Source organism: Mesorhizobium sp. B4-1-1 (assembly GCF_006439375.1).
Lineage (GTDB): Bacteria > Pseudomonadota > Alphaproteobacteria > Rhizobiales > Rhizobiaceae > Mesorhizobium.
The window spans coordinates 111,123-210,253 of the sequence record NZ_VFTH01000010.1 but is presented as its reverse complement, the minus strand read 5'-3'; the positions used below and the strand labels follow the sequence as shown (position 1 = coordinate 210,253).

Sequence of the window (99,131 nt, the reverse complement as noted above, 5' to 3'; positions counted from 1 at the left end):
GATCTACACCCGCCAGGAGCGCAACGGCATCTTGCTCGGCACCTACGAGAAGGCCTGCAAGCCGTGGTCGCCGGTCAACACCCCGTGGGATTTCGGCCATGAGCTCTTGCAACCCGACATCGATCGCATCGCGCCGTCGCTGGAAATCGGCTTCAAGCATTTCCCCGGCATCGAGAAGGCCGGTATCAAGCAGATCATCAACGGCCCCTTCACCTTCGCGCTGGACGGCAACCCGTTGGTCGGCCCAGTGCAGGGCCTGACCAATTTCTGGTGCGCCTGCGCCGTCATGGCCGGCTTCAGCCAGGGTGGCGGCGTCGGCCTCGCGCTGTCCAACTGGATGGTGCATGGCGATCCGGGCTTCGACGTCTGGGGCATGGACGTCGCCCGCTTCGGCGAATGGGCGAGCCTGCGCTACACCAACGCAAAGGTGCGCGAGAATTATTCGCGCCGCTTCTCGATCCGCTTCCCCAACGAGGAGCTTCCCGCCGCCCGCCCGGCGCAGACGACCCCGCTCTACGACATCATGCTTGCCAACAATGCCGTGATGGGCGACTCCTGGGGCCTGGAGACGCCTCTCTGGTTCGCGCCGAAGGGCACGGAGCCCAAGGACATCGTCTCCTTCCACCGCTCCAACGATTTCGGCCCGATCGGCGAGGAAGTGCGCGCCACGCGCGACAAGGTCGGCGTCACCGAGATCGCCAACTTCGCCAAATACGAGGTCTCGGGACCGGGCGCGGAGGATTTCCTCAACCGGTTGATGACCAATCGCATGCCGAAGGTCGGCCGTATCGTGCTGACCCCGATGGTCAACGAATTCGGAAAGCTGATCGGCGACTTCACCATCGCCAAGACCGGCGAGGACCGCTTCATGATCTGGGGCTCTTCCGCCGCGCAGAAATACCATATGCGCTGGTTCGAGAAACACCTGCCGAAGGACGGCCCAAGGGCGTCGGAGGTGCGCATCCACCGCTTCGACCAGACGCTGGTCGGCCTGTCGATCGCCGGGCCGAAGTCGCGCGACCTGTTGCAGAAGCTGGTCGATGTCGACGTGTCGACAAAGGCCTTCCGCTTCATGGACTTCCGCGAGATGGCGGTCGGCGGCGCGCCCTGCATGGTCAACCGCATCACCTATACCGGCGACCTCGGCTATGAGATCTGGATGGCGCCCGCCTATCAACGCTTGGTCTACAAGGCGATCAAGGAAGCGGGCGCGGAATTCGGCCTGGTCGATTTCGGCATGCGCGCTCTGCTGTCGATGCGCCTGGAAAAGAACTTCCCGACCTGGTTCCGCGAGTTGCGCCCGATCTACGGACCGTTCGAGGGCTCGATGGACCGCTTCATCAAGCTCGAGAAGAACGACTTCATCGGCCGCGAAGCGTCAGCGAAGGAGCATGCCGACGGGCCGAAGCTGCGCCGGGTCTCCTTCATCGTAGACGCGGCGGATGCCGACGTGATGGGCGACGAGCCGATCTGGGCCAAGGTCGGCAAGGACTACGGCACGGTCGAGAAGCCGCATGGCTATGGCGCGCCGCGCTTCGACACATCCGGCAAGGAAGTGCGTGGCTCGAAAGCCGCGGAAGGCGCTTCCGCCGTGCGCGGCATCGTCGACGGAGACTGGCGCGTCGTCGGCTGGGTCACGTCGGGCGGCTATGCGCATTACGTCCAGAAGTCGATGGCGCAGGGCTATGTCCCCGCGGCCCTTGCCGAAGACGAGAGCGCCGGCCTGTTCGAGATCGAAATCCTCGGCCACCGCCGCCCGGCCCGCATCAATGTCGAGCCGCCTTTCGACCCGAGCGGCGAGAAGATGCGGACCTGAAGCCCTACGAATTGTTGGATTGCGTCGGTTGCTATGGCATGGTCCGAGCCCGCTACCGGCGCATCAGCATGAGAAGACCACCCCCTTGCGGCAGCTAGAGAAATGGACCGATTGGCTGTGCGATGAACGGGTCGGTCCATTCAGCGCCGCGGTCGCCTCGGTCCTCCTCTACTGCCTGACCCAGATCGTCGTGATGGCCCTGTTGTCCCATGCTGCGGGCACGGGTGTCGGCGTCGACGATTCCGAGCAATTGATGGAAATGCGGTTCCTGGCCGCCGGCTACGGCAGTTCGCAGCCGCCTTTATACACCTGGCTGGCGATGCTCGCGGCCTCGCTGGTCGGAACCAGCGTCCTTGCCCTCAAGATCGTCAAATACGGCCTGCTGGCCGCAGGGCTGGCCGCCTATTTCACCGCCATACGCCGCCTCGGCTACTCCAACCGCGCCGCCGCGGCCGGCATGTTCGGGCTGCTTCTGTTTCCACAGATCTTCTGGGAGATGCAGCACGCCCTCACCCACTCGGTCGCCATATTCTGTTTCACCTCGGTGCTGCTTCTGGCGCTGGTCGAGGTCGAGAAGCGGCGATCGGCCATCGCCTACGCGCTGTTCGGCCTGGCGACGGCTGCCGCGATGCTGTCGAAATACAACATCGTCATCTTCCTCGCCGCCTTGTTCCTGGCGGCTCTTTCGGTTCGCGAAACGCGCCAGGCGATCCTCGACCGCCGTTTCCTGATCAGCGTGGCGGTGGCGGTCCTGGCCTGCCTGCCGACGCTTTATTGGAGCCTCACGCATCTGGAGGATCTGCTCTCGCATCAAGGGGGCCTGGGCGTGGCCGAAGGCGGCGGCGTCGCGCATACGGCATTTCTCGGCATCCGCAGACTGGTCAATGCGATCGCCAATTTCGCTGTATTACCGGTAGCGATTTTTGCCGTCGCTTATGTCCTGGCGATAAGAAAACGGACGGAGCCGCCTCAGCCGGTAAGATGGCCGGAAAAGCTGTTGTGGCGGGCGATCGTCCTTGGCTTGTTGGTCATGGTGACGGTCGTGTTGGCAGCCGGCATCACGCAGTTTCGCGACCGCTGGATGCTTCCCGTCTTTATCCTCTTGCCCGCGGCCCTTGCCATGCGTTTCGACGCCATGGGCCAGAAGGGCCGGAAAACGCAAGCCACCATCGTCTTCGTCGGCGCAGTGGTTACCATCCTCGTGCTGCCGCTGAGCTGGTACATGCACCTGCATGGCGGCGACAGCCGCGGCGGCATCGTGCGCATGGATTACCGGTCGCTCTACGACCAGATCAATGCCGACGGGCCGGTCAAGACCGTGGTCTCGAGCTGGTTCTGGGTCGGCAATCTGCGCTTGGTCGATGCCGATCTCATCGCGCTCGACGACGAGGCGCCGGACTTCGCCAGATCGATCCGCGAACCGGCGGTGCTTGTGCTTACCGACGACAGGGAATCGTCCTCGGACGTCTTCGAAGAGTTGGCGAGGGCCGGCTACGCGATGGACACCGTCCACCGCACTATTGAAGTGCCGCAGGCACTCGGCTTCCCGCCGCGCAAGGTCACAATCACCAAACTGCACAAGAAGGCCGCGCAGTAGGTTTCAGGGGAACGAATGGACACGCAACGCTTCGGCCGCCACCGCAAGATCATGCCCTTCGAACCAGGCTCGGTCGAAGCGCTGCGCGAGGCCTCGCGCGGGAAGGCGGCCTCGCTCAACCAGCATGTGCTGGGCTATGGCGAGACAGCTGAGGCGGAATGGGCCGCCGCCGGCATCGCCGCGCCCGATCTGCCCGCCATGCGCAGATACCGGCTGGACCGCATTCGTGCCGAGCTGAAGCGCCGCGACTATGCCGGCGCCCTGCTCTACGACCCGGTCAACATCCGCTACGCGACGGACTCGACCAACATGCAGCTCTGGGTCGCGCACAACCCGACACGCCATTGTTTCGTCGCCACCGAAGGGCCGGTGGTGCTGTTCGATTATTTCTCCTGCGAGCATCTGTCCGACCATTCGGGTGTCGTCGACGAGGTGCGCCCGGCCGTGTCGTGGATGTATCTCTACAGCGGCGAGCTTACCGAGCAGAAGGTCCGGCGCTGGGGCGCGGACATCGCCGAACTCGTTGCCGAGCATGGCGGCGGCAACCGCCGCATCGCTGTCGACCACATCAATCCCGAAGGCGTGGAAGAACTCGCCCGCCGCGGCATCGCGACAGGCAACGGCGAGGCGGTGATGGAGAATGCGCGCCTCATCAAATCGCCGGACGAGATCCTCGCCATGCGCCGCTCGATCGTTGCCTGCGAGGCGGCGATGGGCGAGATGCAAGTGGCGCTGAAGCCGGGCATCTCCGAAAACGAGTTATGGGCGGAGCTTCATCGAGGCAACATCGCGCGCGGCGGCGAATGGATCGAAACGCGTCTTTTGTCCTCGGGACCGCGCACCAATCCCTGGTTTCAGGAATGCTCCTCGCGCATCGTCGAGGATGGCGACCTCGTTGCCTTCGACACGGACCTGATCGGTCCTTACGGCTTCTGCGCCGATCTTTCGCGCACATGGCTCTGCGGCGACAGGCAGCCGTCGAATGAGCAGCGCAATCTGTTCCGCATCGCCGCCGGCCAGATCGCCCACAACACGGATTTGATGCGACCGGGCATCTCCTTCCGCGACCTCGTCGAGCGCGCGGCGGTGCCGCCGCCCGACTGCTATCCGACACGCTACGGCGTGCTCTATCACGGGGTCGGCCTGGCGGACGAATATCCGACACTGCCGCATGCCGGCGACTGGACCGCCGACACGCCGGACGGGATGCTCGAATCCGGCATGGTGCTGTGCGTCGAAAGCTATATCGGCAGGCTTGGCGGACGCGAAGGCGTCAAGATCGAGGAGCAGATCCTGATCACCGAAAGCGGCAATGAGAAGCTGTCAGCCTACCCGCTGGACGAGCGGCTGCTCTGATCCGCTTTCGACGACCTCGCGCATCGCGGCAATGATTCTTTCCGGCGTGGTTCTGGCGGTGATGTAGGGCAGGCCCTTGCGCCGCGCCGTCCAGCCGACCACCTTCACGCCTTTCGCCGCCGGCTCGAAACGCTGCGCCAGCGCCCAGCTTTCGCAGTCGATGGCCGCGATATCGGCCCTGCCTTCCGCGACCGCCACGATCGACGACCGGTGGCCGCCGCTTTCGCTGCGTGAGGCGAAGATGTCCAGGCTTTTGTCCATGGCCTCCAGGTCGCGCGTCAGCCCGATCAGCCCGGACATCGAGTCCGGATCGTTGAAGGTGAAGCGCTTGCCGCGAATGAGATCGAGCGGGATGACAGCCTTGCCATCCGCCGGCGAGGCGACTGACGGTCCGCCGTCCGCGGCCATCACCAACGCGCTGGAATAAAGCTCGCCCTGCCCGCCCTCGAATGCATCGTAGCTTGGCTGGGCAATCACCTGCACATGCAGGGCGAGGCCGAGTTCCATCGGCCCCCAGCATGTTTGCCCGAAGAGCAGCGCCGGGCTCAGCCAGAGTTGGTGAAAATCGAACTCGTCCGGGGGTAGCGTCGCCGGGTCGGGCGCGATCGGCTTGCCGGCGTCATCGCGAATGCCGCCAGGCACCGGCGGCAGTTCGCGATTGCTGCGCACGATCGCCTCCGGCGCATTGATGCCTCTTTGCCGGAAGGCGTCGCGAAGCCGCGCCCATTGCGCGTCGACTTCGCCACGCGCCTCTGGCCAGTCATACATCGGCAGGGCCGCAACGTACTTGCTCATGTCGAATGGCTTTCAAAGACAGGCGATCTTCAGCGCCTGCGTTCCGCCGCGAAAAAGCGGTCGCGGAAGTCGAAACTACTCTTTCGGCGGCTTCGCCGGAACCGGGGCCGTGCCGAGCCCATTGACGTTGCGCGCCCTGACCCGCGGCTTGAAGGCGCGACCGGGCTCCGGCGCGCGCCGCAGCACCGGGTGGACGATCGGCTCCTTGGCCTTGAAAGCGTGAGCTTTCAGCATCGCGAAATAGTTCGGATAGGCATAACCGTTGTTCATCCGCAGCCACTCTTCGCGCCGCTCGCGAAACAGCTTCGGCAACCTGTACCAGGCAATGGTCGGGCTCTTGTGATGAACGAAATGCAGGTTGTTGTTCAGGAACAGGAAGGAGAGCGGCGAACGCTCCACGATCACCGTGCGCCCTTCCGGATGCTCCGACCACTGGTGCTCGGCATAGGTGCGGATCGAGATCAGCGACTGGCCGAGCCACACCGGCACCAGGATATAGAGCCACAGCGGAATGCCGAAGCCAAACGTGACGATCGGCACCACAACCGCGAGACCGATGGCATGCAGCAGCCAAGCCTTGCGGATCGCCTTGTCGCCGGCGAGGATCTGCTTGGCGTCGTCGATGAAGAAACCGACCGAGGACAACCACGGACCGAGAACGAAGCGGCCGATCATGGTGTTGTTGATCTTGAGCAGAAGCTTCATTGTCGGCGGCAGCTCGTCATGCATCCAAAGCGCCTGGTAATAGCTCTCAGGATCGTCGAGCGGATCGGTCAGGCGCTCGTCCGCATGATGGCGAAGGTGGATGGTCTTGAAGCGGCGGAACGGCCACACCATGCCGATCGGCAGGAAGACGCAGGCTTCATTGATCCTGGCGTTGCGGGTCGGATGACCATGCAGCACTTCGTGCATGATCGAGGATTGCAAAGCCAGGATAAACGGCAGGACGGCAAGCGCCAAAAGCGGATGGGATGGCCACAGAAGGAAGCCGACGGCGAGCCATGCGCCGTAGCAGAAGAGTGTGAGGAAGACCGTCGGCCATTCGACCGCCGGTGCGCTGCTACGTCTCTTCATGCCGGTATTCATGCTTCTTGCCATGCTATCGACCACTGCCCTCCAGTCGCCGGAACCAACTCGATTCCTGACAACATTGTGTCAGGAGCCTGCCGTTACATCAACGCGACAATGCGCACAAACTGTTGCGAATGCGCATTTCTGGCTGCATATGTTATACATTGTAAACAAACATGGGGATTCATTTCCGCCTGAGCCACGCTCCGGCGCAAATTTTTCCTCTCCGAAGCAGGAGCAGCGTGGTGGACAAGCGCGATCTGTCGACGACCTTTCGGGAGCGCCTGAAATTGCTCTTGACACGGTCCGACTTGAACCAGTCGGCCTTCGCGATAGCGGTCGGGATCGACCGTTCGGCGCTGTCGCAACTGCTGTCCGGCGCCTCGACCCGCCTGCCCCGCGCCGAGACCCTCCTCAACATCGCCGCCGAGTTCAAGGTGTCGCTCGACTGGCTGCTTGGCCTGAGCCAGGACGAAGGCGTCACCGGCGAAATAAGGGAAAGCCTGGAGATCGAGGAGGCGCCCGACGGCTTCGACCGCACGCTTTTGGCCAAATGGCATGCCGAGGCCGCCGGCACGAAGATCCGCTACGTGCCCGCCGGCATTCCAGACCTTCTGCGCACCGAGGCACTGGTGGAATACGAGGCCGGCATCACCAACAAGAGCCGTGAGGCACAAGCCGGCGAGACGCAATACCGCATCGACTACACAAGGCGGCCGGAGACCGATATGGAGGTTTGCATGCCGCGCCATACGCTGGAGATTTTCGCGCGCGGTCTCGGTGTCTGGGACCGTTTCCCGGAGGCCGAACGGCGCAAGCAATTGCTGCACATGGCAACGCTGCTCGACGACCTTTACCCGACTTTCCGGCTGTTTCTCTATGACGGCCGCATGCGCTATTCGATCCCGTATACGATCTTCGGCCCCTATCGCGCCGCTATCTATGTCGGCGACATGTACCTGGTGTTGAACGCCACCCAGCCGGTCCGAACGCTCACCAGCCATTTCGACAATCTGATCCGGGCTGCCGACATCAACGCGCATGAGGCGGCGAGTTTTGCGCAGAAGCTGGCCGCAATGTCCTTCCCGTCAGGCTCTGTCTAATCGGCTCCACCGGCGCCATCTTGGCGATCGGCTTTAGGCTGGCCGCCGCTCATCGTTTCGGGAAACCCATGCAAGCACCGCGTCACATCGTTGTTCCTCCTCAGTCGGGCCGTTCCATGCGCGTCAGGCGCGGCGATCTGATCCGCATCGTCGATCCCAAGGGCCAGCAGGTCTCGGACCTCTGGGCCTTCTCGACCGAAGGCAGGCTCGACTGGCTGAGCACCTCGCAGACCCGCGACATCACCGAGCGGCTGTTTCCGAAACCCGGCGACCATTTCTACAGCGCCGCCGGCAAAATCGTGCTGACGCTGATCGAGGACGCCTCGCCCGGACCGCACGACATGCTCTACCCGGCCTGCGACAGCGCGCTCTACGAACGGGCCGGCCTGCCCAATCACCCGAACTGTCGCGACAATCTGATGAGGGCGCTCGGCGCGGAAGGCATCGAACTGCCCTTCGCGCCCGACCCGGTCGATCTCTTCCAGAACTCCATGCCGCAGCCCGACGGGACCTTGGTGGTCGAGGCATCGATCAATCCGCCGGGCGGCTACGTGACGCTGCGCGCCGAACAAGACCTCCTGCTTGTCGTCACCGCCTGCTCAGTCGATCATCACCCGACCAACGGCGATGCCTGCACCGAGATCGAGGTCGAGATCACTCCGGCTTCGTAAGGCCTTCGCGGTCGCAAGCTCGTTGACTGGACATAAAGACTTCTTTATATCGTTATTTGAATTCGAACACGAAAGTCAAAGTCATGACCGCGACCAACCCGATTGACGCCCTGCTTGCCGAAAAGGGCGTGCTCCTGGCCGATGGCGCCACCGGCACCAATCTGTTCGCGATGGGTCTGGAGGCCGGCGAAGCGCCTGAGCTGCTCAATGAGACTTCGCCCGAGACTATTGCCAGCCTGCATCGGAATTTCGTCGACGCCGGCGCCGATATCATTCTCACCAACTCCTTCGGCGGCACTCGCCACAGGCTGAAGCTGCATCATGCGCAGGATCGCGTTCACGAGCTGAACAAGCGCGCCGCCGAGATTGCCCGCTCCGTCGCCGACAAGGCCGGCCGCAAGGTCATCGTCGCCGGCTCCGTCGGCCCGACCGGCGAATTGCTGGTGCCGCTCGGCGCCATGACTTACGACGATGCGGTCGAGGCCTTCGCCGAACAGATCGAGGGCTTGAAGGCCGGCGGCGCCGAAGTCGCCTGGATCGAGACCATGTCGGCGCCGGACGAGATCCGCGCCGCGGCGCAAGCCGCCATCCGTGTCGGCCTGCCCTATACCTATACCGGTTCCTTCGACACGGCCGGCCGCACCATGATGGGCCTGCTGCCGAAGGATATCCACGCCGTCACCGATGGCCTGTCGCAGGCCCCTCTCGGCGTCGGCGCCAATTGCGGCGTCGGCGCTTCCGATATCCTGGCTTCGCTGCTCGACATGACCGAGGCGAAGCCGGACGCGACCGTGATCGTCAAGGGCAATTGCGGCATTCCGGAATTCCGCGGCGCGGAGATCCATTATTCCGGCACGCCGGAGCTGATGTCCGATTATGTGCGGCTGGCGGTCGATGCCGGCGCCAGGATTGTCGGCGGCTGCTGCGGCACCTCGTTCGCGCACCTTGCCGCCATGCGCAAGGCGCTCGACGCGCACACCAAGTCGACCCGCCCGACCGTCGAGACGATCGTCGAGCGCATCGGCCCGATGCGCAACAAGGTGGCGACGGCAAACACCGCCGAGACCAGCGAAGCCCGCCGCGAGCGCCGGCGCAGCCGCGCCTGATACGGTTTCTACTTGCTGTTTTCGGCGTAGCGCGACAGCGCGGTATTGAGATCGGTGCCGGCACTGCCCTGATTGTCGGCGCCCATCGTCATCAGGGCGCCCGATGCGCCGGGGTCGCTGATCTGTTCCAGCATCACGCGAAAACGGTCGTTGTTGAGGGCCGAAAGCGCTGTGTTGCGCGCCGCGTCGACATCGTTCCTGATGCGCGCGGATTCCGCTGAAGGAGCAGACGGTCCGCGCACCGGGGCATTGAGCGCCGTCGAGTTCGCGTTCCCGATTGTCGTGATATGCACTGCTGATCCCTCAAATCTCTATCAGCATTGACTAACAGAAGCTCGTTGCGGCGAGGTTCCGGAAAAGCAGCGCAGTTTAACGATCGCAAAAAGGCCGGCGGGATTTTCTCCCGCCGGTCCTTCCTTCAATCAATAATACTCTACTTGTTGCCGTCCAGCGATGAGGCCAGGCGCACCAGCGACAGGAACTCCGCCCTGTAGCCGAACGGATCGGCGCCGCGCGCGGCGTTGGCGATCTCCGCGATGCGGTCGTAGCCGAAATTCGCCGTCTGGTCCTCGTCGCGCAGCTTCTGCCCGAAGGCCGCGACCGCGACTGAGAACCGCTGGTCGGCGCCGGCAGCGTCGAAGGACGAGACGTCGTTGGCGGCGGTCACCGGCGTGGTGATGAGCTTCGAGACATTCTCGTTAGGCAGCTTATAGCGGATCTTGACGAAGGCATATTCGTCGGCATTGGCGACGCCACCGTTGTCGACCTTGGCCTGGCCGTAGCGCAGCGGGTCGACCTGCTCGCCGCCGCTGCCCTTCGGCGTGATCTCGTAGACAGCCGTCACCGAATGGCCCGAGCCGATATCGCCGGCATCGACGCGGTCGTTGTTGAAATCCTCGCGTTTCAAAGCCCGGGTCTCATAACCGACGAGACGGTATTCCGAGACCTTGGCCGGGTTGAACTCGACCTGGATCTTGACGTCCTTGGCGATGGTGAACAGCGTCGACGAGGCATCCTCGACCAGCACCTTCTCGGCTTCGGCCAGCGTGTCGATATAGGCTGCCGTGCCGTTGCCGTTCTGGGCGATGGTCTGCATCATCTGGTCGTTCAAATTGCCGCGGCCGAAGCCGAACACCGACAGGAACACGCCGGTCTTGCGCTCCTTCTCGATCAGTTGCTTGAGGTCGTCGTCATCGGTCTGGCCGACATTGAAATCGCCGTCCGTGGCCAGCATCACCCGGTTGACGCCGTCCTTGACGAAGGATTGCTGGGCAAGCTTGTAGGCCTCGCGGATGCCTTCCTCGCCGGCCGTCGAGCCGCCGGGCGCCAGATTGTCGATGGCCGCGAGGATCTTCTGCTTTTCCGCCGCCTTCGTCGGCATCAGCACAGTGCCGGCATTGCCGGCATAGGTGACGATCGAAACGGTGTCGTCGGCCTTCAGCCTGCTCACCAGCAAGCGGAAGGCGGACTTGAGCAGCGGCAGCTTGTCCGGCTCGTCCATCGACCCCGACACGTCGATCAGGAAGACCAGATTGGCCTTCGGCTGCTCGGCCGGCTTCACGTCGAAACCCTTGATCGCGACATGCATGAGCTTGGTGTGCTCGTTCCACGGCGTCGGCATGACGGTGACGGTCGAGTTGAACGGCGTTGAAGCCGATTCGGGGCCCTTCCAGTCATAGGGGAAGTAGTTGATCATCTCCTCGACGCGGACCGTGTCAGGGTCGGGCAGAGCGCCTTCCTTCAGCGAGCGCCGCACGAAGGAATAGGAGGCCGTGTCGACATCGATCGAGAAGGTCGAGACCGGATCCTGGGCTGTTTCATGCACCGGATTGGTTTTGAAATTCTCGACGCGGTCGCGGTTTTCCTCCTGCGGCTGCAGTTGGTCGACCGGCATGGGCGCGGGCTGCACCATCAGCTTGGAATCGGCGACCGCCGGCGGAGACGCCGGAATCCCGGCAGCTGCTCCTGCCGGTGCCTTGTCGGCCCGCTCCAGCTCGTCGGCGCTCCGTTTGGGGGAATAGCCCGCAATTACCCCGACCCCGTCTTTGCCGCTTGCCGCGAGTTGGCCGCTCTCCGCCGGCGCGGGTTGCAGGGCAGGCTCGACCTCGGCCGCCGGCTTGGGCGGCGTTGCCGGCACCGTTTGTGAATTGGCCCGGACCTCGGCGTCCGCGTCGGTCTTCTTCTGCTTGGCCGGCGCCGCTGCCAGCGGCTCGTTGATCGCGGGCTGTTCCGGCGCAGGCTTCTGCGCCCCCGGCTTGTCTGCCACCGTCTCGGTGACGGTGCCGTTGCCGCCGATGATCCGCGGCTGTTCCTTCAGCATCTCGAAAGCGGCATAGCCGGCAATAGGCAGCGCGACCAGCGCGGTGATGGCCGGCGTGGCAATGAGTTTCCGTTGCATGATGTCTCTCCAGAGCATTCTTGCTCGCTCCGTGAGACGAAGGCCTGCGGACGTTCCTTGGGAGACCGCGGAAATTTTTTCGTCGAGGTCGAAAGCCTGCATCGCGGCGGTGAACGCGCGCGCCTTCGCCACCCCGTCCGGCGCCGGTACGGCGATATCGCGCAGCCTTTCGAGTTCGTTGTCGTCGACCATGGTCACACTTCCCCGGCTGAACGCATCAGCACCTTCAGCCGTTTCTTCGCTTCATGGATGTGCCAGGAAACCGTCGCCTCCGAGATCGCCATCACCTCCGCCGCCGCGGCGTGGTTGAGACCTTCGCCATAGACCAGCAGAACCGCGTCGCGCTGCTTGTCTGGCAGCATCCGCACCGCCGCCCACAGCGCTTCGGTTGGATCGTCGGCCTCAGCCGGTGCTTCGCCGGCAATCGACGTATAGGCGCCGTAGGCATCGGTCCTGGCGGTGTCGCGGGCGCGCTTGCGCATCATGTCGCGCGCCGCGTTCAGCGTCATGGCATAGAGCCATGTCGTGAAGGCGCCGCTGCCCTGATAATCGCGGATCGCGCGGCCGAGCCGCACGCAGACGTCCTGGGCGATGTCCTCGGCATCGGCTTTCCTGCCGCACCAGCGATAGGCGGCGCGATAGACGAAGCCATAGTGCCTTTCGAGCAGTTTGCCGAAAGCACCCCTGTCTCCGCCCCTCGCCCGCCCGATCAGTTCGGCATCGGAGGCTTCGCTGTCGTCCAGCATCATCGCCATCATTTGCCTGTTGGACGAAGGCTAATGGCCAATCCTTGGGGCGATGCAAAGATTTTTTTGCACAAACATTCCTTCACACCGTTTACGGGGGAGAAGGTGTCACGAAGTGACGGATGAGGGGCAGCGCGGCCATAGGCCAGAAGATCGCTTACCCCAACGTCTCTTTGAAGAACGTCCCCAGCCGCTTCCAATGGCGCTCGGCACCTGCCTCGTCATAGACGCTGTGGTCCTTGACGCACCAGCCATGGCCGACGCCGACATAATTCTCGATGACATGATCGACTTCGGCGACCCTGAGCGCTTCCGCCAGCCGCGCCGACTGCTCCGGCGGGAAGCTGCGGTCGACGCCGGCAACCCCCACATAGACGCGCGCCTCGATCGAGGCCGCCTTGCGGTGGGGGCTGTCGGGCGCGTCGCTGGCGAGATTGCCGCCGTGGAAGCTTGCCGCGGCGACGATGCGGTCGGGGTGGGTCGCGGCCGCATTGAGCGCCCGCGCGCCGCCCATGCAATAGCCAACGACGCCGATCGGCCCATCAACCCCTTCGGCGGCGAGCGCATCGAGGAAGGCGGCGTTGTCGCGGATGGTCATTTCCTGCGTGGTGCCGGTAACCAGCGCCATCAGCTTGGTCTTGGTTTCCTCCGCCGTGAAGGCGGTCTTGGCGTCGAACGGACCGTAGGGCGCGTTGCGGTAAAAAAGATCGGGCACCAGCACGGCATAGCCGTGGCCGGCGAGCCGCTCGGCCATCTCGTCAAGCGCCGGGCGCGGCCCGAAGGCGTCCATATAAAGGATGACGCCGGCGCTGGCCTTGGTTGACGGTCGAAAAAGGCCAGCCTTTGCCTTGCCGTCCCTGGTTTCGAACTCGATCTGCTTTCCAGTCATGATGCTCTCCGTTGCCTGTCGCGCGTTAGATATCGGCACGCGCCGTTCCGGCAAGCCATTCCCGGACCAGGCCGTTCAAGATTTCGTGCGGCCAGCCTGCCTCCTAGAGCCGCGCGAAGGCCGCCATATGAAAGGCCTGCACCTCCGGCGGATAGCGATAGCTTGTGCCATAGGGGCAGGCGTTGCGGTCGAGGCAGCCGCCCACCCGGCAGGGCTCGCCACGGGAGCCGCGAACATGGTCCAGACAGGCTTCATGGGCAAAGCCCTGCCCGGAATAGGCGTCCACCGGACAGGATTTCAGGCAGGGTTTTGCGACACATGTGTCGCAGAGATGAATCGCTGCATGAGGTTCGGGAAGAGAAATCTCGTCCTCGAACAGCAATGCGCCGCGATAGGCATGCCATAGCCCATATTGGGGGTGCATCAGAACGCCGAGCGGCGACGGTTTCAGCCCTTCGGCCCGCATCGCCCATTGCTGGAACGGCAGATAGGGCCGGTCTGAAGGCGAAACGGCACGGGCGTCGCAGCCTTGCGCGACCGAGCCGATCACCTCGCGCGACCAAGTGTCGAGCGGATTGGCGATGTCCCTCGCCTGCTGTTCCAGCCAGCGCTGAAAATACGGCCATGGCGCCGCGCCTGCTTGCCCGACCAAAAGCATCGATTTGGCCGGAGCGCCAGAAGGTCCGGCCGGTGCAACCGCATCATCGCCAAAGCTGAAACCGCCGCGAAGGATCAGGCCACTGGCCGCGAGCACGGCCGCAATCTCCTCGACCGTGCCGCGGGAAAAAGTCATCCCTTCCGGTCCGGGTCGGAGAACGCGCTCCGCCAGACTTCCTTATGGATGATGTCGGCCACTTTAGCCCGGCCTGACTCGGGCTCCTTTCACGTGAAGGCGTCGGCCATCGAGCCCTTCTTCTTGGCGATGAAATCCTTCAGCGCCTCGTCGATGGCCGGATCGAGATGTGGCGCCTCGTAGCTCTCCAGCCAGCGGCGGGCGAGCTCGTTGGCGCGCTGCGGGGCGGTCTTCTCGCCTTCGGCCAGCCACTGCTCGTAGGAATTGTTGTCGGCGATGTTGGAGCGGTAGAAGGCCGTCTGGAAATTCGCCTGCGTGTGGTCGCAGCCGAGATAATGGCTGCCCGGACCGACCTGGCGGATCGCGTCCATCGCCTGGCCGTTTTCCGACAGGTCGACGCCCTCGGCAAACTTCTGCTGCATGCCGAGCTGGTCGATATCCATCATGAATTTTTCATAGCAGGAGGCGAGACCGCCCTCGAGCCAGCCGGCCGAATGCAGCACGAAATTGGTGCCGGCAAGGATCGTCGAGTTGAGCGTGTTGGCGCTCTCATAAGCTGCCTGCGCATCCGGGACCTTTGAGGCGCAGAGCGAGCCGCCGGTGCGGAACGGCAAGCCGAGCCGGCGTGCAAGCTGCGCCGCGCCATAGGACACCAGCGACGGCTCCGGCGTGCCGAAGGTCGGCGCGCCCGACTGCATCGAGATCGACGAGGCGAAGGTGCCGAACAGCACCGGCGCGCCGGGCCTGATCAGCTGGGTGAACGAAGCGCCGGCGAGCACCTCGGCGAGCACCTGCGTCAGCGTGCCGGCAACCGTCACCGGGCTCATCGCGCCGGCCAGGATGAAGGGCGTGACGATGCAGGCCTGGTTGTGGCGCGAATAGACTTTCAGGGCGCCGAGCATGGTCTCGTCGAACACCATCGGCGAGTTGGCGTTGATCAGGCTGGTCAGCACCGTATTGTTCTCGACGAAGTCGTCGCCGAACACGAGCTTGGCCATCGCCACCGTGTCCTCGGCCCGCTCCGGCGCCGTCACCGAGCCCATGAACGGTTTGTCCGAGTAACGGATGTGCGCGTAGATCATGTCGAGATGGCGCTTGTTGACCGGCACGTCGACCGGCTCGCACACCGTGCCCCCCGAATGGTGGATCGACGGCGCCATATAGGCGAGCTTCACGAAATTCTGGAAATCCTCGATGGTCGCGTAGCGGCGGTTGCCGTCGAGGTCGCGCACGAAAGGCGGGCCGTAGACCGGCGCGAACACCGTCGCATTGCCGCCGATCTGCACCGAGCGCTCCGGGTTGCGCGCATGCTGGGTGTAGATGGAGGGGGCGGTCTTCAACAGCGAGCGGCAGAGGCCCTTGGGGAAGTGCACGCGCTCGCCCTTGACGTCGGCACCCGCTTCTTTCCACAGCGCCAGCGCTTCGGCGTCGTCGCGAAAGATGATGCCGATTTCTTCCAGCACCGTGTCGGTGTTCTTCTCGATCAGCGCCAGGCCTTCCTCGTTGAGGACCTCGTAGACGTTGATCTTGCGCTTGATGTAGGTGAGCTGCGTGCCCGGACCGCCGCCCGAACGGGCAGCCCGGCGTGCCGCCGCGCCGCCGCTGGCGCCGCGTCCGCGCCGTCCGCCCGACGCTTCCTGCTCGACTGCCGCGTTATCGCTCATGATCGTTCTTCCTATAAATCTGGCCTGAACTGGCCTGCGGCCCATCGCTGCCGCTTCTTGCCCGGATCGTAGTCATGCACCCTATTGGAAACGGCCAGCCAGCGCCAACGCCTGTCGCAAAATCGACAAGAAAAGCGCCAATTTTTCAGTCGCTTTCCTTTTGCGGAAAGTCGCAAATCAGCTATGGATGCCCTGCCCTCGCGGGTTAGGTATTGGCGCATCGATTTTAAGGCTGCCGCAGTCATTCCGAGCAGCAAGGAGCCCGAGAGAAATGTCCGACGACGAGATCATCCTTTCCGAGCTTTCCGACGACGAGCTCGTGCAGCAGATGCACGACGATCTTTATGATGGGCTGAAGGAAGAGATCGAGGAAGGCACGCGAATCCTGCTCGAGCGCGGCTGGGCGCCCTACAAGGTGCTGACCGAGGCGCTGGTCGAAGGCATGCGCATCGTCGGCGAGGATTTCCGCGACGGCATCCTGTTCGTGCCGGAAGTGCTGCTCTCGGCCAACGCCATGAAGGCCGGCATGTTCATCCTGCGTCCGCTGCTCGCCGCCACCGGCGCGCCGAAGCAGGGCAAGATGGTGATCGGCACCGTTAAGGGCGACATCCACGACATCGGCAAGAACCTCGTCGGCATGATGATGGAAGGTGCCGGCTTCGATGTCATCGATCTCGGCATCAACAACGCCGTCGAGAAGTACCTGGACGCGATCGAGCAGCACCAGCCCGACATCATCGGCATGTCGGCGCTGCTCACCACCACCATGCCCTATATGAAGGTCGTCATCGATACGATGAAGGAAAAGGGCATCCGCGACGATTATGTCGTGCTGGTCGGCGGCGCGCCGCTCAACGAGGAATTCGGCAAGGCCGTCGGCGCCGATGCCTATTGCCGCGATGCCGCGGTGGCCGTCGAGACCGCCAAGGACTACATGAAGCGCAAGCACAACGTTCGCGCTTCCGCCTGATCCAAGGCATCAGGATGGATCGACAAGAAAAGCCGCGCCTTGCAGCGCGGCTTTTTTGTTCCCAGATGATGGGAGAGGCTGCCGATCAGTTGACAGTGTCTTTGACCGCCCTTGCCGTCGATTTGACGTCCTTGCCGACGCCTCGGATGGTGTTCGCGCAGGCCGTGAGGGCAAGCGCGCAGGCCAGGATGGCGATCGGCGCGATGCGTAGCAGTTTCATGGACGGTGTCTCCCTCGACAGGTATTAAGCCCCGCAGCGAAAGCCGGCCCGACTTGGTCAAGACGCAAAAAACGAAATCGAATCAAACGGACAGGCTGCTCGTCATCGCCTGCGGGATGATTGCGCGCGAAGTTTTGGCCGTCAAGCAACAGCTAAAGCTCGACCATCTCGAGCTGACCTGCCTGCCGGCCGAGTTCCATTTCTATCCGGACCGCATCGCGCCGGCGATGGATAAGGCGATCGAGAAGGCCAAGGCGGAAGGCTACCAGCACATCTTCGTCGGCTACGCCGATTGCGGCACCGGCGGCCTGCTCGATCGCGTCATCGAGAAGCACGGCGTCGAGCGCATGGCCGGGCCGCATTGCTTTGCCTTCTACCAAGGCATGGATGCCTACGCGAAGGTCGCCGACGACGACATGATGTCGTTTTATATGACCGACTTCCTCTGCCGCCAGTTCGAGGCTTTCTTCATCAAGCCGCTCGGCCTCGACAGGCATCCCGAACTGATCAAGGACTATTTCGGTAATTACGAGAAGCTGATCTATCTCGCCCAGACCGACGATCCGGAGCTCGACAAGGTCGCCGAGAAAGCCGCCGTCATGCTCGGCCTCGCCTATGAGCGCCGGCCGACGGGATATGGCGATTTGACAAGCGAACTGGCGCGGGCGGCACAGGGCGCCTGAAGGTCGGTCTTCACGCCTCGGCTTCCAGCGCCCTCAACACATCGGCAAAACTCGTTCTGCACACAAAGCCCAGTCGCTCTCGCGCCCGCGACGGATCGTAAACGCGGTCGATCGAGGAGAACATCGTCCAGCCCTTCCTCGCATAGAGCCTCGAATAGTCCGGGAAATAGCGCGCGACGACCGTCGGCGCGTCGGCGATCAACTCGACGCAATCCTGCGGCCGGAACGGCGTCGGCGCCGAGATGATTAAGACGTCGAAGCCAAGGCTCGGCGCTTTCTCCAGGGCCGCCACATGGGCCTCGGCCGCGTCCTCCACCGTCAGCCGCCGGAACAGCAATTCGTTGGCCTTGGTGTTGGCATCGGACTGTTCGATGGCATGTGCCATGTCGTCCGCCTCGGGAAAGAAGCGCGCGGTGCGCAGCACCACCACCGGCAGCCCATGCTCGATGTGGTGGAGGCGACAGAGATGCTCGGCGGAAAGTTTCGTCACGCCATAGATGTTGCGCGGCTCCGGCGACATCTCTTCGGTCAGCCAGGCCGCCTTGCGCGCGCCACCCCGGAAACCGGCGCGGATCGCCTGCGATATCATCAGCGAAGTCGTCGAGGTGAAGACGAAGCGCTGCACGCCGCAGGCCACGGCCGCGTCGAGCAGGTTGAGCGTGCCTTGCACATTCGTGGCGACGAAGGCGCTAGTCTCATGATGCTCGATGTTCGGCTTGTGCAGCGCCCCACTGTGAATAATGGCCTCGATGCTGTTCTCGCGGATAGTCTTCAGGACAAGATCGCGATCCGCGATCGAGCCGACAACTTGGGTGCGCGCCGAGAGAACCGGATCAAGTCCGACGACGTGATGGCCCAGCGCTTCGAGCCTCGGCGTAAGCGCGCTGCCCAGCCAGCCGGACGATCCCGTGAGCAAGATCCGCATCGATCGAAACGCCATTTTTTCCGAACTGCTGTTGTTAAGCACGGATGACAGACGATCGCGAACCGGTAAGTTGTGCGCCAGTGATAGAAAGAACTTTGTTCCAGCCATTGATTTGAGGAAACACGTTCATGATGCCTCGCCTGCTCCTTGCCGCCCTCGGTCTCGTCGCCCTCACTTTGCCGTCCCTTGCCGATGGCGAAGTGCAGAAGCTGATCACGGCTGCCGACAAGGCGCGATTAGACAAATATGGCGAGACGCGCAAGGCGGCCCTCGAAGAGGCAAAGGCCGGCGATCCGGCCGAGGTCAAGCAGTTGGATGAACTGCTCGCCAAACCACTTGTCGCCTTCCCCGACAAGGATCTCACCGGCAACTGGAAGTGCCGCACCATCAAGGCGGGCGGCATCGGCCCGCTCGTCATCTATGGCTGGTTCAAGTGCAAGGTGACCGACGACGGCTCAGGCTGGCGGCTTGCGAAGATCAGCGGCTCGCAGCGCACCGCCGGCCGTTTTTTCGACGATGGCGACAAACGCGCCATCTATCTCGGCTCGTTCTCGGTCAATGACGACAAGGCCAAGCCCTATGGCAGCGGCCCCGAAAGCGACCAGGTCGGCTATGCCTTCCGCAACAGCGCCACCGAATGGCGGATCGAATTCCCCGCGCCCTATTACGAATCGAAGCTCGACATCATGGAATTGAAGCGCTGAGCCAACCCCTTCGACGCCGGCTGAAACGCCTCCGCCACACCAGGGATTAACCCGGTCCGCATAACATGCGCCCGATCTTCAGAGCGGGTGCTTGCCATGGCAGCGTCGGAATCGATTACGCGACCGATCGTGGTCGTCACCGAAGGTGGCCCGCATATCTGGGCCATCGTCAATGCGCTTGCCGATCGCGTCGGCCCCGTCAGCGTCATCCTCGAATCCCCTGAATCCAAAAAGCGCCTGCTCATGGGCCGCGCCCGTCGGCAAGGCTGGATCTCGGCCATCGGCCAGCTCGGCACCATGGTACTGACCAGGCTCGGCAAGCGCTTCCTGGCCCGTCATGCCGCGCGACTGATCGCCGAGGAGAAGCTCGCAACCGAGCCGAGGCAAGGCCAGGCGATCATCCATGTCCCTTCAGCCAACGGGCCGGAATGCCTGAAGGGGATCGTGAGCATCAATCCTGGCGTTGTGCTGCTTGCCGGCTGCAGGCTGCTGTCGAAGGCTACGCTGGCCAAGATGCCTTGCCCGGTGCTCAACTATCACGCCGGCATCGCGCCAAAATATCGCGGCATGAATGGCGGCTACTGGGCGCTGGCCTCCGGCGATCACGGGAATTTCGGCACCACAGTGCATCTGGTCGATGCCGGCGTCGACACCGGCGGCGTGCTGAAGCAGGCGCGCGGCAAGCCCAAGACCGGCGATACGATCGCCAGCTACGCGCTGCGGCAGGCAGCATTTTCGCGCGATATCTGCGTCGAGGCGGTCGGCAATGCGCTGGCCGGCAGACTGGAAACGATCGACCCTGGCCTGCCGTCGAAGCAGTGGTACCACCCGACGATCTGGTTCTACCTCTGGACCGGCCTGACCAAGCGCGTCTGGTAGTCAGCCGGCCACGGATTTCGGCATTCGCTTTGCGTCATCGCCAGCGTCGCTTTTGAAGGCGCGCGCGTCGTCCCATAACAAGCAGCCCAACAGCGCATGCGGCAATGCTCCAAGACTTCGAGGAGTGAGAATTCATGGCCGATCTGATCGTCGTCTACTGGCGCGACATCCCCGCCCAGGTCATCGTCAAGAAGGGCCGGCAGAACGCCAAGCGCGAGCTGCCGCTGCGTTTCACCGAGGCGATCGACATGTGCGCCATGCGCACCGGCGCCGGCGGCACCGACGACTATCTGGCGGAGTGGCGCAAGGCCGACCCGATCCCGGTCGGCGACGACATCGAGGCCGAGGTCGAGAAGGCCTATCAGGAACTCGACGCGAAATATGACCGCGAGCGGCTAGTCGCTCTGGTCAAGGCTGGCGGGAAAGAAAATGTCTGACACGACTCCTGTCAAGGAAGGGTCGGCGGTTACCCAGGCCACCTTGGTCAAGAAGGCAGCGCCGAAATCCGACTACAAGCCTGCCGACGTGTCGCCACAGCGCCGTGTCCAGCGCACGTTTGCCGTGCGGCTATGGTCCATCCGGCATTCGCGATTGCTCGAATGGTTCTACAGCCGGTTCGCCGACATTTTCCTGCTCTTGCATCCTTTGTGGAAGGGCATCGGCTACGGCCGCGTCGAAGCCCCGGTGAAATTCGTCGAGAAGCGGGTCAAGGGCTTCATGTTCGACTGCCGCATGTGCGGCCAGTGCGTGCTCTCCTCCACTGGCATGTCGTGCCCGATGAACTGCCCGAAGCAGCTGCGCAACGGCCCGTGCGGCGGCGTGCGCGCCAACGGCAACTGCGAGGTCGAGCCGGACATGCCTTGCGTCTGGGTCAAGGCCTGGGAAGGCTCGCGCAACATGGTGCATGGCGACAATATCCTCACCGTGCAGAAGCCGGTCGATCAGTCGCTGCGCGAAACCTCGGCGTGGCTGAGGGTGACCGCGCAGGCCGCCGCCGCGCGCGAAACGACCGAGAACCCCGGAGCTTCGGCATGACCGCCCGCCAGGTCGATGAGAACCCGGCCGGCATCCACCTGCCGCTTGAGCCCCTGCCCGGCCACACATCGCGCGGCCGGCTGGAGCGCGTGCTGCGCCGCGGTGAGTTTGCTGTAACGACCGAGCTCAATCCACCCGACAGCGCCGATCCCGAAGACGTCTACAACCGCGCCAAGATTTTTGACGGCTGGGTCGATGCCATCAATGCCGTCGATGCCTCGGGCGCCAACTGCCATATGTCGTCCGTCGGCATCTGCGCGCTGCTCACCCGTATGGGCTATGCGCCGATCATGCAGATCGCCTGCCGCGACAAGAACCGCATCGCCATCCAGGGCGACGTGCTGGGCGGCGCCGCCATGGGCGTCGCCAACATGCTGTGCCTCACCGGCGACGGCGTGCAGGCCGGCGACCAGCCCGGCGCCAAGCCGGTGTTCGACCTCGATTCCATGTCGCTACTCGAAACCATCCGCATCATGCGCGACAATGGCAAGTTCCTGTCCGGCCGCAAGCTGACGACGCCGCCGCAGGTCTTCCTGGGTGCCGCCGTCAATCCCTTCGCGCCGCCCTACGACTTCCGTCCGATCCATCTCGGCAAGAAGATCGCCGCCGGCGCGCAGTTCGCGCAGACGCAGTACTGCTTCGACGTGCCGATGTTCAGAACCTTCATGCAGAAGGCCCGCGACCTCGGCCACACTGAAAAGCTCTTCCTGCTTTGCGGCGTCGGACCGCTCGCTTCCGCCAAGACGGCGAAGTGGATCCGTTCCAACGTGCCGGGCATCCATATCCCCGATGCGGTGATCAAGCGGCTGGAAGGCGCGCAGGACCAGAAGAAGGAAGGCAAGCAGCTCTGCATCGACATCATCAACGAGGTGAAGGAAATCCCCGGCGTCGCCGGCATCCATGTGATGGCCTACCGCCAGGAGGAATATGTCGCCGAGATCGTCGATGAATCCGGCGTGCTGAAAGGCCGCCAGCCCTGGAAGCGGGAGCGCCGGCGCGACGACCAACTGGTCGCCGACCGACTCGACCACCTGCTGCACGACGAGATTACCGAAACCCAGGTGGATATGGTGAAGACCGCGCATTGACAGCGTGGCAGTCACCATCCGCTTGAACGAGATCAGATAACGATATAAAGAACTCTTTATATCCCGACGGAGAGATTTCATGACCCGCACCATCGTCGCCTCGGCGACCCGAGAAATCATCATCGGCTTCGATCAGCCCTTCTGCGTGATCGGCGAACGCATCAACCCGACCGGCCGCAAGAAGCTCGCCGCCGAGATGGTGGCTGGCAATTTCGAGACCGTCATCAAGGACGCGCTGGAACAGGCCGCCTGCGGCGCCACCATGCTCGACGTCAATGCCGGCGTCACCGCCGTCGACCCCAATGCGACCGAGCCGGCGCTTCTGGTGCAGACGCTGGAGATCGTGCAAGGCCTGGTCGACCTGCCGCTGTCGATCGATAGCTCGGTGACCGCCGCGATCGAGGCCGCGCTGAAGGTCGCCAAGGGCCGCCCGCTGGTCAACTCCGTCACCGGCGAGGAAGAAAAGCTCGAGGCAATCCTGCCGCTGATCAAGAAATACAACGTCCCGGTCGTCGCCATCTCCAACGACGAGACCGGCATCTCGATGGACCCGGACGTCCGCTTCGCCGTCGCCAAGAAGATCGTCCAGCGCTGCGCCGATTTCGGCATCCCGGCGCATGACGTCGTCGTCGACCCGCTGGTGATGCCGATCGGCGCGCTGGGCGATGCCGGACGCCAGGTGTTCGCGCTGCTGCGCCGGCTGCGCGAAGAGCTCAAGGTCAACACCACTTGCGGCCTCTCCAACATCTCCTTCGGCTTGCCGCACCGCCACGGCATCAACGCCGCCTTCATCCCGATGGTGATCGGCGCCGGCATGACCAGCGCCATCATGAACCCGGTCCGTCCGCAGGAAATGGAAGCCGTGCGCGGCGCCAATGTGCTGAACGGCACCGACGAGAACTGCACCAACTGGATCCGCACCTACAAGGATTATAAGCCGGTCGAAGGCGGTCAAGCCGTTGCGGCTCCAACGGCCGTCAACGCGCCGGGCGAAGGCAGCGGCAATGGTGGCCGTCGCCGCGGCGGCCGTGAAGCCCGCATGGCCAGGGGATAAGCGCGCAATCGTGAGCCGCACCGCAAACAACGCTGGTCCGATCGCATCGTGGATGCGGCCGGACAGCTCTGCTTTGCGTTCAGGCCATGCCCAATATGGCGTCGAACAGCGCCATTCCCGCCCACGATCCGAAGATGCCTGTTACGCCGCCGACGATGAAATCATCGTCATAGGCGGGCCAGAACGCGTGCAGCAGCAGCGCGCCGACGATCGCGCCGAGGATCCCAGTGGCGAGGTATTGCGGATTGCGCAGCCACGAGCCCTTGATCACGCGCACCATGGTGAACGCGGTGAAGACGGCGGAAAGCAGAAGATCCGACATGGTTGGTCCCTGGACCAGCAGACTCTCCACCCAACAGTAAAACGATCCGTTAAACGGCATCGACAATTGCCATCGAGACGCGTGCCAGCATGAACCCTCCGCCCAACATCACCGATCCGCTCGTGCTGTTCATGCCGTCGGGCAAGCGCGGCCGGTTCCCCGTTGGAACGCCCGTGCTCGATGCGGCGCGCCAGCTCGGCGTCTATGTCGAAAGCGTGTGCGGCGGCCGCGCCACTTGCGGGCGCTGCCAGATCGAGGTGCAGGAAGGCAATTTCGCCAAGCACAAGATCGTCTCGTCCAACGATCACATCTCGCCCAAGGGCGCCAAGGAAGAGCGCTACGAGCGCGTGCGCGGCCTGCCCGAGCGGCGCCGCCTCTCCTGCTCGGCGCAGATCCTCGGCGACCTCGTCATCGACGTGCCGCAGGACACGGTCATCAACGCCCAGACCATCCGCAAGGATGCCGACACCAGGGTGATCGCCCGCGATACGGCGATCCGCATGTGCTATGTCGAGATCGAGGAACCCGACATGCACAAGCCGCTCGGCGACCTCGACCGGCTCAAGATCGCCCTGATGAAGGACTGGGGCCTCAAGAACCTCGAATTCGATTTCTATCTCCTGCCGCAGGTGCAAGGCATCCTGCGCAAGGGCAACTGGACCGCGACGGCCGCCATCCACAAGGACGCCGAGAGCGATATCGCGCGTGTCATCGCATTGTGGCCCGGCCTCAAGAACGAGGCCTATGGCCTTGCCTGCGACATCGGCTCGACCACCATCGCCATGCATCTGGTGTCGCTGCTGTCGGGCCGGGTCGCCGCATCTTCCGGCACGTCCAATCCGCAGATCCGCTTCGGCGAGGATCTGATGAGCCGCGTCTCCTATGTGATGATGAATCCGGACGGACGCGAAGGCATGACGGTCGCCGTTCGCGAGGCGGTTTCCGGCCTCGTCGACAAGGTCTGCGCCGAAGGCAATGTCCAGCGCGTCGACATCCTGGATTCCGTCTTCGTCGGCAATCCGATCATGCACCACTTGTTCCTCGGCATCGATCCGACCGAGTTGGGCGGTGCGCCTTTCGCGCTTGCCGTCTCCGGCGCGGTGCGCATCAAGGCATCCGACATCGGCCTGAAGCTGAACCAGGGCGCCCGCCTTTATATGCTGCCTTGCATTGCCGGCCATGTCGGCGCCGACGCCGCCGCCGTCACCCTGTCGGAAGGCCCGCACCGCCAGGACGAGATGATGCTGATCGTCGACGTCGGCACCAATGCCGAGATCGTGCTCGGCAACTCCACGCGTGTGGTCGCGGCCTCCTCCCCGACCGGCCCGGCCTTCGAAGGGGCTGAAATCTCCGGCGGCCAGCGTGCGGCGCCTGGCGCCATCGAGCGCGTTCGCATCGACCCCGAAACGCTGGAACCGAAATATCGAGTCATCGGCTCGGAGTTGTGGTCCGATCAGCCGGGCTTCACCGACAGCGTGCAGGCGACCGGCGTCACCGGCATCTGCGGCTCCGGCATCATCGAGGTGGTGGCGGAGATGTATCTCGCCGGCATCATCTCGGAGGATGGCGTCGTCGATGGATCGCTCGGCATGCGCTCGCCACGCATCGTGCCGAACGGCCGCACCTTCTCCTACGTGCTGAAGGAGGGCGAGCCGAAGATCACGATCACGCAGAACGACGTGCGCGCCATCCAGCTTGCCAAGGCAGCACTCTACGCCGGCACCAAGCTTCTGATGGAAAAGCAGCACACCGACCATGTCGACCGCATCCATTTCGCCGGTGCCTTCGGCTCCTTCATCGATCCGAAATACGCCATGGTGCTCGGCCTGATCCCGGATTGCGACTTGGACAAGGTCTCGGCAGTCGGCAACGCCGCCGGCGCCGGCGCGCGCATGGCGCTGCTCAATCGCGGCTACCGGCGCGAGATCGAGGAGACGGTAAGCCGGATCGAGAAGATCGAGACGGCGCTGGAACCGAAATTCCAGGAGCACTTCGTCTACGCCATGGCGCTGCCGAACAAGGTCGACCCCTTCCCGAAGCTGGCGGCCGCGGTGAAGCTGCCGCCGCGCAAGGCGATGAGCGAGGACGGCACCGCCGGCGATGCTACGCCGCGCCGACGCTCGCGCGAGGAGCGCGCGGCACGCCGGGGCCGCGACTAATTTACGATGTCATTCCGCGGCCCCTGCGGCCGCGGCATTGCTTGCCTTGACGGCGCCCTTGGGACGTTGCGGGTGCAGCAGCCCGATCAATGGCTTTTCGACGATCAGGTAAAGCACCGCCGAGAGCGCCAGCGTGATGGCCAGGATCGTTGCCGGCTGCACGACCGCCGGGAGGCCGGCCCTCAAGACGACACCCGTCGCCAGGACGCCGGCCACGACATGCCATAGGTAGATCGAATAGGACGCATCGCCGAGAAAACTGGGCAAGGCTGCGGGCTTGAACGGCCGCGCCCGCTCGGCAAACACCGCGCCCGCCACGATCAGCGTGGCCGGAAGCCCCCAGCGCAAGGCGCGAGCCATGTCGGCATCGAGCAGCGGACTGGCCGCAAGCAGAACAAATCCCATGCCGGCCGTCGCCAGCCCCGCCCAGAGCGGCAGCCTGGCGCCCCGGAGCCACAAGCGCCCCACGACGACCCCTGCCGCGAACTCGAGCACGACGGGATCGGTGAAGGCATGCGCATATCCCGCCGGCAAGACGAAATGCAGCGCGACGATGGCCACAAGGGCGCCGACGAGAACGCCGAACCGCCAGCGCTCCCCGAGGAACAGGACCAGGGTGAAAACGAGATAGAACATCATCTCATAGCAAAGCGTCCAACCCTGTATGACGATGGGATGCAGCGCCCCTTCCTGCAGGACAGGCAGGAAGAACAGCGAGCCGACGAAATTCGCCGCACTGAAGAAATGGCCAAAGAAGAATTGTGGCTTGATCAGGATGCCTGCCGCGGTCAGCAGCGTGACGATCCAGTAGAGAGGCACGATGCGGGTGATCCGGCGACTCATGAAACGCCGGGGATCGGCCGGCCTGCCGGCCGTCGTCACCCACATGATGAAGCCGCTGATGACGAAGAAGACGTCGACGCCGGCTGCTCCGACGTGGAACGGACCGCCGAACTGTTCGCCGACATGGAAGCAGACCACCGCGCAGGCGGCGAGGCCCCGCAGATATTGAATACTGTGGATGCTCGTCACGATGCTCTGGTCCAGATCGCGCTATGCTGCAGTGCATACAGTCGATATCGCATCGCACAATAACAAAGCAGGCGAGCGCTGCTGTCAACCCGCGCATGGCTTCTATCCGGAGAGAAGCCGGAATGCCCGCCGGTCCAATTCGTTTGTATGCAAATGTTTCCGGATTCGCGCCATCCGGAAACCGAAACGCTGTTTTCGCGAAATCGATCCGATACATGCGTGAGCGATTTACCCGACATCGAACGGCGGCTGCGGACAATCCTCGGCCGCCGCTACTCTTCAAGGGAGATGAAAAAATGTCGATGTACGACAACCTCAGCCGTTTTGGTGTGACCATCAGGCAGGCTCACGCCAGGAACAAGGCGATCCGCGCCCTGAACAGCCTGCCGGCGCATGTCCAGAAGGATATCGGCTGGCCGGCTTCGCCGCCGAGCGACCCGCAGGCAGCCCTTCATGCGCTGCTTCTCGGCACGCCCCGCTGATGACCTTCGCCGACAAATGCAAGCTGCTCGGCAAGCGCCGGGGCCGCAACGCGGCCTCGGCGACCGATGACTACAAACTGCGCGCGGCACTGCTGCCGAAGTCGCGCTAGGGCAATCCGGGAAAGTGTGACGCGTTCAGGCTCCCCACTTGCCGTGGCCTTCCGTGCGGAATTGCGCAAACAAAGAACTGGCACCATCGGATCACGCCGATGTGCCACCGTGATTCCTTGACATTTCAAACTGAGGTACAATCTTCGCAGAGCAGGGAAATTCTCTTAGTCGGCTCTGCCGAAGTCCGTGTATCCGCATGCCCAGTTTGAAAAGCCATCTCGTTTCGTTCGTTCTCAGGCACAGCCGCAAGAAGGCTTTTTCCAGCCCGGAAAACCTGCAGCGCTGGATCGCTTACGCCCGCAAGACCGAGGACTATCATCCGCCGGCCTTGCTCAAGGCGCGGCTGGACATCACCGAGACCGAAATCGACGGCTTTCCCGTGTATGAGGTCGCTCCGAAGGCGGGCGAACGCCGGCGCATCCTTTACATGCATGGCGGCGCCTACGTTTTTCAGATCACGTCCTACCATTGGGGGCTGATCGCCGAGATGGCCGAGCGTCTCGGCTTCGGCATAACCGTGCCGATCTATCCCATCGCGCCCGAGCACGATTTCCATGCCATGTTCGGCATGGTCGGCGACGTCTACCGTCGCATGCTCGAGGAGACCGACGCCGAGGACATCGTCTTCATGGGCGATTCCGCCGGCGGCAACATGGCGGTCGTGCTCACCATGATGGCAGCCGAGGACGGCCTGCCGGCACCGTCGCGACATGTGCTGATCTCGCCCGGTCTCGACGTTTCGCTTGCAAATCCCGAAGTCTTCGAGGCCGAGCGGCAGGATCCGTGGCTGGGTATTCCGGGTGGGCTGGAAGCGGTGCGGCTCTACAGCGCCGGTTTCGACCGCACCGACTGGCACATCAGCCCGCTTTACGGCGACCTGTCCGTGCTGCCGAAGACACTGCTGCTGACCGGTTCACACGACATGCTGACACCAGATAATCTCATCTTCGCCGAACGCGCGCGCGCCGCCGGCGTCGAGGTCGACGTGGTCTACGAGGAGGGCATGTTCCACGTCTGGCCGCTGATCGAGATGCCCGAAGCACGCCGCGCGCGCGACAGCATCGTGGCATTCCTCGATAATGTTCCAGCAGCGCGCCAGACTCGTGCGCGACGCAGGACGAAAGCCGCTTTCGCGGAGCGCCCGGCGCCGGCGGCCGAATAGCTCAGAACTTGCCGGTCTCGCGGAACAGTTCGAACGTCGCGCGGATATGGTCGGCGACGGCCTTCACCGGCGCGCTTGCATCGGGCGCCACCACCATGGCGAGATTGTAGGTGCCGATCTCGGGCATGCCGTCCTTGGCGCCCAGCGAGACCATCTCGTCGCCGAGGAACGACTTCGGCAGCGGCGCCACCGCGAGGTCGGCCATGATGGCGGCGCGCTGGCCGGCCGTGTGGGCGCTCATATAGGCGATGCGGTAGTTCCGGCCCTCGCGGCCAAGCGCTTCCAACGCCCCTGCCCGCCATGCGCAGCCCTCTTCCCATAGCGACACCGGCAGCGGTTCGCGCAGGTGGGCGCAGCCGCCCTTGGCGCCCGCCCACACGATCGGTTCGGTCAAAAGCACCTCGGCGCCGATCGCGCTGGTCTTGTAGGAATTGGTGAGTAGCGTGATGTCGAGCGCGCGGTCGTCCATGCGGCGGCGCAGATTGATGCTCTGGTCGATGGTGACGTCGACGGCAATCGACGGGTGCGACTGGGCAAAACGCTTCAGCACATGCGGCAGCACGCGCTCGCCATAGTCGTCCGGAGAACCGAGCCGCACCACGCCGACGATGTCGGGGATGATGAATTTCGACACCACCTCGCGGTTGATCGACAAAAGCCGGCGCGCATAGCCGAGCAGCATCTCGCCATCCGTGGTCAGCGTCACCGAACGCGCGTCGCGCGCGAAGACGGAACGGCCGAGAATGTCCTCCAGCTTCTTGATCTGCATGGAAACGGCCGATGGCGTGCGGAACACCGCGTTGGCGGCGGTGGTGAAGCTGCCGGTCTCGGCAATCGCCACGAAAGTGCGCAGCACATCGAGGTCAAGCAGCGGCAAAGGATGATTGAGCGGGGCGTTCATGGCAGGCTGCCTTCAATTTTTCTGATGCAATCCATCATTCCATTTCGTTTGATTGAACATCACTCCAGGCGCATAGTCAACTCGATCGATACAGGATGCTGCCAAAAGCAGCCATGAAACGACTCTGACACAGTCCTGCAATCGACATGAAATGAAGCTGAAACAGACCTGACTTAACGCAAGTGACGGGCACCTGCCTGCCCGCATAGAGGAGAAGAAATGTCTATCCTGTCGTCCATCGGTCGGCTTGCGACCGAATTCAACGCGGCCCGCGCCCGCTACCAGACCGAACGCGCCATCCATGCGCTGCCGATCGAACTGCAGAAGGATATCGGCTGGCCGGAAGCCGCCGATGCCAAGACCGGCTTGCGCTTCGGCGTCGGAAGTTGGGCCGGAGCGAAGTAATCAAGTGTGTATGGAGTTCTGAAGGCCTGCCGCGTCAGCTCGGCAGGCCTTTGTTTGTTAAGCCCTTTGTTTGCATTCAAACGACTTTTCCAGCCATGCGGCGGCTGCATGACGCATATGAACCACCCGCATAGCGGGTTAACAAGCCGATTAAAGCCCTGTAAATAATAGGAAATCTTGGGCGGACTGCCCAAAGACGTCGCAAATCATGTCGCATTTCATATCAAGCGCTTCGTTTTTGCGATTTAGTTTTTGCTGAAGTGAGCATATATCCACGTCAGCAAACGAGCTGCCCCACTCCATCAAGCGAAGGCGACCCGTCTGAGCAACCCAATGGAGATGACAATGAAGCTTTTTGCCCGCCTGTTCGCCCGCCGCGAAATGAACCTGACCACCGCTTTGGAGCGTCAGCGCCTCGCCAAGACCATGCCCGGCCAGACCGGCGCCGTGGCTGCTGCCCGTCTCGGCTTCATTGCCTGAGACAATCCGGCATACCGAATTCAACGCCGCCCGGCTCCGCCGAGGCGGCGTTTTCGTTTGGGCGTTGCCACCTGACCTGGGCACACGCCCTGCAGTTGCACCAATTGCCCATTTGCGACCCGTGTCGCAAATTTAATCTTCACTTAGCCGCCTACCCGATTGACAGGAATGGTTTTTCCTGTTGTCGCTATGCTGTTCGCGACATCCTGTTCGCGTCATGGCTGCGTGAGGTTTCCCCGTGAATGCCGTAAAGCATCCGATCAAGAGATCGTTTGTATTCTTCCTCATTCCCGATTTCACCATGATCGCCTTCGCGACGGCGCTCGATCCGCTGCGCTCGGCAAACCGGATGCTCGGCTATGAAGCCTATCGTTGGCGGCTGGCCAGCATAGACGGCAAGCCGGTGCGCGCCTCGAACGGCGTCGAATGCGCCGTCAACACCTCGCTCGAGGAAGAGCGCAAGAAGATGGCCGGGCCGGATCGGCCGAACATGGCGATCGTCTGCAGCGGCATCAATGTCGAGCGCTACCAGAACAAGTCGGCCTTCGCCTGGCTGCGCGAGGAATATAATCGCGGCGTCGCCGTCGGCGGCCTGTGCACCGGCGCGCATATCCTGGCCGCCGCCGGCCTGCTGTCCAACAAGCGCTGCGCCATCCATTGGGAGAACCTGCCGGGCTTTTCCGAGGCATTCCCGAAGGCCAACGTCTTTGCCGACCTCTTCGAGGTGGACCAGAACGTCTACACCTGCGCCGGCGGCACCGCCGCGCTCGACATGATGCTGAAGCTGATCGGCGACGATTTCGACGAAAGCCTCGTCAACCGCGTCTGCGAGCAGGTGCTGACCGACCGGGTGCGCAGCCCGACCGACCGCCAGCGCCTGCCGCTGCGCGCCCGCCTCGGCGTGCAGAACTCCAAGGTGCTGACCATCATCGAGCTGATGGAGGCCAACCTTTCCGAGCCGCTGTCGCTGATCGAGATCGCCGACCATGTCGACCTGTCCCGGCGGCAGATCGAGCGCCTGTTCCGCACCGAGATGGGCCGTTCCCCTGCCCGCTACTATCTGGAAATCCGGCTCGACCGCGCCCGGCACCTGCTGATCCAGTCGTCGATGCCGGTGGTCGAAGTGGCGGTCGCCTGCGGCTTTGTCTCCGCCTCGCATTTCTCCAAATGCTACCGCGAGCTCTACGCCCGTTCGCCCCAGCAGGAGCGCGTCGACCGCAAGCAACTCTTGGCTGCTTGATCCGAAGGTTCCGGATCAAGCCCCGACTGACTGCCCTTGCGCCGTCCGCATCGCCTCGACGCGGATGTCTTCGGTAAGTTGCGCCTTGAGCGCCGAGAATTCGGGGCTGGTCTTCAGCGTGTAATGGCGCGGGTGCGGCAGGTCGACCGGCACGTCCGACTTGATGCGGCCGGGCCGGGCGCTCATCACGATCACCCGCGATGCCATGAAGATCGCCTCCTCGATGTCGTGGGTAACGAACAGCACCGTCTTCTTGCGCCGCTCCCAGATGCCGAGCAGCAGTTCCTGCATCAGACCGCGCGTCTGGTTGTCCAGCGCGCCGAACGGCTCGTCGAGCAGCAGAATCGCGGGGTCGTTGGCCAAAGCGCGCGCGATCGCCGTGCGCTGCTGCATGCCGCCCGACAGTTGCTTGGGCCAATGATTCTCGAAACCCTTCAGGCCGACGAGATCGACATAGGAAGCGACGACCTCGTTGCGCTCTCGCTCTGGCCTGCCTTGCTCGCGCAGTCCGAAGCCGATGTTTTCTGCGACCGTCAGCCAGGGAAACAGCGTGTAGGACTGGAACACCATGCCGCGGTCCGGTCCCGGCCTTGTGACTGCCTTGCCGTCGAGCAGCACGCGGCCGGTGCTCGGGGCCTCCAGCCCGGCGACGATCCTCAACAGGGTGGACTTCCCACAACCGGACGGCCCCAGGATCGTGATGAAATCATTGGCCGCGACCGCAAGGTCGACCGGCTGCAGCGCCCGCACCGGCTCCCCGCCCCTGACCCCGGCAAAGGTCCGCGAAACGCCTTCGATGAGAAGCTTGCTCACGCCAGGCTCCATGGATAGAGCCAGCGGTTGAGCGCCTTGAAGGCGAAGTCGGACAAAAGCCCGATCAGCCCGATGACGATGATGCCGAAGATGATCTGTCCCGTCGCCAGCCGCGACTGGCTGTTGATGATCATGTAGCCGATGCCCGACGACGAGCCGATCAGCTCGGCGACGATGACGTAGGTCCAGGCCCAACCGAGCACCAGCCGCAGCGTCTCGGCGATTTCCGGCGCATTGGCCGGCATGATGACACGCCTGACGATGCCATTGTCGGTCGCCCCCAGCGTATAGGCGGCCTCGACCAGATCCCGCCTCGTGCCGCCGACCTTGACCGCGATGATCAGAATGATCTGGAACACCGAGCCGACGAAGATAACCAGGAGCTTTTCCAGTTCGCCGATGCCGGCCCACAGGATGAGCAGCGGGATGAAGGCCGACGCCGGTAGGTAGCGCGCAAACGACACGAACGGCTCGAGGAAGGCTTCGACCGGCTTCCAGGCGCCCATGGCGATGCCGATCGGCACCGCGACGATCGACGCCAGCACGAAGCCGCCGAAGACGCGCCAGATGGTGATCAGGATGTCGAGCCAGAACCGGTCTTCGACGAGCAGCCGCCAGCCGTCCTTCAGCATCGACAGCGGATCGGCGAGAAAGATCCGGTTGACATGGCCGCCGAACGTGATCCACGCCCAGAAGGCCACGAACAGCACGAAGAAGGCGATGCCGAGCACGGTTCGCGTGCCCGGCGCAACGGGGTGCAAGGGACGCAGCATCAGGCCCTGTCCTTGAAGAGGAAGAACGGCGGCTTGTCGCCGCCGTCGATCGAAAAATGCGCGGTCAGTTGGCCACCGCGCTGGTGTCGGCAAGCGTCGTCACATCGGGCGCTTCCTTGATCAACCCCATCTGCAGCAGGAGCTCTGCCGCGGTCTTGGAAAAATCCTGGAAATCCTTGGTGAAGAACTGCTTGTTCTCTTCCTTATCGGCCCATTTCAGGTACTTGGCCGAATCCTCGAACTCCTTGGCCGACTGCTTCACGTCGGCGCCCATGATCTCATAGGATTTCTGCGGGTCCTTCTTGATCATGTCGAGCGCGTCGAAATAGCTGTCGGCGAGCGCCTTGGCTGCGTCGGGATTGGCCTTGAGGAAGTCCGGCGTGCAACCGACTGTATCCAGCACCATCGGATAGTCGAGCGTGGTCGCCAGGATGTGGCCCTGGTCGGCCTTGTCGCGCACGGCCGAGATGAAGGGCTCGTAAGTGACCGCGGCATCGTTCTGGCCGGCGAGGAAGGCCTGCGCCGCCGCATCCGGCTCCAGGTTGACGACGGTGACGTCCTTGGTCGACATGCCGTTCTTGTTGAGCACCCAGGCGAGCAGGAAGTAGGGCGAGGTTCCGGGCGCGGACGAAGCGACAGTCTTGCCCTTGAGATCGGCGACGGTCTTGATGTCGTTGCGCACGACGATGCCGTCGGCGCCATAGGATTTGTCGAGCTGGAAGATCTGCTTGGTGGTGACGCCGCTGGCGTTCCACACCATCCAGGTCTCGACCGTGGTCGCCGCGCATTGCAGGTCGCCGCTGGCGATGGCCAGCGGGCGACTCGCCTGCGGCACTTTCTTGAGCGTGACGTCGAGCCCGTGCTTTTCGAAGAGCCCGGCCTGCTTGGCCAAAGTCAGCGGCGCGAAACCGGTCCAGCCACTGATGCCGATGGTAAGCGACGTCGCGGCCATCGCCGGCGCGCTAAGCACCGCGGCCGCTGTCAGCGCCGCCGCGAAAATGGTGATTCTGTTCATTGTGGTTCCCCTTTTTTGTGGTGAGCGCGAATTGTCTCACAGACCCCAAAAGGCTTGTCAATGAAGCAGAAGCCGCACCCGACGATGGTCCAATCCGACGCCAGCCGGCCGACATGGAAGGGCTTCTCGATCCGTTACGGCTGCCCCCAGCCGCGGTTACGCCACATCTCCTCGCCTACTAGGCAGTCCGTTGCGGGCCTGTCGTCGGCGAGCACGACCGGCGGATGCGCGGCCTCTTCCACAGCCCATTGCGGTGAAGCGGGACCGGCAAGCTCGAGCACCAGCTTGCGGCGGATCGCTTCGGGAAACTGCGTCCAGTCATTGACCGGGATCATGAATGCGCCCGGTCCGCCGATGACGCAGTCGCTGTAATAGCGGTCGAGATTTTCCACATCGAAAGCGCCGCTGAACCCGCCGCGCGTCATCAGCGGCAGGCCGTTGATCGTAATGCCTTGCTTGACCACCGCGTCGCGCGTGAGGTCGACCGGCGCGCCCTGGTTGTTGGGTCCGTCACCCGAGACGTCGATGACGCGCTTCGTGCCTTCAAAACCGCTCTCGGCGAACAGGTCGCTGCCGAAGCTCAGCGCGCCGGAGATCGAGGTCCGCCGGGCGCTGTCAGGCGGGCGGGCATTCAGTTGCGCCACAACCCTCTCGGCGTCGGCGCGATTGGCGATCACCGTCCACGGCACGACGACCCGCTGCCCGGTCGTGCCCGCCCATTCGACATAGGTGACGGCGATCTTGCCATAGGTGCCGTCGGCGATGGCCTTCAGCACATTGTCATGCGTCAGCGCCGCCGCGTAGCCATGGCGCTGGATCTCCAGCTCGGCCGGCGACATCGAAAGCGAAACATCGACCGCGAGCACCAATTCGACATCGACCGGTTCCGCGGGAGAAGCTGGCGGCGTCAGCCAGACCGCCAGCGCCAGCGCGGCACTGCCTGAAAAGATATGCCTTGCGCGGGCATAAGCAGACATGGAGCGAGGTTAGGCGAAAATCGCCGCGCGCAAAGGAGGGAATCCGGGGCATCGGGTTCTGCCGGCGGCGGAACCTTCCTAAAAATATCGCGCGAGGTTCGAACGAATACGCTCCAGCACCGTATCGCCGGAAAGGTCGGGCGCGAATTTCGCGCCGGTGATCGCCTCGTAGGCCTGGATATAGACCGCCGAGGCCTGGTTGACGATCTCGTCCGGAATGTTGGGGATCGGATCCTTGTAGGGATCGCAACGCGCCGACACCCATGACCGGATGAAATCCTTGTCGAAACTCCGCGGCCGCCCGCCGCCTTCGAACGCCTCATCGTAGCTCGCCGCGATCCAGTAGCGGCTGCTGTCGGGCGTGTGGATTTCGTCCGCAAGCACGATGGCGCCATCCGCCGCCGTGCCGAACTCATATTTGGTGTCGGCCAGGATCAGGCCGCGTTCGGCCGCGCGCTGCTGGCCGCGAGCGAACAGCTGCAGCGCATAGCGCGATACGGTGTCCCACTGCGCCTGCGTGAGCAGCCGCTCTGCGATGATCTCGGCTTCCGATAACGGCTCGTCATGGCCGCCATGGACAGCCTTGCTGGTCGGCGTGATGATCGCTTCCGGCAGCTTTTCGTTGTCGCGCAGCCCATCTGGAAAACTGTGGCCGTAGAAGCTCCGCTCGCCCTTTCTGTACTTGGTCAGGATCGAGGTGCTGGTGGTTCCCGCCAGATAGCCGCGCACCACGATCTCGACCGGCAGCATGTCGAGCCGCGTGCCGACGACGACATTGGGGTCGGGGTATTCCAGCACATGGTTGGGACAGATGTCGGCGGTTTCCTCGAACCAGTAGCGCGCCGTCTGGGTGAGCACTTCTCCCTTGAACGGGATCGAGGCCAGGATCGTGTCGAATGCGCTCAGACGATCGGTGGCGATGATGATGCGGCGCCCGTCCGGCAGATCGTAGTTTTCGCGCACCTTGCCATTGTAGCGGTTGGGCAGCTCGGGAATGAAGGCGTCGGACAGGATGCGCATGGGCGTGTTGCTTTCGCGGGCTTCTGATGCGGCCACATAAGCCGCTGGCCCCTTGCACATCAAGCCGGATGCTGCGGAGCGGGCTTCTTATTGCCGGCAGCGCGAAACGCTCTCCAGTTCGGCCTGAAAGACGGCGGAATCCAGATCAGGATACCGGCTGTGGCCGCGGGCACAATGACCGCAAAACGCAGGATCGAAAGCACGACGCCGCAGAAGCCGACGATCCGTGTGGCGGTCTCCGCGCCGAAGCGTGGCGCAAGCAGATGCCTGGCGACCGCTCCGCCATCGAGTGGATAGGCCGGGAGCAGGTTGAGAACGGCCAAAGCCGCATTCACCAGAGCGCCAAGCCAAAGCGTCCACTCAAGAAACGTGTCCGGCCTCGGCGGCGGCGAACTGAAAAGACCGTCCGGACCGACAGGCAACAAGGGCCGGGCAAAAAGGTAATAGGCAGCGGCAAAGCCCGCCGCCAGGACGATGTTCACCAACGGCCCGGCGAAGGCGATCCACGCCCAGCCATAGGGCGAAGCCGCGCCGGGTTTGAACCAGGCAATTCCGCCGAAGAGGTACATATCTATCCGTTGGGTGCCGATGCCTTGCCGCCGCGCCGCCCAGACATGGGCAAGCTCATGCAGAAACACCGACAGGAACAGAAGCCCGGCGAATATGACGGTATGGGTCAGGGCGGCCTGGGGACGCCTCGACCACTCATGCAGGAACGGCAGGGCGGCGGGAATGGCAAAGGTCCAGCTGACATGAACAGGAATGTTCCCCTTCATCGTGAAGACGAACGCGTCGTTCTTCCTGTCCCAGCCGAACCGTTGCAAGCTTGCCCACTCCACCCGGCGCAACGCTATGCGAGAATCCTGGCATACAAAAGAGAAAAGCCCGACCGAAGCCGGGCTTTGCATCTTTCTGCGTCCGCGATCCTCAGCTCCTTGGCTTGAGGTTCTCCGGGTCGTAGAGCGGCTTGTAACCGACACCGGCGACCTCGACCGGATAGGTCTCGCCAAAATACTCGACCTGCAGCTTGCGGCCCTCCTGGGCATAGGCCCAGGGCAGATAGGCAAGCGCGATATTCTTGCCGATGGTCGGGCCGTAGGCGACCGAAGTGGTGAAGGAGCGGCGGCCGAGCTCGTCGACCAGCGTCTCGCCCGTCGTCGGGTCCATCACCGGCATGGTGCCGACCGGATAGCGCGCGACGCCCTTGGAATCGGTGTTCCCGGTCATCACCAGCGTGCACAGCATCGCCGGCTGGTGCTCGCGGGCGCGGTATTCCAGGTGCTTTGCCTTGCCGCAGAAGTCGTTCTCCTTGACCTTCGGTCGCGCAAGGTCGGCCTCCAGCAGATTGTATTCGGTCAGGAGATCGGCGTTCTGCAGGCGCAGGCTTTTTTCCATGCGGCGCGTGTTGGCATAGGTCTCGACGCCGAACGGCATGACGCCGGTCGAGCGCAGCGCGTCCCAGACGGCCAGGCCGTCCTCGTAGCGCATATGCAGTTCCCAGCCCTGCTCGCCGACATAGGAGATGCGGAAGGCGGTGACGTCCTTGCCGCCGATCCTGATCGGCTTGATCGCCGCGAACGGGAAATTCTCGAGCGAGAGGCCGTCCGGATTCTCGACCACCTTCTGCAGGGTCGTGCGCGCATTCGGCCCCCAGATGCCGATGGTGACGTATTTCTCGGTCACGTCGGTGACGGTTGCGTCAAAACCTTTGTCCTGCGCGGTGCGCTGTATGTAGCGGAAGTCGCGCGGGCCGGCGTCGGCGCCGTCGATCACCCGGCAGCGATCGGCCATGCGGATGACCGTGAAGTCCGCGCGCACCATGCCTTCCTCGTCGAGGAAGTGCGTGTAGATGCCCTTGCCGATATTGTTGTCGCCGCCGATCTTGGCCGCGCACAGCCATTCCAGCAGCGCGACATGGTCGGGACCTTCGACGTCGTACATCGAGAAATGCGAGAGGTTGACGATGCCGCAATCCTCGCTCATCGCCAGATGCTCGGCGTTGGAGACACGCCAGAAATGGCGATTGTCCCATTCGTTTTCGCGCACGGGAACCCGGTTGCCATACTTTTCCAGGAGATGCTCGTTGGCGGCGTAGCCGTGCGCGCGCTCCCAGCCGCCCAGCTCCATGAAATAGCCGCCGAGCTCTTTCTCGCGCTCCCAGAACGGCGAGCGACGGATGTTGCGGCCCTTGGAGAAGGGCTCGCGCGGATGCACCGCCGGATTGTAGACCTTCATCGCCGTTTCGGTGCAGCGATCCCAGATGAACTGTTCCTTCGTCTGGTGCGGGTAGAAGCGCGAATAGTCGATCGCATGATGGTCGACCTCGGTCCTGCCGTCGGTCATCCAGTCGGCGATCAGCTTGCCCATGCCCGGGCCGTCCTTGACCCAGATGGCGACGGCGTACCACAGGCCCCTCACCTTCTGGCTTTCGCCCATCGACGGGCCGCCATCGGTGGTCACCTGCAGCAACCCGTTGAAGGAATGGCCTTCATTGTAACCCAATTCGCCGAGGATCGGCGTCAGCTCCATGGCGCGCTCCAGCGGCGCCATGATCTGCTCCATGTCGAGGTCGCGCTGCGACGGCGAAAGCCGCGCCTGGTCCTTTTCGAGCAGATCGCGCGGGTGGCAGAGACGCGGATTGGTCTCCTCGTAATAGCCCCATTCGATCTGCCCGCCCTCGGCGGTCTTGGGATCGCCGGTGTCGCGCATATAGGCCGAGTTGCCCTGGTCGCGCAGCAGCGGCCAGCCGATCTCCTTGCCGGTGCCGGCGAACTCGTTGTAGGGGCCGAAGAAGGTCAGCGGATGGTCGATCGGCATTACCGGCAAATCCTCGCCGACCAGCGCCGCGGTGAGCCGGCCCCAGATGCCGGTGCAGACGACAACATAATCGGCCTCGATCGTGCCGCGCTCCGTCACCACGCCCTTGATGCGGCCGTTCTCGACGATCAGTTCCTTGGCCGAGGTATTGGCGAAAGCCTGGAGCTTGCCGGCTGCGACACCCTGGTCGACCAGCTTGCCGGCCACCGTCTGCGAACGCGGGATAACGAGGCCGGCGTCGGGGTCCCACAGGCCGCCCTGCACCAGATGCTCCTCGATCAGCGGGAATTTCTGCTTGATCTCGGCCGGCTCGATCAGCCGCGCGCGGGTGCCGAAGGATTTGGCCGAGGCGATCTTGCGCTTGATCTCGTCCATGCGGGCATCGTCACCGACGCGCGCCACCTCGAGGCCGCCGACGCGCGCGTAGTGGCCCATCTTCTCATAGAAATCGATCGAGTAGAGCGTCGTCCAGCATGAGAGGAAGTCGTGGCTGGTCGTGTAGCAGAAGTCCGAGGCATGCGCCGTCGAGCCGATATCGGTCGGGATGCCCGACTTGTCGATGCCGACGATGTCGTCCCAGCCGCGCTCGATCAGGTGATGCGCGACCGAAGCGCCGACGATACCGCCCAGGCCGACGATGACGACCTTCGCCTTTTTCGGAAACTCTGCCATTGCCCGCGACTCCAAAGGGATAAACAGGCGCGTTTGCGCGCCCTTCGAATGGCGCACAATATGCAGAGGACGGCGGTACGGCTACCGCCTGTTTGCGACACGCCACAGGTGCGGCGCGACCCCTAGCGCCGAGCGGTCACCCAGCGGGAATCAACTCAGGCGAAGGCCCAGATGTCCTCGGCCTGGAAGCCGACCTGGTAGCCGGCGGTCTTCAGTTTGACCACGACCTGGCCGATCTCGGCCGCAGGCAGCGCGCCGACCTCGATCTTGATCATGCCGGGGCGATAGCGCTTGAGGTCGAGTTGCTCGAACACCATCCAGTCGGCGCCTTCGCAGTCGACCAGGAAAGCGTCTATGTGGTCGATGCCGTTGCGGTCGAGCAGCGTCTGCAAGGTCTCCGACGGTACCTCGATGTCCTTCAGATGCGGCGCGAACTTGTTGAAGTTGGCGTCCGCCTCGCCCCAGGCGTTCTTGCCCGACATCAGATTGGTGTCGGTGACCGACGAGCAGCCGATGAACTCGATCGGCAGCGTGCCGGCCTCGAGCGCGGCGGCATCGAAAGTGTGCACGGTGATCGTGCCCTTTGTCCTCGTCACCGCAACCGGCTCGATGACGAAGCGTTCGGCATCCGGGTAATTGGCGCGCAGCCGCTTCTGGTTATACGGGATCGGTTCCACCAGCATGGCGCGGGCGCCGCGAATGCGGTGCAGCCACGGCGTCACGTCGTCGAACAGCGCGCCGTCGCAGGCGCCGACATTGACCATCTGGAACGGCCGACCGCCGAAGCGGGCCTGCAACGCCGCCTTGGCGAGAAATTTCGTGCCGTGGAGCGAGGGGCTGCGGTCGAGAAGTCCGGCAGGCAGGCCGAGCGACAGGAAGATGCGCGCCAGGTGGGAAAGCGAGCTCATGACTTGTCTCCGGAAATGACCTGCAGCGCGGCGCGTCGGCCGCTTTGGCTTGCCGATGCCCACAGCGCCATGAACGGCGCGACAAGCAGGAGGAAGGGCGGCAGAAGGTTGGGGAAATAGATGCGGGTGTCGTGGATCGGGAAGACGGCGAACTTCGCCAGCACGCCAAGCACGAGCGCCGCCAGCAGGATGCCGGCGCGGCGGTCGAGCCCGAAGCCGGCGCGGTTCAAGCCGAACCAGCCGGCCAAGGCCAGCACCGAAACGCCGACCCAGTTGTTGACGCTGATGGCGCGCACGACCGAGGCGGCGAAGGCCTTGAGGTAGGCCGCTATCGAAAATGGCGGCTCGAACCCGTCCATATTGTAGTGCTGCTCGATGCTGGAAAACCAAAGATGCGGCCACCAGCCGGGATGCTGGGCCCAGTGCGAAATGGCGAAATAGGCGATGAAGGACGCGGCGAAACCGGCCAACGCGCCCCACGCCCTCTCACGGAAAGCGACAAGCAGCACCGCGAAAATGGCGAGGAAAACGATGTTGTCGGGCCTGGCCATGAACGCCAGGAAAAGCAGGACCGCCGTTGCCGCCTCGCGCTTGCGCATATAGGCGAAGAGCCCGCCGAGGAACAGCGCCGAGCACAAGAGGTCCGGCGTCGAAGCACGTGCCGCGTCGCCGAAATCGGCCATGATCAGGATCGCGCCGACCACGGGCGCCAGCGCCAGCGCGCCTTGCGCGCGCAGCCAGGCGAGCGCGACGGCGCCGAACAGCAGCACCGAGAAGACCTGCACCAGCCGCATCGCCTCGACCGGCGAGACGACATGGCTGAGGCCGGACAGGATTTCGGCATAGAGGAACTTGATCCGGTACATGCCGAGCAGCGAATGGAAGTCGGCAGCGTTCTCCGTCATGTGGCTGCGGAAGCCGCCGCCATCGTCGGTCAGCGTCTTGTAATCGCCTGCCGATATACCTTGCTTGACCGTGCTGTAGGCATAGTCGTGCAGCGCCTGCGGATCGGGATAGGCGCCCTCCTCGGCGATCGCCAGATAAGGCAGCATGTCCCAGTTGGCGTCGGGCATGAACCAGGCGGTCGCGGCGGTCAGCAGGATATAGAGCGAAAAGGCGATCGCCCCGATCGATGCCGCCCATTTCGCGTAAGCCCCCTCGCCCCACGCCAGGCCGGCGCCGGTCAGCCGTTCCAGCGGATTGGTCGGAGCGGACGGCCTGGTCAGCATGCTCAGGCCTCTATTTGCCGACCTGGCTTTTCACGAAATCTCTCACGATCGCCACGATGCCGCGCGACAACAGGCTGTCGAAAGCATCGACGAAGCGGTCGACATGCTCCGGCTGGCAGATCAGCGGCGGCTCGAGCCGGATGACGTTGCGGTTGTATTCGGTGAAGGCGACGAGCACGTCGTAGTCGCGCAGCAGCAGCGAGCCGACGAAGCCCGACAGCGAGCCCTTCAGCTTGTCGTCGAGCACGCTGACGACCGGGCGCAGCACCATCGGCAGGGTCTGCGAGAAATCGTGGAACTCGAGCCCGATCATGAAGCCCTTGCCGCGCACGTCCTTGATGATCTTGGGGTATTTCTCCTTGAGCGCCCGCAGCCGCTGCAGAAGGTACTCGCCCGTCGACGCAGCATTGTCGATCAGGCCTTCGTCATAGAGCACGTTGATGCCCTCGATCGCGGTGACGCAGGCCTCGCCCATGCCGCCGAACGTCGCCATGGCGTGGATCATCGCCGTCTTCGGCGTGCCATAGGCCTTCATGTAGACGTCGCGCTTGGCGATCATGGCGCCGACCGCGGCCTTGCCGGCGCCCAGCGATTTCGCCAGCGCCGTCACGTCCGGCACCACGCCGTAATGCTCGAAGGCATAGAAGCGGCCCGAGCGGCCATAGCCGCACTGTACCTCGTCGGCGACCCACAGCACGCCATGCTGATCGCAAAGCGCACGCAGCTTCTGCCAATATTGCGCCGGCGCCTGGATGATGCCGCCGCCGCCCTGGATGGTTTCGAGCACGATGACGCCGATTTCGGGATCGCTCTTGAACAGGCGCTCGACGGCGTCGATGTCGGCAAAGGGAACGCGCACGACATTGTCCGCGACCTTGAAGTCGGCGCGGTAGAGCTGGCCGTCGGTGATCGCCAGCACGCCCTTGGTCTTGCCGTGGAAGGAATTCTCGGCATAGACGATTTTCGGCCGCTTCGAGCCCGCGGCGCGCTCGGCGAGCTTCACCGCCGCCTCCATCGCTTCCGAGCCGGAGGAGCCAAGGAACACCATGTCGAGCTCGCCCGGCGAGCACTTGGCGATGTTGTGCGCCAGCGCCGCCGCATATTGCGACATGAAGGCGATGGCTATTTCCTGGCGCTTCTCCTCCTGGAACTTCTTGCGCGCTTCCAGAATGCGCGGATGGTTGTGGCCGAAGGCGAGCGAGCCGAAGCCCCCGAAGAAGTCGAGGATCTTGCGGCCGTTCTGATCGATGTAGAACATGCCCTCGGCGCGCTCGATCTTGATCTTGTGGAAGCCGAGCAGCTTCATGAAATGCAGCTGTCCAGGATTGAGATGCGCCTTGAACAGGTCGGTGATGCGGGCGACATCCAGCGCCTTGGCCTGCTCGACGCTGATCAGGTCGGGCTTGGCGATGGTCGCCGGTGACAGCGCCGGCGCATCGACCAGCGTGCGCGTTCCGGTATGTTCCGGCTTGGCCATGACGGTCATCTGAAAAATCTCCCTTCGTCGCCTTATTCGGCGGGAACGTGTCTGGTGGCGACGGCGTGGCCGTCCTTCTTGGCGCGATATTCGCTGTAGGCGGCGATCAGCATGTCCTCGTCGCGATATTGCGGCACCCAGCCGAGCTGGCGCTCGGCCTTGGACACGTCGAGCACGCATTCCTCGTCGGCGATCAGATACTGTTCCGGATCCATGATCGGCGTGTTGAGCAAATCGAGCAGGTCGAGCGTGCGCTTGACCGCCCAGCCGGGCGTGGGCAGCAGGATCGACCTCGAGCCGGCATGGCGGATAAGGTCGCCGAGCAATCTTTTGACCGGCGGCGGATTGAGCGAGCCGAGATTGTAGGCCTCGTTCGGCACGCCGGCCTTCCACGCCGCGCGGGCGGCCTCCGCGCAGTCGAACACCGAGATGAACTGATACGGGTTCCGGCCCGAGCCGATCATCGGCACAGGCAGGTTCCAGTCGATCAGCTTGAACAGCTTTTCCAGGATGCCGAGGCGGCCGGGCCCGATGATCAGGCGCGGCCTGAACAGCGAGATCGACATGCCGCGCTTGCGCCATTCGGCGGCAAGCTCCTCGGTCTTCAGCTTCGACAGCCCGTACTCGCCGAGCGGCGAGACCGGATGATCCTCGGTCATCGGCAGCACCACCGTGTGGCCGTAGATCATGTCGGTCGTGTAGTGGACGAGCTTCGAGGCGCCGGCCTTGTCCATCGCCTGGATGATGTGCTCGGTGCCGTGGAAATTCACCGGGAAGAAAAAAACGTGCCGCTTGGCGCGCACCTGGATCGGCGACAGCATCTTGGCCGACAGATTGTAGACCATGTCGTCGGCCTTGAGCCCAACCGCCGCGACCGAGGCCGGATCGGTGACGTCGCATGTGATGAAGCGCACCGAGCGGTAGTGCGGCAGGTCGCTCTTGACGATGTCGGCGACGACGACGTTTTCCCCGTCCGCGACAAGCTTGGGGGCAAGGTGACGGCCGACGAAGCCGTCGCCGCCGAAAATTACATGTCTCATCGAACGATCTCGCTTGCTCGGGTTCTGTCAGGCGCGATGGAAGCCGTCTGGTCCTCATGTCCGCGGCCACTTTGCGCGATCAGGATCGTGCCGGCGCAAATGCAGGCGATGCCGGCGATGCGCCAGCCATTGAGGTCCTCGCGAAAGACGAAATAGGCAAAGATCGCCACGGCGACATAGGCGAGGCTGAGGAACGGATAGGCGAAGCTGAGCTCGACCTTGGACAGCACATAAAGATGCGATGCCATCGAGATGACGAAGGTGCAGAGGCCCAGGAACACCCAAGGGCTGAACACGATCTGCAGGAGCTTGACGAGCGGATTGACGCCTTCGAAGGAGATCGGGCCCATCGACATCATGCCCTGCTTCAGCATCAGCTGCGCCGCGGCATTGGTCATAACCGTGAAGAGAATGAAGATTATGTATTTCATTGTTGCCACCCCGCCCTTGGGCGGTCCTATTACAAACCTGCAAATATTTCGTGAAGCCCGGATGGTATTTTGCGCAAACCATGGCGTAACGATTCGTTTACTATGATTTATTTGATTTTTATCTATTCCGCGGCTTCCGAAACTCCACTCCCCACATCCAGTCTTTTCGCCGTCCGCGCCCAGAAGCTCGACAGGAAGGCCGGGTCGCGGAGCGCCTCCAGCCGCTGCCATTGCGGAAACGACGCGGCAAAGATTTCAGGCCCCGTCCGCGCGTCCTTGTAGGGATTCACCGCCCCACCCGCCTCGACGGCGATGCGGTCGAGCTCGGCAAGCAGCCGCAACGTCCTTTCGCCCCGGTTGGGGAAATCGAGCGTCAGCGTGTAGCCCGGCCGCGCGAACGACAGCAGCGCCGGCGAGCGGACGTCACCAAATCGCTTGAGCACGGTCAGGAACGATCCCTCGCCCGCCCGCCGGGCCGCCTCGAGCAGCGCCGGGACGATGCGGCGCGCGTCGACCTCCGGCACCACGCTCTGGTGCTGGAAAAGCCCGTGCGGCCCGTAGAGCCGGTTCCAGTCGCGGATGCCGTCGAGCGGAAAGAAGAAACCCTGATAGCCCGCCTGGCGCGGAGCCGCGGACCTGCCCTTTTTCCAGCGGTAGGCCGCGTTGAAGACGATGAGGAAAGGCCGGTTGAGGACATTGAAGGGCGGTTGCACCGGCACGGAAAGCCGGCTGCCGGCACGCGCGGCGGCATGCGAGCCGTGCTCGGCATGGTTGCCGGTGAACAAGAGGCCGCGCCCGCGCCTTTTGCCCCCGGCAAGCTGATCGATCCAGGCGACGGCATATTCGTTGGCCTGGTCGGCAGCTTCGGCAAGATCGAAGAATTCGCCGAGATCGCGAAACCGCGTCGCCTTTTCCGTTATGTCGAGCGAGGGCACCCGCACCAGCTTGATCGATGCCGAAAGGATAAGCCCGGTCAGCCCCATGCCGCCGATCGTTGCCGCGAACAGACGGACATTGTCGGTTTGCGAGCAGCGATAGGTTCGGCCGTCGGACCGAAGCAGTGTCAAGGCCTCGACGTGGCAGCCGAAGCTGCCGCGCCGATGGTGATTCTTGCCGTGGACGTCATTGGCGATCGCGCCGCCCAGCGTGACGAATTGCGTGCCTGGAACCACGGCCGGAAAGAAGCCGTAGGGCGCGGCGTGCGCGATGATGTCGCAAAGCAGTGTACCGGCATCCGCTTGGAGCACGCCGGTCTCGGCGTTGAAGGAACGGATGCGGTTGAGCGGCCGCATGTCGACCACCATGCCGGCATCGTTCTGGCAACTGTCGCCATAGGAGCGGCCATTGCCGTAACCGAGCAGCGATCCGGCTTTCGCCTCGCCACGCTTCAGCAAGGCGATCGCCTCGTCCGCCGGGATCGCCTTGCGCGCCGGCGCCGTCGCCAGTCCGAAGCTGCCGAAGCGCTCGTTCCTCATCACCAGCCTCCGGCGACGAGGAAGGCCGCGCCGATGGCGACGACGATCTGGCTGCGCCAGTCGCGGATGATGAAGACGACCGGATCGTCATGCATCTCGTCGCGCCGGGCGAGAATCCAGACGCGCATCGTGAGGTAGAGCACGATCGGCGCCAGCGGCCATATCAGCCAGGGATGCGGGTAGAGCTCGCGAACCGCCGGGCTGTCCATATAGAGCGCCAGGACCAGCGCCGAGGAAAAGGCAGAGGCCATGCCGGCCTGGGCGACGATTTCCTGGTCCTCGGTGCGATAGCCACGACCGGCGATGCGCTCGCCCGGAGGAATGGCTGTGGTGCGCAATTCGACAAACCGCTTTACCAGCGCCAGCGACAGGAAGAAGAAGATCGAAAAGGCGAGCAGCCAGAAGGAGACGTCGACGCCGGTGGCCGCCGCGCCCGCCAGCACGCGGATCGTGTAGAGGCCCGCAAGCGTCAGCACGTCGACCAGAAGCATGCGCTTGAACGACAGCGAGTAGGCGGTGGTGACCGCCATATAGCCGGCAAGCACGCCAAGGAATTCGATCGGAAGGAACGATCCGGCGGCAATGCCGATCGCGAGCAGCGCGACGATCGCGCCAAGGCCGTACGGAATGGACAATGCACCGCTGGCGAAGGGCCGGTTGCGCTTTGTCGGATGCTTGCGGTCGAGCGCCAGGTCGAAGAAATCGTTGAGGATATAGATGGCGGACGCCACGGCGCTGAAGGAGACGAACGCCAGCAGGCACTGCCAGATCATGTTTGGGTTGAAATATTCGTGCGACAGCACCATCGGCACGGCGATCAGCGAGTTCTTCAGCCACTGATGCATGCGCAGCATCTTGATGTAGGTCCTCAGCGTCGGCTTCGGCGCCAGCATGGCCTCGGCGCCATGCTCCGCCTGCCAGCGCCGGGCGCTGCGGTCGGGCGCCACCACGAGTGCGTTGCGCGCGGCGTCGAACACTTTGAGATCGTGCCGGCTGTTGCCGGCATAGTCGAAGCCCGCGTCGCCATAGGCGGCGACAAGTGCCGCGCATTTCCTGGCGGAAGTCATGTTGTGCGGGCCATCGGTCGCCAGCACGCGATCGAAGATGCCGAGATGCGCCGCGATCGCCTCGGCGAACTTGCGCGGCGTTCCCGTCGCCAGCACGATCACGCGACCCTCCCGGTGCTCGGCGCGCAACCGGTCGAGCAGGTCCTGGCGGTAGGGCAGCGAGGCCGGATCGATGTCGACGCGCCTGGCGATCTCCTGCTTCAGCCGGGCGGGACCGCCGGTCAGCCAGAGCGGCACAAGAAAGAGATAGAGCGGGTTTTTCTTAAGCAGGATGAACAGGCCTTCCCACAGAAGGTCCGTCGCAATCAGCGTGCCATCGAGATCGACCGCAAGCGGAATTGCGTTCCTGTCCGACCTCGCGTCCATTGTCTGCCCCGATCGACCGCAAGATCCCGGAAAGGGACCACGCGCCAACTCAACCCACGCCGCGTGCCGGCGTCCTCGGGTCGGATATAGCGGGTGATGACGCAGCGAACGTTAAAACGCCCGGTTGCAGCGCGTGGTCATACCGGTTTTCGGGCGTCATCGTTAAACGACGGCTACCGAAAACGATAAAAGGCCGGACATCGGTCCGGCCTTTGCCAAATCTTGCTGCGCCAATCTTGCGGCGACGGTTACTTGATGCGGGCCGCACCGCCCGAAATTTCGACCGTTTCCGAACCGGTCAGGGCTTCGAGGTCGCCATTGGGCAGGGTGACGAAGCAGCCGTTCGAGCAGAATTCCACCGTCTCGCCCGCGGCAAGCGTCAGCTCGCTCTTGGCGCCGCCTTCGGTCACGACCAGGGTCCGCGTCTGGGCGTCCCTGTTGATCGCGCTGGCGGCGAAAGCCGAACCGCCCAGAGCCAGCAAAGCGATGGCGGCAACGACAGACTTCCACATTGCAATTCCGGTGTTTCACACACCGCCTCTGTTCAAATTTGCAAGGCATTCTCGCCCTTTGCATCGAAGCTTATATGAGATGTTACCTGAACCGCAACTGAATGCCGCATTCATGCCACAATCGGTTTCGGCGTTGGATATGCCGTCGCCTAAGGTGTTTCGAGATTCAGGTCAGGCTGCGCCGAAAATGACGGATTCCGAGAACCGGCCCACGCCGGGCACAGCCTTCATTGCCACGTCCCTCTTAATAAAAATGCTTCGGCCGGCGAAGGCCGGAAGCGCAGGAATCCGCCATTTGCAGGCCGGCCTCACCTGAATATCGATGCATCTCAGCCTGGATCGGGCTTGCGGCCCTTCCGCTTCATCTTGGCCAGCCGCTCCCGCTCGGCCGCGGCTTCCGCCTCCAGCCTCTCGCGCTCGGCGTATTCGGCCTCGATCTTGTCGTCGTCGATCGGCCAGGCCTCGTGCTTCTTCGTTTCGACCACGGCGCGCGGCGCCGAGGGTATCTCGATCCGCTCCTCCTCGAAGATATCGAAGATGGCGAAGCGGATGTCGTTCTGCACGACGCTGCCGTTCATGATGTCGGCGACGAACACGCGGATTTCGAATTCGAGCGCCGCCGCCCCGAAATTGGCGAAGAGAACGAACGGCTCGGGGTTCTTCAGCACCATCGGATGGGCACGCGCAATATCCATCAGGATGGCATGGACGCGCTTGACGTCGCTGCCATAGGCGACGCCGACCTTGATGTCGACACGCCCGAGCTTGTTGCGATGCGTCCAGTTGCCGACCGCATTGTTGATGAGGTTCGAGTTGGGCAGGATCACCGCCTGGCGCTGGAAGGTCTCTATCTCGGTGGCGCGCACGCTGATCTTGCGCACCGTGCCGCTGACGTCGCCCGCCACGATCCAGTCGCCGACCTTGAACGGCCGCTCGGCAAGTAGGATCAGGCCCGAAACGAAATTCGACACGACGTTCTGCAGGCCGAAGCCGATACCCAGCGAAAGCGCGCCGGCAACCAGCGCGAGATTGGAAAGATCGATGCCCGCGGCCGAGATACCGACCAGGCCGGCAATCGCCACGCCGGCATAGCCGACGCCAAGCCGGATCGAATTGCGCACGCCGGCATCGACCTTGCCGCGCGCCATCACCGAGCCATCCAGCCAGCCCTGGAACCAGCGCGTCAGGAAATAGCCGATGACGAAGACCACGATACCGCTGAGGATGCCGAGAAAGGAGATGCTCACCGAACCGATCGAGACCCCTGTCGCCAGCTTGTAGGCCCAGGCCTCGATATCGCCGGGCTGGAAGCCCCACATCAAAAGGATCAGCGGCAGGAACACCAGCACGATCATCAGGTTGATGGCGATGCTGACCACCAGGCCGAGCTGGTCGAGGGCGGTATCCTCGTAGCTGGAATTTTCCGAAAGCCATCGCCCGACCGAAGTGTCGGCGAAGCCACCCTCCTCCCCGATCGCGCGTGCCGACAGGAAGCCGATATAGGCCGTCACCAACACGGTGCCGGTCACCACGACCTGGAACGAGACGAAAAGTGCCAGGCCGATATAGCCGAGCAGTGCCGCCGCGATGGTGAACAGGCCGAGCCCGATGGCGATGAAACGAAGCCAGGCCGGCCAAGGGCGCCATGAGCCGTCGGCGGCCCTGAAAGGCCGCAGCAACCCCATCAGGATGAGGATGACGCCGATGATGATGGTGGCGATAAAGCCCCTGGCGATCGTCAGCGAAAGCGGCGAACCCATCTTCTCGTTGACGATCGACAGGAAGTAGTTGAACCCAAGCACCAGCGCCATGGCCGTCGTCAATCCGACGAGCCAGCGCGCGGGACCGGTCGCGACCGGGATCAGCCGCCAGTTGGGCAGCCGCGGTTCGAGCGCCGCGTTGGTCAGCCGGTTGACGCAGAAAACCATGCCGATCACCGTCAGCAAGGCATTGAGGAACGTGCCGATATCGCCCCGCAGCACATTGTAATAATTGAAGAAGAACACCGCCGAGGCGAAGAAGACGCCAAGCGCCAGGGTCGGCAGCAGCGTCGACCAGAAGGCCACCGACAGGCGGCTGAGATAGGACGGATCCTCGACGGTCGGGTCGGCCTCGAATATGCGGCCGAACAGGCGCCTGCCGCCGATCAACAGCACCGCCGCCAGCGCCAGCGCCATCAGCGTCGCCGCGAGGATCGCCTGGAACTTGAACCTGACGGCGAAGCTCAGCCACGAGGACACCGACTTGTAGAGGCCCGAGAACTGGTCGTGCGCGTCGGAAAAGGCCTGCGGGCTCAGCGCCTCGGTCAGGTCATAGTGCTTGGTGATGACACTGCGGAAAAGCTCGCTGCGCATGACGGCGATCTTGTCGAGCAGCCCGTTGACGCGGATCGACAGGTTTTGCGCGCTGGCGACGACCGCGTTGATCTGAGCCTTTTCCGAGGAGAGCGCGCTGCGCTCGTTGTTGACGATCGCCGGCTCGGCAGGTTGCCCCTGCGCCGGTGGCAAGCCGAGCACCTCGACGCGGTTGTTAATGTCGGTGAGGCGCTGCCGGAATACCAGCGCGCTGTTCAACGCCGCCCGCGAAATATCCTCGAGCTGCAACCGTATGTCGACCAGCCCCGCATCGTCATTATCGGGGTCGCTCAGTTTCTTCTCCAGGCCGTCGGTCTTGGTCGTCAGGTCCTGGATGGCCTTGGTCTGATCGGCGATGAGCTGCGATGAACCATGGCCGATCGCCTGCGCCGACGCCTCCAGCGCCGGCTGCCCGAAGACAGCGACGATGACGACCAGGATGAGGCGCAGCAGGCGGAAGAACATGAGTTTGTTGGCGACTCGCAGCCGAAAAATCCTCGAAATTTCCGCCCTTGATAAAGACCGCCATATCGGGCGGCAAGCCGTCCCCATCGCATCGGCGGGAGTCGGCCTGTCGAAAAGCGATGGCGCAATCTTGGCTTTGCGCTTCTCGCCTGCTCTATAGTCTCCCGCTCGCATCATAAGGACGATAGGAAGAATGGCGGAATATTCAGCCTTTTCGCTGCTCAAGAACGCGCTGACCGGCAACAAGGATTGGAAGCCCGCCTGGCGCAAGCCGGACCCCAAGGCTTCCTATGACGTGATCGTCATCGGCGGCGGCGGCCACGGCCTCTCGACCGCCTATTATCTTGCCAAGGAACACGGCATCACCAATGTCGCGGTGCTGGAGAAGGGCTGGCTCGGCTCAGGCAATGTGGGCCGCAACACCACGGCGGTGCGCTCCAACTATCTTTTGCCGCAGAACACCCGCTTCTACGAACATTCGATGAAGCTGTGGGAGAACCTTTCGCACGACCTCAACTACAACGTCATGTTCTCGCAGCGCGGCTGCCTCAATCTCGCGCATACGCCCGCCCAGCTCGACGATTATGCCAGGCGCGGCAACGCCATGCGGCATCTCGGCGTCGACGCTGAACTGATGAGCGTCGACCGGATCAAGCGGCTTGTGCCGGCGCTGGATGTCTCCGGTTCGACGCGCTTCCCGGTTCTTGGCGGGCTGATGCAGCCGCGCGCCGGCACCGCCCGGCACGACGCGGTCGCGTGGGGCTATGCGCGCGGCGCCGACCGGCGCGGCGTCGACATCATCGAGAATTGCGAGGTTACCGGCTTCCTGCGCGACGGCGGCCGCATCACCGGCGTTTCGACGACGCGCGGCGAAATCCGCGCCAAGAAGGTCGCGCTTGCGGTTGCCGGCAGCACCGGCCAGGTCATGCAGCTTGCCGGCATTTCGCACATGCCGATCGAAAGCCATGTGCTGCAGGCCTTCGTCTCGGAATCGCTGAAGCCCATCGTCGACACCGTTCTCACCTTCGGCATGGGCCATTTCTACATTTCGCAATCCGACAAGGGCGGCCTCGTCTATGGCGGCGACCTCGATGGCTACAACAGCTACGCCCAGCGCGGCAGCCTGCCGATCGTCGACGAGGTGATGAGCGAGATGCTGGCGCTGTTCCCCGGCCTGGCCCGCGTGCGCATGCTGCGCTCCTGGGGCGGGCTGTGCGACATGACGATGGACGGCTCGCCGATCATCACCACCGGTCCGCTGCCGGGCATGTATCTCAATTGCGGCTGGTGCTACGGCGGCTTCAAGGCGACGCCCGCCTCAGGCTGGTGCTTTGCCTACACCATCGCCAAGGACGAGCCGCACGAGTTCAACGCGCCCTTCACGCTCGACCGCTTCTATCGAGGCCTGATCATCGACGACAAAGGCCAGGGCGCGAACCCGCGGCTGCACTAGAACCATGATCCCAAAAAGTGGAAGCCGGTTTTTGGAAAAGATCATGGCTGAACAAAAAGATACATAAAAATGTTGATCACCTGTCCCTATTGCGGCCCGCGCGACGTCATCGAATTCACCTATCAGGGCGACGGTAACCGCGAGCGGCCGCAGCCGGCCTCGCAGAACCTCGACGCTTGGAACGCCTATGTCTACGACCGGCTGAACCCGGCCGGCGATCACAACGAGATCTGGCAGCATTCCGGCGGCTGCCGCGCGCATCTGAGGGTCGTGCGCAACACCGTCACGCATGAGATCCTGAGCACCGCATTCGCTCGTGGCGGCCACAAGGCGGAGGGCCGCTCGTGAGCCCTCGCCGCACGGAGACCGGCGGCCGGATCGACCGGCTGCGCACCATCCGCTTCACCTTCGACGGCGCGCCTTACACCGGCCATGCCGGCGACACGCTGGCCTCGGCGCTGCTCGCCAACGGCGTGACGCTGTTCGGCCGCTCCTTCAAATATCACCGCCCGCGTGGTCTGCTTGCCGCCGGCGTCGAGGAGCCGAACGCGCTGGTGACGGTGCTGCGCGGCGCAGTGCGCGAGCCGAACATCCCGGCCACCATGGTCGAGATCTATGACGGTCTCGTCGCCGTCAGCCAGAACCGCACGCCTTCGCTTGCCTGGGATGTAAGCGCGATCAACCAGCTCGGCGGCAAGATCCTGTCGGCCGGCTTCTACTACAAGACCTTCATGGGGCCGGTGATCGGCCCGCTGAAGGGCACGCGCTTCTGGATGTTCTGCGAGCATTTCATCCGTCGCGCCGCCGGCCTCGGCAAGGCTGGCACCGCGCCCGATCCGGCGCGCTACGAGCGCATGAACGCTTTTTGCGACGTGCTGGTCGTCGGCTCCGGTCCGGCCGGCCTGATGGCGGCAAAGGCCGCCGCCGACCAGGGCGCCCGCGTCATCCTCGCCGATCTCGAAGCCAACTTCGGCGGCTCCGCCAACTGGTCGGGCGAAACCATCGACGACATGCCTGCCGCCGACTGGGCCCAGCGCACCGTTGGCCAGCTCGAAGGCAACGACAATGTCCGCCTTTTGCCGCGCACGACGGTGTGGGGTTATTACGATGGCAACACGCTGGCCGCGCTCGAACGCGTGACCGATCACAAGGAAGGGGCCGCCAAGGGTGAGCCGCGCCAGCGCTACTGGGCGATCCGCGCAGGCACCGTGGTTCTCGCCACCGGCTCCTTCGAGCGGCCGCTGGTGTTCCCGGGCAACGACCGTCCCGGCGTCATGCTGGCGCATGCGGCGGAACGCTACGCAGTTGAATATGGCGTGCTGCCGGGACAGCGCATCGCGCTCCTCACCAACAACGACAGCGCCTACCGCTCGGCCCTCGCCTTGAAGAAGGCCGGCGCCGCGATCGTTGCCATCGTCGATGTCCGAAGCGACGTCTCGAACGACATGCGCCGGCTGGCGAGCGAAGCCGAGGCCGAGCTGCTGGACGGCCATGCCGTGGTTGCGACCGAGGGCGGCAAGGGCCTCACCGGCCTCAAGGTGCAGCGCTTCGACGCCATGAGCGGTGCGCTGAGCGGCGACGAACGCAGCATCCATGCCGACAGCCTTCTGATGTCCGGCGGCTGGTCGCCGACCATTCATCTCGCCAGCCAGGCCGGAGCGAAGGCCGAATGGAACCCAGCCCGGCAGGCCTTCCTGCCACCGAAGTCGACTCAGCGCGGGCCAAATCAGCAATGGATTGGCGCCGGCGCCTTCACCGGCAGTTTTTCGACTGCTGAAGCCATCGCCGAAGGCCGCGCGGCCGGCCTTCAGGCGGCTGGCGGTGCAGCGTCATCCGCTCCCCTGCCCGTCGTCGAGCCGACCCCCGGCGATCCCGACCCGGCGCCGGTCTTCGAGATCAAGGCCAAGGGCAAGAGCTTTGTCGACTTCCAGCACGACGTGACCGCCGAGGACGTGCGGCTGGCGCATCGCGAAGGCTTCGTCTCGGTCGAGCATCTGAAGCGCTACACCACGCTCGGCATGGCGACCGACCAGGGCAAGAACTCCAATGTGCCCGGCCTTGCCATCATGGCCGAGGCGCTCGGCAAGCCGATCCCCGAAGTCGGCACGACGCGCTTCCGGCCGCCTTACACGGCGGTGTCGATCGGCTCCTTGGCCGCCGAACGCTTCGGCGACCTCAAGCCGGAACGGCTGACGCCGATGCATGACTGGCACGTCGCCAATGGCGCGAGGATGTATTCGGCCGGCCTCTGGTACCGCCCGATGATCTACGGCCTTGCCGGCGAGACGGTCGAGCAGGCCTATGTCCGCGAAGCGAAAGCGACACGCGAAAGCGCCGGCATCGTCGACGTCTCGACGCTGGGCAAGATCGCGGTGCAGGGGCCCGACGCGGCCGAGTTCCTCGACCGCGTCTACACCAACATGTTTTCCACACTCGCGGTCGGCAAGGCCCGCTACGGTCTGATGCTGCGCGAGGACGGGCTTGCCTTCGACGACGGCACCACCTGGCGGCTTGGCGAGCAGAAATTCCTGATGACCACCACCACCGCCAATGCCGGCAAGGTGATGCAGCATCTGGAATATTTCCTCGACGTCATCTGGCCGGAGCTAAAGGTCACCGTCAGCTCCGTTACCGACGAATGGGCGGGCGCGGCGATCGGCGGACCGAACGCGCGCGCCATCCTTGCCTCCTGCGTCAGCGGCACCGCCGTCGACAACGCCAGCCTGCCCTTCATGGGCATCGTCCATGGCCGGATCGCCGGCATTCCGGTGATGATCTGCCGGCTGTCCTTCTCCGGCGAAATGGCATTCGAGGTCTATTCCGGCGCCGGCTACGGCACCCGCGTCTGGGAAGCCTTGATCGAGGCCGGCAAGCCTTTCGGCCTGGTCACCTATGGGCTCGAGGCGCTGGGCACGATGCGCATCGAGAAGGGCCATGTCACCGGCGCCGAGATCGACGGCCGCACCACGGCGCGCGACCTCCATCTCGACTGGATGCTGTCGAAGAAGAAGCCCTTTATCGGCTCGGCCATGATGGACCGGGAAGGCCTGATCGCCCCCGACCGGCTCGAGCTGGTCGGTCTCATCGCGCTCGACAACCGGCCGCTCAACGGCGGCGGACATATCGTCGAGAAACTGGACGAGGCCAATCCGCACGACTCGCTCGGTCACATCACCGCCTGCTGCTATTCGCCGGCGCTGGGCAAATATATCGCACTGGCCCTGGTCAAGGGCGGCAAGGGGCGTCACGGGACCCGCGCGTTCGTCTCGGATCCGCTGCGCAACCGGTTCGGGCCGATCGAGATCGTCTCCAACCATTTCTACGATCCGGACGGGAGCCGCATGCATGGCTGAGCACCAGTTGCCCGAACGCCAATCGCCGCTCGAGCCGGACTACCATCCGGGGTCGCACGGCAATTTCGAACATGGCGTCGATGTCATCCTGTCCGAGACGCGGCCGGGCTCGATCCTGCAGCTCGCCGCATGGCCGGGCGAAGAGAAGCGGCTGATCGAAATTGTCCGCAAGGTCACCGGGCTCGCGCTGCCCGACGGCGCCGGCGGCGGCGTGAGCAGCGGCGCCCGCGCCGTTTTCGGCTTCGCGCCGGGGAAATTCACCGTGGTGGACGAGGCCGAAGGCCTGGCTCAGGCCTTTGCCGGATCGATCACGCCGGCCATCGGCACTCTCACTGACCTGTCGCACGGCCGCACCGCGATCCGCATCGCCGGCCCGAAGGCCGAATGGGTAATGGCGAAATTCTTCGCCATCGACTTCGCCTTGCCGGCCTTCCCGCTCGGCGCTGGACGTTCGACCAACCATCACGACGTCTTCGCGCAGATCCAGCGCACAGGCGCCGACCAGTTCGACATCTACGTCTTCCGCTCCTTCGCGCGCTCCTTCTGGAAGGCCTTGTGCCACGCCTCGGAGGAAGTCGGTTACGAAGTGCAATAGCCCGGCGCGACGAGATCAGGAATTGGTCCCGCCTGCATCTGGCACTACGGACGATTACAACTGCTGCTTGAGCGTTGGGCCAGCAGGGACGATAGATAGGAATCATCGGCGTTTGCCAGGGCAAACGTCCGCTCAGGCAACCAGTTCGACCATACTCTTCCATGACTGTTGAGACTTCGGCGACGGCCACGACCCGCTTTGCTCCGGCGGGCGGTCCGTCGATGCTGTTGCCGGCGACGGTCGCCTGCGGCGTGTTCATGACCAGCCTCGACCAGAACGTCGTGGTGACCGCGCTGCCCGGCATCGGCGAGAGCCTCGATCGCCCGCCAAGCCAGCTTGGCCTGCTGATCACGGTCTACGTCGCGAGCCTCATCGTCACCATGCCGCTCGGCGGCTGGCTGGCCGACCGCTTCGGCCTGCGCAACGTCTATTGCTTCGCGCTGCTCGTCTTTGCTGGCGCTTCGGCCCTGTGCGGCCTTTCGGAAAACATCTGGATGCTGGTCGGCTCGCGCGCCTTGCAAGGCTGCGGCGGCGCGCTGATGGGCACGCTTGGCCAGGTCGTGATCCTGTCGAGCTTCCCGCGCGACCGCACACTGAAGATCAACATGTATATCTCGCTGGCCGGCCAATCCGGGCCGCTGGTCGGCCCGCTCGTCGGCGGCGCGCTCACCACCTACGTCTCCTGGCGCTGGATCTTCTACATCAACATCCCGATCGCGCTGACCGCCGCGATGCTGGCCGCCTCCATGTTTCCCACGACGACCAAGCCGGTCCGCACCCCATTCGATTTTCCGGGCTTCCTGCTTGTCGGCAGCGGCATGGGGCTGCTGGTCTTCGGCATGGATTCGCTTGCCGCCAAGGATGCCGCAAGCAGTCTCATCGGCATCGAGCTTGGCCTGGCGATCGTCATCCTGGCGGTTGCCGCCTTCTATTGCCTGCGCGCCCGCAACCCGCTGCTCGATCTCAACCTGCTGCGCATCCGCACCTTCCGCATCTCCTTCCTCACCGGCGGCGCCCTCGACACGATCGGCCTGAGCTCGGTCGTTTTCCTGCTGCCGCTGATGTTCCAGCTCGGCTTCGGCATGAGCGCCGTGCAGGCCGGATCGCTAACCTTCGTCGCCGCGATCGGGTCGTTGATGATGCGCTTCTTCATGCCGCGCCTGTTGAACCGCTTCGGTTTCAGGCGCGTGCTGGTCACCAACACGCCGATCGTCGCTTTGCTGGTCGCGGGCTTTGCCCTGATGCAGGAGAGCCTGCCGGCCTGGATCGTCCTGGCCTACATCTTCGCCTTCGGCGTCTTCCGTTCCGTGCAATGGGCCTCGACCGGCAACCTTTCCTATTCGGACATCGCGCCGGAGCAACTCGCGCGCTTCAGCGCGCTCTATTACATCTTGTGGCAGCTTGCGGTGGCGCTCAGCGTCGGCCTCGCCGCCGCGCTGCTGTCGCTGCTTGCCGGCGGCGGCAAGGCCAGCGTCAACGACTATCGCATCCTGTTCGTCATCGAAGGGCTGATCACGCTTTGCGCGCTGTCGGCTTATCTCAGGCTGACGCCGCAGGACGGCGCCCATGTCAGCGGGCACGGCGCGCATATGAGCACCGATTAGCCGACCGAGAAACTCGGCGTCATTATTCCGCGAAGCTTACCCAGTCCTCGAGCGGCGCGCGGTCGGTCCGGAACTCGTTTTCGGGCTTCGACGTATCCTCATAGCCGAGCGCCATGCCACAGACGACGATCTCCTCGTCGGGAATACCGAGCACCGGCCTGATCTGGCGGTGATAGGGCGCGAACGCCGCCTGCGGACAGGTATGCAGCCCCCTGCCCCGCGCAGCCACCATGATGTTCTGCAGGAACATGCCGTAGTCGATCCACGACCCCTGATTCAGCCTCCGGTCGATCGTGAAGATCATGCCGACCGGCGCGTCGAAGAAGATGAAATTGCGGTCGTGCTGGGCTCGCATCCTGTCGACCTCGCGGCGGCCGATGCCCAGCACGCCATAGAGGCCGAAGCCGTTGGCGCGGCGGCGCGTGAGGTATGGTTCGAAGAACTGGTCGGGATAGTAGCGGTACTCGTCCCACTCCGCCTTTTCAGCGCGGATGCCGGAATTGAGGATGGCGTCGCTGATGCGCTGCTTGACCTCGCCCTTGGTCACATAGACGCGCCAGGGCTGCATGTTGGTACCGGACGGCGCGCGCGCGGCGACGGCCAGGATCGCGCGGATCGTGTCGTCATCGACCATATCGGGCAGGAAGGCGCGCACCGACCGGCGCGACATGATCGCCTCATCGACGATCTCGGCATCCGACGCGATCCGGATGTTCTTCTCAAGCATGGGTCGTCCCTTTCGGCATGGCCAGAAACCCGCAACCCGGTTTCCTTAACGACCATCCGCAGACTATAAGCTAAAACTGGTCCCCGACCGGACGCCCCACTCGCCGCTCGTGCGCGAGCCTTTGCATCAACCGCCGAAAACGCGCAAGCAAATCTTGTGGCCTATGAAAATCTCCTTGATTTTTTCATGATTTTACCCTCTCATGAAATTTATCCGGATTTTTTCACGAGTAACCTTTGACCCCGACCGCGACCAAATCGGAGCAGGACAATGGTGACCGGCTGCTGGCCGGCGACATCCGTGCGCTCCGCAAGGCGCGCGGCCTCACGCTCGCTGAAATTGCGCTCAAGTTAGGCCGTTCGGTCGGCTGGGTCAGCCAGGTCGAGCGCGGCCTCTCGGTTCCCTCGCTCGGCGACCTGAGGGCATTCGCCAGCCTCTTCGACGTTCCGGTCAGCCTGTTCTTCAGCCATGATGTGCCTGTCGAGCAGGAGCGCGGCGTGGTCGTGCGCGCCGGCAGCCGCCGTTCGCTTGGCACAAGTGAATCCGGCCTGGTGGAGGAGCTTCTGTCGCCCGACCTCGGCGGTAGCTTCGAGATGCTGCGCTCGGTCTTCGCGCCGGGCGCGGAGCTGAAGACCGAAGCGCGCCGCCCGACGGAAGAAGCAGGCTACGTCGCGTCGGGCACGTTCGAGATCGAGATCGACGGCGTCTGGCATCGTCTCGGCGAGGGCGATTCGTTCCGCTTCGAGGGCAAGCCGTTTCGCTGGCGCAATCCTGGCGTCGAGGCAGCGGTCGTCATTTGGGTGGTTTCGCCGCCTGTCTATTGAACATTGCATGCCGCCCGAAAGTGCCCAGCGGTTTTGGGCGGCATGCATCAACAGGAAGCAAAGCCCGACGTGTCGCGCTTTGAGTTGGAGGAAGAACATGGCGGGTTTGCCGACCACGGCACGCGTGGTGATCATCGGGGGCGGTGTCGTCGGCTGCTCATCGCTCTACCACCTCTGCAAGGCCGGCTGGACCGATTGCGTGCTTCTGGAAAAGAACGAGCTGACCTCCGGCTCGACCTGGCATGCCGCCGGCAACGTGCCGACCTTTTCCTCGTCGTGGTCGCTGATGAACATGCAGCGCTACTCGACCGAGCTTTACCGGGGTCTGGCCGAAGCCGTCGACTATCCGATGAACTACCATGTCACCGGCTCGCTCCGGCTTGCTCATAGCAATGAGCGCATGCAGGAATTCCAGCGCGCCAAGGGCATGGGCCGCTACCAGGGCATGGACATCGACGTCGTCGGCCTCGATGAGATCAAGCGCCGCTACCCCTTCATCGAGACGCATGAGCTGAAGGGCGCGCTCTATGATCCGAGCGACGGCGACATCGACCCGGCGCAGCTGACCCAGGCGCTCGCCAAGGGCGCGCGCGACATGGGCGCGAAAATCATCCGCTTCTGCCCGGTCACCGGCGTGCGTCGCGAGAACGGCGAATGGGTGGTTACCACCCCACAGGGCGAAATCCGCTGCGAGATCGTCATCAACGCGGCCGGCTACCGCGCCGCCGAAGTCGGAAAGATGTTCGGCCGCGAAGTGCCGATGATGGTGATGAGCCATCAGTACATATTGTTCGAGGAAATCCCCGAGCTCGCCGCATGGTCGAAGGAACAGGGCAAGAAACTGCCGCTGCTGCGCGACGTCGATACGTCCTATTATCTGCGCCAGGAAAAGACCGGCATGAATCTCGGCCCCTATGAGCGCAATTGCCGCGCGCATTGGGCGACCCACAACGATCCGATGCCGAAGGATTTTTCCTTCCAGCTTTTCCCCGACGATCTCGACCGCCTCGAGCACTACCTCGCCGATGCCGTGGCTCGCGTGCCGATCCTCGGCACCGCCGGCCTCTCCAAGGTGATCAACGGGCCGATCCCCTACGCGCCGGACGGCAACCCGCTGATCGGGCCGATGCCCGGCGTGCCGAATGCCTTCGAGGCCTGCGTCTTCACCTTCGGCATCGCACAAGGCGGCGGCGCCGGCAAGGTGCTGGCCGAGTGGGTCACCGAGGGCCAGACCGAATGGGACATGTGGTCCTGCGATCCGCGCCGGTTCACGAGCTTTGCCTCGGCCCCCGACTATTGCGTCGCCAAGGGCATGGAAATCTATGGCAACGAATACGCCATCCAGTTCCCGCGTCATGCCTGGCCGGAGGGGCGCGACCGCAAGCATTCGCCGCTGCATGAGCGCATCAAGGCGCTGGGCGGCCAGTTCGACGCCTATAATGGCTGGGAGCGCGCCACCTGGTATGCGAAGCCCGGCGACGACACATCGGAAGAATCCACCCTCACCTTCCGCCGCGAAGGTCCGTGGCACCGCGCGGTGCGCGAAGAATGCCTAGCGGTGCGCGATGCCGCCGGCATCCTCGACCTGCCCGGCTTCTCGCGCTTCAACCTCGAAGGTGCGGGCGCGGCCGACTGGCTGGCAAGGCAGGTCACAGGCCTGGTGCCGAAGCCCGGCCGCATCGGCCTCGTCTATTTCGCCGACGACAAGGGCCGCATCGTCACCGAAATGTCGGTGGTACGCCATGGCGAGGACCAGATGACGTTGATCACCGCGGCGGTGGCGCAATGGCACGATTTCGAATGGCTGAAGTCGCGCATGCCGGCCGACGCAGCCTTCACGCTGACCGACCGGACGGAGGAATACTCGACCCAGATCCTCGCCGGCCCGAACTCGCGCAAGATCCTGGCCGAGGTTTGCGACGCGGATCTCTCGCTGCCCTGGCTGACGCATCAGGAAACGACCATCGCCGGACGCTGGGCGAAACTGGTGCGCGTCTCTTTCGCCGGCGAGCTTGGCTGGGAGATCCACACCAAGGTCGCCGACACGACGGCCATCTTCGACGCCGTCTGGGCCGCCGGCCAGAGGCACGGGCTGAAACCCTTCGGCATGTATGCGCTGGATTCGCTACGGCTGGAGAAAGGCTACCGCGCCTGGAAGGGCGATCTCTCGACCGACTATTCGATCCTGCAGGGCGGCCTGGAGCGCTTCGTCAAATGGGACAAGCCCGACTTCCGCGGCAGGGCGGCTTTGCTCAATGAAAAGCAGCAGGGCGTGAAGAAGCGTTTCGTCACGCTGGTCATCGAAAATCCCGGCGATTGCGACGCGCCCTATATGTCGACGCTGTGGCACGGCGGCAGCATCGTCGGCGAGACGACATCGGGCGGCTGGGGCCACCGCGTCGGCAAGTCGATTGCGCTTGGCATGCTGCGCGCCGATCTCACGCAGCCGGGCACGACCATCGAAATCGAGATTTTTGGCGATCGCTTCAAGGCCGTCGTCCAGAACGACGAGCCGCTGTGGGATCCGAAGAACGAGAGGTTGCGGGCATGACCTCCGTCATCCTCACCGATGGCGGCATGGGCCAGGAACTGATCCGGCGCAGCAGGTCCGAGCCGACGCCGTTATGGTCGGCCAGGGTGCTGATCGACGAACCGGACCTGGTGCGCGACCTGCACGCGGAATTCATCCGTGCCGGCGCACGTGTCATCACCATCAACACCTATTCGGCAACGCCGGAACGCTTGGCGCGCGAGGGCGCCGAAGATCTGTTCAAGCCGTTGCAGAAGCGCGGCATCGAACTGGCGAGGCAGGCTCGCGACGAAGCGGGCGACGCAGCCATAGCCGGCTGCCTGTCGCCTCTGTTCGGAAGCTACGCGCCGGCGCTGACCATCTCCTTCGAGGACACGCTCGATATCTATCGCCGCATCGTCGCCGAGCAGGCCGACGGCGTCGATCTGTTCCTGTGCGAGACGATGGCTTCCGCCGAGGAGGCCCGCGCGGCCGTCACCGCGGCATCCGAAAGCGGCAAGCCCGTATGGGTGTCGTGGACATTGGCCGACCACGGCACGCCCCGCCTGCGCAGCGGCGAAAGCATTGCTGCCGCCGTCAACGCTCTCGACGACCTGCAGGTCGCGGCCCGGCTGCTCAACTGCTGCCGGCCCGAAGCCATTGCCGCCGCCTTGCCCGAACTCGTCGCGCTGGGTGGAGCGGTGGGCGCCTATGCCAACGGCTTCACCTCGGTCGAAGCATTGAAGCATGGCGGCACGGTCGAGGTGCTGCACGCCCGCCATGATCTCGATCCGCAAGACTATGCCGACCAGGCTATCGGCTGGGTCGATGCCGGCGCCGGCATTGTCGGCGGCTGCTGCGAGGTCGGCCCCGCCCATATCGCCGCCCTGCGCGACAAGCTCATGCGGGCCGGCCACCAGATTTCGGGAGTTTCCTGATGCCAAAGCCGTCAAAGCGCATTACTGCCATCGTGCCTTCCGGCAAGGATGGTTGGGAGGTTCATTTCGCCGCCTGGAATCGCAAGCAGGCCGGCGAAGACATCATCGTGCTCTCGGTCGGCGACCACGACTTCGATACGCCGTCTGAAACGATCGAGGCTTGCGTGACCGCCGTGCGCGGCAGCAACCATCACTACACGCCGCTGCCTGGCCTACCGCGCCTGCGCAAGGCGATGGCCGCGGCCTCCACCGCTTGCGCCGGCGTCCTGACGGAACCCGACGAAGTCATCGCCACGGCCGGCGGCCAGGGGGCGCTCTATGCCGCCGTGCAGGGCGTGCTCGACGCGGGCGACCACGCAATCGTCGTCGCCCCCTATTACGCCACCTACCCGAACACCTTCAGCGCCGCGGGCGCCAGTTTCACCGTTGTCGAGACGCCCGCTGAAGATGGGTTTCAACCCCGCGCGGAAGTGATCCGCGCCGCGCTCAAGCCCAACACCCGCGCCATACTGATCAACACGCCGAACAACCCGACGGGCGCCGTCTACTCGCGCGAACGGCTCGAGCAACTGGCCGAAATCTGCAAGGAACATGATCTCTGGCTGCTGTCGGATGAGGTCTACTGGACGCTTGGCGGCGGCGAGCATATCTCGCCGCGCTCGCTGCCCGGCATGGCCGAGCGCACGCTGGTCATCAACTCCATGTCGAAGAGCCACGGCATGACCGGCTGGCGCATGGGCTGGCTGACCGGGCCGAAAGCGATGATCGCGCTGATGACCGACCTCAATCTGGTCACGACCTACGGTCTTCCGGCCTTCATCTCGATCGCCTGCGCCGAGGCGTTGGAGAACCACTATGGCGTGAAGGACATCGCCGAGCGCTATGCCGCGCGACGCACCGTCTTCCTCGACGCCATACGCGGCGCCAATGAAGTCACCGTGCGCGGCTCCGAAGGCGGCATGTACATCATGCTCGATGTCTCCGCCGTCGAGCCCGACGACGAGAAATTCGCCTGGGCGCTGCTCGACAAGGAAAAGGTCGGCGTCATGCCCGGATCGAGCTTCGGCGAGGCCGCCGCCGGCCACATCCGCATCAGCCTCTGCCAGCCCGAGCCCATCCTCAAGGAAGCAGCGCTTCGCGTGCGCCGCTTCGCTTCCAACTACCGCCGCAAGGCCGCATGACCAAGACCATCCCCAGCAAAGCCCGCGCCGTCGTCATCGGTGGCGGCGTCTCCGGCTGCTCGGTCGCCTATCACCTAGCCAAGCTCGGCTGGACTGACATCGTGCTCTTGGAGCGCAAGCAGCTCACCAGCGGCACCACCTGGCATGCGGCCGGACTGATCGGCCAGTTGCGCGGCTCGCAGAACATGACGCGGCTGGCGAAATATTCGGCCGACCTCTACGTCAAGCTCGAGGCCGAGACCGATGTCGGCACCGGCATGCGCCAGGTCGGCTCGATCACCGTCGCGCTGACCGAAGAGCGTAAGCACGAGATCTATCGGCAGGCATCGCTCGCCCGCGCCTTCGATGTCGACGTGCGCGAGATCTCGCCGAGCGAAGTCAAGGAGATGTACCCGCATCTCAACGTCTCGGACGTGGTCGGCGCGGTGCATTTGCCGCTCGACGGCCAGTGCGATCCGGCCAACATCGCCATGGCGCTGGCCAAGGGCGCGCGCCAGCGCGGCGCGACGATCATCGAGAATGTCAAGGTCACCAAGGTCCATACCAAGAACGGCCACGTCTCCGGCGTCTCCTGGACGCAGGGCGAAGAGCAAGGCACGATCGAAACCGACATCGTCGTCAACTGCGCCGGCATGTGGGCGCGCGAGCTTGGCCGACAGAACGGCGTCACCATCCCGCTGCATGCCTGCGAACATTTCTATCTCGTCACCGAGCCGATCCCCGGCCTATCCCGCCTGCCGGTGCTGCGTGTGCCGGACGAGTGCGCCTACTACAAGGAGGACGCCGGCAAGATGATGCTCGGCGCCTTCGAGCCGGTGGCGAAGCCCTGGGGCATGGACGGCATCCGCGAGGATTTCTGCTTCGACCAGTTGCCCGAGGACATGGATCATTTCGAGCCGATCCTCGAAATGGGCGTCAACCGCATGCCGATGCTGGGCACCGCCGGCATCCACACCTTCTTCAACGGTCCGGAGAGTTTTACCCCCGACGATCGCTACTATCTCGGCGAGGCGCCGGAACTTGCCGGCTACTGGATGGCGACCGGCTACAATTCGATCGGCATCGTCTCCTCGGGCGGCGCCGGCATGGCGCTGGCGCAATGGATCAACGACGGCGAGGCGCCCTTCGACCTTTGGGAAGTCGACATCCGCCGCGCCCAGCCCTTCCAGAAGAACCGCCGCTATCTCAAGGAGCGCGTCTCGGAAACGCTCGGCCTGCTCTACGCCGACCATTTCCCCTATCGCCAGATGGCGACCTCGCGCGGTGTACGCCGCTCGCCTTTGCATGAGCATTTGAAGGCGCGCGGCGCCGTCTTCGGCGAGGTGGCGGGCTGGGAGCGCGCCAACTGGTTCGCGCGCGATGGCCAGGAGCGCGAATACCGCTATTCGTGGAAGCGGCAGAACTGGTTCGATAACCAACGCGAGGAGCATCTGGCCGTGCGCAACGGCGTCGGCCTGTTCGACATGACCTCCTTCGGCAAGATCCGCGTCGAGGGCCGCGATGCCTGCGCGTTCCTGCAGCGGCTTTGCGCCAACGACATGGACGTGGCTCCCGGCAAGATCGTCTACACGCAGATGCTCAACCAGCGCGGCGGCATCGAGAGCGACCTCACCGTGACGCGGCTGTCGGAGACGGCCTATTTCCTCGTCGTGCCGGGCGCCACCTTGCAGCGCGACCTTGCCTGGCTGCGCAAGCATGTCGCCGACGAATTCGTCGTCATCACCGACGTGACCGCCGCCGAAGCCGTCATCTGCCTGATGGGACCGGAAGCGCGAAACCTGATTCGGAAGGTCAGCCCGAACGATTTTTCCAACGAAGCCAATCCGTTTGGCACTTTCCAGGAGATCGAGATCGGCATGGGCCTCGCCCGAGCGCATCGCGTCACCTATGTCGGCGAGCTCGGCTGGGAACTCTACGTCTCGACGGAGCAGGCCGCCCATGTCTTCGAGGCGATCGCTGAAGCCGGTGCCGATATCGGCCTGAAGCTTTGCGGCTTGCATACGCTCGATTCCTGCCGCATCGAAAAGGCCTTCCGCCATTTCGGCCACGACATCACCGACGAGGACAATGTGCTGGAGGCCGGCCTTGGCTTTGCCGTCAAGACGAGCAAAGCCGGCTTTATCGGCCGCGACGCGGTGCTCAGGAAGAAGGAAGCCGGCCTATCACGCCGGCTGGTGCAGTTCCGCCTGAAAGACCCTGAGCCCCTGCTCTTCCACAACGAGGCGATCCTGCGCGACGGCAAGATCGTCGGCCCGATCACCTCCGGCAATTACGGCCACCATCTCGGCGGCGCGATCGGCCTGGGTTACGTGCCGTGCGAGGGCGAAAGCGAGGCGGACGTGCTTGCCTCATCCTACGAGGTCGAGATCGCCGGTGAGCGCTTCGCGGCGGAGGCGTCGTTGAAGCCGATGTACGATCCTAAGGCGGAACGGGTAAGGATGTAGCGCCACCTTCCCTTCGCCCCGTTTACGGGGAGAAGGTGCCCGAAGGGCGGATGAGGGGTAAGCGCCAAGTTCTGCAAGTGAAGCGCCGCTCCTCATCTGCCTGCCGGCATCTTCTCCCCGTTGAACGGGGAGAAGGACGCTAATCTTAAAACCGCTCCAGCCTCGCCCTCACTTTGTCCAAAAACGCCGCCCTGCTCTTCGGCGTCGAGGCATCCATCAGATAATGCGCCAGGAAGAACGTCTTGCAACGCGTGGCGCACAGCGCTCGCATGCCGCGCAGGATGGTCTTGCGGCCGGGCTGGCCGACGACGACGCTCCACCAGGTCGGCGCGCCGCAGGTGGTGATGACGCCGACCTTGGTGACATGCGTCATCAACGACTTGATCCGCCCCTTACCGGCCGGCAGTTGGAAGGCGATGTCGGTCGCCCAGACCCGGTCGAACCAGCCCTTCAGCATCGCCGGCAGGCCATACCACCAGGTCGGATAGATGAAGAGGATCGCCTGCGCCCATCGCAGATGTTCGAAATGCGGTGTCAGCGTCGGGTCTTCCGGCGCCCGGTCGTTGTAGAAGCGCCGCTCCTCGCAGCGCATCACCGGGTCGAAATTCTCGGCATAGAGGTCGAGCAATCTTACATCGCAACCCTTTGCCTTCAGCACCTCGACAGCAGTATCGCGGATCGCCGCGCAATAGCTTTCCGGCACCGGATGGCAATAGACCACCAACACGCGCATCAGAAGGCGTCCATCGTCGCCGAGACCTTCGCCATGAAGGCGTCGCGCGTCTCGTCGGTGGAGAGGTTCATCGAATAATGCGCGAGATAGGAGACGGAAGCGCCGGGCTTGATCGTGGCCCGCAGCATGCGCTTCACGATCTTGCGCGGCGGGTCGCCCATCAGCATGGCGCGAAAACGGCTGCCGCCATAGGTGGTGATGGCCGCCAATTTACGGATATTGTGCAGCGTCGGCCGCACCTTGCCGTCGACCAGCTTGAAGGACACGCCGGGCAGGAAGACCCGGTCGAAAAAGCCCTTCAGGATCGCCGGATAACCGTAATTCCAGACCGGGAAACACAGCACCAGCGCCTCGGCCCTCTGGAGCCTCTCCACATAGCCGGCGACCGCGTCGTCCGGCCCGCGCGGGTCGTGATAGCCGAGCCGCTCGGCGCGCGTCAGCCGCGGATCGAAATCCTCGGCGTAGAGGTCGCAATCGTCGACAGCATGACCCGCCGCGGCGAGCCGCTCGACGATCGTCCGGTGCAGGCCGGCGTTGAAGCTGGTCTCCACCGGATGCGCGAAGAGCACGAGGATGTTCATCAACTCGCCTTTTGCAGGCCCTTGAACAGGAAGGTCCGGCCGGAGCGATAGTCGTAGTCCGGGTTTTCCCAGGCGATCATCTTGCCCGGATTGAGCAGGCCCTGCGGATCGGTCTCACGCTTGAAGGCGAGCTGGATCTCGTCGGTCTGCTTCATGCCGCCCTCCTCCAGCGTGTAGCGATGCGGGTTGAAGATCGGGCAGCCATTCTCCTCGTGCAGGCGGATGATCGCGTCCAGCCGCGCCTCGGTGGTGAACTTGACCAGCGGCAGGCCGAAGCAGGTGATGTTGCCGTCGAGCCGCACGAATTCCAGATGCGAGAACACCTCGCCCGGGAACATCGCGTCCATCTTCTCGACCAACGCCAGCTGGTTGGGAAACGGATAGAGCGACTGCAGATAGGTGACCGACGGGTCGACGCGCAGCGCCCTCAGCGTCGTGTGGTTCCAGGCCAGCTCATAGGCAGGCGGCAGGCCCTTCTTGTCCTCATCCGTCGCGGTTGCCGCGCTGAACATGACCTCGCCGCCGGCGCGCCGGGTGAAGGCCAGGAAGGCGTCGAGCCCATGCCGCGCCACCATGACGACGCAGACGCTCTGCTTCTCGCGCAGGAACTTCTGATGCCGCTTGAAATAGAGCTGCGGCACGGGTGCGGCGATCGGCGTGATCAGCTTGGTCAGGATGCCGTCCTGGCAGGCCAGCGCGTTGCCATAGCGGGCGGCGGCCATGAAATTGTCGAAGCCGACGATCACGTCGACCCACTCATAAGCCGCGGTCAGCGGCATCTCGACCTCGGTGATGATGCCGTTGGTGCCATAGGCATGCGTGACCTTGTGCAGGTCCTCGCCGGTGAGCTCGAGCACCTTCGGCTCGGCCTCCATGGTGACGACGCGCAGGCGCAGAACATTGCCGAAATCGCGCAGGCCGCCGAAATTGATCGAGCCGACGCCGCCTGAGCCGCCGGCGATGAAGCCGCCGATCGAGGCGGTGTTGTAGGTCGAGGGCGAGAGCCTGAGCTCCTGCCCGGAATGCGCCCGCGTCGCCTTGTCGATGTCGGCAAGGATTGCGCCCGGCCCGGTCACCACCCGCCCCGGCGCGATCGTCTTGATTTCGTTCATCTCGGCGAGGTTGAGCACCACGCCGCCCGACAGCGGCATGGCCTGCCCGTAATTGCCGGTGCCGCTGCCGCGCGGCGTTACCGGGACGCCGTGCTTGTGGCACGCGGCAAGCACGCGAATGACTTCGTCCTCGTTCTTCGGCGTGACGATCAGATCGCCGGTGACATGGTCGAGCTGCGCCTTCAGCACCGGGCTGTACCAGTAGAAGTCGCGGCTCTTCTGCTGGACGATGGCCGGATGGTCGTCGACCTTGATCCCGTCGAGATCGCGCTTCAGCACTGCGATATCCATCATCCCACCATCAGTTCGTCGAGTTCGGCATAGTCGGGCAGTTGGCGTTCGATCGCCCTGCCGTCGCGCACCACGATGCGATCCGATTCGGGCCGCGACAGCAATTCGGTCCAGCTGCGGCCCTTGAAGACGATGAAGTCGGCGCTGCCTCCGGCAACGAGCACGCCGGCGCCGTCGAGCCGCATCACCTCGGCCGGCGTCGCCGCCACCGCCCTAGGCCAGTCGCCGACCGGATGATCGAAATGCAGGATGCGAGTCGCCATGCGGTAGACTTCCAGCATGTCGAGATCGCCGTAAGCGTGGAACGGGTCGCGTGTATTGTCGGAAGCGACCGCCGCCTTGATGCCGCGCGCCTTCATCTCGTGCAGCAGCGTCACGCCGCGCCAGCGCGGCGTCGTCTCGTTGTTGCGGCGATCCTGCAGATAGAGGTTGCACATCGGCAGCGACACAATGGCGAGCCCTGCCTTGGCCACCTTGTCCAGCGTGTCGAGCACCTCGAGATCAGGCTGGCGTGCCAGCGAACAGCAATGGCCGACCAGGATGTTGCCCTCAAAACCGTTCCACAGCGAAGCCTCGGCGATCTTCTTCAAAGAGATGGCCGCGACATCGTCGGTTTCGTCGGCATGGAAATCGAGATCGAGCCCATGCTTGATCGCCTGGGCGAAAACCTGGTCGAGCAGTTCCTCGAGATCGGGCGCCATATAGGTGACGACGCCAAGCACCCCCTTGGCCGCGGCGACGCGTTTCGCCAATTTCTCGAACCATTTCTTGTCGCGCACGCCTTCGATGCCGAGCAGGCAGGCCGCCTGCAGGTCGATCCTGCCGCGCCATCTCTCCCGCATCGTTTCGAACACCGGCCAGGAGATCTCCTCTTGCGGCGGCACGCTGTCGAGATGCGTGCGCACGGCCTTGGTGCCATGCGCATAGGCTGAGCGCAGCGAGAAATCCATGCGGCGCGCGACGTCCTCGGCGCTCCAGCGCGCGGCGCGATCGGCGCCGGTGGCATTGAGCGCGCCCATGAAGGTGCCGTCGGGATTGGGCTTTCGCGGCCAGATATGGCCCTTGTCGATATGGGTGTGGCAGTCGACGAAGCAGGGGAGCACGATCCGGCCCGCGAGGTCGATCGCGTCGGCCGGGAGCTTCGATTTGCCATGCGAGGCAATGCTGGAGATCTTGCCGTCGGCGACAGAGATGTCGGCAAGCGCGAAGCCGTCGCTGTCGAAGGCTGCGGCGAGGCCGGACGTCAGCGATGCATGCAGCCGGACATTGGCAAGCCGATATGACGCTTTGTCCGGAATCAACTGCAACTCCCTTGGGTGACGAGACGAACCACCCTAGCGCTCCTGCTTCAGCGCGCTCTCGTGCCAGCGGCGCAGGATGAGATGCGACACCAGCGACAGCACCAGGAAGATCAATATGCCGGTCAGCGAGATCAGGATGAGTGCTGCAAACAGGCGGGGCGCGTTGAGCCGATAGCCGGCCTCGATGATGCGCGATGCAAGCCCGGACGACTGCCCCTGCGCGCCGGCGACGAATTCGGCCACCACCGCGCCGATCAGCGACAGGCCGCCGGCGATCTTCAGCCCGCCGAGGAAATAGGGCATCGCCGCCGGCAGGCGCAGATAGCGCAATTGCTGCCAGCGCGTCGCACCGTTGAGCTTGAACAGGTCGCGCAGATTGCGGTCGACCGAATTCAGGCCGAGCGTGGTGTTCGACAGGATCGGGAAGAAGGCGACGATCCAGGCGCAGAGCAGCAGTTTGACGGTCTGGTTGTTCACGTAGATGTTGATCAGCGGAAAGATGGCGACGATCGGCGTCACCTGCAGCACGATGGCGAAGGGGAAGAACGACATCTCCACCCATTTCGATTGCGCGAACAGCACCGCCAGCCCGACGCCGCCGATCACGGCGAGAGCCAAGCTGAGGAAGGTGATCCTGAGCGTCACCAAGAGCGACGAGAACAATAGCCCCGCGTCGTTGTGTAGCGTCTGCAGGACCATTCCCGGCCGCGGCAGGATATATTGCGGGATCTCGTTCCAGACGCAGACGCGGTCCCACAACGCGATCGCCAGCACCATGATCGCCAGCGGCAGCACCCATCTGCCGATGCGCTCCAGCCGCTCCTGGCGGGCGCGGCGCGCCTCTTCGGGATCGAGCTTCAACGTGGCGTCTTCAAGGGTCGTCATGGCGCGGTCCGGCGGTTGAGTTGATGGCGTCGACCAGCACGTCCGAGGCCTGCCGGCAAAGCGCGGCATAGTCCGGCGAGGTGCGGAACGCTTCGTCACGCGGATAAGGCGCATCGACGGCGAACTCGCCATGGACGCGGCCCGGACGCGCGGCCATGACGACGACGCGGCTGGACAGGAACACGCTTTCGAACACGCTGTGGGTGACGAAGACCACGGTGAAGCGCTCGTCCTGCCAAAGCTCCAGAAGGTCGTTGTTGAGCTTGAAGCGGGTGATCTCGTCGAGCGCGGCGAAGGGCTCGTCCATCAGAAGGATGCGCGGCTTGGTCACCATGGCCCGCGCGATCGAGACGCGCATCTTCATGCCGCCCGAAAGCTCACGCGGCACGGCGTTCTCGAAGCCGGTGAGATGGACGCGCGACAGCATCTCCATCACCGTCGGCTCCGCCTTGGCGCGCGACACGCCCTTCAGCCTGAGCGGCAGCCAGACATTGTCGAAGACGCTGGCCCAGGGCAACAGCGTCGGCTCCTGGAAGACGAAGCCGGTGTTCGAGCGGTCGATCGAGCCGCGCCAGTCGAGTTGGCCGGAGGTCGGCGTCGACAGGCCGGCGATCAGCCTGAGCGCCGTCGACTTGCCGCAGCCCGAAGGGCCGAGCAGGCTCAGGAAATCGCCCTCGCGGATCGTGAGGTCGACCTTGCTCAGCGCCGTCACGCCGTTGGAAAAGACCTTGCCGACATTGCGCAGCGATAGCAGCATCGGGGTCTCTCCCGATGCCGCCGACGTCTCAGCCACTTTCTCCTGGATCATCTCAGGCAGGCCGCCTTACTTCTTCAGCTCCAGCCCGACACCCTTGTTGATGAAGGCCAGCGTATAGGCCTTCTTGATGTCGATACCCGGCTGCGCGACCTTGGCCTTGACCATCTTGTCGTAGAAGCTCTGGATGCGGGCTTCGTTCATCGTGCCGATGCCGAGCTTTTCCGAATCGCCGGAATCGACGACGCCGAACTTCTTCATCTGCTCGATCGAGAAGGCGATCTGCTCGTCCGTCATGTCCGGATTGTCCTTCTTGATCATGTCGTTGGCGGCCTTGTTGTCACCGTAGAGGTATTTATACCACCCCTTGGCCGAGCCATCGACGAAGCACTGCACAACCTCCGGCCGCTTGTCGATCGTATCCTGCATCACCTCGATGGTGGTCGAATACGTATCCCAGCCATAGTCGGCGAGCAGGAACTGGTTCGGCGTGAAGCCGCCCGCCTTCTGCACGGCGAACGGCTCGGACGTCACATAGCCCTGCTGGATCGACTTCTTGTTGGCGATGAAGGGCGCCGGATTGAACGTATAGGGCACGCGCTTGGCGGCATCGAAGCCGAGATCGGTAACCATCCACTGGAAGAAGGTCTGCGCACCCTCGTCGCCCATGATGTACTGGTCGGCGTTCTTCAGATCCTCCCACTTGTCGAGCCCCTGCCCCGGCTGGGACATGATGACCTGCGGATCCTTCTGGAAGTCGGACGCGACGACACGCATCGGAATACCCTGCTGCACCGAGTCGAAGGCCGAAAGCAGATTGCCGCCCATATAGAAATCGATCTTGCCGGCAAGCAGCATCGGCCGGCCGCTGACCTGCGGGCCGCCCTGCATGATGGTGACGTCGAGGCCGCAGGCGGCATAGGTGCCGTCGGCAACGGCCTGGTAGTAGCCGCCATGCTCCGGTTCGGCCAGCCAGTTGGTGCCGAACGTCACCTTCTCGTTCGCGGCCGCGCTCAGCGTGCCCGCCACCAGCAAGGCGATCGAGCCCGCCAGGACCTTCCCATTTCCGATCATAAAACTCACCCTCTCTTGGCTCCGGCGCGCAACGCGCTGGGCTCGACACCATTGGTTCAAGAAGCAAGACACATGCCACCGCCCGGGCCGCCCGCTTGCGCGGCAGTCATTGCCGAGACCGGAAGGGTCATGCTGTACGCGAGGCATCGTGCCTATTTTTTGAACGCCTGTCCATAATCGCCCTGGCGGCATGCACCGCATCTTGAAGGTTTCATGAATCGAGCCTTAGTCTGCGGGCGCACAGGAGAATGCCATGCTGAAATACCTCGCCCCCAAGACGATCAAGCCGCCCTTCGCCCGCTACAGCCACGGCGTTGAGATACCCGCCGGAAAACGGCTGGTGCTGTGCTCCGGACAGCTGGGCATCGGGGCTGACGACCATGTTCCCGAAGACGCCGGTGCCCAGGCCGAGCTCTGCTTCAAGAATATCGCCGCGATTCTGAGCGAAGCCGGGCTGACCTTGAACGACACCGTTCGCATCAACGCCTTCGTCACCGATCGCGCACACTTGCGGGCCTATATGGATGTCCGCAACCGCTTGTTTTCGGACCCGGCGCCGGCCTCGACGCTGATGATCGTTTCCGGCTTCGCGCGTCCGGAATTCAAGGTCGAGGTCGAAGTTTTGGCAGCAGGCTAGCTGTTGCCGGGGATAGTCTTTAGACCTCAGCCGGACAGCAGACCAATCGGGAGACGAAAAGTGACGACAAGACGTGTGTGGTGGGGCGATTACCGGACGACCGAATATGCCTCGATCGACGCCGAAGCGACCATCGCGGTGTTGCCCGTGGCGGCGATCGAGCAGCACGGCCCGCATCTGCCGGTCTCGACCGACACCTCGATCATGGTCGGCATGCTGGAGACGATGATCGCGCGCCTGCCCGACGATCTCGACATCCGCATCCTGCCGGTGCAGGCGGTCGGCAAGTCGAACGAGCACTTGCGCGCGCCGGGAACGCTCACCTTGCCGGCCACCACTTTGGTCGATGCCTGGACCGAGCTTGGCCTGTCGGTCGCCCGCGCCGGGGTGAGGAAACTGATCATCGTCAATTCGCATGGCGGCAATGAGGAGATCATGGGCATCGTTTCGCGCGAATTGCGCGTGCGCGCCAAAATGCTGTCGGTGAAGACGAGCTGGCAGCGTTTCGGCCGCCCGGCCGGCATGTACACCGAGATCGAGGACCGTCACGGCATCCATGGCGGCGATGTCGAGACCTCGCTGATGCTGCACTTCCGCCCTGATCTCGTCGACATGGCCAAGGCGGATAATTTCGTCTCCAATGTCGCCCGCGCCGAAAAGGAATTCGCCCTGCTGCGCCACACCGGAACGCACGCCTTCGCCTGGATCGCAAGCGACCTCAACCCGAACGGCGTGGTCGGCGATGCCTCGATCGCCACGGCCGAGAAGGGCCGCCTGACCGCGGAAATGCAAGCCGACGGCTTTGTCAACCTGGTCAGGGATGTCCGTAAGGCAAAGCTTGCAGACTGGCTGTCGTAGATAAAACGCGGCTCAACTTTCAATTGTTAGTTCGAAGGGTATCCCCTCGAACGCATCGGCGCCGCGCCCGATCGCCTCGATCGCCGCGATCATGCGACCGTCGCGCTGAAGCAGCATGTCGGCAACGGCGATCAGCCTTGGATTGGGCGTCGCCGTCGGCGAGAGGAAACGCAGCGTCCGGGCAAGTTCCATCTCGTCGCGCTTGGGCGAAAGCGCCGCCGCGATGATGTAGGCCGATGCCGTCGAGCGGCTGACGCCGGCATAGCAGTGCACCACCAGCGGCTTTGCCCGGTCCCAGCGATAGGCGAAATCGAGCAAGGCCCGCACATGCTCCTCGCCGGGCATCGTCATGCCTTCCTGCGCGACGGCGATGTCGTGCATGACGAGATGCAGGTGGTTTTCCGCCGGGATCGAGGCCGGGCGGAGCACTTCGGTGCCGGCGGCGAGCAGCGACAACAACCGCTGCGCACCGGTCCTTGCCACGGTCTCGTCGACCTTCGACAGCGAACAGACGTGGATCATTGTCCGAACTCCTTCGGCGCATCCTTGCGCCGCGCGGCCCACGTGGCAAGGGCGCTTTCGAGGCGCTGCCATTCCGCCTCGCTGCCCGGCAGTCCGATGCGCAGAACCTGAGGCCGTTCAGCGAAGTGACGGACCAGCACGCCACGCTCGCCGAGCGCCGAAAACAGGCTTGGCGCATCGTTGAAAGACACATAGCGGAACAGTGAGGTGCCGCCGGAGATTGGCACACCGGACTTTCCAAGCAGCGCGTCGAGTCGTTTGGCGTCGGAGGCGAGACGTATCCGCATGTCCTGTTGCCATCCCGCATCCGACAGCGCGCGGATGCCATATTCGAGCGCCGGAGCGGCCACAGCCCAGGGCCCCAGCTGCGCATCCAGCCGCTCGGCCGTCAGTTGATCCGCCACCGCGAAGCCGAGCCTCACACCGGCGAGGCCGAAGAACTTGCCGAACGAGCGCAGCACGACGATACCGCCCAGCCCGACATCGCCGGCCAGGCTTTGCTCGATCGGGCCGACATCCATGAAAGCTTCGTCGACGACGAGCAGCCCGCCCTTGGCGCGAAGCCGCGCGGCAAGGTCGAGCAGGCGGGCCTTTTCGATCACCCGCCCGTCAGGATTATTGGGATTGACCAGCACCGCCAGGTCCGCCTCGCCCAGCGCGTCGAAATCGCCGACCTCGGCAACCGCATGGCCGGCGATGGCCGCGGCCCGGGCGTGTTCTGCATAGGTCGGGCCGAGCACCAGCGCCTTGCCGGGTCGCACCAGCGAAGCGACGCGCGGCAGCAAAATCTGCGTGCCGGGCGCCGCCGCCACATGTGCCGCTGACGGCGCGCCATAGGCCGAAGCCGCAATTTCGGCCAATTCACGCAGTTGTCCTGCCTCCGGCAATCGGGATAGGGCGGTGGCGGGCAGATCGAAAAGCGGATAGGAGTGCGGATTGATACCCGTCGAGAGGTCCACGAAAGGTTTTGGCGCATGAGGAAAAAGCGCGCTTGCGCGGCCAAGGCTGCCGCCATGATCAACCGCTGCAATCGCTCCGCTTAGAAGCTTCATGTCAATCCTGATCGCTTTCCTGTCACTCGCCGTCGAACGTACCCTCGGCTACCCGGACTGGCTGTTCAACGCCATCGGCCACCCGGTAACCTGGATCGGCAGGCTGATATCCTTTCTCGATCGCCGGCTCAACCGCGCGACGGATTCCGACGAATTGCGTCGCCGCCGCGGCGTCCAGGCCTTGCTCGTCATTTTGCTGGTGCCCGGCCTGATCGGCCTGGCGCTGCATGTCCTGCTCTGGATGATGTTTCCCACGGGCCTCGTCATTGCCGCGATCCTCGGCTCGTCGCTGCTGTCGCAGAAAAGCCTCGCCGAGCATGTCGAGGAGGTCGCCGACGCGCTGGAGACCGGCGGCCTGACGCTCGGCCGCATCGCCGTCTCGCGCATCGTCGGCCGCGATCCCGAAAAACTCGACAAAGCGGGCGTCGCGCGCGCAGCAATCGAAAGCCTGGCCGAGAATTTCTCCGATGGCATCGTCGCACCTGCCTTCTGGACCGGCATCGGCGGCCTTGGCGGCGGTGCGGCCTACAAGGCGGCCAACACCGCCGATTCGATGATCGGCCACCGAACGCCGCAATATGAGGCCTTCGGCCGGGCCGCCGCCCGCTTCGACGATCTGGTCAACCTGCCCGCATCGCGGCTCACCGGCCTGCTCATCGTGCTGGCGGCCTTTCTTGTCCCTGGCGCCGACCCGCGCGGCGCCTGGCAGGTGATGCGCCGCGACGCCAGGAAACATCGCTCGCCCAATGCCGGCTGGCCGGAGGCGGCGATGGCCGGCGCGCTCGGGCTGTCCCTCGCCGGACCGCGCAGCTATGGCGGCGAGGTCGTCGAGGACGCCTTCATGGGCGAAGGCGGCCGTCGCGAGGCCGAAAGCACCGACATCCGCCAGGCGCTGAAGCTCTATCGCGTGGCCGACTGGCTGCTGCTCGGGCTGTTCGCGACCCTGTCGGCGGTTGTGATCTATCTGACCATCCAGATCAGTGGTCAGGGCGCCAGCGCACTTTAGAACTCGATTCCCTGCTGGGCTTTCACGCCCGCCGAGAAATGGTGCTTCGTCAGCCCCATTTCAGTGACGAGATCGGCCGCCTCGACAAGCAGCGGCTTGGCGTTGCGGCCAGTAATGATGACGTGCAGATCGCCCCGCCGCGCCTTCAGCGCCGCGACCACTTTCTCCAGGTCGAGATAGTCGTAGCGCAACGCGATGTTGAGTTCGTCGAGCACCACAAGGCTGATCGACGGATCGGCCATCAGTTCCAGCGCCTTGGCCCAGGCGGCTTCGGCGGCGGCGATGTCGCGCTTGAGGTCCTGCGTCTCCCAGGTGAAGCCCTCGCCCATCGCGTGCCAGACGACGCGGTTTCCGAACGCGGCGAAAGCGTCCTTCTCGCCGGTATGCCATTTGCCCTTGATGAACTGGACGACGCCGACGCGCTTGCCATAGCCCAGCATCCTCAGCGCCAAACCGAAGGCCGCCGTGGTCTTGCCCTTGCCCGGGCCTGTGTTGACGATCAGCAGCCCTTTCTCGATCGTCTTGCCGGCCACCTCGGCATCCTGCACCGCCTTGCGCTTGGCCATCTTGGCGCGGTGGCGCTCGGCGTCCCTGTCGTTAATTGTCTTGTCTTCGATTTCGGCCATGTCATTTCACCTTGAGCGGCAGCCCCGCCACCATCATGAGAACGCTGTCGGCTACCGCCGCGACCTGCTGGTTGAGCCGGCCGGCGGCATCGCGGAACCGGCGCGCCAGCGCATTGTCGGGCACGATGCCCAGTCCGACTTCGTTCGAGACCACGAACCACGGCCCGCGCGGCCGCGACAGCATATCCGCCAGCCGCTGGCAGTCGGCCTCGACATCATGTTCAGCCAGCATGTGATTGGTGAGCCACAGCGTCAGGCAATCGATCAGCACCGGCTGGTGGTCCGGCACGGCTTCGATTGCGCCGACCAGTTCGAGCGGCGCGTCGACAGTGACCCAGCCTTCACCGCGCCGCGACCGATGCAGCGCGATGCGCTCGCGCATCTCGTCGTCATAAGCCTGTGCCGTGGCTATGTAAGCCCAGGGTGACGAAAAGGCCGTCGTCAGACTTTCGGCATGCGAACTCTTCCCCGAGCGCGCGCCACCGAGGACGAAAGTCAGTTTCCGATTGGAGGCTGCGCTCGCGGCTGTCGCGCCGGTCATTCCCTGCCTTCACCGTTGGATGAATATTGTCGCCGCCATCAGGCCGACGGCGCGACTTTAGGCACAAGCCCTCCGGCCGGCAAACCAAATTCCGCCACCGCCCGGCGCGATTGCGGCACAGGTCCCGGGTGCTACGAGGCGGCGATCCGCGCCGCGACGAGCTGCTGCAACCGCCACAGATGCGCATCGTGGATGCCGCGCTGCTCGAGATTCTTCACCGTGTTGTAGAGATAGTCGGCACCCGAGCCCCAATGACCGCAGGAGGTCGCCAGCCTTTCGACAACCGCCTCCTCGCTTAACGGGCCGGCATAGGTGGTGCCCTGGCGGTTGATGACGAAGGCCAGCGCCCGCAGCGCGCCGCCATCGCCCGTCATATTGAGCAGGCGCGGATGGTAGCTGGTCGGCTTCAGCGTCACCTCGCGCCGCAGGATCTTGTCGAGTTGCTCTCGCCTGTCGCCGTCGCCGAGCCGAAAGGCGACGCCCTTGCACTGCCCGCCGCGGTCCAGCGCCATCATCAGGCCCGGACTTGCCTTGGTCCCCCGCCAGCGCGTCATGTTCATGCAAAAGGACCTGTGCCAGCCGCGCAGCAGGGCCACCCGCTCCTCGACATGCTCGATCTCGGGCTTCCAGATCAGCGAGCCATAGCCAAACAGCCAGAGCGGTTCGGTGGCTGGAAGCTGAGCCTCCAGCATGCGCGCCATTGCGTCATAGTCGGCGTCATCCAGATGCGCGGCATCGGGATCCGGTCCCGCATCCTCGACCGTGCGAAAGCAACGGGCGACCAGTTCCTCGGTAAGCGACATGGTTCTTGGCAGCATGCGTTCGACCTTAAGGTCCTCCCGTGGCCGCCACAATGCGCGGAGCCGGCAATTGACAACAGCTTTGCCCGGGTGTCGGCTGGCATCAGAGCAATTCCTGGAAAAATGCGTAACCGTCCGGAATTGCGTAAAAACAAAGAGTTAGAGCAGGTCAGCGATCCCATTGAGCGCTGGGCTGCTCTGGCAGGGAGAAGCCGATGCAGCCCAATCCGAGCGAGCGCGACCCTTACAACGGCCTGACCAGCCTGCAGCCGACCTTGCCGTCGGCGGCCTATTGGGACGCCGACGCCTACCGGCGCGATCTGGGCGCCATCTGGTACCGGAGCTGGCTGATGGTCTGCCGTGAGGCCGATCTGGCGGAGCCCCTCGCCTTCCGAACCTTCGGTATCGGCAGCCAGGAGATCGTCGTCCTGCGCGACGAGACCGGTGCCTTGCGCGCCTTCCACAACACCTGCCGGCATCGCGGCTCGCAGCTTTGCCAGGAAAGCGCCGGGCGGCTGAAGGCCAGGCTGCTGACCTGCCCCTACCACGCCTGGTCCTATTCGCCGCGCGGCGATCTCGTGCGCGTGCCGTCGAAATCTTTGCCCGACGGCTTCGACAAGGCCGATTATCCGCTCTACCGCGTGGCGCTCTCGCTCTGGCGCGGCTTCGTCTTCATCAACCTCGCCGAGGAGCCCGAGGGCTCGGCGGAAACCTCCTTCGATCGTGCCTCCGCCGACCTTTCCAACTGGCCGCTGGAAACGCTCGTCACCGGCCACCGGCTGACCAAGGTGATGAACTGCAACTGGAAGATCTTCTGGGAGAATTTCAACGAATGCCTGCACTGCCCGGGCGTCCATAAGGACCTGTCGCGGCTGGTGCCGATCTACGGCCGCGGCCTGATGGCGAGGCATGACGATCCCGAATGGGCGCGCAACGCCGACAATGACGATCCGGAATTCTCCGGCCGGCTGCGCGCCGGCGCCGAAACCTGGTCTAAGGACGGCCATGCACATGGCCCGATCTTTTCCGGCCTGACCCCGGCCGAGCGCGCCGCCGGCCAGACCTACGCCACCTCGCTGCCCTCGATGTTCATCGTCGGCCATGTCGACTACATGCGCACCGTGCGGCTCTCCCCGCTCGGTCCCGAGCAGACCGAGCTCGCCGCCGAATGGCTGTTCGCGCCGGATGCGCTGGGAAAGTCCGATATCGACAACATCGTCGCCTTCGGCACCCAGGTGCTGGAGGAAGACGCCGCGATCTGCGAGATCAACCAGAAAGGCCTGCGCTCGATGCGCCACGGGGCCGGCGTGCTGATGCCGGAAGAATACGACCTGCACCGCTTCCACGGCTGGGTGCGCGGCTGTCACGCGGCGTTCAAAACGCCTTCGGCAGATAGCGCCAGGTGACGAAGCCGCAGAAGGCGGCCAGGATGCCGAGCGTGACGAACACCGAGCCGAGGCCGAAGAAGGCGAGCACCACGGAATAGACCAGCGGCGGCGTCAGTTCGGAGAAGTCGAGATAGGTGCGGTAGACCGCCGCCATCTGCGCTCTTTCATAGGTGCGCACCGAGCGCATGAAGGCGGTCGAGCCCAGCGCGTCGAGCGCGATGGTGAAGAGCGCGCCACCCAGCAGCAGCGCGGCCGTGAGCAGCGGTGCGGCCTCGCCGACGCCGCCTGCCGCAAACAGCATGGCGGCCATGGCGAAATAGGCGAAGGTCATGACCCGTCTTCCGCCGAAGCGCTTGCCGGCCCTGCCCCAGAAGATCGCCACGAACAGAAGCGCGTTGCCGGCCGAAACCAGCAGGCCGCCGGCGAGTTCGCCCTGGCCGGTGATCACCATGAACAGCGGACCGTAGACGAAGAACGTCGTCCAGAAGCAGGAGCGGCCGAAGGCGATCAGCCAGGCGAGCCTGAGCCTCGGCTGCTTCACGAAGCGGCCGATATTGGCAAGCGGATTGGCAGGGCGCGACTTGCCGGGCCGGATCGATCGGTTGTCGGTCAACCGGTAGAACCAGAACAGGCAAAGCAGCGCGAACGCAAAAATCACGACCGCGCCATGCGCGGCATAGATGCCGAAATGGGTGTAGAGGAATATCCCCAGCGTCGGCCCGCCCGTCCAGGCAAACATCGACCAGGCCATGCGCAGCGATTCCGCCTGCATGAAGTCGGTCTTGCGGATGTGGTCCATGATGTAGAGGTTGAGCGTGATCGACAGCGCGCTCGCCCCCATGACGCGGCAGAGCATGCCGACGATCTGTCCGGGCAACGTGTGGGTGACGAAGAAGGCGGAGCCGATCGCCAGCAGCACGCAGCCGGCCGTGTAGACCCAGCGCCGCGCGAAGCGGCGGATCAGCATCGGCATGAACAGCGTGACCGAAAGGCCCATCAACGACACGATGGTGTAGAGCATCGAGACGGTCCGCTCATTGTGCAGGATCTCGTAGGCTTGGATCGGGATCACGCTGGAGACGGTGGCGCGAGCGAAGGATTCCATCGCATAGAGCGAAGCGAAGGTACGCGCATCCGCCGGCCGCAAGGCCGGAAGCCAGATCGGATGGCGCACATGGGTGGACATCGGCCCTCCGGGACGTGAATCACCCCTCAAATCTGGCCGGGCCAGTTGCCGGCCTGTAGCAGGAAACCGACCCCCAGAGGCCGAAAAGCGAAGCCTGCCAAAGGCTTTCCGGCGCTGGCATAAAGCGAAATTTCATGGCTGCCATGAAACGCATTGATGGCCACCTGCTTCTGTCGTCGGCTTGAACCGTGATAGTCGTTCGGCAGGACTGAATCGGATTGCGAGATCAATGAGCGTTCAAACGACCGGCGAACCCGTTCAGGATCCCCCCAAGCACGGCCGCATCCAGGCGATCGACATCCTGCGCGGCATCGCGTTGATCGCGATGGCGAGCTACCACTTCACCTGGGACCTCGAAAATTTCGGCTACACCACGCCAGCCCTCACCGCCTTCGGCTGGTGGAAATTCTACGCGCGCTGCATTGCCTCGACCTTCCTGTTCCTGGTCGGGGTCAGCCTCTTCCTCGCCCATGGCCGTCAGATCCGCTGGCCAGGCTTCTGGAAGCGTTTTGCCATGGTTGCCGCGGCGGCGATCGCCATTTCGACGGTCACTTATTTCGTCACCCCGGACGGATTCATCTTCTTCGGCATCTTGCACGAGATCGCGCTGGCGAGCCTGCTCGGCCTTGCCTTTCTCAGGCTGCCCTGGCTGCTGACGGCCATCATCGCCGCCGCTGTCATTGCAGCCCCCTACTATCTGCGCTCGGAGCTGTTCGACCATCCGGCGCTGTGGTGGGTGGGCCTTTCCGCCAGCAACCCGCGTTCCAACGACTATGTGCCGCTTTTCCCATGGTTTGGCGCGGTGCTTGCGGGCGTGGCCACGGTGAAGCTCGCTTCGGCGTCGGGCTTGCTCGCCCGCTTGGGAACATGGGCGCCCGGCCGCTGGTCGAACCCGCTGACCTTCATCGGCAGGCACAGCCTTGCCTTCTACCTGATCCACCAGCCGCTTCTGTTCGGCTCGGTATGGCTGTTCTCGCAAGTCATGCCCGCCGCCCCTCAGGATAAGGAAGCGGGCTTCCTGCCGGCTTGCCAGGCACAATGCGAACAGCAGCGGGACAGCAAGTTCTGTACGAGCTATTGTGGCTGCATGCTGGACACGCTGAAGGGCGAAGGGTCTCTCGACAAGCTCTACGCCAACGACCAGTCCAGCGTCTGGAAATCGCACCTGGCCGACCTGGCGGAAACCTGCACCGCCGCGACGGAGGACCAGATGGAGGGAGGGCAGCAATGACGGGCATCGTAAAATCCAGACACGGGATCATTCCCTGGCCGCCGGTGATCTATGTCGTGGCGATCGCGCTCAGCGTCGCACTCGGCATGCTCTACCCGCTGCCTTGGATCGGCGACATCTTCGGCGATCTCCTGTTCGGCGTCGGCTGGGTGGCGCTGTTCGGCGTCGCCATGCTGTGGATCACGGCCATCCGCGCCATGTTCAAGGCCAAGACGACGCTCGACCCCAATGCCGAGCCGGACCACCTGGTGACGTCCGGCCCCTTCGGCATCACCCGCAACCCGATGTATCTCGCCAACACGCTGCTGCTGATCGGCGTCGCCTTCATCACCGGCATCGCCTGGTTCCTGATCTTTGCCTTTCTCGCCGCCTTCGCGACGCAGAAGCTGGCGATCGAGAAGGAAGAAAAGATCCTGGCGGCGAAGTTCGGCAAGAAATACCGCGACTACGCAAAAAGGGTACGCCGCTGGATCTGAGCGGGTTTAGGTATTCACACCCAGCTCAGCCAGCCGCTCCACGCAGGACTCTTCAGCCTGGTCCAGCTCGGCCAGCGTCTCCTCCAGGTCGCGCCGCTTCTGGCGCAGGTCCTCGCGTTTCTCTTCGATGCGCTTGATCATCAGCTTGAGCTGGCCGACCTCACCGGGCGGCTCCTTGTACATCTGGATGATCTCGCGGATCTCGTTGATCGAGAAGCCGAGCCTTTTTCCGCGCATGATCTGGCGAATCAGGTGCCGGTCGGACGGCCGGAACAGCCGCGTGCGGCCGCGCCTTACAGGCTGCACCAGCCCTTCGTCCTCGTAAAAACGCAACGTCCGCGTCGACACGTCGAACTCGCGTGTCAGCTCGGTGATCGTATAATATTCCCGCATTCCTGCTCCCAAGCCCGGGCATCGCCGCTTGGAGCGTCGCCCTTCCCTCCGATCAGACCCATCCCGCGCCGGAATCGGCACGTGACCCCGGGGCAACCTCGCACGGCATTTACGTAAAAGTCAATTAACGTGCGCCCATGGTAGTGGGTCAGTTTGAATTTACCGAGTTGGTCGGCGGCGCGTGCCTCTCGGGCTAAAGCGTTGATAGGAACGCAGTTGTGAGAAGGCTACATAAGCCAACAACCCACAGAGCGATCAAGACTTTTACATCTCTTTTCCGGTGAATGAAGAAGTAGCTAAGATACCGTCCTTGCCTATCCATGAGATGCCAGTCTTTGAGAACTATTCGACTGATAAAGATAAGAAAAAGGATTATGGGTATGATGGTACTGAATCCAAACAGGTTGGTGAGAAACCCATTTTGGCCTACCATCTGTTGCATAACACTGCTCCCCAATGCGCTGGTCCGATACGGGTTCTAAGCCCGACCCACTACCGCGCCCATTGATTTAGGGCACCCTAAACCACCACGTCGCCAGCCCCAGGAACGCGAAAAAACCGACACAGTCGGTGACCGTGGTGACGAAGACCGCGGAGGCCACCGCCGGATCGATCTTGAAGCGGTCGAGCACCAGCGGGATGAGGATCCCGGCCAGTGCGGCGGCAAACATGTTGATGATCATCGCCGCCGCGATGATGCCGCCCAGATTGGGGTCGCGGAACCAGAAACCGGCGACCATGCCGATAAGCACCGCGAACACCATGCCGTTGATGAAGCCGACGCCGACCTCGCGCCGGATGATGCGCGCCGCGTTGTAGATATCGAGGTCCCTGGTCGCCAGCGCGCGCACGGTCACCGTCATGGTCTGCGAACCGGCATTGCCGCCCATGCCGGCGACGATCGGCATCAGCACCGCCAACGCCACGATATGCTCGATCGTGCGATCGAACAGGCCGATCACCGAAGCGGCGAGGAAGGCGGTCACAAGGTTGACCAGCAGCCAGGGCACGCGCGAGCGCGACGTGGCGAGCACCGTGTCGGACAGTTCCTCGTCGCCGACGCCGCCCATGCGCAGAAGGTCCTCTTCCGCCTCCTCCTGGATGACGTCGACCACGTCGTCGATGGTCAGCACGCCGACCAGCCGCCCGTTCTCGTCGACCACGGCGGCGGAAAGCAGGTTGTATTGTTCGAACTCCCGTGCCGCCTCTTCCTGGTCCATCGTGGCCGGGATCGCATGCAGGGTCTCATGCATGACCTCCTCGACCTTGACCGCGCGCCTGGCGCGCAGGATCTGGTCGAGGTCGATGGCGCCGAGCAGCTTGAAGCTCGGGTCGATGACGAAGATCTGGCTGAAGCGCTCGGGCAGGTTCTTGTCCTCGCGCATGTAGTCGATGGTCTGGCCGATCGTCCAGAACGGCGGCACGGCGACAAACTCGGTCTGCATGCGCCGGCCGGCGGTCTCTTCCGGATAGTCGAGCGCGCGCCGCAGCCTGATGCGTTCGGTGAAAGGCAGCTGCGACAGGATCTCGTCCTGGTCTTCCTTCTCGAGGTCCTCGAGGATGTAGACGGCGTCGTCGGAATCGAGCTCCTGCACCGCTTGCGCGATCTGCGCGTTGGGCAGGTTGTCGACGATGTCGAGGCGGATCGCCTCATCGACCTCGGTCAGCGCGGAGAAATCGAAATCGGAGCCGAGCAGCTCGACCAGCGCTCGGCGCTGTTCGGGGTGAAGCGCCTCCAGCACATCGCCGAGCTCCGACTGGTGCAGATCGTCGACTTCGCGCTTGAGGGTGATCGTGTCGCGGTCGGCGATCGCCGCGCCGATCTTGACAAGGAAGGAGGCGCGCACGGCGCCGTCCTCGCCATAGATGTCGGCATGATGCTCCTCGGCGGGCGCGGCGCCGGTCGTCTGTCTGTCCTGCCCTTCCACCAGCGCCTCCCGCAACGAGGAATCCCGAAGTGAGGTCTAGTGCATGATCCCGAAAAGTGGAAACCGCTTTTCTCGGGAAATCCAAACCCTGTGGGGCAGATAGCGCGGCAATAGGATTCGTCTTGGAAAGATGTCGCTCTAGCGCACGGAATAGCCAAGGAAATGTGGCGGTTGTCTTCGACGCGCATCCCACAGGAGCAGCATACGGCACCCGCGCCGCAGGCGCGACAATCGCTTCAGCCGACGCGACAGCGCATGTCGCTGGGGAAAGAGCACCTCTGCCCCATTGAGGCAGAATTGTCATGATGCATGATCCAGCAGGATCAGCGCATCGCTAAACAGTCCGAGGACAAACGCTGCCCTTGAACATCAAGTCCGCAAAGACGAACCAAGGAAATACCGAGCGGCGCGTTCGCGTGGTCGTTGCCGAGCGCAATCCGTTCGTTGTTTCGGCGCTGCGCGAAATGCTGGAATGCGACGGGCGTTTCGATTTGCTCGATGCCGTGTACAGCGGCGCGCAATTCCTGGAACTGGCCGCCGCCACGAAATTCGATGTCGCCGTCGTCGGCTGGAAGCTCGCCGATATGGATGGAGCCGACGTCCTTACGGAAATCCAGAGCCGCGAGCTTAGCGTGCGCATCACGATCTTTTCCAACGACCACGATATCGGCATCCTGAAGCAATGCGTACGTCTTGGCGCGCAGGGCTACTGCTTCCAGTTCGACGATCCGCCAGTGATCTTCGAGACCATCCTTGCGGTCGCGCATGGCCGCATCTGCATCCCCTATATCGACATCAACAAGGTCAACGACACGCCATTGTCGCGGCTCACCGTGCGCGAGCGGGAATTGCTGGCGGTGCTTTCCGACGGCTGGACCAACCTGCAGATCGCGACGCGGACCGGGATTTCCGAGAACACGGTGAAGTATCACCTGAAGAATCTCTACGACAAGCTGGACGTGCGCAACCGCGCCATGGCCGTCGCGCTCTATTCCAGCGAGAAACGCCGCACGTCCAAACCGCCTTTCGGTTAGGCCGCCCGGGTAGGCCAATCGGGTAGGACCAACCCACCCGCAAGGGCCAACAACTTACCCGGCAAGGTGTTGTTGCAAGGCCTCATCGAAACGAAACTGCCTCCACAATCCCAAACGATCGGAGGAGTTTCGCGCATGGCTGGGTTCACGCATCTTTTCATCCCGGGGCCCACCAACATTCCCGAGCAGGTCCGGCAGGCCATGAACCTGCCGATGGAGGATATGCGCGCCGCCTCCTTCCCCGACCTGACCTTGCCGCTGTTCGAGGACATCAAGAAGGTCTTCAAGAACGAGACCGGCCGCGTCTTCATCTACCCCTCCTCCGGCACCGGCGCCTGGGAAGCGGCAATGACCAACGTGCTCAGCCCCGGCGACAAAGTGCTGATGTCGCGCTTCGGCCAGTTCTCGCATCTGTGGGTCGACATGGCCGAGCGCCTCGGCTTCGAGGTCGAAATCATCGACTGCGAATGGGGCACCGGTGTTCCGCTCGAAATCTATGCGGAGCGGCTGAAGGCCGACAAGGCGCACCTTATCAAGGCGGTCTTCTGCACGCAGAACGAGACCGCGACGGGCGTCACCAGCGACGTCGCCGGCTGCCGCGCCGCGCTCGAAGCCGCGAACCACCCTGCTCTTCTTTTCGTCGACGGTGTTTCCTCGATCGGCTCGATCGACTTCCGCCAGGAGGAATGGGGCGTCGACTGCGCCGTCAGCGGCTCGCAGAAAGGTTTCATGCTGCCGGCCGGCCTCGGTTTCCTGTCGGTCAGCAAGAAGGCGCTGGCCGCCTCGCGCCTTTCGACGCACCGGCGCTGCTTCTTCTCCTTCGAGGACATGATCCGCGCCAACGATGCCGGCTATTTCCCCTACACACCGGCGACTCAGTTGCTGCGCGGCCTGCGCGCCTCGCTCGACCTGATCGAGGAGGAGGGGCTCGACAACATCTTCGCCCGGCACCATCGCCTTGCCGAAGGCGTGCGCAAGGCGGTCGACGCCTGGGGCCTGAAGCTCTGCGCCAAGGCGCCGAAATGGCATTCCGACACGGTCAGCGCCATTATGGTGCCGGAAGGCATCGACAGCGGCGATGTCGTCAAGCGCGCCTACCAGGCCTACCAGACGTCGCTCGGCGGCGGCTTGAACAAGGTGTTCGGAAAAGTCTTCCGCATCGGCCATCTCGGCTGGCTGAACGAGGTGATGGTCTGCGCCTCGCTGTCGGCGGCCGAAATGGCGCTGCTCGATTGCGGCGTGCGCCTCGCGCCCGGCTCGGGCGTGGCCGCGGCGATCGAGCACTTCCGCCGCACGGCCGGCGTCCCTGTCGCCAAGGCGGCGTGAGGAGCGCACCATGAGCCACACCATCAACCATCTGAAAAAGCTGAGACTCCAGCGCAGCGAGCTCGCCGTCCCGGGTTCGAGCCCGGAGATGATCGACAAGGCGGCGAACAGCGCCGCCGACTTCGTCTTCCTCGATATCGAGGATGCGGTCGCGCCACCCGACAAGGAGCGCGCCCGCAAGAACATCATCCAGGCGCTCAACGACATCGACTGGCGCGCCAAGGGCAAGACCGTCTCGGTGCGCATCAACGGCCTCGACACCCATTACATGTACCGCGACGTCGTCGACGTCATGGAACAGGCCGGCGACCGGCTGGACACCATCCTGGTGCCTAAGGTCGGCGTGCCGGCCGACCTCTATATGGTCGAGGCCATGGTCAACCAGATCGAGATGGCCAAGGGCTTCAAGACCCGCGTCGGCCTCGAAGCGCTGATCGAGACGGCGCTCGGCATGGCCAATGTCGAGGCGATCGCCGCCACGCCCGGCCGGCTGGAAGCGATGCATTTCGGCGTCGCCGACTATGCCGCCTCGAACAAGGCGCGCACCGTCAACATCGGCGGGCTCAACCCCGACTATCCCGGCGACCAGTGGCATTTCGCGCTGTCGCGCATGACGGTCGCCTGCCGCGCCTATGGCCTGCGCGCCATCGACGGGCCGTTCGGCGATTTCTCCGACCCCGAAGGCTACAAGGCCGCCGCCCGGCGCGCCGCAGCACTCGGCATCGAGGGTAAATGGGCGATCCATCCCTCGCAGATCGCCCTGGCCAACGACGTGTTCTCGCCGCCGGAAAAGGAAGTCACGCGTGCCCGCCGCATCCTCGAAGTGCTGAAGGAAGCGGAAGCGCTCGGCAAGGGCGCCGCCGCCCTCGACGGCAAGATGATCGACGCGGCGTCGGAGCGTATGGCGCGCAACGTGCTGGTGGTCAACGAGGCGATCGAGCGCGCCGGTCAGCAGCACGCTGCCGCGCAATAGAAAAATACCGGGAGGACAAGATGGACATCCACGAATACCAGGCCAAGGAACTGCTTGCCCGCCACGGCGTGCATGTGCCGCGCGGCGGCCTCGCTTATAGCCCCGAACAGGCGACCTACCGTGCCAGGGAGATCGGCGGCGCGAAATGGGTGCTGAAGGCGCAGGTCCATTCCGGCGCGCGCGGCAAGGCCGGCGGCATCAAGCTCTGCTCGAACGACGAGGAAATCTCCAATGCGGCCGAAGCCATGCTCGGGCGCAAACTGGTGACCCAGCAGACCGGCCCGCGCGGCAAGCTGATCTCGCGCCTCTATCTCGAGGAAGCCGTCGATATCGCGCAGGAGCTCTATCTCGGCTTCGTGCTCGACCGCAAGGAAGAGCGCGTCATGATCGTGGCGTCGGCGGCCGGCGGCATGGAGATCGAGGAGATCGCCGAGACGGCGCCGGATTCGATCATCCGCGCCACCGTCGATCCGGGCGTCGGCATGCAGCGCTTCCAGGCGCGCGAGATCGCCTTCGGCCTCGGGCTCGAGGACAATCTGATCGGCAAGGCGACCGAAACCATCCTCGGCTGCTACCGGGTGTTCCGCGACTACGATGCCACGATGCTGGAGATCAATCCGCTGGTGGTGACGCGCGACGGCAGCCTCGTCGCGCTCGACGCCAAGATGTCCTTCGACGAGAACGCGCTGTTTCGCCGCCCGGAAATCTCCGAGCTGCGCGACAAGAGCCAGGAAGACCCGCGCGAGACCTTCGCCAGCGACCGCGGCCTCTCCTATGTGGGCTTGGACGGCAATATCGGCTGCATCATCAACGGCGCCGGCCTCGCCATGGCGACGATGGACATGATCAAGATCGCCGGAGGCGAGCCGGCCAACTTCCTCGACATCGGCGGCGGCGCCTCGCCGGAGCGGGTGGCGAAATCCTTCCGCGCGGTGCTCGGCGACAAGAATGTCGAGGCCATCCTAGTCAACATCTTCGCCGGCATCAACCGCTGCGACTGGGTGGCCGAAGGCGTCATCAAGGCGATCCGCGAGGTCGGCGTCGATGTGCCGCTGGTGGTGCGCCTTTCCGGGACCAAGGTCGAGGAGGGGCGCAAGATCCTAGCCGATTCCGGCGAGGCGGTGATCGTCGCCGACACACTGGCCGAAGCCGCCGAAAAGGCCGTCGCGGCCTGGCGCGAAGCCACCAAGAACAAAAAAGCAGCCTGAGGGAGGTCGAGAAATGGCAATCCTGCTCAACCGCAGCACGCGCGTCATCGTGCAAGGGTTCACCGGCAAGATCGGCAGCTTCCATGCCGATGACATGAAGCGCTACGGCACCAAGCTGGTCGGCGGCGTCACCCCCGGCAAGGGCGGCCAGACGCATCTCGGCCTGCCTGTCTTCAACACCGTCAAAGGCGCGGTGCGCGAGACCCGCGCCGAGGCGAGCATCGTCTTCGTGCCGCCGCCCTTCGCCGCCGATTCGATCATGGAGGCGGCGGACGCCGGGATAAAACTCTGCGTCTGCATCACCGACGGCATCCCCTCGCAGGACATGATGCGGGTCAAGCGCTACATGCGCCGCTACCGCTTCGAGGACCGCATGCGGCTGGTCGGCCCCAACTGCGCCGGCGTCATCACCCCCGGACAGGCGCTGATGGGCATCATGCCGGGCAGCATCTATCTGCCCGGACGCGTCGGCATCGTCGGCCGCTCCGGCACGTTGGGTTACGAGGCGGCCTCGCAGATGAAGGCGCTCGGCATCGGCGTATCGACCAGCGTCGGCATCGGCGGCGATCCCATCAACGGCTCGTCCTTCAAGGATATCCTGCAACTCTTCGAGCGGGACGACGACACCGACGCCGTGGTGATGATCGGCGAGATCGGCGGCCCGCAGGAAGCCGAAGCCGCGATCTGGGCGCGCGACAATATGCGCAAGCCCCTGATCGCCTACATCGCCGGGCTTTCCGCACCGAAGGGAAGGCGCATGGGCCATGCCGGCGCGATCATCTCCGCCTTCGGCGAGTCGGCGCAGGAAAAGGTCGAGATCCTGAAGGAAGCCGGCGTCGTCATCGTGCCGACCCCCGCCTCCTTCGGCGAAGTGGTGGCCGATACGCTGGCGCGGACGAAGAAGGCGGCTTGATCGGTCCAGCCTGATGGCCTTGGATTGGTTGGGAATTCCAGGCGGCGGCGGTCTTCATGACCCGCCGCCGCTTTCGTTTGGCGAGCAAGACGCACGACAGTCGCCTGCCAGCGCCGGATTCCATTGGCTTTTGGGGAGATTTTGGTGCGGTCGAGAAGACTCGAACTTCCACGGGTTGCCCCACAGCGACCTCAACGCTGCGCGTCTACCAATTCCGCCACGACCGCACGTGGTAGGAGCCGGAACCGTCCGGCTCGGGGCCTGTAGCAAATCGTTTCCGGCGAAACAAGTGCGCTGGGCGGAATATTCGCTCATGCATGTCGCCCAAAAGCGCGCAGCGGTTTTGGGCGCACGACATGCATCGGACAAAGTGGCTGGCATAATGCCTTGCAACCGCGCAATGAGGCTGCCGAACTGGACGTTTCGGCCGTTTGCCGCCATATGAAGGGAAATGCATGTCGCCCAAAAGTGCAAAGCGGTTTTGGGATGACATGCATGAGCTAGAACCGATCATGCCATGACAGAACGCAGCCAGATCGCCACGTCGTTCCTGCCCCTGCCCGGCTCGGCGCCGGTCGAATGGGTGATAGAGTCCGGCCTGACCGCTTATCCCGACGCGCTCGCCTTCATGGAGGCTCGCGCCGAAGCGATCCGCAGCGGCGCGGCAGGCGAAATGGTCTGGCTGGTCGAGCATCCGCCGCTCTACACCGCCGGCACCAGCGCCCGCATCGAGGATCTTATCGACCCCGACCGGTTCCCGGTCTTTGCCGCGGGCCGCGGCGGCGAATACACCTATCACGGCCCCGGCCAGCGCGTGGCCTATGTCATGCTCGACCTGAAACGCCGGCGCGAGGACGTCCGCGCTTTCGTCGCCGCGCTCGAGCAATGGATCATCTCCACGCTTGCCGCCTTCAACGTGCGCGGCGAGCGGCGCGAGGACCGCGTCGGCGTCTGGGTGGTGCGGCCGGATCGCCCTGCCCTGCAGGACGGCTCACCCGCCGAGGACAAGATCGCGGCAATAGGCATCCGGCTGCGGCGCTGGGTGAGCTTCCACGGCATCGCCATCAATGTCGAACCGGAACTCGGCCATTTCAGCGGCATCGTGCCCTGCGGCGTTTCGGACCACGGCGTGACCAGCCTTGTCGATCTCGGCCTGCCCGTCACCATGGCAGATCTCGATCTGGCGCTGAAATCCGCCTTCGAGGATGTGTTCGGGCCTGCCGCAGTTTCGGTCGCCGAGCCTGCTCGCAAGGCCGGCTGAACGTCGCTCCGCCTGGAGTGTGTTGAGATTCAGGTCAGGCCGGACTCATCTGAATATCAACATGCTCTACATCAGCTGCGCGGATGCCCACAGCATCCCGTAGCCATGGATGACAAAGACGGCGAGCAGCGCGCCGGCCATGGCCAGCCGGTCGAAGGTCTTGATCGGCTTCAGCTCGTGTCGGGGCTTCACGCCGCTGCCCACGGTGATCAGGCTGAGGATCGCGAACACCGCGCCGGCGATCAGCAGGAAGCTCGGCGAAAAACCGGCCCGCCAGCCGAGCGCCAGAAGCGCCGAGAGCAGCAGGAAGGACGCCAGCGCGAGTGCTGCCGGCCCCGGGCAGATCTGGCGCAGCACCTGGCCGCCGTCGAATTTCCACACCGGCACCAGATTGGCGATGTTGAACAGCGATGCACAGCCGGCGAGCGTTGCCAGGAGCATGGCGACAAGCCGATGTCCCTCGCCGTTGGCGAAGCCGCTGGCGGCGATCAGCACGGGCACCAGGAAAGCGGAGAAGCCTGCGCCCATAAGCGCCACGAAAGCGACCTCGAAGCGGCTGTCATAGGGCCTGCCGCCGATGGCGATGCCGCCAAGCAGCGGAATGAAGATCATCCGTGCCCGGCGATGCCCCGTCAGCCGGAAGGCCGCCATGTGGCCGAGCTCGTGCAGGGCGACCACCGAGGTCAGGATCGCGGCAAGGGCCAGGCCGCCGATATTGAGGCCGAAGAACGGCCACAGGATCAGGGCCGAAAGCACGGCAAAGCCGATCTGGCTCAGCGGATGCTCGAACCAGCCGCCCTTGCGATACGTGCCGGTAGCCGCCCAGACGTCCAGCTTGCCGAGCTCGCGGCGCATGGCGAAGAAACGGAAGACCAGGAACGCGACGCCGCGGTAGCGATCGGTTTGAGTAAGCGTGACCCGCGTCGCATCACCCTCGGGCAGGAGTTCGGCGGTCTCGCGATAGTTTGCCCAGAACGACGGATCGAGCGCAGTGTCCTCGATAACCCGCATCGAAAAGCGGCTGCCTTCCCTCACATCCTCGAACCGAGCCTTGCGTTCGATCGGCCGGTCGTCGCGCCCTTCCCAGGACAGCTTGATCAGCGCCGTCCCCTCGCCGTCCAGCGGCCCGGCGGACAGGATCTCGCCGGACCATCCGGCGTCGCCGCCAAACGGCCACAGCGCCTTCCAGAGGCGATCGCGGTCGGCCTTGATCACGCGGCTGACCGTCACCGTGCGCAGTCCTAGCGGCACGGTCATCAAAAGAAAGATCAGTCCGAGATTGCCGGCCACGAGGGTGACCGTGACGATGACCGACACCGAATTCGCTCCCTGTCTTGAGGGAACAACCTAGCGGCGGCGCGGCCAAGAAAGACTTAACAACAAAGGGCGGGCTCTTGCCCGTCCCAGGGCGGGCCTTTGCCCGCCCGAACAAAGGGCGGGCCATTGCCCGTCCCGGCGGCGGCAGGCCGCCCGATCACATGGCGCCAATCCAGATCGCCATGGAAACGAGGAAGGTGCTCATGCAAACCAGCGAGACGACATCCTGAACCAGATCAGACATAACTCTCTCCGTTGTTGGTGTGTTCGCAATTTGTTCTAATTTTGTTCGAATGTCAACGGCCGCCACACACCGCGCCGAATGAATCCGGCCGTCCATTTCTGCAGGGTTAAGGAAAGGTTAGCGGACGATTGGGGGTATTTGCGCAGAGCCAGGTCAAGCCGAGATTCGGATCGGGCTGAGTCGAGGATGGCGGGTTCCCGAGAACCAGCCTATGCCGGCCGTAGCCTTCATAGAGCGGAGACACTTATGAGGGCTACGGTCGGCGAAGGCCGGAAGCTGCCGTCCGCAGGCCAGCCTCATCCGAATATCGGGTTGGCCTAAAGCGGCACGACCTTACCCTCGGCCAGCGTCACGCGCCGGTCCATGCGCGAGGCCAGCTCATGGTTGTGGGTGGCGATCAGCGCCGCGAGGCCCGACTGCCTGACCAGCGCCTCCAGCGCGTCGAAGACGTAGGAGGCTGTGACCGGATCGAGGTTGCCGGTCGGCTCGTCGGCCAGCAGCACCAGCGGCGCATTGGCGACAGCGCGGGCAATGGCGACGCGTTGCTGCTCGCCGCCGGAAAGCTCGGCCGGCCGGTGCTGCGCGCGCTTGCCGATCTGCATGTAGTCGAGAAGCTGGGCTGCCCGCTCCGAAGCGTCCTTGGAGGAAAGCCCCTTGATCAGCTGCGGCATCATGATGTTCTCGAGCGCCGAGAACTCCGGCAGCAAATGATGGAACTGGTAGACGAAGCCGACATCGTTGCGGCGGATCGCGGTGCGCTCCTCGTCCGACAGCCGGCCGCAGGCACGGCCGGCGAGGATCACGTCGCCCGCATCGGGCCGCTCCAGCAGCCCCGCCGTATGCAGCAGCGTGGACTTGCCGGTGCCCGACGGCGCCACCAGCGCCACCATCTCGCCGCGTCGCAGCGAAAAGTCGGCGCCGTTCAGAATGGTGAGCTTGCGCGGCCCCTGGACGTAGTGCCGCTCGACGCCCTTCAGCTCGATAATGGCCTCGGCCATCATTCGTACCTCAAGGCTTCGACCGGATCGAGCCGGGCGGCCCGCCAGGCCGGGAACACCGTCGCCAGGAACGACAGGGCCAGCGCCATGATGACGACATAGGTCGTCTCGCGCGGATCCATCTTCGCCGGCAGTTGGCTGAGGAAATAGAGCTCGGGGTTGAACAGGATCTTGCCGGTCATCCAGGAGAAGAACTGGCGGATCGATTCGATGTTGAGGCAGATGACGACGCCGAGCAGCACGCCGGCGATGGTCCCGGTGACGCCGATCGCCGCCCCCGTCATCAGGAAGATGCGAAGGATCGCGCCGCGCGAGGCGCCCATCGTGCGCAGGATGGCGATGTCGTGGCCTTTGTCCTTCACCAGCATGATGAGGCCGGAAATGATGTTGAGCGCCGCCACCAGCACGATCAGCGTGAGAATCATGAACATGACGTTGCGCTCGACCTGCAGCGCCGAGAAGAAGGTCTCGTTGCGCTGGCGCCAGTCGACGAGATCGACCGGCCGCTGCGCCGCCTGCTCGACCAGCGGCTTCAGCGCGTCGACATTGTCGGGATTGTCGACATAGATCTCGATGGTCTGCGCGCGGCCGTCCATGTTGAAATAGAGCTGCGCTTCGGAGAACGGCATATAGACGATCGAGCTGTCATATTCCGACATGCCGACCTCGAAGATCGCCGCCACCTTGTAGCCCTTCATGCGCGGCGTGGTGCCGAGCGGCGTCACGTCGCCGTCCGGCGAGATCAGCGTGATGGTGTCGCCGAGCACCAGTCCGAGGCTTTCCGCCATACGCTTGCCGATCGCCACGCCGTCGCCGGTGTCGAAGCCGTCGAGCGTGCCCTGCTTGATGTTGTTTGCGACGATCGAAATCTTGCCGAGATCCTCGCCGCGGATGCCGCGCACCAGCGCGCCCGTGCCGCCGCCGACATTGCCTTGCGCCAGCACCTGGCCGTCGATCAGCGGAATGGCGTATTTGACGCCCGCGACGCCGTTGATGCGGCTCGCCACCTGGGCGTAGTCCTCCAGCGGCGAATCGAGCGGCTGCACGATGAGGTGACCGTTGACGCCGAGGATGCGTGTCAGCAGCTCGGCCCGAAAACCGTTCATCACGGCCATGACGACGATCAGCGTCGCGACGCCGAGCATGATGCCGAGGAAGGAGATCGAAGCGATGACCGAGATCACCGTTTCCTTGCGGCGCGAGCGCAGATAGCGCCAGGCCACCATGCGCTCGAAGCCGGAGAAAGCGCCCGCCGCTGACCTGGCCGCTGCCGCCGGTTCACTCATGCGGCGACACCCAAGCGCTTCTTGGCTTCCGCGATCGGCAGTGTGGCACGCTCGCCCGACTTGCGGTTCTTGATCTCGACCTCGCCGGCGGCCACGCCGCGCGGTCCGACGATCACCTGCCACGGCAGGCCGATCAGATCCGCGGTGGCGAACTTGCCGCCGGGCCGCTGGTCGGTGTCGTCATAGAGCACGTCCTTGCCGGCCGAAGTGAGCGCGGCATAAAGCTCGTCGCAGACGCGGTCGCATTCGGCGTCGCCGACCTTCATGTTGATCAGGCCGATATCGAAGGGCGCCACCGCTTCCGGCCAGATGATGCCGTTCTCGTCATGGCTGGCCTCGATGATCGCCGCGACCAGCCGTGACGGACCGATGCCATAGGAGCCGCCGGAGGCGTAGTGGTCCTTGCCGTCGGGTCCAGTCACCTTGGCGCCCATGGGCTTGGAGTATTTCTCGCCGAAATGGAAGATGTGGCCGACCTCGATGCCGCGCGCCGAGACCTGCTCGCTTGGCGGAACGTTCGCCCAGGCCGCCTCGTCATGCATCTCGTCGGTGGCGGCATAAGGCGTCGTCCACTTCTTCACGATGTCGCCGATCTCGGCATCGTTGGAGAAGTTGGTGCCGGCGCCCGGCACGTCGAGCGACAGATAGGCGCGGTCGCAGAACACCTGGCTCTCGCCGGTGTCGGCCAGGATGATGAACTCATGGCTGAGATCGCCGCCGATCGGGCCGGTGTCGGCGCGCATCGGAATGGCCTGCAGGCCCATGCGTGTGAACGTCCTGAGATAGGAGACGAACATGCGGTTGTAGGCGGCCCTGGCGCCCTCGAAATCGAGGTCGAAGGAATAGGCGTCCTTCATCAGGAATTCCCTGCTGCGCATGACGCCGAAGCGCGGGCGCACCTCGTCGCGGAACTTCCACTGGATGTGGTAGAGGTTGAGCGGCAGGTCCTTGTAGGACTTCACATAGGCGCGGAAAATCTCGGTGACCATCTCTTCATTGGTCGGCCCGTAGAGCATGTCGCGATCCTGGCGGTCCTTGATGCGCAGCATCTCCTTGCCATAGTCGTTGTAACGGCCGCTTTCTCGCCACAGATCCGCCGACTGGATGGTCGGCATCAGGATTTCCAGCGCGCCGGCGCGGTTCTGTTCCTCGCGGATGATCTGGCAGACCTTGTCCAGCACGCGCTTGCCCAGCGGCAGCCACGAAAAGCTACCCTGCCCCTGCTGCCGGATCATGCCGGCGCGCAGCATCAGCCGGTGCGAGACGATTTCGGCCTCGCGGGGATTTTCTTTAAGAATGGGCAGGAAATAGCGCGACAAACGCATGGACTGGTCCGTGAGTGAAAATGGCGGCGCGGGAATCGGCGCAACCGAGGCTGCTTGCCCGGGCTTCATAGCCATTTCATGGCCGAATGGAAACCCGAGCGCCCCAAAGTATCGGAGCCTTCTGCACCTTACCCAAAAGGCGATTTTGGCTGCAAAGTGCCGCAAATGGCTTTTTGATCGATTCACAAGCAAGCCCTGCCGCACTATTGTGCAGTGCAGCACGATATTGCCTGTTTCGAGGCAAAATTCTTCGTGACATTTTCACCTGCCTTGGTCTAGTGTGCGCCGATAACCGAGAGGGCGGAGAAAAATCTGCTCTCCTACGCGGTCAAAGTCTTGGGAGGATGCGATCTAGGCGCGGTAACTCGCTGCCGCCGGACACCGGAAACGGATCGGACGCGTTTAAATTGCAAGGCCTTGTGCCTTGCATTTTTTTTGTGCAATCATCTGCTTAGCACAACCATCTGCCAAACAGCTCAGGCGTGATTAGCCGTCGAAATCGGAAGCCGGCTTCCGATTTCGACCTCGGCGCGTGTATGCTGCTCAATACTTGCGGAAACTGTGTTGTCGCCTTCAGTGACTGGCGTCCGGCGTGAAGTCCGGCATGATCCGTATGACGTCGTCGAAGCTGAACCCCAGGCCCATCGTCAGGCCGTAGAGGATGCCCATCACGACCACCGTCACGATCGTCGCGCGGATGAAGGCGCGCAGCATATGCGGGCCCCGCGGCGCGCTGGAAACGGTGCCAAGCGTGACATCCTGATCGTCGTCCTGCGTGCGCAGGCTAAACGGAAGAACAACGAACAGCACCAGCCACCAGGTGACGAAGAATAGCGCGGCGAACAGAATCCAGTTCATGCCTGCTCCAGTTCGACGAGCGTGCCGAAGAAATCCTTGGGATGCAGGAACAGCACCGGCTTGCCATGCGCGCCGATCTTCGGATTGCCGTCGCCCAGCACACGTGCGCCGCTTTGC

The 99,131-nt window shown here is 63.9% G+C and carries 94 protein-coding genes and 1 tRNA gene (1 of these 95 only partly in view); 42 read left to right on the top strand and 53 right to left on the bottom strand.

Annotated elements, in window-relative coordinates; all coding sequences use genetic code 11:
• The 3 genes from FJW10_RS16590 to FJW10_RS16580 form a co-directional block, all read left to right on the top strand.
• A partial coding sequence (locus FJW10_RS16590) for an FAD-dependent oxidoreductase (RefSeq protein ID WP_140900903.1) occupies nucleotides 1-1,816 on the top strand: 1,816 nt, incomplete at its 5' end.
• An 85-nt stretch (nucleotides 1,817-1,901) separates the two neighbouring features.
• A complete protein-coding gene (locus tag FJW10_RS16585; protein WP_181177552.1) occupies nucleotides 1,902-3,413 on the top strand; it encodes a glycosyltransferase family 39 protein in 1,512 nt (503 codons plus the stop codon).
• A gap of 15 nt (nucleotides 3,414-3,428) precedes the next feature.
• Nucleotides 3,429-4,769, top strand: coding sequence for a Xaa-Pro peptidase family protein (locus FJW10_RS16580; protein WP_140900901.1), 1,341 nt, complete (start codon nucleotides 3,429-3,431; stop codon nucleotides 4,767-4,769).
• Here FJW10_RS16580 and FJW10_RS16575 read toward each other — a convergent pair.
• Nucleotides 4,737-5,564 (bottom strand): PhnD/SsuA/transferrin family substrate-binding protein, encoded by an 828-nt coding sequence (locus tag FJW10_RS16575; protein ID WP_140900900.1) that lies wholly within the window; start codon nucleotides 5,562-5,564, stop codon nucleotides 4,737-4,739. The two genes, FJW10_RS16580 and FJW10_RS16575, sit on opposite strands and share 33 nt — an antisense overlap.
• A gap of 75 nt (nucleotides 5,565-5,639) precedes the next feature.
• The gene (locus tag FJW10_RS16570) at nucleotides 5,640-6,650 is read right to left on the bottom strand and encodes a fatty acid desaturase (protein ID WP_140786281.1); all 1,011 of its coding nucleotides are present in this window, start codon (nucleotides 6,648-6,650) and stop codon (nucleotides 5,640-5,642) included.
• Between the two features lie 230 nt (nucleotides 6,651-6,880).
• On the opposite strand from FJW10_RS16570, the gene FJW10_RS16565 reads away from it, so the two are divergent.
• From FJW10_RS16565 to bmt, 3 genes are all read left to right on the top strand, one after another.
• Nucleotides 6,881-7,738: a helix-turn-helix transcriptional regulator gene (locus FJW10_RS16565; RefSeq protein ID WP_140900899.1), complete on the top strand. Its 858-nt coding sequence runs from the start codon at nucleotides 6,881-6,883 to the stop codon at nucleotides 7,736-7,738.
• A 68-nt stretch (nucleotides 7,739-7,806) separates the two neighbouring features.
• The gene (locus tag FJW10_RS16560; protein WP_140900898.1) at nucleotides 7,807-8,409 is read left to right on the top strand and encodes an urea carboxylase-associated family protein; all 603 of its coding nucleotides are present in this window, start codon (nucleotides 7,807-7,809) and stop codon (nucleotides 8,407-8,409) included.
• Between the two features lie 83 nt (nucleotides 8,410-8,492).
• Entirely contained in the window at nucleotides 8,493-9,515 is a 1,023-nt protein-coding gene (bmt, locus tag FJW10_RS16555) for a betaine--homocysteine S-methyltransferase (protein ID WP_140900897.1), read from the top strand.
• 8 nt (nucleotides 9,516-9,523) lie between these two features.
• On the opposite strand, the gene FJW10_RS16550 is transcribed toward bmt, so the two are convergent.
• The 6 genes from FJW10_RS16550 to FJW10_RS16525 form a co-directional block, all read right to left on the bottom strand.
• Nucleotides 9,524-9,808: a hypothetical protein gene (locus FJW10_RS16550; protein ID WP_246672478.1), complete on the bottom strand. Its 285-nt coding sequence runs from the start codon at nucleotides 9,806-9,808 to the stop codon at nucleotides 9,524-9,526.
• A 140-nt stretch (nucleotides 9,809-9,948) separates the two neighbouring features.
• A complete protein-coding gene (locus tag FJW10_RS16545) occupies nucleotides 9,949-12,105 on the bottom strand; it encodes a VWA domain-containing protein (protein ID WP_140900896.1) in 2,157 nt (718 codons plus the stop codon).
• 2 nt (nucleotides 12,106-12,107) lie between these two features.
• A complete protein-coding gene (locus FJW10_RS16540; RefSeq protein WP_140836423.1) occupies nucleotides 12,108-12,668 on the bottom strand; it encodes an RNA polymerase sigma factor in 561 nt (186 codons plus the stop codon).
• A gap of 148 nt (nucleotides 12,669-12,816) precedes the next feature.
• Entirely contained in the window at nucleotides 12,817-13,548 is a 732-nt protein-coding gene (locus FJW10_RS16535) for a dienelactone hydrolase family protein (RefSeq protein WP_140900895.1), read from the bottom strand.
• A gap of 103 nt (nucleotides 13,549-13,651) precedes the next feature.
• Nucleotides 13,652-14,341 carry a 4Fe-4S dicluster domain-containing protein gene (locus FJW10_RS16530; RefSeq protein WP_140900894.1) on the bottom strand — a complete coding sequence of 230 codons (690 nt, stop codon included), beginning with the start codon at nucleotides 14,339-14,341 and terminating at the stop codon, nucleotides 13,652-13,654.
• An 89-nt stretch (nucleotides 14,342-14,430) separates the two neighbouring features.
• Nucleotides 14,431-16,005, bottom strand: a complete 1,575-nt coding sequence (locus FJW10_RS16525; protein ID WP_140705563.1) for a trimethylamine methyltransferase family protein — start codon at nucleotides 16,003-16,005, stop codon at nucleotides 14,431-14,433.
• A 271-nt stretch (nucleotides 16,006-16,276) separates the two neighbouring features.
• On the opposite strand from FJW10_RS16525, the gene FJW10_RS16520 reads away from it, so the two are divergent.
• Nucleotides 16,277-16,975 carry a B12-binding domain-containing protein gene (locus FJW10_RS16520; RefSeq protein WP_140495658.1) on the top strand — a complete coding sequence of 233 codons (699 nt, stop codon included), beginning with the start codon at nucleotides 16,277-16,279 and terminating at the stop codon, nucleotides 16,973-16,975.
• An 85-nt stretch (nucleotides 16,976-17,060) separates the two neighbouring features.
• On the opposite strand, the gene FJW10_RS16515 is transcribed toward FJW10_RS16520, so the two are convergent.
• A complete protein-coding gene (locus tag FJW10_RS16515; RefSeq protein WP_041003961.1) occupies nucleotides 17,061-17,195 on the bottom strand; it encodes an entericidin A/B family lipoprotein in 135 nt (44 codons plus the stop codon).
• 53 nt (nucleotides 17,196-17,248) lie between these two features.
• Between FJW10_RS16515 and FJW10_RS16510 the strand changes: the two genes are divergently transcribed.
• Nucleotides 17,249-17,878: a DUF1638 domain-containing protein gene (locus FJW10_RS16510; RefSeq protein WP_140836429.1), complete on the top strand. Its 630-nt coding sequence runs from the start codon at nucleotides 17,249-17,251 to the stop codon at nucleotides 17,876-17,878.
• A 10-nt stretch (nucleotides 17,879-17,888) separates the two neighbouring features.
• Here FJW10_RS16510 and FJW10_RS16505 read toward each other — a convergent pair whose 3' ends face one another.
• Nucleotides 17,889-18,803 carry an NAD(P)-dependent oxidoreductase gene (locus tag FJW10_RS16505; RefSeq protein WP_140900893.1) on the bottom strand — a complete coding sequence of 305 codons (915 nt, stop codon included), beginning with the start codon at nucleotides 18,801-18,803 and terminating at the stop codon, nucleotides 17,889-17,891.
• 128 nt (nucleotides 18,804-18,931) lie between these two features.
• Here FJW10_RS16505 and FJW10_RS16500 point away from each other — a divergent pair, with 128 nt between their 5' ends.
• The 6 genes from FJW10_RS16500 to FJW10_RS16475 all read left to right on the top strand — a co-directional run bounded on the left by FJW10_RS16500 (nucleotide 18,932) and on the right by FJW10_RS16475 (nucleotide 23,563).
• A complete protein-coding gene (locus FJW10_RS16500) occupies nucleotides 18,932-19,507 on the top strand; it encodes a DUF4893 domain-containing protein (RefSeq protein WP_140900892.1) in 576 nt (191 codons plus the stop codon).
• Between the two features lie 96 nt (nucleotides 19,508-19,603).
• On the top strand, nucleotides 19,604-20,386 hold the full coding sequence (locus FJW10_RS16495; RefSeq protein ID WP_140836435.1) for a formyl transferase: 783 nt from the start codon (nucleotides 19,604-19,606) through the stop codon (nucleotides 20,384-20,386).
• 134 nt (nucleotides 20,387-20,520) lie between these two features.
• Nucleotides 20,521-20,823: a virulence factor gene (locus FJW10_RS16490; protein WP_127863411.1), complete on the top strand. Its 303-nt coding sequence runs from the start codon at nucleotides 20,521-20,523 to the stop codon at nucleotides 20,821-20,823.
• Nucleotides 20,816-21,421: a methylenetetrahydrofolate reductase C-terminal domain-containing protein gene (locus FJW10_RS16485; RefSeq protein WP_140900891.1), complete on the top strand. Its 606-nt coding sequence runs from the start codon at nucleotides 20,816-20,818 to the stop codon at nucleotides 21,419-21,421. Before FJW10_RS16490 ends, FJW10_RS16485 begins: the two co-directional genes overlap by 8 nt.
• A complete protein-coding gene (locus tag FJW10_RS16480) occupies nucleotides 21,418-22,509 on the top strand; it encodes a methylenetetrahydrofolate reductase (protein WP_140646594.1) in 1,092 nt (363 codons plus the stop codon). Before FJW10_RS16485 ends, FJW10_RS16480 begins: the two co-directional genes overlap by 4 nt.
• A 79-nt stretch (nucleotides 22,510-22,588) precedes the next feature.
• On the top strand, nucleotides 22,589-23,563 hold the full coding sequence (locus FJW10_RS16475) for a methyltetrahydrofolate cobalamin methyltransferase (protein WP_140900890.1): 975 nt from the start codon (nucleotides 22,589-22,591) through the stop codon (nucleotides 23,561-23,563).
• Nucleotides 23,564-23,642: 79 nt separating this feature from the next.
• Here FJW10_RS16475 and FJW10_RS16470 read toward each other — a convergent pair whose 3' ends face one another.
• Nucleotides 23,643-23,885 (bottom strand): hypothetical protein, encoded by a 243-nt coding sequence (locus FJW10_RS16470; RefSeq protein ID WP_245273519.1) that lies wholly within the window; start codon nucleotides 23,883-23,885, stop codon nucleotides 23,643-23,645.
• A gap of 89 nt (nucleotides 23,886-23,974) precedes the next feature.
• Between FJW10_RS16470 and FJW10_RS16465 the strand changes: the two genes are divergently transcribed.
• Entirely contained in the window at nucleotides 23,975-26,044 is a 2,070-nt protein-coding gene (locus tag FJW10_RS16465; protein ID WP_140900889.1) for an ASKHA domain-containing protein, read from the top strand.
• Between the two features lie 9 nt (nucleotides 26,045-26,053).
• On the opposite strand, the gene FJW10_RS16460 is transcribed toward FJW10_RS16465, so the two are convergent.
• Nucleotides 26,054-27,076, bottom strand: coding sequence for an acyltransferase (locus tag FJW10_RS16460; RefSeq protein WP_246674280.1), 1,023 nt, complete (start codon nucleotides 27,074-27,076; stop codon nucleotides 26,054-26,056).
• A gap of 296 nt (nucleotides 27,077-27,372) precedes the next feature.
• Here FJW10_RS16460 and FJW10_RS30460 point away from each other — a divergent pair, with 296 nt between their 5' ends.
• Both FJW10_RS30460 and FJW10_RS16450 read left to right on the top strand, forming a co-directional pair.
• Nucleotides 27,373-27,558, top strand: a complete 186-nt coding sequence (locus tag FJW10_RS30460; protein WP_095765549.1) for a hypothetical protein — start codon at nucleotides 27,373-27,375, stop codon at nucleotides 27,556-27,558.
• 307 nt (nucleotides 27,559-27,865) lie between these two features.
• Nucleotides 27,866-28,831, top strand: a complete 966-nt coding sequence (locus FJW10_RS16450; RefSeq protein WP_140900888.1) for an alpha/beta hydrolase — start codon at nucleotides 27,866-27,868, stop codon at nucleotides 28,829-28,831.
• Nucleotide 28,832: 1 nt separating this feature from the next.
• On the opposite strand, the gene FJW10_RS16445 is transcribed toward FJW10_RS16450, so the two are convergent.
• Nucleotides 28,833-29,732 carry a LysR substrate-binding domain-containing protein gene (locus FJW10_RS16445; protein WP_040981895.1) on the bottom strand — a complete coding sequence of 300 codons (900 nt, stop codon included), beginning with the start codon at nucleotides 29,730-29,732 and terminating at the stop codon, nucleotides 28,833-28,835.
• A 219-nt stretch (nucleotides 29,733-29,951) separates the two neighbouring features.
• On the opposite strand from FJW10_RS16445, the gene FJW10_RS16440 reads away from it, so the two are divergent.
• From FJW10_RS16440 to FJW10_RS16430, 3 genes are all read left to right on the top strand, one after another.
• Nucleotides 29,952-30,137, top strand: coding sequence for a hypothetical protein (locus FJW10_RS16440; RefSeq protein ID WP_140900887.1), 186 nt, complete (start codon nucleotides 29,952-29,954; stop codon nucleotides 30,135-30,137).
• A 345-nt stretch (nucleotides 30,138-30,482) separates the two neighbouring features.
• The gene (locus FJW10_RS30965; protein WP_112099240.1) at nucleotides 30,483-30,617 is read left to right on the top strand and encodes a hypothetical protein; all 135 of its coding nucleotides are present in this window, start codon (nucleotides 30,483-30,485) and stop codon (nucleotides 30,615-30,617) included.
• Nucleotides 30,618-30,918: 301 nt separating this feature from the next.
• Entirely contained in the window at nucleotides 30,919-31,857 is a 939-nt protein-coding gene (locus tag FJW10_RS16430; RefSeq protein WP_348639758.1) for a GlxA family transcriptional regulator, read from the top strand.
• Between the two features lie 15 nt (nucleotides 31,858-31,872).
• Here FJW10_RS16430 and FJW10_RS16425 read toward each other — a convergent pair whose 3' ends face one another.
• The 16 genes from FJW10_RS16425 to FJW10_RS16350 all read right to left on the bottom strand — a co-directional run bounded on the left by FJW10_RS16425 (nucleotide 31,873) and on the right by FJW10_RS16350 (nucleotide 51,268).
• Nucleotides 31,873-32,670: an ABC transporter ATP-binding protein gene (locus FJW10_RS16425; protein WP_140900886.1), complete on the bottom strand. Its 798-nt coding sequence runs from the start codon at nucleotides 32,668-32,670 to the stop codon at nucleotides 31,873-31,875.
• The gene (locus tag FJW10_RS16420; RefSeq protein ID WP_181177551.1) at nucleotides 32,667-33,443 is read right to left on the bottom strand and encodes an ABC transporter permease; all 777 of its coding nucleotides are present in this window, start codon (nucleotides 33,441-33,443) and stop codon (nucleotides 32,667-32,669) included. Before FJW10_RS16420 ends, FJW10_RS16425 begins: the two co-directional genes overlap by 4 nt.
• Nucleotides 33,444-33,507: 64 nt before the next feature.
• Nucleotides 33,508-34,458, bottom strand: coding sequence for an ABC transporter substrate-binding protein (locus FJW10_RS16415; RefSeq protein ID WP_140900885.1), 951 nt, complete (start codon nucleotides 34,456-34,458; stop codon nucleotides 33,508-33,510).
• Between the two features lie 134 nt (nucleotides 34,459-34,592).
• Nucleotides 34,593-35,435, bottom strand: a complete 843-nt coding sequence (locus FJW10_RS16410) for a DUF1194 domain-containing protein (protein WP_140900884.1) — start codon at nucleotides 35,433-35,435, stop codon at nucleotides 34,593-34,595.
• A gap of 78 nt (nucleotides 35,436-35,513) precedes the next feature.
• A complete protein-coding gene (locus FJW10_RS16405) occupies nucleotides 35,514-36,455 on the bottom strand; it encodes a phosphoribosylaminoimidazolesuccinocarboxamide synthase (protein ID WP_140900911.1) in 942 nt (313 codons plus the stop codon).
• A 59-nt stretch (nucleotides 36,456-36,514) separates the two neighbouring features.
• Nucleotides 36,515-37,435 (bottom strand): site-2 protease family protein, encoded by a 921-nt coding sequence (locus FJW10_RS16400; protein ID WP_181177550.1) that lies wholly within the window; start codon nucleotides 37,433-37,435, stop codon nucleotides 36,515-36,517.
• Nucleotides 37,383-39,944: an FAD-dependent oxidoreductase gene (locus tag FJW10_RS16395; RefSeq protein ID WP_140900882.1), complete on the bottom strand. Its 2,562-nt coding sequence runs from the start codon at nucleotides 39,942-39,944 to the stop codon at nucleotides 37,383-37,385. Before FJW10_RS16395 ends, FJW10_RS16400 begins: the two co-directional genes overlap by 53 nt.
• 155 nt (nucleotides 39,945-40,099) lie before the next feature.
• On the bottom strand, nucleotides 40,100-40,852 hold the full coding sequence (locus FJW10_RS16390; RefSeq protein ID WP_140900881.1) for an FkbM family methyltransferase: 753 nt from the start codon (nucleotides 40,850-40,852) through the stop codon (nucleotides 40,100-40,102).
• Nucleotides 40,849-42,081: a hypothetical protein gene (locus tag FJW10_RS16385; protein ID WP_140900880.1), complete on the bottom strand. Its 1,233-nt coding sequence runs from the start codon at nucleotides 42,079-42,081 to the stop codon at nucleotides 40,849-40,851. The genes FJW10_RS16390 and FJW10_RS16385 overlap by 4 nt, the downstream gene beginning before the upstream one ends.
• 10 nt (nucleotides 42,082-42,091) lie before the next feature.
• A complete protein-coding gene (locus FJW10_RS16380; RefSeq protein WP_181177554.1) occupies nucleotides 42,092-43,558 on the bottom strand; it encodes an aspartate aminotransferase family protein in 1,467 nt (488 codons plus the stop codon).
• A gap of 32 nt (nucleotides 43,559-43,590) precedes the next feature.
• Nucleotides 43,591-44,598, bottom strand: coding sequence for an NAD(P)-dependent oxidoreductase (locus FJW10_RS16375; RefSeq protein WP_140900878.1), 1,008 nt, complete (start codon nucleotides 44,596-44,598; stop codon nucleotides 43,591-43,593).
• Nucleotides 44,595-45,029, bottom strand: coding sequence for an EamA family transporter (locus tag FJW10_RS16370; protein WP_140900877.1), 435 nt, complete (start codon nucleotides 45,027-45,029; stop codon nucleotides 44,595-44,597). Before FJW10_RS16370 ends, FJW10_RS16375 begins: the two co-directional genes overlap by 4 nt.
• Before the next feature lie 122 nt (nucleotides 45,030-45,151).
• Nucleotides 45,152-46,504 carry an FAD-binding oxidoreductase gene (locus tag FJW10_RS16365; RefSeq protein WP_140900876.1) on the bottom strand — a complete coding sequence of 451 codons (1,353 nt, stop codon included), beginning with the start codon at nucleotides 46,502-46,504 and terminating at the stop codon, nucleotides 45,152-45,154.
• Complete coding sequence (locus FJW10_RS16360; RefSeq protein ID WP_140900875.1) at nucleotides 46,504-47,937, bottom strand: UbiA family prenyltransferase; 1,434 nt, start codon at nucleotides 47,935-47,937, stop codon at nucleotides 46,504-46,506. The genes FJW10_RS16365 and FJW10_RS16360 overlap by 1 nt, the downstream gene beginning before the upstream one ends.
• A 248-nt stretch (nucleotides 47,938-48,185) precedes the next feature.
• Nucleotides 48,186-48,449, bottom strand: coding sequence for a hypothetical protein (locus FJW10_RS16355; protein ID WP_027167119.1), 264 nt, complete (start codon nucleotides 48,447-48,449; stop codon nucleotides 48,186-48,188).
• A gap of 329 nt (nucleotides 48,450-48,778) precedes the next feature.
• The gene (locus FJW10_RS16350; protein ID WP_140900874.1) at nucleotides 48,779-51,268 is read right to left on the bottom strand and encodes a mechanosensitive ion channel family protein; all 2,490 of its coding nucleotides are present in this window, start codon (nucleotides 51,266-51,268) and stop codon (nucleotides 48,779-48,781) included.
• Nucleotides 51,269-51,461: 193 nt separating this feature from the next.
• Between FJW10_RS16350 and FJW10_RS16345 the strand changes: the two genes are divergently transcribed.
• The 5 genes from FJW10_RS16345 (at nucleotide 51,462) to FJW10_RS16325 (ending at nucleotide 58,273) form a co-directional block, all read left to right on the top strand.
• Nucleotides 51,462-52,721 (top strand): sarcosine oxidase subunit beta, encoded by a 1,260-nt coding sequence (locus FJW10_RS16345; RefSeq protein WP_140829396.1) that lies wholly within the window; start codon nucleotides 51,462-51,464, stop codon nucleotides 52,719-52,721.
• Between the two features lie 69 nt (nucleotides 52,722-52,790).
• The gene (locus FJW10_RS16340; protein ID WP_140829394.1) at nucleotides 52,791-53,069 is read left to right on the top strand and encodes a sarcosine oxidase subunit delta; all 279 of its coding nucleotides are present in this window, start codon (nucleotides 52,791-52,793) and stop codon (nucleotides 53,067-53,069) included.
• Nucleotides 53,066-56,074, top strand: a complete 3,009-nt coding sequence (locus tag FJW10_RS16335; RefSeq protein WP_140900873.1) for a sarcosine oxidase subunit alpha — start codon at nucleotides 53,066-53,068, stop codon at nucleotides 56,072-56,074. The genes FJW10_RS16340 and FJW10_RS16335 overlap by 4 nt, the downstream gene beginning before the upstream one ends.
• A gap of 7 nt (nucleotides 56,075-56,081) precedes the next feature.
• On the top strand, nucleotides 56,082-56,669 hold the full coding sequence (locus FJW10_RS16330) for a sarcosine oxidase subunit gamma (RefSeq protein ID WP_140900910.1): 588 nt from the start codon (nucleotides 56,082-56,084) through the stop codon (nucleotides 56,667-56,669).
• Nucleotides 56,670-56,830: 161 nt separating this feature from the next.
• Complete coding sequence (locus tag FJW10_RS16325) at nucleotides 56,831-58,273, top strand: MFS transporter (RefSeq protein WP_140900872.1); 1,443 nt, start codon at nucleotides 56,831-56,833, stop codon at nucleotides 58,271-58,273.
• Nucleotides 58,274-58,295: 22 nt separating this feature from the next.
• Here FJW10_RS16325 and FJW10_RS16320 read toward each other — a convergent pair whose 3' ends face one another.
• Entirely contained in the window at nucleotides 58,296-59,000 is a 705-nt protein-coding gene (locus FJW10_RS16320) for a nitroreductase (protein WP_140646639.1), read from the bottom strand.
• Nucleotides 59,001-59,236: 236 nt separating this feature from the next.
• Here FJW10_RS16320 and FJW10_RS16315 point away from each other — a divergent pair, with 236 nt between their 5' ends.
• From FJW10_RS16315 to FJW10_RS16295, 5 genes are all read left to right on the top strand, one after another.
• Nucleotides 59,237-59,824 (top strand): XRE family transcriptional regulator, encoded by a 588-nt coding sequence (locus FJW10_RS16315; protein WP_140829382.1) that lies wholly within the window; start codon nucleotides 59,237-59,239, stop codon nucleotides 59,822-59,824.
• Between the two features lie 97 nt (nucleotides 59,825-59,921).
• Nucleotides 59,922-62,375 (top strand): FAD-dependent oxidoreductase, encoded by a 2,454-nt coding sequence (locus tag FJW10_RS16310; RefSeq protein ID WP_140900871.1) that lies wholly within the window; start codon nucleotides 59,922-59,924, stop codon nucleotides 62,373-62,375.
• Nucleotides 62,372-63,271 (top strand): homocysteine S-methyltransferase family protein, encoded by a 900-nt coding sequence (locus FJW10_RS16305; RefSeq protein ID WP_140900870.1) that lies wholly within the window; start codon nucleotides 62,372-62,374, stop codon nucleotides 63,269-63,271. Before FJW10_RS16310 ends, FJW10_RS16305 begins: the two co-directional genes overlap by 4 nt.
• Complete coding sequence (locus FJW10_RS16300) at nucleotides 63,271-64,452, top strand: pyridoxal phosphate-dependent aminotransferase (protein ID WP_140900869.1); 1,182 nt, start codon at nucleotides 63,271-63,273, stop codon at nucleotides 64,450-64,452. Before FJW10_RS16305 ends, FJW10_RS16300 begins: the two co-directional genes overlap by 1 nt.
• Entirely contained in the window at nucleotides 64,449-66,896 is a 2,448-nt protein-coding gene (locus FJW10_RS16295) for an FAD-dependent oxidoreductase (protein WP_140900868.1), read from the top strand. Before FJW10_RS16300 ends, FJW10_RS16295 begins: the two co-directional genes overlap by 4 nt.
• Nucleotides 66,897-67,041: 145 nt before the next feature.
• Here FJW10_RS16295 and FJW10_RS16290 read toward each other — a convergent pair whose 3' ends face one another.
• Genes FJW10_RS16290 through FJW10_RS16260 form a run of 7 tightly spaced genes read right to left on the bottom strand, consistent with a single transcriptional unit; the run spans nucleotide 67,042 to nucleotide 73,627 of the window.
• Nucleotides 67,042-67,629, bottom strand: coding sequence for an NAD(P)H-dependent oxidoreductase (locus tag FJW10_RS16290; protein WP_140900867.1), 588 nt, complete (start codon nucleotides 67,627-67,629; stop codon nucleotides 67,042-67,044).
• Nucleotides 67,629-68,210: an NAD(P)H-dependent oxidoreductase gene (locus tag FJW10_RS16285; protein WP_181177549.1), complete on the bottom strand. Its 582-nt coding sequence runs from the start codon at nucleotides 68,208-68,210 to the stop codon at nucleotides 67,629-67,631. The genes FJW10_RS16290 and FJW10_RS16285 overlap by 1 nt, the downstream gene beginning before the upstream one ends.
• Entirely contained in the window at nucleotides 68,210-69,613 is a 1,404-nt protein-coding gene (locus tag FJW10_RS16280; RefSeq protein WP_140900909.1) for an FAD-binding oxidoreductase, read from the bottom strand. The genes FJW10_RS16285 and FJW10_RS16280 overlap by 1 nt, the downstream gene beginning before the upstream one ends.
• Nucleotides 69,613-70,914 carry a cytosine deaminase gene (locus tag FJW10_RS16275; protein WP_140900865.1) on the bottom strand — a complete coding sequence of 434 codons (1,302 nt, stop codon included), beginning with the start codon at nucleotides 70,912-70,914 and terminating at the stop codon, nucleotides 69,613-69,615. Before FJW10_RS16275 ends, FJW10_RS16280 begins: the two co-directional genes overlap by 1 nt.
• 33 nt (nucleotides 70,915-70,947) lie before the next feature.
• On the bottom strand, nucleotides 70,948-71,799 hold the full coding sequence (locus FJW10_RS16270; RefSeq protein WP_140900864.1) for an ABC transporter permease: 852 nt from the start codon (nucleotides 71,797-71,799) through the stop codon (nucleotides 70,948-70,950).
• Nucleotides 71,786-72,607 carry an ABC transporter ATP-binding protein gene (locus FJW10_RS16265; RefSeq protein ID WP_140900863.1) on the bottom strand — a complete coding sequence of 274 codons (822 nt, stop codon included), beginning with the start codon at nucleotides 72,605-72,607 and terminating at the stop codon, nucleotides 71,786-71,788. The genes FJW10_RS16270 and FJW10_RS16265 overlap by 14 nt, the downstream gene beginning before the upstream one ends.
• Nucleotides 72,608-72,622: 15 nt before the next feature.
• Nucleotides 72,623-73,627 carry an ABC transporter substrate-binding protein gene (locus FJW10_RS16260; RefSeq protein WP_140900862.1) on the bottom strand — a complete coding sequence of 335 codons (1,005 nt, stop codon included), beginning with the start codon at nucleotides 73,625-73,627 and terminating at the stop codon, nucleotides 72,623-72,625.
• A 253-nt stretch (nucleotides 73,628-73,880) separates the two neighbouring features.
• Here FJW10_RS16260 and FJW10_RS16255 point away from each other — a divergent pair, with 253 nt between their 5' ends.
• On the top strand, nucleotides 73,881-74,264 hold the full coding sequence (locus tag FJW10_RS16255) for a RidA family protein (RefSeq protein WP_140900861.1): 384 nt from the start codon (nucleotides 73,881-73,883) through the stop codon (nucleotides 74,262-74,264).
• Nucleotides 74,265-74,324: 60 nt separating this feature from the next.
• Nucleotides 74,325-75,122: a creatininase family protein gene (locus FJW10_RS16250; protein ID WP_140900860.1), complete on the top strand. Its 798-nt coding sequence runs from the start codon at nucleotides 74,325-74,327 to the stop codon at nucleotides 75,120-75,122.
• A 12-nt stretch (nucleotides 75,123-75,134) separates the two neighbouring features.
• Here FJW10_RS16250 and FJW10_RS16245 read toward each other — a convergent pair whose 3' ends face one another.
• The gene (locus FJW10_RS16245; protein WP_140646654.1) at nucleotides 75,135-75,644 is read right to left on the bottom strand and encodes a tyrosine phosphatase family protein; all 510 of its coding nucleotides are present in this window, start codon (nucleotides 75,642-75,644) and stop codon (nucleotides 75,135-75,137) included.
• Nucleotides 75,641-76,696, bottom strand: a complete 1,056-nt coding sequence (cobD, locus tag FJW10_RS16240) for a threonine-phosphate decarboxylase CobD (protein WP_140900859.1) — start codon at nucleotides 76,694-76,696, stop codon at nucleotides 75,641-75,643. Before cobD ends, FJW10_RS16245 begins: the two co-directional genes overlap by 4 nt.
• Between cobD and cbiB the strand changes: the two genes are divergently transcribed.
• Nucleotides 76,695-77,702 carry an adenosylcobinamide-phosphate synthase CbiB gene (cbiB, locus tag FJW10_RS16235; protein ID WP_140900858.1) on the top strand — a complete coding sequence of 336 codons (1,008 nt, stop codon included), beginning with the start codon at nucleotides 76,695-76,697 and terminating at the stop codon, nucleotides 77,700-77,702. The genes cobD and cbiB overlap by 2 nt on opposite strands.
• Here cbiB and cobO read toward each other — a convergent pair.
• From cobO to FJW10_RS16220, 3 genes are all read right to left on the bottom strand, one after another.
• Complete coding sequence (cobO, locus tag FJW10_RS16230; protein ID WP_140900857.1) at nucleotides 77,699-78,328, bottom strand: cob(I)yrinic acid a,c-diamide adenosyltransferase; 630 nt, start codon at nucleotides 78,326-78,328, stop codon at nucleotides 77,699-77,701. The two genes, cbiB and cobO, sit on opposite strands and share 4 nt — an antisense overlap.
• A 1-nt stretch (nucleotide 78,329) precedes the next feature.
• Nucleotides 78,330-78,869: a bifunctional adenosylcobinamide kinase/adenosylcobinamide-phosphate guanylyltransferase gene (gene cobU / locus FJW10_RS16225; RefSeq protein WP_140900856.1), complete on the bottom strand. Its 540-nt coding sequence runs from the start codon at nucleotides 78,867-78,869 to the stop codon at nucleotides 78,330-78,332.
• 131 nt (nucleotides 78,870-79,000) lie between these two features.
• Complete coding sequence (locus FJW10_RS16220; RefSeq protein WP_140900855.1) at nucleotides 79,001-79,687, bottom strand: gamma-glutamylcyclotransferase; 687 nt, start codon at nucleotides 79,685-79,687, stop codon at nucleotides 79,001-79,003.
• A gap of 197 nt (nucleotides 79,688-79,884) precedes the next feature.
• Between FJW10_RS16220 and FJW10_RS16215 the strand changes: the two genes are divergently transcribed.
• Nucleotides 79,885-81,075 (top strand): aromatic ring-hydroxylating dioxygenase subunit alpha, encoded by a 1,191-nt coding sequence (locus FJW10_RS16215; protein ID WP_140900854.1) that lies wholly within the window; start codon nucleotides 79,885-79,887, stop codon nucleotides 81,073-81,075.
• Here FJW10_RS16215 and FJW10_RS16210 read toward each other — a convergent pair.
• Entirely contained in the window at nucleotides 81,044-82,243 is a 1,200-nt protein-coding gene (locus FJW10_RS16210; protein ID WP_140900853.1) for an MFS transporter, read from the bottom strand. The genes FJW10_RS16215 and FJW10_RS16210 overlap by 32 nt on opposite strands.
• A gap of 26 nt (nucleotides 82,244-82,269) precedes the next feature.
• Nucleotides 82,270-82,473 (bottom strand): hypothetical protein, encoded by a 204-nt coding sequence (locus tag FJW10_RS16205; protein WP_140784732.1) that lies wholly within the window; start codon nucleotides 82,471-82,473, stop codon nucleotides 82,270-82,272.
• On the opposite strand from FJW10_RS16205, the gene FJW10_RS16200 reads away from it, so the two are divergent.
• Nucleotides 82,473-83,474, top strand: a complete 1,002-nt coding sequence (locus tag FJW10_RS16200) for a DUF1624 domain-containing protein (RefSeq protein ID WP_140784731.1) — start codon at nucleotides 82,473-82,475, stop codon at nucleotides 83,472-83,474. The genes FJW10_RS16205 and FJW10_RS16200 overlap by 1 nt on opposite strands.
• The gene (locus FJW10_RS16195) at nucleotides 83,471-83,950 is read left to right on the top strand and encodes an isoprenylcysteine carboxylmethyltransferase family protein (protein WP_140784730.1); all 480 of its coding nucleotides are present in this window, start codon (nucleotides 83,471-83,473) and stop codon (nucleotides 83,948-83,950) included. The genes FJW10_RS16200 and FJW10_RS16195 overlap by 4 nt, the downstream gene beginning before the upstream one ends.
• Before the next feature lie 6 nt (nucleotides 83,951-83,956).
• Here FJW10_RS16195 and FJW10_RS16190 read toward each other — a convergent pair whose 3' ends face one another.
• Both FJW10_RS16190 and mgtE read right to left on the bottom strand, forming a co-directional pair.
• Nucleotides 83,957-84,343 carry a MerR family DNA-binding transcriptional regulator gene (locus FJW10_RS16190; RefSeq protein ID WP_027168973.1) on the bottom strand — a complete coding sequence of 129 codons (387 nt, stop codon included), beginning with the start codon at nucleotides 84,341-84,343 and terminating at the stop codon, nucleotides 83,957-83,959.
• Nucleotides 84,344-84,852: 509 nt separating this feature from the next.
• Nucleotides 84,853-86,271: a magnesium transporter gene (mgtE, locus tag FJW10_RS16185; protein WP_140900852.1), complete on the bottom strand. Its 1,419-nt coding sequence runs from the start codon at nucleotides 86,269-86,271 to the stop codon at nucleotides 84,853-84,855.
• Nucleotides 86,272-86,633: 362 nt separating this feature from the next.
• Between mgtE and FJW10_RS16180 the strand changes: the two genes are divergently transcribed.
• From FJW10_RS16180 to sucD, 5 genes are all read left to right on the top strand, one after another.
• Nucleotides 86,634-87,305 (top strand): response regulator transcription factor, encoded by a 672-nt coding sequence (locus tag FJW10_RS16180; RefSeq protein WP_140900851.1) that lies wholly within the window; start codon nucleotides 86,634-86,636, stop codon nucleotides 87,303-87,305.
• 135 nt (nucleotides 87,306-87,440) lie between these two features.
• Nucleotides 87,441-88,631 carry an aminotransferase class V-fold PLP-dependent enzyme gene (locus FJW10_RS16175; protein WP_140900850.1) on the top strand — a complete coding sequence of 397 codons (1,191 nt, stop codon included), beginning with the start codon at nucleotides 87,441-87,443 and terminating at the stop codon, nucleotides 88,629-88,631.
• Between the two features lie 10 nt (nucleotides 88,632-88,641).
• A complete protein-coding gene (locus FJW10_RS16170) occupies nucleotides 88,642-89,604 on the top strand; it encodes a CoA ester lyase (RefSeq protein WP_140900849.1) in 963 nt (320 codons plus the stop codon).
• 20 nt (nucleotides 89,605-89,624) lie between these two features.
• On the top strand, nucleotides 89,625-90,812 hold the full coding sequence (locus FJW10_RS16165; protein ID WP_140784725.1) for a malate--CoA ligase subunit beta: 1,188 nt from the start codon (nucleotides 89,625-89,627) through the stop codon (nucleotides 90,810-90,812).
• 13 nt (nucleotides 90,813-90,825) lie between these two features.
• A complete protein-coding gene (gene sucD / locus FJW10_RS16160; protein WP_040981997.1) occupies nucleotides 90,826-91,725 on the top strand; it encodes a succinate--CoA ligase subunit alpha in 900 nt (299 codons plus the stop codon).
• A 142-nt stretch (nucleotides 91,726-91,867) separates the two neighbouring features.
• Here sucD and FJW10_RS16155 read toward each other — a convergent pair.
• Nucleotides 91,868-91,952: transfer RNA gene (locus tag FJW10_RS16155), tRNA-Leu, on the bottom strand.
• A 290-nt stretch (nucleotides 91,953-92,242) separates the two neighbouring features.
• Here FJW10_RS16155 and lipB point away from each other — a divergent pair.
• Entirely contained in the window at nucleotides 92,243-92,986 is a 744-nt protein-coding gene (lipB, locus tag FJW10_RS16150; RefSeq protein WP_140900848.1) for a lipoyl(octanoyl) transferase LipB, read from the top strand.
• Between the two features lie 66 nt (nucleotides 92,987-93,052).
• On the opposite strand, the gene FJW10_RS16145 is transcribed toward lipB, so the two are convergent.
• The 6 genes from FJW10_RS16145 to mce all read right to left on the bottom strand — a co-directional run.
• Nucleotides 93,053-94,303: an SRPBCC family protein gene (locus FJW10_RS16145; protein WP_140900847.1), complete on the bottom strand. Its 1,251-nt coding sequence runs from the start codon at nucleotides 94,301-94,303 to the stop codon at nucleotides 93,053-93,055.
• 561 nt (nucleotides 94,304-94,864) lie between these two features.
• Complete coding sequence (locus tag FJW10_RS16140) at nucleotides 94,865-95,545, bottom strand: ABC transporter ATP-binding protein (protein ID WP_140646673.1); 681 nt, start codon at nucleotides 95,543-95,545, stop codon at nucleotides 94,865-94,867.
• Entirely contained in the window at nucleotides 95,545-96,831 is a 1,287-nt protein-coding gene (locus FJW10_RS16135; protein ID WP_140829319.1) for a lipoprotein-releasing ABC transporter permease subunit, read from the bottom strand. Before FJW10_RS16135 ends, FJW10_RS16140 begins: the two co-directional genes overlap by 1 nt.
• Entirely contained in the window at nucleotides 96,828-98,156 is a 1,329-nt protein-coding gene (proS, locus tag FJW10_RS16130; RefSeq protein WP_140829316.1) for a proline--tRNA ligase, read from the bottom strand. The genes FJW10_RS16135 and proS overlap by 4 nt, the downstream gene beginning before the upstream one ends.
• A 573-nt stretch (nucleotides 98,157-98,729) precedes the next feature.
• A complete protein-coding gene (locus FJW10_RS16125) occupies nucleotides 98,730-99,014 on the bottom strand; it encodes a DUF1467 family protein (protein ID WP_140829315.1) in 285 nt (94 codons plus the stop codon).
• A protein-coding gene (mce, locus tag FJW10_RS16120) for a methylmalonyl-CoA epimerase (RefSeq protein ID WP_140829314.1) crosses the window boundary here: on the bottom strand, nucleotides 99,011-99,131 show its end. It continues 284 nt past the right edge of the window; the window shows 121 of its 405 coding nt (coding positions 285-405); the start codon falls outside the window, past its right edge; its stop codon occupies nucleotides 99,011-99,013. The genes FJW10_RS16125 and mce overlap by 4 nt, the downstream gene beginning before the upstream one ends.

Bases quoted from the DNA above. Each gene is read 5' to 3' on its own strand.
- FJW10_RS16580 (WP_140900901.1), top strand. From the start codon at position 3,429: ATGGACACGCAACGCTTCGGCCGCCACCGCAAGATCATGCCCTTCGAA.
- FJW10_RS16575 (WP_140900900.1), bottom strand. From the start codon at position 5,564: ATGAGCAAGTACGTTGCGGCCCTGCCGATGTATGACTGGCCAGAGGCG.
- FJW10_RS16570 (WP_140786281.1), bottom strand. From the start codon at position 6,650: ATGAATACCGGCATGAAGAGACGTAGCAGCGCACCGGCGGTCGAATGG.
- FJW10_RS16560 (WP_140900898.1), top strand. From the start codon at position 7,807: ATGCAAGCACCGCGTCACATCGTTGTTCCTCCTCAGTCGGGCCGTTCC.
- bmt (WP_140900897.1), top strand. From the start codon at position 8,493: ATGACCGCGACCAACCCGATTGACGCCCTGCTTGCCGAAAAGGGCGTG.
- FJW10_RS16545 (WP_140900896.1), bottom strand. From the start codon at position 12,105: ATGGTCGACGACAACGAACTCGAAAGGCTGCGCGATATCGCCGTACCG.
- FJW10_RS16540 (WP_140836423.1), bottom strand. From the start codon at position 12,668: ATGGCGATGATGCTGGACGACAGCGAAGCCTCCGATGCCGAACTGATC.
- FJW10_RS16535 (WP_140900895.1), bottom strand. From the start codon at position 13,548: ATGACTGGAAAGCAGATCGAGTTCGAAACCAGGGACGGCAAGGCAAAG.
- FJW10_RS16530 (WP_140900894.1), bottom strand. From the start codon at position 14,341: ATGACTTTTTCCCGCGGCACGGTCGAGGAGATTGCGGCCGTGCTCGCG.
- FJW10_RS16525 (WP_140705563.1), bottom strand. From the start codon at position 16,005: ATGAGCGATAACGCGGCAGTCGAGCAGGAAGCGTCGGGCGGACGGCGC.
- FJW10_RS16520 (WP_140495658.1), top strand. From the start codon at position 16,277: ATGTCCGACGACGAGATCATCCTTTCCGAGCTTTCCGACGACGAGCTC.
- FJW10_RS16515 (WP_041003961.1), bottom strand. From the start codon at position 17,195: ATGAAACTGCTACGCATCGCGCCGATCGCCATCCTGGCCTGCGCGCTT.
- FJW10_RS16505 (WP_140900893.1), bottom strand. From the start codon at position 18,803: ATGCGGATCTTGCTCACGGGATCGTCCGGCTGGCTGGGCAGCGCGCTT.
- FJW10_RS16500 (WP_140900892.1), top strand. From the start codon at position 18,932: ATGATGCCTCGCCTGCTCCTTGCCGCCCTCGGTCTCGTCGCCCTCACT.
- FJW10_RS16495 (WP_140836435.1), top strand. From the start codon at position 19,604: ATGGCAGCGTCGGAATCGATTACGCGACCGATCGTGGTCGTCACCGAA.
- FJW10_RS16490 (WP_127863411.1), top strand. From the start codon at position 20,521: ATGGCCGATCTGATCGTCGTCTACTGGCGCGACATCCCCGCCCAGGTC.
- FJW10_RS16485 (WP_140900891.1), top strand. From the start codon at position 20,816: ATGTCTGACACGACTCCTGTCAAGGAAGGGTCGGCGGTTACCCAGGCC.
- FJW10_RS16480 (WP_140646594.1), top strand. From the start codon at position 21,418: ATGACCGCCCGCCAGGTCGATGAGAACCCGGCCGGCATCCACCTGCCG.
- FJW10_RS16475 (WP_140900890.1), top strand. From the start codon at position 22,589: ATGACCCGCACCATCGTCGCCTCGGCGACCCGAGAAATCATCATCGGC.
- FJW10_RS16470 (WP_245273519.1), bottom strand. From the start codon at position 23,885: ATGTCGGATCTTCTGCTTTCCGCCGTCTTCACCGCGTTCACCATGGTG.
- FJW10_RS16465 (WP_140900889.1), top strand. From the start codon at position 23,975: ATGAACCCTCCGCCCAACATCACCGATCCGCTCGTGCTGTTCATGCCG.
- FJW10_RS30460 (WP_095765549.1), top strand. From the start codon at position 27,373: ATGTCGATGTACGACAACCTCAGCCGTTTTGGTGTGACCATCAGGCAG.
- FJW10_RS16450 (WP_140900888.1), top strand. From the start codon at position 27,866: ATGCCCAGTTTGAAAAGCCATCTCGTTTCGTTCGTTCTCAGGCACAGC.
- FJW10_RS16445 (WP_040981895.1), bottom strand. From the start codon at position 29,732: ATGAACGCCCCGCTCAATCATCCTTTGCCGCTGCTTGACCTCGATGTG.
- FJW10_RS16440 (WP_140900887.1), top strand. From the start codon at position 29,952: ATGTCTATCCTGTCGTCCATCGGTCGGCTTGCGACCGAATTCAACGCG.
- FJW10_RS30965 (WP_112099240.1), top strand. From the start codon at position 30,483: ATGAAGCTTTTTGCCCGCCTGTTCGCCCGCCGCGAAATGAACCTGACC.
- FJW10_RS16430 (WP_348639758.1), top strand. From the start codon at position 30,919: ATGATCGCCTTCGCGACGGCGCTCGATCCGCTGCGCTCGGCAAACCGG.
- FJW10_RS16420 (WP_181177551.1), bottom strand. From the start codon at position 33,443: ATGCTGCGTCCCTTGCACCCCGTTGCGCCGGGCACGCGAACCGTGCTC.
- FJW10_RS16415 (WP_140900885.1), bottom strand. From the start codon at position 34,458: ATGAACAGAATCACCATTTTCGCGGCGGCGCTGACAGCGGCCGCGGTG.
- FJW10_RS16410 (WP_140900884.1), bottom strand. From the start codon at position 35,435: ATGTCTGCTTATGCCCGCGCAAGGCATATCTTTTCAGGCAGTGCCGCG.
- FJW10_RS16405 (WP_140900911.1), bottom strand. From the start codon at position 36,455: ATGCGCATCCTGTCCGACGCCTTCATTCCCGAGCTGCCCAACCGCTAC.
- FJW10_RS16395 (WP_140900882.1), bottom strand. From the start codon at position 39,944: ATGGCAGAGTTTCCGAAAAAGGCGAAGGTCGTCATCGTCGGCCTGGGC.
- FJW10_RS16390 (WP_140900881.1), bottom strand. From the start codon at position 40,852: ATGAGCTCGCTTTCCCACCTGGCGCGCATCTTCCTGTCGCTCGGCCTG.
- FJW10_RS16385 (WP_140900880.1), bottom strand. From the start codon at position 42,081: ATGCTGACCAGGCCGTCCGCTCCGACCAATCCGCTGGAACGGCTGACC.
- FJW10_RS16380 (WP_181177554.1), bottom strand. From the start codon at position 43,558: ATGGCCAAGCCGGAACATACCGGAACGCGCACGCTGGTCGATGCGCCG.
- FJW10_RS16375 (WP_140900878.1), bottom strand. From the start codon at position 44,598: ATGAGACATGTAATTTTCGGCGGCGACGGCTTCGTCGGCCGTCACCTT.
- FJW10_RS16370 (WP_140900877.1), bottom strand. From the start codon at position 45,029: ATGAAATACATAATCTTCATTCTCTTCACGGTTATGACCAATGCCGCG.
- FJW10_RS16365 (WP_140900876.1), bottom strand. From the start codon at position 46,504: ATGAGGAACGAGCGCTTCGGCAGCTTCGGACTGGCGACGGCGCCGGCG.
- FJW10_RS16360 (WP_140900875.1), bottom strand. From the start codon at position 47,937: ATGGACGCGAGGTCGGACAGGAACGCAATTCCGCTTGCGGTCGATCTC.
- FJW10_RS16355 (WP_027167119.1), bottom strand. From the start codon at position 48,449: ATGTGGAAGTCTGTCGTTGCCGCCATCGCTTTGCTGGCTCTGGGCGGT.
- FJW10_RS16350 (WP_140900874.1), bottom strand. From the start codon at position 51,268: ATGTTCTTCCGCCTGCTGCGCCTCATCCTGGTCGTCATCGTCGCTGTC.
- FJW10_RS16345 (WP_140829396.1), top strand. From the start codon at position 51,462: ATGGCGGAATATTCAGCCTTTTCGCTGCTCAAGAACGCGCTGACCGGC.
- FJW10_RS16340 (WP_140829394.1), top strand. From the start codon at position 52,791: ATGTTGATCACCTGTCCCTATTGCGGCCCGCGCGACGTCATCGAATTC.
- FJW10_RS16325 (WP_140900872.1), top strand. From the start codon at position 56,831: ATGACTGTTGAGACTTCGGCGACGGCCACGACCCGCTTTGCTCCGGCG.
- FJW10_RS16320 (WP_140646639.1), bottom strand. From the start codon at position 59,000: ATGCTTGAGAAGAACATCCGGATCGCGTCGGATGCCGAGATCGTCGAT.
- FJW10_RS16310 (WP_140900871.1), top strand. From the start codon at position 59,922: ATGGCGGGTTTGCCGACCACGGCACGCGTGGTGATCATCGGGGGCGGT.
- FJW10_RS16305 (WP_140900870.1), top strand. From the start codon at position 62,372: ATGACCTCCGTCATCCTCACCGATGGCGGCATGGGCCAGGAACTGATC.
- FJW10_RS16300 (WP_140900869.1), top strand. From the start codon at position 63,271: ATGCCAAAGCCGTCAAAGCGCATTACTGCCATCGTGCCTTCCGGCAAG.
- FJW10_RS16295 (WP_140900868.1), top strand. From the start codon at position 64,449: ATGACCAAGACCATCCCCAGCAAAGCCCGCGCCGTCGTCATCGGTGGC.
- FJW10_RS16290 (WP_140900867.1), bottom strand. From the start codon at position 67,629: ATGCGCGTGTTGGTGGTCTATTGCCATCCGGTGCCGGAAAGCTATTGC.
- FJW10_RS16285 (WP_181177549.1), bottom strand. From the start codon at position 68,210: ATGAACATCCTCGTGCTCTTCGCGCATCCGGTGGAGACCAGCTTCAAC.
- FJW10_RS16280 (WP_140900909.1), bottom strand. From the start codon at position 69,613: ATGGATATCGCAGTGCTGAAGCGCGATCTCGACGGGATCAAGGTCGAC.
- FJW10_RS16270 (WP_140900864.1), bottom strand. From the start codon at position 71,799: ATGACGACCCTTGAAGACGCCACGTTGAAGCTCGATCCCGAAGAGGCG.
- FJW10_RS16265 (WP_140900863.1), bottom strand. From the start codon at position 72,607: ATGATCCAGGAGAAAGTGGCTGAGACGTCGGCGGCATCGGGAGAGACC.
- FJW10_RS16260 (WP_140900862.1), bottom strand. From the start codon at position 73,627: ATGATCGGAAATGGGAAGGTCCTGGCGGGCTCGATCGCCTTGCTGGTG.
- FJW10_RS16255 (WP_140900861.1), top strand. From the start codon at position 73,881: ATGCTGAAATACCTCGCCCCCAAGACGATCAAGCCGCCCTTCGCCCGC.
- FJW10_RS16245 (WP_140646654.1), bottom strand. From the start codon at position 75,644: ATGATCCACGTCTGTTCGCTGTCGAAGGTCGACGAGACCGTGGCAAGG.
- cbiB (WP_140900858.1), top strand. From the start codon at position 76,695: ATGTCAATCCTGATCGCTTTCCTGTCACTCGCCGTCGAACGTACCCTC.
- cobD (WP_140900859.1), bottom strand. From the start codon at position 76,696: ATGAAGCTTCTAAGCGGAGCGATTGCAGCGGTTGATCATGGCGGCAGC.
- cobO (WP_140900857.1), bottom strand. From the start codon at position 78,328: ATGGCCGAAATCGAAGACAAGACAATTAACGACAGGGACGCCGAGCGC.
- cobU (WP_140900856.1), bottom strand. From the start codon at position 78,869: ATGACCGGCGCGACAGCCGCGAGCGCAGCCTCCAATCGGAAACTGACT.
- FJW10_RS16220 (WP_140900855.1), bottom strand. From the start codon at position 79,687: ATGCTGCCAAGAACCATGTCGCTTACCGAGGAACTGGTCGCCCGTTGC.
- FJW10_RS16215 (WP_140900854.1), top strand. From the start codon at position 79,885: ATGCAGCCCAATCCGAGCGAGCGCGACCCTTACAACGGCCTGACCAGC.
- FJW10_RS16210 (WP_140900853.1), bottom strand. From the start codon at position 82,243: ATGTCCACCCATGTGCGCCATCCGATCTGGCTTCCGGCCTTGCGGCCG.
- FJW10_RS16200 (WP_140784731.1), top strand. From the start codon at position 82,473: ATGAGCGTTCAAACGACCGGCGAACCCGTTCAGGATCCCCCCAAGCAC.
- FJW10_RS16195 (WP_140784730.1), top strand. From the start codon at position 83,471: ATGACGGGCATCGTAAAATCCAGACACGGGATCATTCCCTGGCCGCCG.
- FJW10_RS16190 (WP_027168973.1), bottom strand. From the start codon at position 84,343: ATGCGGGAATATTATACGATCACCGAGCTGACACGCGAGTTCGACGTG.
- FJW10_RS16175 (WP_140900850.1), top strand. From the start codon at position 87,441: ATGGCTGGGTTCACGCATCTTTTCATCCCGGGGCCCACCAACATTCCC.
- FJW10_RS16170 (WP_140900849.1), top strand. From the start codon at position 88,642: ATGAGCCACACCATCAACCATCTGAAAAAGCTGAGACTCCAGCGCAGC.
- FJW10_RS16165 (WP_140784725.1), top strand. From the start codon at position 89,625: ATGGACATCCACGAATACCAGGCCAAGGAACTGCTTGCCCGCCACGGC.
- sucD (WP_040981997.1), top strand. From the start codon at position 90,826: ATGGCAATCCTGCTCAACCGCAGCACGCGCGTCATCGTGCAAGGGTTC.
- lipB (WP_140900848.1), top strand. From the start codon at position 92,243: ATGACAGAACGCAGCCAGATCGCCACGTCGTTCCTGCCCCTGCCCGGC.
- FJW10_RS16140 (WP_140646673.1), bottom strand. From the start codon at position 95,545: ATGGCCGAGGCCATTATCGAGCTGAAGGGCGTCGAGCGGCACTACGTC.
- FJW10_RS16135 (WP_140829319.1), bottom strand. From the start codon at position 96,831: ATGAGTGAACCGGCGGCAGCGGCCAGGTCAGCGGCGGGCGCTTTCTCC.
- proS (WP_140829316.1), bottom strand. From the start codon at position 98,156: ATGCGTTTGTCGCGCTATTTCCTGCCCATTCTTAAAGAAAATCCCCGC.
- FJW10_RS16125 (WP_140829315.1), bottom strand. From the start codon at position 99,014: ATGAACTGGATTCTGTTCGCCGCGCTATTCTTCGTCACCTGGTGGCTG.